Annotated in this window: 88 protein-coding genes, 1 pseudogene and 2 riboswitches (1 of these 91 running past the window's edge); of the genes and pseudogenes, 40 read left to right on the top strand and 49 right to left on the bottom strand. The window is 40.2% G+C overall.

What is annotated here, in order from left to right; genetic code table 11:
- From FCR06_RS20335 to FCR06_RS20325, 3 genes are all read right to left on the bottom strand, one after another.
- Positions 1–1,949 carry the 5' portion of a phosphoketolase gene (locus FCR06_RS20335; RefSeq protein ID WP_138502929.1) on the bottom strand. It extends 433 nt beyond the left edge of the window, so the window shows 1,949 of its 2,382 coding nt (coding positions 1–1,949); the start codon lies at positions 1,947–1,949; its stop codon lies beyond the left edge, outside the window.
- Between the two features lie 364 nt (positions 1,950–2,313).
- Complete coding sequence (rimM, locus tag FCR06_RS20330; protein ID WP_138502927.1) at positions 2,314–2,922, bottom strand: ribosome maturation factor RimM; 609 nt, start codon at positions 2,920–2,922, stop codon at positions 2,314–2,316.
- A gap of 47 nt (positions 2,923–2,969) precedes the next feature.
- Complete coding sequence (locus FCR06_RS20325; protein WP_138502925.1) at positions 2,970–4,253, bottom strand: valine--pyruvate transaminase; 1,284 nt, start codon at positions 4,251–4,253, stop codon at positions 2,970–2,972.
- 277 nt (positions 4,254–4,530) lie between these two features.
- On the opposite strand from FCR06_RS20325, the gene FCR06_RS20320 reads away from it, so the two are divergent.
- Positions 4,531–5,640 carry an S-(hydroxymethyl)glutathione dehydrogenase/class III alcohol dehydrogenase gene (locus tag FCR06_RS20320; RefSeq protein ID WP_138502923.1) on the top strand — a complete coding sequence of 370 codons (1,110 nt, stop codon included), beginning with the start codon at positions 4,531–4,533 and terminating at the stop codon, positions 5,638–5,640.
- A 548-nt stretch (positions 5,641–6,188) separates the two neighbouring features.
- Here the strand turns inward: FCR06_RS20320 and FCR06_RS20315 are convergent.
- On the bottom strand, positions 6,189–6,449 hold the full coding sequence (locus FCR06_RS20315; RefSeq protein ID WP_138502921.1) for a hypothetical protein: 261 nt from the start codon (positions 6,447–6,449) through the stop codon (positions 6,189–6,191).
- Between the two features lie 171 nt (positions 6,450–6,620).
- On the opposite strand from FCR06_RS20315, the gene FCR06_RS20310 reads away from it, so the two are divergent.
- Complete coding sequence (locus FCR06_RS20310) at positions 6,621–10,313, top strand: HEAT repeat domain-containing protein (protein ID WP_138502919.1); 3,693 nt, start codon at positions 6,621–6,623, stop codon at positions 10,311–10,313.
- Positions 10,314–10,414: 101 nt separating this feature from the next.
- On the opposite strand, the gene FCR06_RS20305 is transcribed toward FCR06_RS20310, so the two are convergent.
- Positions 10,415–10,615, bottom strand: coding sequence for a hypothetical protein (locus tag FCR06_RS20305; RefSeq protein ID WP_138502917.1), 201 nt, complete (start codon positions 10,613–10,615; stop codon positions 10,415–10,417).
- 57 nt (positions 10,616–10,672) lie between these two features.
- Here FCR06_RS20305 and FCR06_RS20300 point away from each other — a divergent pair, with 57 nt between their 5' ends.
- Entirely contained in the window at positions 10,673–11,296 is a 624-nt protein-coding gene (locus tag FCR06_RS20300) for a transposase (protein WP_138502915.1), read from the top strand.
- 24 nt (positions 11,297–11,320) lie between these two features.
- Here the strand turns inward: FCR06_RS20300 and FCR06_RS20295 are convergent, their stop codons facing one another.
- On the bottom strand, positions 11,321–12,829 hold the full coding sequence (locus FCR06_RS20295) for a phenylacetate--CoA ligase family protein (RefSeq protein WP_138502913.1): 1,509 nt from the start codon (positions 12,827–12,829) through the stop codon (positions 11,321–11,323).
- A 369-nt stretch (positions 12,830–13,198) separates the two neighbouring features.
- Between FCR06_RS20295 and FCR06_RS20290 the strand changes: the two genes are divergently transcribed.
- Together FCR06_RS20290 and FCR06_RS20285 are read left to right on the top strand one after the other, a co-directional pair.
- Positions 13,199–14,899, top strand: coding sequence for a serine/threonine-protein kinase (locus FCR06_RS20290; RefSeq protein ID WP_138502911.1), 1,701 nt, complete (start codon positions 13,199–13,201; stop codon positions 14,897–14,899).
- Between the two features lie 47 nt (positions 14,900–14,946).
- Positions 14,947–17,094: a serine/threonine-protein kinase gene (locus FCR06_RS20285; RefSeq protein ID WP_138502909.1), complete on the top strand. Its 2,148-nt coding sequence runs from the start codon at positions 14,947–14,949 to the stop codon at positions 17,092–17,094.
- A 33-nt stretch (positions 17,095–17,127) separates the two neighbouring features.
- Here FCR06_RS20285 and FCR06_RS20280 read toward each other — a convergent pair whose 3' ends face one another.
- From FCR06_RS20280 to FCR06_RS20260, 5 genes are all read right to left on the bottom strand, one after another.
- The gene (locus tag FCR06_RS20280) at positions 17,128–18,087 is read right to left on the bottom strand and encodes an SGNH/GDSL hydrolase family protein (protein ID WP_138502907.1); all 960 of its coding nucleotides are present in this window, start codon (positions 18,085–18,087) and stop codon (positions 17,128–17,130) included.
- A 518-nt stretch (positions 18,088–18,605) separates the two neighbouring features.
- Positions 18,606–19,223: an NUDIX hydrolase gene (locus FCR06_RS20275; RefSeq protein WP_138502905.1), complete on the bottom strand. Its 618-nt coding sequence runs from the start codon at positions 19,221–19,223 to the stop codon at positions 18,606–18,608.
- A gap of 54 nt (positions 19,224–19,277) precedes the next feature.
- A complete protein-coding gene (locus tag FCR06_RS20270) occupies positions 19,278–19,862 on the bottom strand; it encodes a DUF4276 family protein (protein WP_138502903.1) in 585 nt (194 codons plus the stop codon).
- Positions 19,863–19,873: 11 nt separating this feature from the next.
- The gene (locus tag FCR06_RS20265) at positions 19,874–21,046 is read right to left on the bottom strand and encodes an AAA family ATPase (protein ID WP_138502901.1); all 1,173 of its coding nucleotides are present in this window, start codon (positions 21,044–21,046) and stop codon (positions 19,874–19,876) included.
- A gap of 270 nt (positions 21,047–21,316) precedes the next feature.
- Entirely contained in the window at positions 21,317–22,519 is a 1,203-nt protein-coding gene (locus tag FCR06_RS20260; protein ID WP_138502899.1) for a phosphoglycerate kinase, read from the bottom strand.
- Positions 22,520–22,608: 89 nt separating this feature from the next.
- On the opposite strand from FCR06_RS20260, the gene FCR06_RS20255 reads away from it, so the two are divergent.
- Both FCR06_RS20255 and FCR06_RS20250 read left to right on the top strand, forming a co-directional pair.
- On the top strand, positions 22,609–23,016 hold the full coding sequence (locus FCR06_RS20255) for a universal stress protein (RefSeq protein ID WP_138502897.1): 408 nt from the start codon (positions 22,609–22,611) through the stop codon (positions 23,014–23,016).
- 104 nt (positions 23,017–23,120) lie between these two features.
- The gene (locus FCR06_RS20250) at positions 23,121–23,366 is read left to right on the top strand and encodes an HNH endonuclease (protein ID WP_138502895.1); all 246 of its coding nucleotides are present in this window, start codon (positions 23,121–23,123) and stop codon (positions 23,364–23,366) included.
- A gap of 57 nt (positions 23,367–23,423) precedes the next feature.
- On the opposite strand, the gene FCR06_RS20245 is transcribed toward FCR06_RS20250, so the two are convergent.
- On the bottom strand, positions 23,424–26,120 hold the full coding sequence (locus FCR06_RS20245; RefSeq protein ID WP_138502893.1) for a DUF3536 domain-containing protein: 2,697 nt from the start codon (positions 26,118–26,120) through the stop codon (positions 23,424–23,426).
- A gap of 851 nt (positions 26,121–26,971) precedes the next feature.
- On the opposite strand from FCR06_RS20245, the gene cax reads away from it, so the two are divergent.
- From cax to FCR06_RS20235, 3 genes are all read left to right on the top strand, one after another.
- A complete protein-coding gene (cax, locus tag FCR06_RS20240) occupies positions 26,972–28,063 on the top strand; it encodes a calcium/proton exchanger (RefSeq protein WP_138502891.1) in 1,092 nt (363 codons plus the stop codon).
- On the top strand, positions 28,050–28,205 hold the full coding sequence (locus FCR06_RS32815; RefSeq protein ID WP_189523502.1) for a hypothetical protein: 156 nt from the start codon (positions 28,050–28,052) through the stop codon (positions 28,203–28,205). Before cax ends, FCR06_RS32815 begins: the two co-directional genes overlap by 14 nt.
- A gap of 107 nt (positions 28,206–28,312) precedes the next feature.
- The gene (locus FCR06_RS20235; protein WP_138502889.1) at positions 28,313–29,500 is read left to right on the top strand and encodes a LeuA family protein; all 1,188 of its coding nucleotides are present in this window, start codon (positions 28,313–28,315) and stop codon (positions 29,498–29,500) included.
- A 101-nt stretch (positions 29,501–29,601) separates the two neighbouring features.
- Here FCR06_RS20235 and FCR06_RS20230 read toward each other — a convergent pair whose 3' ends face one another.
- The 3 genes from FCR06_RS20230 to ruvC all read right to left on the bottom strand — a co-directional run bounded on the left by FCR06_RS20230 (position 29,602) and on the right by ruvC (position 37,379).
- A complete protein-coding gene (locus FCR06_RS20230; protein ID WP_138502887.1) occupies positions 29,602–32,451 on the bottom strand; it encodes an Eco57I restriction-modification methylase domain-containing protein in 2,850 nt (949 codons plus the stop codon).
- An 887-nt stretch (positions 32,452–33,338) separates the two neighbouring features.
- Complete coding sequence (locus FCR06_RS20225; RefSeq protein ID WP_138502885.1) at positions 33,339–36,767, bottom strand: helicase-related protein; 3,429 nt, start codon at positions 36,765–36,767, stop codon at positions 33,339–33,341.
- Positions 36,768–36,887: 120 nt separating this feature from the next.
- Entirely contained in the window at positions 36,888–37,379 is a 492-nt protein-coding gene (gene ruvC / locus FCR06_RS20220; RefSeq protein ID WP_138502884.1) for a crossover junction endodeoxyribonuclease RuvC, read from the bottom strand.
- A gap of 175 nt (positions 37,380–37,554) precedes the next feature.
- Between ruvC and FCR06_RS20215 the strand changes: the two genes are divergently transcribed.
- Positions 37,555–38,925: a uridine diphosphate-N-acetylglucosamine-binding protein YvcK gene (locus tag FCR06_RS20215; protein WP_138502882.1), complete on the top strand. Its 1,371-nt coding sequence runs from the start codon at positions 37,555–37,557 to the stop codon at positions 38,923–38,925.
- Between the two features lie 39 nt (positions 38,926–38,964).
- Positions 38,965–39,444 carry a tRNA (adenosine(37)-N6)-threonylcarbamoyltransferase complex ATPase subunit type 1 TsaE gene (gene tsaE / locus FCR06_RS20210; RefSeq protein WP_138502880.1) on the top strand — a complete coding sequence of 160 codons (480 nt, stop codon included), beginning with the start codon at positions 38,965–38,967 and terminating at the stop codon, positions 39,442–39,444.
- A gap of 906 nt (positions 39,445–40,350) precedes the next feature.
- Here tsaE and FCR06_RS20205 read toward each other — a convergent pair.
- Both FCR06_RS20205 and FCR06_RS20200 read right to left on the bottom strand, forming a co-directional pair.
- A complete protein-coding gene (locus FCR06_RS20205) occupies positions 40,351–41,529 on the bottom strand; it encodes a patatin-like phospholipase family protein (protein ID WP_138502878.1) in 1,179 nt (392 codons plus the stop codon).
- A gap of 371 nt (positions 41,530–41,900) precedes the next feature.
- Positions 41,901–43,220 carry a dihydroorotase gene (locus FCR06_RS20200; RefSeq protein WP_138502876.1) on the bottom strand — a complete coding sequence of 440 codons (1,320 nt, stop codon included), beginning with the start codon at positions 43,218–43,220 and terminating at the stop codon, positions 41,901–41,903.
- Between the two features lie 317 nt (positions 43,221–43,537).
- On the opposite strand from FCR06_RS20200, the gene lepB (FCR06_RS20195) reads away from it, so the two are divergent.
- From lepB (FCR06_RS20195) to FCR06_RS20160, 9 genes are all read left to right on the top strand, one after another.
- On the top strand, positions 43,538–44,188 hold the full coding sequence (gene lepB / locus FCR06_RS20195) for a signal peptidase I (RefSeq protein ID WP_138502874.1): 651 nt from the start codon (positions 43,538–43,540) through the stop codon (positions 44,186–44,188).
- Positions 44,189–44,276: 88 nt separating this feature from the next.
- Positions 44,277–44,882: a signal peptidase I gene (gene lepB / locus FCR06_RS20190; protein ID WP_138502872.1), complete on the top strand. Its 606-nt coding sequence runs from the start codon at positions 44,277–44,279 to the stop codon at positions 44,880–44,882.
- A gap of 617 nt (positions 44,883–45,499) precedes the next feature.
- A complete protein-coding gene (locus FCR06_RS20185) occupies positions 45,500–49,144 on the top strand; it encodes an ATP-binding protein (protein WP_138502870.1) in 3,645 nt (1,214 codons plus the stop codon).
- Positions 49,141–50,976, top strand: a complete 1,836-nt coding sequence (locus FCR06_RS20180; protein WP_138502868.1) for a GGDEF domain-containing response regulator — start codon at positions 49,141–49,143, stop codon at positions 50,974–50,976. Before FCR06_RS20185 ends, FCR06_RS20180 begins: the two co-directional genes overlap by 4 nt.
- A 226-nt stretch (positions 50,977–51,202) precedes the next feature.
- Positions 51,203–52,681: a response regulator gene (locus tag FCR06_RS20175; RefSeq protein ID WP_138502866.1), complete on the top strand. Its 1,479-nt coding sequence runs from the start codon at positions 51,203–51,205 to the stop codon at positions 52,679–52,681.
- Positions 52,682–52,735: 54 nt separating this feature from the next.
- The gene (locus FCR06_RS34320) at positions 52,736–52,870 is read left to right on the top strand and encodes a hypothetical protein (RefSeq protein ID WP_262984691.1); all 135 of its coding nucleotides are present in this window, start codon (positions 52,736–52,738) and stop codon (positions 52,868–52,870) included.
- Between the two features lie 540 nt (positions 52,871–53,410).
- Positions 53,411–54,559, top strand: coding sequence for a circadian clock protein LdpA (ldpA, locus tag FCR06_RS20170; protein ID WP_138502864.1), 1,149 nt, complete (start codon positions 53,411–53,413; stop codon positions 54,557–54,559).
- 94 nt (positions 54,560–54,653) lie between these two features.
- The gene (locus FCR06_RS20165; RefSeq protein ID WP_138502862.1) at positions 54,654–56,384 is read left to right on the top strand and encodes a R3H domain-containing nucleic acid-binding protein; all 1,731 of its coding nucleotides are present in this window, start codon (positions 54,654–54,656) and stop codon (positions 56,382–56,384) included.
- 54 nt (positions 56,385–56,438) lie between these two features.
- Positions 56,439–57,047 (top strand): hypothetical protein, encoded by a 609-nt coding sequence (locus FCR06_RS20160; RefSeq protein ID WP_138502860.1) that lies wholly within the window; start codon positions 56,439–56,441, stop codon positions 57,045–57,047.
- Between the two features lie 112 nt (positions 57,048–57,159).
- Here the strand turns inward: FCR06_RS20160 and FCR06_RS20155 are convergent, their stop codons facing one another.
- Positions 57,160–58,077: a DUF928 domain-containing protein gene (locus tag FCR06_RS20155; RefSeq protein WP_223280209.1), complete on the bottom strand. Its 918-nt coding sequence runs from the start codon at positions 58,075–58,077 to the stop codon at positions 57,160–57,162.
- Between the two features lie 439 nt (positions 58,078–58,516).
- Positions 58,517–58,900, bottom strand: coding sequence for a hypothetical protein (locus tag FCR06_RS20150; protein ID WP_138502858.1), 384 nt, complete (start codon positions 58,898–58,900; stop codon positions 58,517–58,519).
- 689 nt (positions 58,901–59,589) lie between these two features.
- Between FCR06_RS20150 and psb34 the strand changes: the two genes are divergently transcribed.
- The gene (psb34, locus tag FCR06_RS20145; RefSeq protein WP_138502856.1) at positions 59,590–59,760 is read left to right on the top strand and encodes a photosystem II assembly protein Psb34; all 171 of its coding nucleotides are present in this window, start codon (positions 59,590–59,592) and stop codon (positions 59,758–59,760) included.
- A 272-nt stretch (positions 59,761–60,032) separates the two neighbouring features.
- Complete coding sequence (locus tag FCR06_RS20140; protein ID WP_138502854.1) at positions 60,033–60,236, top strand: hypothetical protein; 204 nt, start codon at positions 60,033–60,035, stop codon at positions 60,234–60,236.
- A 189-nt stretch (positions 60,237–60,425) separates the two neighbouring features.
- Here the strand turns inward: FCR06_RS20140 and FCR06_RS20135 are convergent, their stop codons facing one another.
- The 7 genes from FCR06_RS20135 to FCR06_RS20105 all read right to left on the bottom strand — a co-directional run bounded on the left by FCR06_RS20135 (position 60,426) and on the right by FCR06_RS20105 (position 68,318).
- Complete coding sequence (locus FCR06_RS20135) at positions 60,426–61,526, bottom strand: ABC transporter ATP-binding protein (RefSeq protein WP_138502852.1); 1,101 nt, start codon at positions 61,524–61,526, stop codon at positions 60,426–60,428.
- Positions 61,527–61,701: 175 nt separating this feature from the next.
- Positions 61,702–62,583 (bottom strand): carbohydrate ABC transporter permease, encoded by an 882-nt coding sequence (locus FCR06_RS20130; RefSeq protein WP_138502850.1) that lies wholly within the window; start codon positions 62,581–62,583, stop codon positions 61,702–61,704.
- 3 nt (positions 62,584–62,586) lie between these two features.
- Positions 62,587–63,495 carry a carbohydrate ABC transporter permease gene (locus FCR06_RS20125; protein ID WP_138502848.1) on the bottom strand — a complete coding sequence of 303 codons (909 nt, stop codon included), beginning with the start codon at positions 63,493–63,495 and terminating at the stop codon, positions 62,587–62,589.
- A 49-nt stretch (positions 63,496–63,544) separates the two neighbouring features.
- Positions 63,545–64,858, bottom strand: a complete 1,314-nt coding sequence (locus tag FCR06_RS20120) for an ABC transporter substrate-binding protein (RefSeq protein ID WP_138502846.1) — start codon at positions 64,856–64,858, stop codon at positions 63,545–63,547.
- Positions 64,859–65,081: 223 nt separating this feature from the next.
- A complete protein-coding gene (locus tag FCR06_RS20115; protein ID WP_138502844.1) occupies positions 65,082–65,753 on the bottom strand; it encodes a glutathione S-transferase family protein in 672 nt (223 codons plus the stop codon).
- 139 nt (positions 65,754–65,892) lie between these two features.
- Entirely contained in the window at positions 65,893–67,020 is a 1,128-nt protein-coding gene (locus tag FCR06_RS20110) for an aryl-sulfate sulfotransferase (RefSeq protein ID WP_138502842.1), read from the bottom strand.
- A gap of 260 nt (positions 67,021–67,280) precedes the next feature.
- Entirely contained in the window at positions 67,281–68,318 is a 1,038-nt protein-coding gene (locus FCR06_RS20105) for an NADP(H)-dependent aldo-keto reductase (protein ID WP_138502840.1), read from the bottom strand.
- Between the two features lie 961 nt (positions 68,319–69,279).
- Here FCR06_RS20105 and FCR06_RS20100 point away from each other — a divergent pair.
- Positions 69,280–69,963 carry a peptidoglycan-binding domain-containing protein gene (locus FCR06_RS20100; protein WP_138502838.1) on the top strand — a complete coding sequence of 228 codons (684 nt, stop codon included), beginning with the start codon at positions 69,280–69,282 and terminating at the stop codon, positions 69,961–69,963.
- A gap of 262 nt (positions 69,964–70,225) precedes the next feature.
- Here FCR06_RS20100 and wecB read toward each other — a convergent pair whose 3' ends face one another.
- Together wecB and FCR06_RS20090 are read right to left on the bottom strand one after the other, a co-directional pair.
- Positions 70,226–71,338, bottom strand: a complete 1,113-nt coding sequence (gene wecB, locus FCR06_RS20095) for a non-hydrolyzing UDP-N-acetylglucosamine 2-epimerase (protein ID WP_138502836.1) — start codon at positions 71,336–71,338, stop codon at positions 70,226–70,228.
- Positions 71,339–71,580: 242 nt separating this feature from the next.
- Positions 71,581–71,955 (bottom strand): hypothetical protein, encoded by a 375-nt coding sequence (locus FCR06_RS20090; protein WP_138502834.1) that lies wholly within the window; start codon positions 71,953–71,955, stop codon positions 71,581–71,583.
- Positions 71,956–72,682: 727 nt separating this feature from the next.
- Here FCR06_RS20090 and FCR06_RS20085 point away from each other — a divergent pair.
- Positions 72,683–73,969 (top strand): type IV pilus twitching motility protein PilT, encoded by a 1,287-nt coding sequence (locus tag FCR06_RS20085; RefSeq protein WP_138502832.1) that lies wholly within the window; start codon positions 72,683–72,685, stop codon positions 73,967–73,969.
- Positions 73,970–74,177: 208 nt separating this feature from the next.
- The gene (locus FCR06_RS20080; protein WP_138502830.1) at positions 74,178–74,936 is read left to right on the top strand and encodes a circadian clock KaiB family protein; all 759 of its coding nucleotides are present in this window, start codon (positions 74,178–74,180) and stop codon (positions 74,934–74,936) included.
- Positions 74,937–75,124: 188 nt separating this feature from the next.
- Here FCR06_RS20080 and FCR06_RS20075 read toward each other — a convergent pair whose 3' ends face one another.
- A complete protein-coding gene (locus FCR06_RS20075; protein ID WP_138502828.1) occupies positions 75,125–75,994 on the bottom strand; it encodes a M23 family metallopeptidase in 870 nt (289 codons plus the stop codon).
- Between the two features lie 301 nt (positions 75,995–76,295).
- Between FCR06_RS20075 and FCR06_RS20070 the strand changes: the two genes are divergently transcribed.
- From FCR06_RS20070 to FCR06_RS20060, 3 genes are all read left to right on the top strand, one after another.
- Entirely contained in the window at positions 76,296–77,270 is a 975-nt protein-coding gene (locus FCR06_RS20070) for an FkbM family methyltransferase (RefSeq protein ID WP_138502826.1), read from the top strand.
- Between the two features lie 232 nt (positions 77,271–77,502).
- A complete protein-coding gene (locus FCR06_RS20065; protein WP_138502824.1) occupies positions 77,503–78,738 on the top strand; it encodes a glycosyltransferase family 4 protein in 1,236 nt (411 codons plus the stop codon).
- Between the two features lie 168 nt (positions 78,739–78,906).
- Positions 78,907–79,872, top strand: a complete 966-nt coding sequence (locus FCR06_RS20060) for a GDP-mannose 4,6-dehydratase (protein ID WP_138502822.1) — start codon at positions 78,907–78,909, stop codon at positions 79,870–79,872.
- A 184-nt stretch (positions 79,873–80,056) separates the two neighbouring features.
- Here FCR06_RS20060 and glgA read toward each other — a convergent pair whose 3' ends face one another.
- Together glgA and hemC are read right to left on the bottom strand one after the other, a co-directional pair.
- Complete coding sequence (gene glgA / locus FCR06_RS20055; RefSeq protein WP_138502820.1) at positions 80,057–81,505, bottom strand: glycogen synthase GlgA; 1,449 nt, start codon at positions 81,503–81,505, stop codon at positions 80,057–80,059.
- 123 nt (positions 81,506–81,628) lie between these two features.
- Positions 81,629–82,600, bottom strand: a complete 972-nt coding sequence (gene hemC / locus FCR06_RS20050) for a hydroxymethylbilane synthase (protein ID WP_138502818.1) — start codon at positions 82,598–82,600, stop codon at positions 81,629–81,631.
- 354 nt (positions 82,601–82,954) lie between these two features.
- On the opposite strand from hemC, the gene rnc reads away from it, so the two are divergent.
- The gene (rnc, locus tag FCR06_RS20045; RefSeq protein WP_138502816.1) at positions 82,955–83,638 is read left to right on the top strand and encodes a ribonuclease III; all 684 of its coding nucleotides are present in this window, start codon (positions 82,955–82,957) and stop codon (positions 83,636–83,638) included.
- 154 nt (positions 83,639–83,792) lie between these two features.
- On the opposite strand, the gene FCR06_RS20040 is transcribed toward rnc, so the two are convergent.
- The 3 genes from FCR06_RS20040 to FCR06_RS20030 form a co-directional block, all read right to left on the bottom strand.
- Entirely contained in the window at positions 83,793–86,474 is a 2,682-nt protein-coding gene (locus tag FCR06_RS20040) for a TonB-dependent siderophore receptor (RefSeq protein WP_138502814.1), read from the bottom strand.
- A 129-nt stretch (positions 86,475–86,603) separates the two neighbouring features.
- Positions 86,604–87,602, bottom strand: a complete 999-nt coding sequence (locus tag FCR06_RS20035) for a helix-turn-helix transcriptional regulator (protein WP_138502812.1) — start codon at positions 87,600–87,602, stop codon at positions 86,604–86,606.
- Positions 87,603–87,932: 330 nt separating this feature from the next.
- On the bottom strand, positions 87,933–89,123 hold the full coding sequence (locus tag FCR06_RS20030; RefSeq protein WP_138502810.1) for a sensor histidine kinase: 1,191 nt from the start codon (positions 89,121–89,123) through the stop codon (positions 87,933–87,935).
- Positions 89,124–89,586: 463 nt separating this feature from the next.
- Positions 89,587–89,799: riboswitch (cyclic di-AMP (ydaO/yuaA leader) on the top strand.
- A gap of 95 nt (positions 89,800–89,894) precedes the next feature.
- On the opposite strand from FCR06_RS20030, the gene ntrB reads away from it, so the two are divergent.
- From ntrB to FCR06_RS20010, 4 genes are all read left to right on the top strand, one after another.
- Entirely contained in the window at positions 89,895–90,749 is an 855-nt protein-coding gene (gene ntrB / locus FCR06_RS20025; RefSeq protein ID WP_189523501.1) for a nitrate ABC transporter permease, read from the top strand.
- 205 nt (positions 90,750–90,954) lie between these two features.
- Positions 90,955–92,397, top strand: a complete 1,443-nt coding sequence (locus FCR06_RS20020) for an ABC transporter substrate-binding protein (protein WP_138502808.1) — start codon at positions 90,955–90,957, stop codon at positions 92,395–92,397.
- Between the two features lie 47 nt (positions 92,398–92,444).
- Entirely contained in the window at positions 92,445–93,281 is an 837-nt protein-coding gene (locus FCR06_RS20015) for an ABC transporter ATP-binding protein (protein WP_138502950.1), read from the top strand.
- Positions 93,282–93,297: 16 nt separating this feature from the next.
- Positions 93,298–93,493, top strand: a riboswitch (cyclic di-AMP (ydaO/yuaA leader).
- Positions 93,494–93,698: 205 nt separating this feature from the next.
- A complete protein-coding gene (locus FCR06_RS20010) occupies positions 93,699–94,319 on the top strand; it encodes a universal stress protein (RefSeq protein ID WP_138502948.1) in 621 nt (206 codons plus the stop codon).
- Between the two features lie 200 nt (positions 94,320–94,519).
- Here the strand turns inward: FCR06_RS20010 and FCR06_RS20005 are convergent, their stop codons facing one another.
- A complete protein-coding gene (locus FCR06_RS20005; RefSeq protein ID WP_138502806.1) occupies positions 94,520–94,732 on the bottom strand; it encodes a chlorophyll a/b-binding protein in 213 nt (70 codons plus the stop codon).
- Positions 94,733–94,783: 51 nt separating this feature from the next.
- Complete coding sequence (locus FCR06_RS20000) at positions 94,784–94,996, bottom strand: chlorophyll a/b-binding protein (RefSeq protein WP_138502804.1); 213 nt, start codon at positions 94,994–94,996, stop codon at positions 94,784–94,786.
- 733 nt (positions 94,997–95,729) lie between these two features.
- Here FCR06_RS20000 and FCR06_RS19995 point away from each other — a divergent pair.
- A complete protein-coding gene (locus tag FCR06_RS19995; protein WP_138502802.1) occupies positions 95,730–98,825 on the top strand; it encodes an MFS transporter in 3,096 nt (1,031 codons plus the stop codon).
- 281 nt (positions 98,826–99,106) lie between these two features.
- A complete protein-coding gene (locus FCR06_RS19990) occupies positions 99,107–99,343 on the top strand; it encodes a hypothetical protein (RefSeq protein ID WP_138502800.1) in 237 nt (78 codons plus the stop codon).
- Positions 99,344–99,355: 12 nt separating this feature from the next.
- On the opposite strand, the gene FCR06_RS19985 is transcribed toward FCR06_RS19990, so the two are convergent.
- Both FCR06_RS19985 and FCR06_RS19980 read right to left on the bottom strand, forming a co-directional pair.
- On the bottom strand, positions 99,356–99,931 hold the full coding sequence (locus FCR06_RS19985; RefSeq protein ID WP_223280208.1) for a hypothetical protein: 576 nt from the start codon (positions 99,929–99,931) through the stop codon (positions 99,356–99,358).
- 341 nt (positions 99,932–100,272) lie between these two features.
- Complete coding sequence (locus FCR06_RS19980; protein ID WP_138502798.1) at positions 100,273–100,923, bottom strand: hypothetical protein; 651 nt, start codon at positions 100,921–100,923, stop codon at positions 100,273–100,275.
- 195 nt (positions 100,924–101,118) lie between these two features.
- On the opposite strand from FCR06_RS19980, the gene FCR06_RS19975 reads away from it, so the two are divergent.
- Positions 101,119–101,703 carry a hypothetical protein gene (locus tag FCR06_RS19975; RefSeq protein WP_138502796.1) on the top strand — a complete coding sequence of 195 codons (585 nt, stop codon included), beginning with the start codon at positions 101,119–101,121 and terminating at the stop codon, positions 101,701–101,703.
- A gap of 128 nt (positions 101,704–101,831) precedes the next feature.
- Here FCR06_RS19975 and FCR06_RS19970 read toward each other — a convergent pair whose 3' ends face one another.
- From FCR06_RS19970 to fusA, 6 genes are all read right to left on the bottom strand, one after another.
- Positions 101,832–102,773 (bottom strand): N-acetylmuramoyl-L-alanine amidase, encoded by a 942-nt coding sequence (locus tag FCR06_RS19970; RefSeq protein ID WP_138502794.1) that lies wholly within the window; start codon positions 102,771–102,773, stop codon positions 101,832–101,834.
- A gap of 81 nt (positions 102,774–102,854) precedes the next feature.
- Positions 102,855–103,070 (bottom strand): hypothetical protein, encoded by a 216-nt coding sequence (locus tag FCR06_RS32810; RefSeq protein ID WP_189523500.1) that lies wholly within the window; start codon positions 103,068–103,070, stop codon positions 102,855–102,857.
- A gap of 757 nt (positions 103,071–103,827) precedes the next feature.
- A complete protein-coding gene (locus tag FCR06_RS34315; RefSeq protein WP_262984690.1) occupies positions 103,828–103,953 on the bottom strand; it encodes a hypothetical protein in 126 nt (41 codons plus the stop codon).
- Positions 103,954–104,145: 192 nt separating this feature from the next.
- Positions 104,146–105,198 carry a hemerythrin domain-containing protein gene (locus tag FCR06_RS19965; protein WP_138502792.1) on the bottom strand — a complete coding sequence of 351 codons (1,053 nt, stop codon included), beginning with the start codon at positions 105,196–105,198 and terminating at the stop codon, positions 104,146–104,148.
- Positions 105,199–105,484: 286 nt separating this feature from the next.
- Positions 105,485–106,363, bottom strand: a complete 879-nt coding sequence (locus tag FCR06_RS19960; RefSeq protein ID WP_138502790.1) for a GNAT family N-acetyltransferase — start codon at positions 106,361–106,363, stop codon at positions 105,485–105,487.
- A gap of 72 nt (positions 106,364–106,435) precedes the next feature.
- Positions 106,436–108,439: an elongation factor G gene (gene fusA / locus FCR06_RS19955; protein ID WP_138502788.1), complete on the bottom strand. Its 2,004-nt coding sequence runs from the start codon at positions 108,437–108,439 to the stop codon at positions 106,436–106,438.
- 164 nt (positions 108,440–108,603) lie between these two features.
- On the opposite strand from fusA, the gene FCR06_RS19950 reads away from it, so the two are divergent.
- The 3 genes from FCR06_RS19950 (at position 108,604) to FCR06_RS19935 (ending at position 110,565) form a co-directional block, all read left to right on the top strand.
- Positions 108,604–108,834: a hypothetical protein gene (locus FCR06_RS19950; protein ID WP_223280207.1), complete on the top strand. Its 231-nt coding sequence runs from the start codon at positions 108,604–108,606 to the stop codon at positions 108,832–108,834.
- 379 nt (positions 108,835–109,213) lie between these two features.
- Positions 109,214–109,789 (top strand): TIGR02281 family clan AA aspartic protease, encoded by a 576-nt coding sequence (locus tag FCR06_RS19940; RefSeq protein WP_138502786.1) that lies wholly within the window; start codon positions 109,214–109,216, stop codon positions 109,787–109,789.
- Positions 109,790–110,106: 317 nt separating this feature from the next.
- Positions 110,107–110,565, top strand: coding sequence for a hypothetical protein (locus FCR06_RS19935; RefSeq protein ID WP_223280206.1), 459 nt, complete (start codon positions 110,107–110,109; stop codon positions 110,563–110,565).
- A gap of 96 nt (positions 110,566–110,661) precedes the next feature.
- On the opposite strand, the gene FCR06_RS19930 is transcribed toward FCR06_RS19935, so the two are convergent.
- The 5 genes and pseudogenes from FCR06_RS19930 to FCR06_RS19910 form a co-directional block, all read right to left on the bottom strand.
- The gene (locus FCR06_RS19930; protein ID WP_189523503.1) at positions 110,662–111,759 is read right to left on the bottom strand and encodes a Gfo/Idh/MocA family protein; all 1,098 of its coding nucleotides are present in this window, start codon (positions 111,757–111,759) and stop codon (positions 110,662–110,664) included.
- Positions 111,760–111,791: 32 nt separating this feature from the next.
- Positions 111,792–112,700, bottom strand: coding sequence for a beta-1,6-N-acetylglucosaminyltransferase (locus tag FCR06_RS19925; protein WP_138502782.1), 909 nt, complete (start codon positions 112,698–112,700; stop codon positions 111,792–111,794).
- Between the two features lie 389 nt (positions 112,701–113,089).
- Entirely contained in the window at positions 113,090–113,557 is a 468-nt protein-coding gene (locus tag FCR06_RS19920; protein WP_138502780.1) for a DUF4870 domain-containing protein, read from the bottom strand.
- A gap of 72 nt (positions 113,558–113,629) precedes the next feature.
- Positions 113,630–114,805: a DUF1822 family protein gene (locus FCR06_RS19915; RefSeq protein ID WP_138502778.1), complete on the bottom strand. Its 1,176-nt coding sequence runs from the start codon at positions 114,803–114,805 to the stop codon at positions 113,630–113,632.
- A gap of 281 nt (positions 114,806–115,086) precedes the next feature.
- Positions 115,087–115,343: pseudogene (locus FCR06_RS19910) on the bottom strand (IS701 family transposase); the annotation flags it as partial.

The raw sequence follows: 115,343 nt of genomic DNA, 5'->3' as shown, positions 1-115,343 counted from the left end.
AAGTGCTGGCGCAGAATGTCTACAGCTGCTAAGGTTTCTAAGGTAGGAATATCTCCAGCACAAGCCATTACTACATCTGGTTCCCCGCCTTGATCGTTGCTTGCCCATTCCCAAATACTGATGCCTTTGGTGCAGTGCTTGATAGCAGCATCCATGTTGAGGTATTGCAAGGCTGGTTGCTTTCCGGCAACGATGACGTTGACATAGTTGCGGCTTCTCAAGCAATGGTCAGTTACCGATAGCAGAGTATTGGCATCCGGAGGCAAATATACACGAACGATTTCTGCTTTCTTGTTAACCACATGGTCGATAAAACCGGGGTCTTGGTGGGAAAAGCCGTTGTGGTCTTGTCGCCAAACGTGAGAGGAAAGTAAGTAATTGAGGGAAGCAATTGGTCTACGCCAGGGAATGTGTCTGGTAGTTTTCAACCATTTGGCGTGTTGGTTGAACATGGAGTCAATGATGTGGATGAATGCCTCATAACAGGAGAAAAAGCCGTGGCGACCCGTGAGGAGGTAGCCTTCTAACCATCCTTGACAAGAAGTTTCGCTGAGGACTTCCATCACCCGACCGTCGGGGGAAAGATGGTCATCTTCAGGCAGTTTCTCGGCTACCCAAGTCCGGTCTGTGACTTCAAGCACAGCATCCAGACGATTGGATACCGTTTCGTCTGGGCCAAAGATGCGGAAATTGCTTTTTTCTTCGTTAAGTTGCATAATATCCCGCAGAAGTCTTCCAGCAACTTTGGTCGCTTCGGCGATCGCTTTACCTGGTTCGGGAACATCTACGGCATAGTCTCGAAAATCCGGCATTTTCAGATCGCACAATAACAGACCACCGTTGGCGTGGGGATTGTCACCCATGCGGCGATGTCCTTTGGGAGCTAGTTCTGCTAGTTCCTCAATCAGCTTACCATTGCTGTCGAAGAGTTCTTCTGGTTTATAACTCTTCATCCAATCTTCTAGGAGTTTAAGGTGTTCTGGCTGTTTGCTTATGTTGCCAAAGGGAACTTGATGCGATCGCCAATAACCTTCGGTTTTTTTGCCATCCACTTCCTTGGGTCCTGTCCAACCTTTGGGGGTTCGCATGATAATCATCGGCCACTGGGGGCGTTCAGTGAAACCATGTACGCGGGCTTCTCTTTGGATGCTTTGAATTTCGGCAATTACTGTATCTAGAGTCGTTGCCATTTGTTGATGGACATCTGCGGGATCGTCACCTTCAACAAAGTATGGTTTGTAGCCGTAGCCAACAAATAAACTCTCTAATTCTTCATGGCTAATCCGTGCTAGTAGTGTTGGATTGGCAATTTTATATCCATTTAGATGTAAAATTGGCAGTACCGCACCGTCACGCACGGGGTCAAGAAACTTGTTGGAGTGCCAGCTAGTCGCTAAAGCACCAGTTTCAGCTTCACCATCACCAACAACAGCAGCAACAATCAAGTCTGGATTATCAAAGGCAGCACCGTAAGCATGGACGAGGGCATAACCTAATTCTCCGCCTTCGTGGATGGAACCAGGAGTTTCCGGTGCAACGTGGCTGGGAATACCACCAGGGAAAGAAAATTGTTTGAAGAGTTTCTGCATTCCCTCAGCATCTTGGGAGATGTTGTGGTAGTACTTGGTGTAAGTGCCTTCCAGGTAGGTGTTGGCTACCAGTCCGGGACCTCCATGACCAGGCCCAGCAATGTAGATTGTGTTGAGGTCATATTTTTTGATCACTCGATTCAGATGAACATAAATGAAGTTCAGCCCTGGTGTTGTTCCCCAGTGACCCAAAAGCCTGGGTTTTACGTGTTCTATTTTTAACGGTTCTCTCAGTAGCGGATTGTCGAGGAGATATATTTGCCCAACGGAAAGATAATTAGCTGCACGCCAGTAGGCGTTAATCTTCCGTAATTCTTCATCTGTTAAAGGCTTTGTTTGTGGAGGCGTTGCTAATGTCATTTCGACACTCCATTACAAAAGGATTTTGACGGATTCATCAGTAAGTAATTTTACTTGTTTCCCAGATGATGGCCATCTAACCCATGATGAATTTTTCTAGCCTTTGTTGACCTAGTTGAAGAAGCTACAAGATCTCAAAAATCTGATGAGAGTTAAAACATCCTCTTAGTCAGAGCTTGGTTAGCGGATAAAACCCGCTAACTAAGCTCTCCCCACACCTTTTTTCGTTCACCTTGGTCTTTGCCACTCTGCGCGATCGCCTTTTTGTATGCCCAGTTGAGTAAATTCTTACATAGCAAGCTTTTTGCGCCTTTCTATCCGTCGAACTCACGTTAAGCTTTAGTGCCGTAGATTCAGGGATGACCTAATTATTAATTTCCAATAATCCAAGTGGCGGCGTAATTTCAATGCGACCAGATTGTAAGTCTACCACTGGGGCGATCGCTTCTACAAAAGGAATCAAAACAGTCTTTTGCTTTTTGTCGTTTGTTATTTGTCCTTTGTCATTTGTCATTTGTCCTTTGTCAGTAGTAAATGATTCATGTAACTTGACTTCTAACAAATCATTGCCGGCAGGGATGATATCTACTACCGTACCGACGAATTCGCCAGATACTTGCATAAAGACTTCCAAACCAATCAAATCGAGGACATGATATTCATTTTCGCCTAACTCAGGGCGATCGCTTGCTGGCACCATTAACTTACAACCGCGCAACTCCTCTGCCTGATTGCAATTTTCCACACCAGCTAGTCTGATGACATACAAGTTTTTGTTACTGATATAACGTCCTGCCAATAATTCTATCGGTTGCGGTTCTGTGTCACCAGGACGCAACAACCAACGTTTTCCCGGCACTTCAAATCGTTCGGGGAAATCGGAGTCAGGATAAACCCGTAATTCCCCAGACAATCCTTGAGGTGCAACAATCTTACCAATTTCTAACCAATCATCGGGTTTGTCATTAGTCATTAGTCATTAATCATTAGTTTTTCTCCCCTATCTCCCTATTTCCCCGCTCACACACTCACAGCCTCACGCTGATAAGCTTCCTCGGCTACTTTGGCCAAACGTTGCATACCAGTGGCAATTTCTTCATCACTGCCGGTGAGGCTGATACGGAAACATTGGTGCTTGTGCGCCCACTCTTCCTGTAAACCGGGGAAGAAGGTACTTCCAGGTACAATAATTACACCGACTTGCTTGAGTTGTTGGTAAAATTCCCAGTCAGAGATGGGTAAATCTTCTAACCACAACCAAGCAAAAATTGCTCCTTCACCGCGATGCAGAAACCAAGGTAAATTCTTGGGCATTGCTTGTTCTAAGCTAGTTTCTAAAACGGTAAATTTATTTTGGTAGAAGGGACGAATCACAGTTTGAGAAATTTCTACTAAAGCACCAGAATTGATTGCCAGAGCTGCGATCGCTTGACCATAACGTGAAGAATGCAGACTTGCGTTTGCCTGAAAACACTCTAGCACCTCAATCCATTTTTCATGCCCAACGGCAATACCAATTCTTTCTCCTGGTAATCCTGCTTTCGATAAACTCATGCAGTGGAGAATATTATCGCCAAACACTGGGGTCATTTCGGTAAAGTTCAATGACGGGAAGGGAGGCGCATAAGCCGAGTCAATTAGCATCGGCAGATTGTAAGGCGAGGCGAGGGCAGCAATCTTTTTCACCTCATCGTCACTGAGGACATTACCAGTGGGGTTACAGGGGCGGGAGAAGATGACACAACCTGTGTTTTCGCTAATCGACAGTTGGCTGAAGTCTGGGCGATATTTAAATCGGTGAGCAGCTGCATCAATATCGAGGGTAGGTTTGTAGGCGACTAAGGCTTTTGGCTCCAAGCAGATACCGCCGTAACCGGTGTAGTCAGGACTCAGAGGCAAAACGATTTGTTTTAACTGGCCGCTACTGGTGTAGCCGCCAAATACATTAGCAGCGTAGAAATAGAGCGTTTGACTGCCGGGGGTGATAAAAATATTGCGATCGCTCAATTTTAACCCGTAGCGTTTATTAAAGTCGTTGGCGATCGCTTCAATTAATGGTGCATAGCCTTGGCTTGACCCGTAGCGGCAAACTACCTCACCATATTCTGGACTAGCTAAAAGCTGTGCAGTGCAATCCCGCCACAACTGTTCTACCTCCGGTAAAATCAGCGGGTTACCAGCACTCAAATTAATAAACTGCTGCCCTGAACCGGCTCGTAATGTTTCGATAATATCCTTCATGATTGCTCTGACGCCAGTCAGGTTGGACATTTGAGCGCCAATTTGTGTTAGGGCAGGGTTCATAAGCTGTGACAAAATTTATTAATTGAGGGTGGACAAATTACTTGGGGTTTGCTGCTGACATCAAGTTTACATCGTTACCAAAATAACTGTTACCGCCTTTAACCAATCTAGCTAGAGAATGGTATTTTTACAAAGTTTGAAGAGAATTAGTGACTAGGAATTAGGCATTCGGTTAGGAAAACTCTTCCCCAGTCCCTAATCCCTAGTCCCCAGTCCTCAATCCTCGATATAAACTCAAATAATAAGTTGATTGATAAACTATACAGGAGGGCTGACGTTGCAAGTTAAAGCAGCAGTAGCTTACAGCGCAGGTAAGCCGTTGACTATTGAAACCGTTGAACTATCTGGGCCAAAACCTGGGGAAGTATTAGTCGAGATTAAAGCCACTGGCATTTGTCATACCGACGCCTATACCCTTTCTGGTGTTGACCCCGAAGGTTTGTTTCCGGCAATTTTGGGACATGAAGGTGCTGGTGTGGTAGTTGAGGTAGGCGCTGGTGTCACCAGTCTCAAACCAGGGGATCATGTGATTCCTTTATACACTCCCGAATGCCGTCAGTGCGAATACTGTTTAAGCTTCAAGACTAATCTTTGTCAAGCTATTCGCCAAACTCAAGCACGCGGTGTTATGCCTGATGGTACTAGTCGCTTTAGTATCAATGGGCAGATGATTCATCATTACATGGGTACATCTACTTTTGCTAATTATACGGTAGTGCCGGAAATTGCCTTAGCAAAAATCCGCGAAGACGCGCCGTTTGATAAGGTTTGTTACATTGGCTGTGGTGTGACTACTGGTATTGGTGCAGTCATTAATACAGCCAAGGTCGAACCTGGGGCAAATGTGGTGGTTTTCGGTTTGGGTGGTATTGGTTTAAATGTCATCCAAGGGGCGCGGATGGTGGGAGCAAATATGATTGTTGGGGTGGATATTAATTCCAGCAAACGCACTTTAGCAGAAAAGTTTGGCATGACGCACTTTGTTAATCCTCAAGAAGTAGAAAGTGATTTAGTCGCCTATTTGGTCGATTTAACAAAAGGCGGTGCTGATTACAGTTTTGAATGTATTGGTAATGTAAAAATAATGCGTCAAGCATTAGAATGCTGCCACAAAGGTTGGGGTGTCAGTGTAATTATTGGTGTTGCTGGTGCTGGAGAAGAAATTAGTACTCGTCCTTTTCAATTAGTAACAGGACGGGTTTGGAAAGGTACAGCATTCGGTGGTGCAAAAGGTCGTACAGATGTGCCAAAAATTGTTGATTGGTATATGGAAGGTAAGATAAATATTGATGATTTAATTACCCATGTGATGCCCGTTGAACAAATTAATGATGCTTTTGAATTGATGGACAAAGGTGAATCAATTCGGAGTGTGGTGACTTTTTAATTCGTAATTAAAAAGGGTTTGTATCTTGTGTTTGTGGAAGTAATTCTGTTTCAGATAGGGTTTAAAGTTCTATCTGAAACGTAATTATAGATTTTTAGCGGTCGCTTTTATCCGGGTGAGCCAACAGCAGATGATTTACTGGAATAATCGTAAAATCTCTGAGGTCTAACACTTAGTTTAATAAACAAGGGTGCGTTACTCTATTGATAATACACCAATTGCCACATTTTGCGACCTAATTAATATGGTTTTACAAACAGAATTAACAATAGAGACGCGATTTATCGCGGTCTCTACAAGGTGTTTCTGTCATCTATCATTTTTATCAAAAAATTTTATACAAATCGTATTGCATCCAATCGATAAACCCCATATTTATACCAAATAGACCATATTGTAGAGACGCGATTCATCGCGTCTTAAACCAAGGATGTATTGCAATCATTAATTGAATTGGTATTAGATTGTTTCACGCAATTGAACCGGATTTTTTATAACAACCAATATAGCCATAGCCCCTCTTTGCTTGCAGAGAGGGGGTTGTGATATTATCGATCCTCAGAACGGCGATGTGTGGGTAACAGGCTGTTTTTCTGTTTTTCTTGGAAACTGCTGGCTTGTTTCAGGACTGGAATACACTGGTTAATCATCCAGATTAAAACCTCGATTGGTGAGTCTCCTTGCTGAAGGCGGTTTTCGGCATTTACGCCAATTAATATTGTTTGCAGAATTAGTAAAAAAGCGTAGGCGTAGCCCGTCGTAGACATCGCTCTTTGACTTGCACTTTTACCAAGTTTTTTAGCTGACATCTAAATTCACCTCGTTTTTAGGTTTACAAGGTGAATTATTTTTTTGGGTATTTCCCCAGACACATCTCCCACGTAGCGTCTATAATGCTTGTATCATCAGGTTTTGCGGCTTGGGGAAGCTTGTTTGTTTGGGTAAATACAAATTATTTCAATTTTCTTTATATTTGACTGATGTCAAGAAATATTCGTGGAGATGAATCAGTTTTAGAGAATGTACTCAGTTTGGTAGAAGCATTGCTGCAACTGTCCCAAGAGCAAGACTGTGAGTCAAAACTTCCACTTTGCGTTGTCTGGAATGCTGATAAGCTGAGAATTACCGGATATAAAAGCCAACAAACAAGAGGAAACAGAAGCAAAACATCTGAAGTTGGTACAAAGAAGGAATATTTACTCCAACAGATTAAAAATGTTGGCAAAACTTTAAAACTTCCCCGGCAAAAAGCAGAATCTAACGTTTCTCAAAAAGAAAGAGAATTACAAGAGCTTCAAACTGCACTTGACTGGCTATGGAAGTTGGGAGTGCGAGAACCGGAAAAAGCTGCAAACAATCAAGGTTATTGGAAATTTACCCTGACGCTAAAACATCAGACAGCAACGATAAAAGATAATCTGGATGTGGTTAAGCAGAAGTGGAAGGAATACCATAAGACAAATTTAAAAGAAACATCCCAGGTACAAACAACAGATAATAGCTTTGACTGGCAAGAAATCTGTGGCGCTATGCTGGAAAAGCATAAGCGTCTCACCACAAATCAATTGCTGTTTGCTGATGAGGAGATGAAATTTGAGCTAGAGGAAATTCATGTCCCTTTAGCGTTGGTGGAGCGTAACAAACCGAACAAGTGCAGCGAGGATATTTCCGCAGAACAAGGTTCGCGACTTTACGAACCGAGTTATGAAGAGAAGCAGCGATTTGAACATCAGGCTTTTTTAGAGAAAGTTATCCGTGATGGTGTTGGTAAAACGCAAGGACACCGCATCGCTTTAATTGGGGAACCGGGTGCGGGAAAAACTACTCAGTTGCAAACCATAGCTTTTTGGATATTAGACAACAATCTGGGTTTACCAATTTGGATTTCTTTGGCAGACTTGCAAGGAAAGAGTGTAAAAGATTATCTCCTGAAAGATTGGCTGGAGGATGCTTTAAAATCGGTAGAAGATGTAAAAGAACAAGAGAAAAAGGCTTTCGCAGATTTATTCAAGAATAATTCTGTGTGGTTGTTGTTGGATGCAGCAGATGAAATGTCTTCACCCCAACCATTAACTGAGATTTCCCAGCAGTTGACGGGATGGGTGAAAAATGCGCGGGTTGTACTGACTTGTCGGGTGAATGTTTGGGAAGCAAACGCAGGCGCTTTAGCTGATTTTGAGACGTATCGGTTACTCAATTTTGAATATTCGCAACAAGTACAAGAATTTATTCGGCGTTGGTTTCACAACAAGGATGCAGACAAAGGGGAAAGATTATGGCAGGAATTAGATAAAGCTGAACGTCAGCGCATCCAAGATTTAGTGAAAAATCCTTTGCGGTTAGCGCTGTTGTGTAGCACTTGGCAAGGTTCCGATAAAGGTTTACCGGAAACGAAAGCCGGACTTTATCAGCAGTTTGTGGAAGAGTTTTATAAGTGGAAAGAAAACCGCTTCCCTACCACCGAACAGCAGCAAGAGGAATTAAACGCAGCGTTGGGACGTTTGGCAAAACGGGCAATTGAGCAAGAAACGTCACGGTTTCGGCTACGACATAAGTTTGTGCGTGAGGTATTAGGCGATCCAAAACAGCAAAATTCTTTATTTTGGTTAGCGTTAAAGTTGGGATGGCTAAATGAAGTTGGACTGGCTGCAGAGTCAGCAACGAAAGAAAAAGTTTACGCTTTTTACCATCCTACATTTGAGGAATATTTTGCAGCGTTGGCGATTGATGATTGGCACGAGTTTCTAAATCATGTTCCCGACAACCCCGCGCTAGGTGTTTATCGCATTTTTGCCCCGCAGTGGAAAGAGGTGATTTTGCTGTGGTTGGGACGTGAGGATGTGGAGAGGGAGAAGAAGGAAGAGTTTATTCTGGCGTTGGTGGAATTTGATGATGGGTGCGGAGAATACAGAGCTATTGATAGAGTCACAAAGGGATTTTACGAGTTTCGTGCTTATTTTCTTGCTGCTGCGGCAGTTGATGAGTGGAAAAATTCTGTCAACGCAGATGCTATTGTGGCGGAAATCGTTAAATGGGGCTTTGGGGAGTTTAAGGTTGAACAAAACAAGTGGGTAAAATTTATTACACCAATAGTAAAAGGAGTAGAAACAGCACTGTTTGAGACAAATCGGATAAAAGCGATCGCTGCTTTGGTGGAGTTAATCGGCAATCCACAACTGGATGATGATATCCGAAGGGAAGCGGTAGAAAGCTTAGAGAAAGTTGGCTCTGGCAACCAAAAAGCGATCGCTGCTTTGGTGGAGTTAATCGGCAAACCACATCTGCATGATGATACCCTCGGTCGAGCAGCATACAGCTTAGAGAAAATTGATCCTGGCAACCAAAAAGCGATTGATGCTTTTGTGGAGTTTATCAGCGAACCACGCCCACCTACTCACACCATCAGCCTAGTGGTAGAAAGCTTAGGTGAAATTGGCTTTGGCAACCAAAAAGTGATTGATGCTTTAGTAGAGTTAATCGGCCAACTACAACTAGATGATTATGCCATCAGGCAAGCGGGAGAAAGCTTAGAGAAAGTTGGCTTTGGCAACCAAAAAGCGATTGATGCTTTGGTGAAGTTAATCTACAAACCAGAACTGGATGATGATATCCTCAGCCTAGCGGCAGAAAGCTTAGAGAAAATTGACCCTGGCAATCAAAAAGCGATTAATGCTTTGGTGAAGTTAATTGGTAAACCACAACTGGATGATGATATCCTCAGACTAACGGCAGAAAGCTTAGGGAAAATTGGCTCCGGCAACCAAAAAGTGATTGATGCTTTGGTGGAGTTAATCGGCAAACCACAACTGGATGATGATACCTTCAGGCGAGCGGCAGAAAGCTTAGGGAAAATTGACCCTGGCAATCAAAAAGTGATTGATGCTTTGATGGAGTTAATCGGCAAACCACAACTGGATGATTATACCTTCAGGCGAGCGGCAGAAAGCTTAGAGAAAATTGACCCTGGCAACCAAAAAGCGATTGATGTCTTGGTGGAGTTAATCGGTAAACCACAACTGGATGATGATACCCGAAGGCGAGCGGCAGAAAGCTTAGGGGAAATTGACCCTGGCAACCAAAAAGCGATTGATGCTTTGGTGGAGTTAATCGGTGAACCACAACTGGATGATGATACCCGAAGGCGAGCGGCAGAAAGCTTAGGGAAAATTGACTCTGGCAACCAAAAAGCGATTGATGCTTTGGTGGAGTTAATCGGCAATCCACAACTGAATGATAGAACCCGAAGGCAAGTGGCAGAAAGCTTAGAGAAAATTGACCCTGGCAACCAAAAAGTGATTGATGCTTTGGTGGAGTTAATCGGCAAACTACAACTGTATGATCATGCTCAAATACAAGCGTTATTTAGCTTAAGACAAATTGGCTCTGGCAATTCAAAGGCAATTGATGCTTTGATGGAGTTAATCGGCAAACCACAACTGGATGATTTTACCCTCAGGGAAGCGGTATCTAGCTTAGGGAAAATTATGTTAGAGGAACAGATGCCGAGTATTGTCACCGTGTTGAAGGATTATTTATCACCTGAAACTTACAAAAACGACTTTCAGCTATTTGATAATTCCTACCAAGTTATCTGGAAATGCGCCCAAAGTATGCCCTACCCCACTTTTTATCAAGCTTGGTATCAACAAGAGAAAGTGAAAAATGGAGAGTAGGAAAGAAAAATACTTCCTCCAGCCAAAACATAAGCGAAATGTGGAAGTAGCAATCCCTTGTAAAGACGCGATTCATCGCATCTCGTAAGCGTCTTGTAAATCTATAGCGTCCGATATTTCCGCAATCCAGGGAATGCGTAGGCGTAGCCCGTCGCAGACATCGCCCCTAATAAAACAGATATTGCAAACAGGATAGCAATGCGATCATTTTTGCGATCGCCCCTTGTAGAGACGCGATTCATCGCGTCTTTCTTTCCCGCATTTACATAGCGCGAATAATTCCGAATTTTTTGGGATGGCAATTACATCAATGCAAAGCAATAATTGCATAAATTTTGATATCAATCAAAGATGTAATTATGAATGATTACGCTCCTCAACCAAAAAACACCAAACCCAAATACAAAGGTAAATATCGAATTGACTCAACCCGTTTGCCAGCATGGAGTTATGCCAGTAATGCTGGATATTTCGTTACTATTTGCACCGATGGTAAAAAATGTTTTTTTGGTGAGGTTGTGGATGGTAAAATGCAGCGATCGCCAATTGGAGAAATTGCTCATAAATTGTGGTATGAGATTCCTAATCATTTTTCCAATTGCCAGATAGATTCTTTTTGCGTCATGCCTAATCATATTCATGGGATTTTGGTTATTAATCAAATACGAGAAGACACGAATCAAATACAGGAAGAAGACGCGATGAATCGCGTCTCTACAAGGGGGGATGGTCAACGGGGTGGGGTTACTGGGTTATTTAATCCGATGTTGTCTAAAAATTCCCTTTCTAAAATTATTAGGTGGTATAAAGGACGATGTACATTTGAAATTAATCAAATATATGAAGATTTTAGATGGCAAGAAAGGTTCCATGACAATATAATTCGTAATGAATTCGCCGTCGATAAAATTAGACAATATATTATCAATAATCCAATCAATTGGGAACGCGATCGTGAACAACCACCCCATTCCCCCTTGTAGAAACGCGATTCATCGCCTCTTATACTATTTACGCGTATAACGATGTTTCACCCCAACCGGGAAATATTCAGCATCGCCCATTGGCGCTAATGCAACCTGTGGTGTTTGATATTCTAGGGGAACATAATTAGCAAACTCGCTATTTAAGCGTAGCAGTTGTGCAAGAATCGAAGATGCGATCGCTTCTCTTTGAGCTTCACTACCTTCTACTCCCGGTGCTAATTCCACAACTACAGATAAAAATCGGTTTTTGTCTGCATCTTCCTTCACTTGCAACACAAATTTACCTGTCACCCATTCTTGAATCACTGGTTGTTCTAAGCCCACCGTCACATTTTCTGGATAGATATTTGCGCCAAAGTAAGAAACTGTAAAGTTAGAACGACCAAAAACATAAACAAAAGGTAATGAGTGAATACCTCTGGCTGAATTCTGATTCTGTAACTCTGCAACAGCGTCGAATCCCCATTTTGCTAGAAATTCCAGCATGGCATCATAACTAATTATGCCGCCAGTGTCCAAGATGTCATAACGCACTAAGGGAATACCGTTATCTCCAGAAAATAGCAATGCCCCATCTTGAACTTCAAAAAAGCGATTGCAAGGATCGTACTGTACTAACGTCGGTAAACGCGATTCACCAAATAAAGCTCTAGCTGCATCGGGATTTTCTGCTAAAAAACGCCGAATGCAAATACTTAACGGTGTTTCATTGCCCAAAACTCCCGCATCCGCAGTCCCGTAAAGTGATGCAAAATCATAGCAGGGATTTTCTGAACCAACTCGTTTACCAACCAAACTCCGCCATTCTTCGCTGAATACTTCTCCCGCCATCACAAATTTAATCTGATATTGCTGCCACTCGACACCGCGAGCAATTCCAGTATCAATGACATCTTTCAAAAATGGCGGATATCCCAAAAGTACCACTTGCTCGAAAGCAGAACCTAATTCTTGCACAACTCGCAATATTTCTTCTTTATTGTTACCGGGAGTAATTACAGTCAGGGGATAACCTTTACTAGCAAGATAGCGACAGCAATTAGTGGTGAACATTCCACCTACCCAAGTCCCTAAAGTGAAACAAATCACGGCTAGAGTATGTCTGGTATCTGCATAAAAACTATCGTGAAAAATTTGTTCAAAACGTGTGGCGATTTGCAGTTCATCAGTAAAAAAACGCGGCCAAAATGTCGGTTTCCCACTGGAACCAGAGGAAGCGGCTATCATATCGCAACCTTGGAGTTGTCCGTCACGGCACAAGTCAGCTAAAGGATAACGCAGTATATAATTTTCTTTGGCGATCGCTGGCAGTTTTTGAAACTCCTCCAAGGTTTGAATACTTGCAGGATTAATTTCTCTTGCTACTAAAAAAGCCTTGTAGGCGGGTACATTAGCCGCTACATCGTGAAATAAACTCAAAGCTACTGAAGTTTGAGTGTTGAGATGTCGTTGCAGTTGCGTTTCTAGGGGAGTAGAAAGAAAATCTTCAAATGCTTTAATTGCTCGCTGGCTTTGTGATTTGCAGTTCATGATGCTTGTTGTTTATCTTGAAGTATCAACACCGTTACTTGCTGCAAGTATTTATTTTATCCTTTATCTAATACCAGCAAAATCCCAGTTATTTTTAGTAAAACGTATTTAAGAGATATTTAAGAGATTTTCAACTCAAAAATATCTAACTATTTCTTACAGAGAAAGTGTGTCCTATATAAGAACTAATTTGATACACAAACTTAGCTAGAGAATGTTAGTGTATAAATATACAAAAGTATTGCTCTTTATTTAATTAACACTTCTGAGGATAGGAACATCCTACCCCTAACGTTTGGTAAGATATCCGAAAACAAAGGTACGCCCGTTGTAGTCACTCAATAAAAGCTGAATTTATTCTTGGGCATCATGCAGGTCTATTGTAGTAAACAACACACAAATGATAATGGTAACCGCTTTTGTACCCATTGCGGCGAACCATTAGCTCTTGGTGTGGGGCAGGTGATTGATAATCGCTATCAAATTATACGTCAACTAGGCCAAGGCGGCTTTGGACGCACTTATTTGGCGAAGGATAAAAATAAATCCGATCAAACCTGTGTACTGAAGGAATTTGCACCCCAAGTACAAGAAAAACAAGATTTACAAAAAGCTAAAGAGTTATTTGAGCGAGAAGCCAATGTCCTTAAAAAACTCCAGCATTCTCAAATTCCACGTTTTCACACCTCGTTACAAGTGAAAATAGGTACTAAAGATTTTTTCTTTTTAGTCCAAGATTATATAGATGGTGAGAATTTTGACCAATTATTAGAACAGCGTCGCACTCAAGGAAAGTCCTTTAGCGAAGAGGAAGTAATTACCCTACTGCAACAGATTTTACCCGTGCTATCCTACATTCACTCACAGGATGTAGTTCACCGCGATATCTCTCCCGATAATTTGATTTTGCGGCGTTCTGATAATTTACCAATACTGATTGATTTTGGTGGCGTCAAACAATTGCCAGCTTCTCAAGGTTTTTGGCGGACTCAGTTGGTTGGGAATAACACTTTGTTGGGTAAAAAAGGTTATGCTCCAGAGGAACAATTACGGCAAGGCAAAGCTTTTTTTAATAGCGATTTATACTCTTTGGCGGTAACTGCATTAGTATTATTGACGGCACAGGAACCGCAAAAATTATACGATAGCTATCAAGGAATTTGGTACTGGGGCAAGCAAATCCAAGTCAGTCCCCGACTGGAGTCGGTGTTAAAAAAGATGCTGGCTTATAAACCGAGCGATCGCTATCAACGAGCCCAGCAAATTCTCAAAGATTTACCATCGCCAAATGCAACTCAACCTTCGCCTAATTATGTTACTACCAAGATTAAGACGATGGTAGTTGCTCCTGGAAGACAACGCGCCACTGCTATTGTGAGTAGATTCCACAACAGAACCCAAGCAATTGTTAAATCAGCATCTTTCCCCGTTTGGATTCGCCCTTTTGTGATGAGTTTGGGTGGCACAGCTTTAATTGTTTTAACTGGTGCAGGTGCTTGGGCGGTGGTAAATGCAGTGATTAAGAGTGTAACTTCGATTACTATCCCATCAATTTCATTACCGCAAATTCCTCAGTTTCCAAATCCCAGTGGTAAACCAGGCAGCGACAAAAGAAAAAATAGCAACCTCCAGAAAATTATCAGTCGTCGTCAAGAGCTAGAAATTACTGAAGGATTTTTTATTCGCACAGTAGATGATTTATTTTATACAAAAAAACCAGAATTAAAAGGCCGTAGCCTGACATCTAAACCTGAAGACGCTGGTTTACGAGATGAATGGTCTGGTATCGCTGACGATCTATTAGATAAATTAGAACAGGCTAACCTGAGTACAGCAACTCGTCGGAAATTAGGAAACTATAGTCAAAAAGATTACGATACATGGAGACGACAAGCGCGATCAGGGCAGTTTGGGAACTATACAATCGATCAATTGACTAAAGACACAAATGAAAAGTTTGATCGCTTGTTCCCTGGTCAGCAGCGTGGGAAACTCAATCAACAAACTTTCGGTCAAATTTGGTATGCGATCGCAGCCGACCAAATTAGTAAAGTACAATCTAGCAAGTAACGGACTGGGGACACGGGGAATGACGAATGACAAATCACAAATGACAAATGACAAAATTATATTGTTCTAAGGGACATGAAAATTCCCCCGATAGTCGCTTTTGTCTCCAGTGTGGTGAAAAATTGGATACACCCATGAGTAATGGTATACAAGCAGGATTAACTTTAGGCGGTCGCTATGTGATTGTGCGTCAACTCGGTCAAGGTGGCTTTGGACGTACTTATTTAGCTGAAGATGTTAACCGTTTCCGCGAACTTTGTGTTTTAAAGGAATTTTCTCCCCAAGTTCAAACCGCTTACGTTGTCGAAAAAGCTGAAGAACTTTTTGAGAGAGAAGCGAGTGTTCTTTATAAACTACAACATCCCCAAATTCCTCGCTTCCGCGAACTACTTCGCACTAATTTACAGGGTAGAGAATATCTGTTTTTAGTGCAAGATTATGTAGAAGGGGAAACTTACAGCTCTTTGTTAAATGCCAGGACAAGGCAAGGTTTGCGCTTTACAGAAGCCGAAGTGCGCCAATTATTGCAGCAAATTTTGCCAGTGTTGGAGTATATCCACTCATTAGGCGTGATTCATCGAGATATTTCTCCAGATAATTTAATACTTCGTACCGTTGACCAATTACCAGTATTAATCGATTTTGGCGGTGTCAAACAAGTAGTAGCAACTGTAGCTTCCCAATATTATCAACCCGGTGTAGTCCCATCTTCCCCATCACCAACCCTGTTAGGTAAAATAGGATTTGCTCCGCCAGAACAAATGCAAACCGGGCTGGTATCTCCTCACAGCGACTTGTATGCTTTGGCAGTAACAATGTTGGTTTTACTGACAGGCAAGCTCCCCCAAGAATTAATTGATACTTATAATTTAACTTGGCAGTGGCGACGAGAAGTCAGCCTTAGTCCCCTTTTGGGACAAGTATTAGATAAAATGCTATCTGCCAGACCAGGCGATCGCTATCAATCAGCCCGTCAAGTCCTCGAAGTCCTCAACCCTCCCCCAGCCAGCTTCCCGCCCACACAATATCCCACCCCACCACAACCTACATCCGCCACTGTTGCCGTTTCTCCCCCTCCTCCCCCATCTCCCTCATATCCCTCATATTCCTCATCTTCTCAGTCCACAAGCTGGTGGACACCAACAAAAACCTTCGTTGCAGTACTGGTAGCAGTTGGTACAACTGGATTAATTTTTTGGGGAGTAAATAGCACCCGCCATTCAGGAGAAGTTCAACCGACTCCCACAGCCAGCCCAATCCCAACCAGCGACCAGCCAACCGACCCCTTAGCGCAATACTCACCAGCCGAACGCCAGCGCAAACAAAAATTAATTGATCGCCGTCAACAGTTGGGTATTGATGAGAAGTTTTACGTTAACTTAGTGAATCAAGTTTTTTGGGACACAAATCCCAGTTTACGAGGACGGACTCTCAGCAACGGTTCCGAAGACGATAGTTTGCGGGCACAATGGGATCAAACAGCTTCAGAATTGCTGGAAAAACTAGCACTACTGAGTTCAAACTCCCGCAGACAACTGGGAAGTTATACAACTGCTGAACGCGATCGCTGGAAAGTGGAAGTCAACCGCATCAACGTTGGCAGCCGTTCTTTGTATGATTTGGGAGATGCAGCCTTTTTTAGTGTATTCCCTGAGCAGCGCAGTAAAAATTTTACTGACCAGCCCATTGGACAAGTTTGGTACGGATTTGTGAGTGATAAACTCAGTGCTATCCTTGCTGGTAGTGCTTTCCAAAAACTTATCTTTGATGCAGGTGCGCTTGGTAAAACAGTCAGCGGTACTCTTCAACCTGGTGGTGGTAAAGTATTCATTGCTGAACTTGCCAAAGAGCAATCTCTAGACTTGAAGCTAGAAGCAAATTCCCAAGTCTTGTTATCAGTCTATTCACCCTCAGGCAAAATAAAATTTTTAGAAGATTCTACCAAGCGTAGTTTGTTAGCTAAATTATCAGAAAATGGTTTTTACGAGTTTGTTGTGGTTTCCACTGCAACGAAACCAGTCGATTATGAACTCAATATCATAGCAGAAACTCCTACCCCACCCCCAACTCCGACACCAACGCCCACGGAAACACCTACGCCTACGCCAACTTCCACACCAACTCCCATACCAACTCCTACAGAAACCTCCACACCCCAACCTACACCGACGCCTAGTGTTGAGGTGACACCTTAAAGTAATTAAGGGACTGACTAATAAAACATAGTTCTATTTTTTAGATATTTCTAATTTATTAAAAGAGTTGGAGAGAGGCTGAGCTTTTAACACTGAAGCTGCATAGTCGGCTATGACTTTATGACCAGCAGTTGTAGGATGAATACTGTCCCAGAAGAAGAAATTATTTTGGTTAGTCTTACACTCCAATGATGGATTAGAAGGAGGTAAGGTTATTAAAACTGAGTTACCTAAGCAAGAGTCAGTCGCATTTGTGAAACCATATTGTCTAGAATTGGCTAAAATATCTTGAAATAAAGAATTAACATCTAAAAAAATAATATTTATATTTAATTGTTGCCTTAGCGAGTTAAGTCTTCTAATTAACTCGACATTATATTCATTTACAGAATCGTTGAGTTGTTTGGAGATTGGACTATTTCTTGTACCTGGTAGGTTGCCCAAATTGAATAAATTAGCTACCAAAATATTTTTAGCTCCAACAGCCGCAAGAGTACGTATTCCTATTAATATGTTTGTAACTGATTGACTAGGATTGATAGCATGTTCCAAGTCAAAAAAATCATTAGCACCGCCCCACACAATATAAAGCGCATTTGGATTAACTGACTTATTTACTGTTGTAAATTTATTAATCTGAGACAAAACTCCTGTTAAATATAAACCAGGTATAGGAGGTATATTAACGTTATATAACCCAGACTTAGCACCACCAACAGCAAAATTAGTTCTGGGAGACGGGTTTAAGCCGATATCTTGTGCGAGATATTCTACCCAAACTGACCCATTAGAAAAGCGTCCATCTTTGTAGGGATGGGGAGGAATACCTATAACCAATTCATCTTTTGTAATTTTGTAAAAATTACCATCGTCAGAAAAACTGTCACCAAACACATAAATCTGCTCAAAATCAGCAGCATTTGCCTTCAATGTAAACATAAATGAAAACAATGAAACCAGAGAAATTGCCGCAGTCAAAATTGTCTTTTGCATAATATCTATTGTTTCAAAACTTTCACGTATTGACTTATGTACTCAAAGAACTTCTTCTTTTTTAATATCACTTCAAAAGTTTTAAATCAATAAAAATGCAACACAATAAGAGCTAGTTTACAAAGTAAAGCAAAAACTGAAATAGACTTATTTGAGCAGTTATTATAAACTACATTATAAATTAGTGTTTGATGAACCAAGGTGATAAATTGTTGAATATCAGTGTACTTCAGTTACTTACAGCAGTTTTCTCCTGCATAAAGTACAAAGCTAGGAGTTTTGAGGCAGGAGGCAGGAAGTAGAAACTATTTTTGTCTAATTTTAATTCTTGATTTCGTACCTCATTTACTTGCAAACTGCTGTGTAAAATGCTAACAAGATTTATTATAAGTTGAGGTTATAAAGTAAAATAAGAGAGCATTTCACAATTCGGATGCTCCCGTAAAAAAGGTTAATCTGGGAATAATTTTTAGCCATCAAAGTGGTCACAATTAACTAGTTGCAGTGAAGGCTACTTCCTAATCAAAATCTGTGGGTAAATCTGGTTGGCGATAATGTTGAAAAAGTCGGGTGATTTGTGCTGGCATTACGCGTCCAATAGAAAGTTCTGGTAACGCATCCTCAGCAAAAAAATCTACTGCTTCAGTTTCAATACTTGATGATGGAGAACCACCAATAAGCTCGCAGCGAAAAAATAACTTATAGATATAAAACGGAAAGGGTGGATGTCCCTGTTTGTTTCTGTCATAAACTGCTAATAATTTAGTAGCGCGTGCTTGATATCCAGATTCTTCATATACTTCTTTGACGATTACTTCACTGGGAGACTCCCCAATATCAGCCCATCCACCAGGTAAAGTCCAAAAACCATCGGATCTTTCTTTAACTAACAAAATAGTATTGTCACGAAAAATTGCTGCTCGGACATCAACTTTGGGAGTTGCATATCCTACTTCACGGTTAAATAAATCAAGTATATAGCTGTGTTCGACGTTTGAATAAGTCGCCATCATTTCTGTGGCGATCGCTCGTAATTGTTTATAGCGTTCGATATCATAAACATTTTCAGAATAAGTGAGACCATTTTGGGCGATCACTTGTAACTTTTGCGCCCATTCCAGCCATTTAGTTTCCACAGTTTTTTCCAAGTTTATCTAAGTTAGTGCAAGCAAGTACCTGATTGATAAATTTTATTTGACGATGCTTCTTAGCCCATCTCTAAAAATCTGAAAACTTCTAGAGAGGTTGTTTTCTACATCCATATGGGGAGAAACTTTCTCAGCAAAGTTGATTTTTTGTAAGCCTGTTTCATAGCCATATTTTTTTAGGATCTTATCTAGTTGCTCCCATGTACCACCTTTGATAGTATCTGGATTCCGAAATTTGGCTTGCTGCGACAAAGAAACAGGAATCTTTTCATATTCAGCTCTAATTGCTGTCACATCACCTATAAACCATGACTCCAGTTCTTCTACAGCAATTCTATGGAGAACAATATTTCCTTTGTGTTTAGTCACAACACTGCTAGCATCACAAAGTTTCCTCTTTAATTCTTGGCAATCACATCTATCTTCATCTACTAGAATCACGATTCGCCAGTCATCGGGCACAAAGTTAGCATAAGATTTCATCCGCTCTGGCAGTCTTTTTAAAAGTCTATCTTTATTTTGAAAGTTATGAATTTTCAGTGTGTGAGTCTCACCTATAATTTTAGGAACAATAAAATTTAAAGCAACTTCAGTTGAAGGTTCTTCTACTAAAAACTCTATATGCATAATTGCTACTACTAGTAAGGTAATCCTCTAAGATATCCTTCAGACCAGAGATCACCTAAGCCTGCTTGGGATTCTATAAAATATCTAGCATCATGGATTTGGTCAGCCCTTGTAACAGTTGCATAACCCTTCTCATCACGTTGGAAAATCCAGAGTTGTCTAGCATCTTTTATTGTATTAACAAAAAATGGTGAGTGGGTAGAAACAAATACTTGTGCGCGTTGCGAATAAGCCTGGGCTTCCTCACTTAAAGAATCAAGCAGTCGATGGTGCAGTCCGTTCTCTGGTTCTTCAATACAAAGTAATTGAGGAGGATTGGGGTCATTTAATAATATCAAATATGCTAGTAATTTTAGTGTTCCATCTGAGGAAAATCTTGCTAAAAATGGTTTACTAAAAGGTGCATCTTTAAATAAAAGAGCTAGCCTGCCATCAATTGTTGGCTCCGATTCCACTTTTTCTAACTGGGGAACACGGCTAACCAATAACTTCAAAATTTTGGATAAAGTTTCTTGATGTTCATCAGCAAGGTATTGAACTACATTGGCAATATTGTCTCCTTCACGAGAAAGATGTTCCATTGCACCAGCAGTCGCTAGCTGACGGGCTTGATCTGGTATAAAATAAGAGAGAAACCATTCCTCAATAAAACGGCGCAAACTAGCAATGCGTGGGTTATCTGATAATTGACCTATAGTTTTAATAGCCAGGGAACTKGGGTCATCCATTTGATAGTGAATTCTTTTGTCATTAATTTCAGGATTTTCACCACTAATTACTTCACCTCCACCATTTTCAAACTTAAGAAAATCAAATGGTTTTCCACGAGAACCGCGCTTCCATTTTAGAGTTTCTCTTGAAACAATTGGTGCTCCATTTTGTAAAGCAATAGCAACTGTATAGGTGATTTTAGGAGATTCATTATCTTCACGATACTTAATTACAATTTCAATTTCTTGACCTTGACAATCGCGGGAGATGACTTCTTGAAATCTTCCTCGCTTTTCTAAAGCTTTGCGAACATTTGTAGTAAGGCAATCTGAAAGAAAACCTATCACATCAAAAAAAGTAGTCTTGCCACTACCATTAGGTCCAAGAAAAACGGAAAAAGGCTTGATATCTTTTAGGGTAATATTTTGCATAACCCTATAGTTTTTAACTGAAATTTCTTCAATTCTTGCCATTACATAATCACTTTCATAACTTTGGCAATGTAGTTAACAAAGATGTTCAGGACTTACCCACTGACTACGATTTTACGTCATTACGAGTAAAGCGAAGTAATCGCCAAAAACTCTGGGATTGCTTCCCTACACTACGTTCCGGTCGCAATGACAAAATAGTGGTTGCGTAAGTCCTAATGTTAACAAAAGTAGTAAGGGCACGACATATCGTACCCTTACTAAGGATGTTATCAATTAGCCGATGTTGATAGTAGCTTTAGAGCTAATTTCTTACGCATCATCTAAAGCTGTAATTCCAGGCAATTCCTTGCCTTCGAGTAACTCCAAGCTAGCGCCACCGCCGGTGGAGATGTGGCTCATTTGATCGGCTAAACCGACCTTTTCCACAGCCGCCACCGAGTCGCCGCCGCCGATAATGGTAGTTGTGCCAGCTTTGCCGATGTCAGCCAGAGTGCGAGCGATCGCTTCTGTACCTACCGCAAACTTATCAAACTCAAACACACCCATCGGCCCGTTCCAAATTACCGTTTTGGTATCTTTAAGGGCTTCTTGGAAAACTTTTACTGAGTCTGGACCAATATCCAAACCCATACCATCATCAGGAATATTCTCAATGCTGACAGTTGTCGCATTCGCATCGGCAGCAAATTTATCTGCCGATACGATATCTGTAGGTAACAGGAAGGTAACACCACGTTCCTTGGCCTTAGCTTCCAAAGACTTCGCCAATTCTAGCTTGTCTTCTTCTACCAACGACTTACCAACATTCAAACCACGGGCTTTGTAGAAGGTAAAAATCATCCCACCGCCAACGATCAGCTTGTCGCACTTCTCCAGTAGCGTTTCAATCACGCCTATTTTACTGGAAACCTTGGAACCACCGATAATTGCTGCTAAAGGACGCTGGGGATTTTCAATGGCGTTTTGGAGATATTCCAATTCCTTCTCAACCAAATATCCAGCCACAGAAGGACTCAGGAATTTAGTCACACCTTCAGTAGAAGCATGGGCGCGGTGTGCAGTACCAAAAGCATCATTTACATAAAAATCAGCATTGGCTGCCAATTTTTGGGCAAATTCTGGGTCGTTTTTCTCTTCTTCTTTGTAGAAGCGAACATTTTCCAGTAGCAGCACTTGTCCATTTTCCAGCGCCGCCACCTTGGCTGCAACTTCTTCTCCAATGGAGTCATCAGTCTTGATAACTTCTTGCCCCAATAACTCAGACAGACGCTTAGCTACAGGTGTCAGGCGTAATTTCTCATCTACACCCTTGGGACGCCCAAAATGGCTCACGAGAATCACCTTAGCTCCCTTCTGCGTCAAATCTTGGATAGTTGGCAGAGCGGCGCGAATGCGAGTATCATCTGTGATCTTGCCTGCATCGTCCACAGGCACGTTAAAATCAACCCGCACCAAAGCCCGTTTTCCAGATATATCACCCGCAGATAAACTTGCTAAACTTTTTTTGGACACAGCAAACTCTCCTGATTGCCTTTTTGTTATTGTTTTGAAAGTAGAACCATCCAGATTTTACCGGAGTCAGGGGTGTCCAGGTGATAGAGATGTTTAAAACAGTACTATTTCCAATCGATCAAAGCCGGGAAACCCGGGAAGCTGCTGAGGTAGTTACCAATATCGTCCAAAAGTATGGCAGTCGCTTGGTGCTGCTGTCTGTGGTAGAAGAACCACCCGCAGACGCACCTAGTGAAGATCCAATGGTGTCACCAGAGGTAGTTGCCAAACTGCTCCAAAATGCTCAATCTTTATTTTCCAGCCAAGGAATTCAATCCGAAGTTCTGGAAAAGCAAGGCAAACCAGCTTTTACCATCTGCGATGTCGCTGATGAAATCGGGGCAGATTTAATTATCATGGGCTGTCGGGGGCTAGGCTTGACTGAAGAGGGAGCGACTGATAGTGTTACCACTCGCGTGGTTAATCTTTCCCCTTGCCCAGTGTTGATTGTGCCTTAGCAGTACTGAGTGATGAGAAATTTTAGGCGGTGTGTCATTAGATTGAAACACCGCCTAAAATTGTTTCGACAATTCTTGTTTATTTAGCAGTTACTTAAATAATCATGAATAAAACTCCCCGCATCTCTATTCCACCGGAAGTAAAGAAATATGTCTGGCAACGTGACAAATATCAATGCCAAAGCTGCGGTAAAACTACACTAGAAACTAAGCTCACCATTGACCATATCATTCCCCTCGCCTGTGGAGGTCAAAACGATATCAGCAATCTACAAACTCTTTGCTTGATTTGCAATCAGCAGAAAACTGACAGCATTGATCCCCGCTTTAGACGCTATTTTGATTTATAGTGATTTTCATGTGGATGTAATACTTTTATGGGGCACACAGGTGTGTGCCCCTAAAAGCTATAGGAACTGATTTGAAATCATACTGACATCTACAGCTAACTTTTTGCCCAATTTGAGCAACTGACGGCAGCGATGAATATCTTCTTCATTATTAAGAGTGGTGATGCACAAAGGTATTATCTGATTGTGCAGACAGCTGTAATATAATTCCTGGGATCGATGTAGAGAAATATTAATATCTAATTGATCCCCGATATCAATCAATCGCTCCAACTGTTGGATATCTGCATCAAAACTACCATTGGCATCGTGCAACAATTGCCAAAGCGATCGCACAATTAACTGTTCTAATATTTGCTTGCCGTCGGGAATATTTAGCCGACAACGCAGATGTTTTGCTTCTGTGGCGATCGCTTCCAATTCTACTATGTGATTCCAACGCATTTGGGGATCGGCGATATCTTGCTCAAGCGATCGCAATCTCATCAGACAGCGATGCCCTAAAGCTATGTCTGCCGCTACCTGCAATTCTTGCGGGACTGGTATTTCATCGCGATGAAACGCCATCAACACCCCATAGTTATCGCGGTATACTTGGGTATAAAGTTGTCCTACAGGTGTCAGTGTTTGCTGACTCAACAGCCGCATAATTCGGTGGCGTTCTTCAGCAAAGAGATTTTCCAAGCTGAAAGTATCTTCGCCAAATAACTGCGTCATAGCCAAGATAGTATGAGCTGCACTCGCTTGTTGCAGTCCCCTAAACAGCTTTTCTTTTAATTGGCTGTAGTCACGTCGCCCTGTAAATTGTTGAATGCAGCAGTGGAAATCCCAACCTCCTAAATGCAGAACAGCAAATACCAAATGCTCACTTTCCCAAGTAATCTCTGATACTAGCTTTAAATTTCCTACAGCCAGAGTTAGCGATCCCATGCGTTGGAGTTGGTAATCTAGCTCATTGGCAGTGTAGCAATAAACCCGCTTTGTATGAGTCCCCACTGCCGAGTGCTTAGTACCCAGTGTCGATCCCTGATTCGTAAACAAAGAAGTAATTGCGTAATGGGCTGCAACTTGTTTAAAACCAAGTTGGGCAGTGAGTACTAGTTGCCGATAAATATCCCCACCATGCTTGAACTGTTCGACATTACTGGGGGCTAAACCAAGACGTTTAAGGAAGCCTTTTTCCAACTGTACTCCAGCCACTTCCCCCGCCAATTCCAAAGCACGGGCGGCGTAGCGAAGAATCTGCGTCCCCTCTGGACGGGAAATTTCTTCAAAAAACCAGCCACAACTAGTGAACATCAACAAAGCATGACGTTGCATTTCCAACAAGCGCAGGGCGTCAACTTGTTCAGCGGCTGTTAGTTTGTGGGTTTGATGGCGACAGAGGAAACGGTTGACGTTGGCAGAAGAGCGATCGCGCATCACCTGAATATATTCATCGCGTGCTTGCCAGGGATCGCGAAATAACAGTCTGCCATATTCTTCGTACACCTCAATTAGCTGATCCCGCAGCCAATTGAGAGCATCGCGCAACGGACGACGCCATTTCTGATGCCAAGCACTACCTTCTCCACCACAACCACAGTTATCCTGCCATCTGTCTACACCGTGAGCGCAACTCCAAGCTGTGATTGGCTTCAATTCCACTTCCCAAGTAGGAGAATTTAAGCTCAGATAGTGAGCGAAGTTCGTCACCGTCCAACCCTGTTGGGGAAATTCTGTTGTGAAGGCGTAAGCTAAAGTTTTTTCAGTTCCTTTCTTGTGATGTCCAAAGGTTTCCCCATCTGTAGCCACAGAAATCAACTGTGCTGGACGATGATCCCCACGCACAGCTGAACCGATACGTCCAGTAAAGTAACTGGAATTATAAACGACATCACTAAAACCCATGTCTCGTGATATCGGGCCATCGTAGAAGAAAATATCAATATAGGGTAATTCTTCCCGAGTCACATCGTTGGGGCGATCGGGGATCGTACTTAAAGATAAAGATGAAGTCTCCAGTGTGGGCTTTAAATAACAACGATAGGGACGAGTGGGATCGATCTGACCACCACCAACTTCGTACCATTCAGGACTGGGATGATCTTTAGTAGGCAAGGGACGACAACGCTGTGCCTGAGACGGTGCAAGGATAACGAAGCGAATACCTTCAGCAACTAGAGCTTCTAGGGTGGGGTAGTCCACACCTGTTTCTGCTAGCCACATACCTTCGGGATCGTGTCCAAATCGAGAGCGAAAGTCTTCTTTACCCCAGCGAATTTGGGTATATTTGTCGCGTTCATTCGCTAGCGGCATGATGATGTGATTGTATACTTGCGCGATCGCATTCCCATGACCGTGCAAACGCTGCCTACTCTTGACATCCGCCTCCAAAATCCGCTGATAAACCTCCAAATCGTAGCGTTCTAGCCACGACATCAGCGTTGGGCCGATATTAAAACTAAAATACTCATAATTGTTGACGATCCCCATCACTTCGCCTTGGTCATTTAAGACTCTGGCAAAAGCATTTGGGCGATAGCATTCCCAATGAATCCGCTCATTCCAGTCATGGAAAGGTGCAGCGCTCGGTTGGCGTTCAATCGCGTCCAGATAAGGATTTTCCCTMGGTGGCTGGTAAAAATGACCATGCACCGTCACATAAACACCATTAGCTGTTCTCAGGGGATCGACAGAGTAAGTGTTGTGGGAATCTGAATGTAATGTTGACGTTGAGCCAGAGCTAGCTGGCATTTGGGCAGCAGAAGTCATGTATATTTATCCAAAAAAAAACTTGTAGTTGCACCAATAAATGGTGTGCATAAACCTTTCTACAATGGTTTGAACACAAAATCCGGTATAAAGAACAACTATGAAATACAACCAAATTTTTCAGAAAGCGATTTTAGTATAGTGGGAAATCTGCGTTATCGCACAGCCCTTTCCCTGAAGGCTTCAAGTAATTAGCCATTTTACGACGCCTCAGTTATGGGTTTTCTCTTTGGCAGCGCCAATCAAAAACTTAATTGTCTTTTAATATATTAAACCCGATTTTTGGTGTAATATTTTGAATCAATTTCATACTTTTGCAACAAAAGATTACGAAAACTCCTTAAATTGTAATCTTCTTTTACAAAGATAGCAGTGAATTGGGTATTGGGGAAGGTGGAGCCCCCTCTGGCGATAAGGGGTAATGGAGACTGGGGACTCAGAAAGAAGAATTTATGACTAATGACGAATAACCAATGACTAATGACCAATGACCAATAAAGTTCTGTAAAATTTCTGAATTGGTCTACAGACTCTTGAGAGTATCCTATGGGAGTTATCACTACTGAGTGATGAGTAAGTAACAGCAAAGAAAATAAGTAGCTAGGCATGAATTAAGTTAAAGTTCGTAGTTGGCGCTTTAGTCTAACTACAAGCTATGAAGTATCTTCAATTAGTTATGCTCATTTACTTAAGACCATTCGTTTACTCCTCATTCTTGTGTCTTGATTCAAAACTCAGGACTCAGAATTGGGGACGGGGGACTAGTATTGTTACTCAGCACGGGCTAAACGCCCCATTACTGCTAACAAGACTCAGCACTCAGATAGGATACCGTCAACTCAAGGTGACAAATGTCAGTTAAAAACATTTTTCTTTTCGTTTTATTACTGTTTATCCCAGTTTCCTTAGCAGCGCACTTTCTGGAGTGGGGAGAATTGCTAGTTTTTCTTACGGCTGGATTAGCGATTTTGCCTTTAGCAGCTTGGATGGGAACAGCCACAGAAGAAATTGCTGTTGTGGTTGGGCCGACATTGGGGGGGTTGTTAAACGCCACCTTTGGCAATGCTACAGAACTGATTATCGCTATAGTAGCGCTGAAAGCTGGGTTAATAGATGTAGTCAAAGCCAGTATCACAGGGTCGATTATTAGCAACTTACTGCTGGTGATGGGTTTTTCGATGCTTTTGGGAGGGCTGCGCTACAAAGAACAAACATTTCAGCCAATTGTAGCGCGGGTGAATGCTGCTTCGATGAATTTGGCTGTGATTGCGATTTTGTTACCCACAGCCATGAACTACACTGCTACAGGAGTTAACCAACAAACGCTGCAATATCTTTCTATTGCTGTTGCAGTAGTGTTAATTCTGGTTTATGCCTTAACGCTGCTATTTTCCATGAAAACTCACTCTTATTTATATGATGTGGGTGTGGCAGAAGCAGAAGAAGAGGTAATGTCTGATGGCAAACCCAATATTGTGTTGTGGGTTGGTGTGCTGCTAGTATGTACCTTGTTAGTGGCAATTGAATCAGAATTGCTGGTAGATTCTCTGGAGGTGGCTACATCCCAGCTTGGTTTAACAGCACTATTTACTGGGGTAATCCTAGTTCCGATTGTAGGTAACGCCGCTGAACACGCCACAGCAGTCACCGTAGCGATGAAAGATAAAATGGATCTTTCCCTTTCTGTAGCTGTGGGATCGAGTATGCAGATTGCCTTGTTTGTCGCCCCTGTGTTGGTGATAGCAGGATGGGTGTTTGGTCAGCCGATGAATTTGGATTTCAGACCTTTTGAATTAGTGGCTGTGGTTGTGTCTGTATTAATTGCTAATACCATTAGTTCCGATGGTAGGTCTAATTGGTTAGAAGGCACTTTATTATTAGCTGCTTATACAGTGTTGGGATTTGCCTTCTACTTCCATCCAGTTATCGATGGTATGGGATAGCGAACTAAAAGCGATCGCCTCAAGTTTAACCAAAAGCGATGCCGATAGATTATGGGTAATTAGACAACTAATTACCTATTTCCATAGATATAAAATAATTACTAAAAATTCTCCTCTCAAGTTTTTTGAAAAAATTGTATAGTTGATGACATTTTTTAGATTAAATTCATGCACTGGGGGATTCAAAGCTTAGTATAATCAACCACAGAGAAAATTTCGTGAAAATCTGTTCCTAAATTTATAGAAGAGATGATTCAAATTCTGGATTCTACTTTGAGAGAAGGAGAACAAACTCCAGGAGTTTATTTTGCTCCGGAAATCAAGTTAGCGATCGCTCAGTTTTTAGATTGTATAGGAATTGATATTATTGAAGCTGGTAATCCCGCAGTAGATAGGGAAATTGCCAAAGCGATCGCTCATATTGCTAAAGCTGGTTTGAAAGCTAAAATAGGCGCTCATTCGCTTTGTCGAAAAGATGATGTGAAAAAAGCGCTAGAGTGTGGTGTCAATTTTTTAGGTATCTTTTTTAGCGTTTCCGAGAACCGATTGCAGCAAGACTATGATATTGGTCTAGAAAAAGCGATAGAAAAAATTGTTGAAGTTATAACTTATGCTAGAGAGCAGCAAGAAAACTTATTAATTCGATATACTCCAGAAGATACAGTGCGATCGCCAATCGAAAATGTGATTGCAGCGGCGATCGCGGCAGTGAAAGCAGGAGCGAATATAATTAGCATAGCTGATACAACTGGATACACAACACCATTTGTTCAAAATCGTAGCATTGCTTACTATGTCAAAACCCTCAAAGAAGAACTTGCAAAACAGCAATTATATCCACAAATAGAAATTCATTGTCACAACGACCGAGGTTTAGCCTTAGCAAATGCTCTAGATGCTTACAACGCTGGAGCAGATATTATTGATGTCAGTGTTATGGGATTAGGGGAACGCTCTGGCATTGTTGACTTAGCAGAATTACTGATAAATTTAATAGATATAGTTGAAGAAAAATCAGCTTGGAATTTGAGCCAATTAAAAGAATTATATGATTTTGTCAGCGAGCATTCCCACATATCTATTTCACCTCATCATCCCTTACTCGGAAAAAATGCCTTTACCCACTATGCAGGTGTTCATGTGAATGCTGTCGCCAAAGATGAAAGACTTTATCAAAGTTTAAATCCCGAACTTTTGGGAATCAAAAGTAGTTTAGCATTGGGAATGCAATCAGGATATATCGCTGTAAAACTTGCTCTCAAACAGATTGGGAGAGAAGAACTGATTGAAAACCAAGACTTAGTAATGAATATTTTTCAAGAAATTAAAGAAATTGCTAAAAGAGGAACTCCAATTGATATCGAGCAAGAATTGCCAACAATTGTAGAGCATTGCATTGTTAACCAGAGAGTTACTAGTGAGATTTGTTCGGTTTAAGTTGAAACTTATCCCTTACCAATATAATATTACCTATCTATTCTCTTACTCTAAATTCTCTATGCTTCTACAGTTCGTTTGATAATTCWCCAATTGTGTTATCAATGACCTCTAAAGCTGCGGTAAGCTTCTAACGCTGCATCTTTAACAGTTGTATTCACTAGAGGAAATGTAGTCAGAATATAAGTAAATTCTTCTTCAGTTAAGTCATAAAGGTGGGCTATCATTCCGTCAAGTTCTGCGCGTAAATTCGCGCGTTCTGTTTCATTAGTAACACCTTGTTGGTAAGAAACTAGACCAACTTCTTGAGCGAGTTCGTCAAATTTTGGTGTCGTGCAGATAAGTTTGGCAGCGCGTTGTACAATGTCGTTGAAGTAGCGATCGTCTTTTGTTAAACGTGGGACGGGTAGCTGGTAGACATAAAAGAAATTGACATTGGCGGTTACTCTTAAGCGCAACAAATAATCTAAAGTAAAGCTATTCCAGACWCCACACAGATAAAGCATCGTATTCGCAGGTATTAAGAGATTATCTTGATTATCAAATACATGAATGGATTGAAAGTTTTCTGCGTGAAAATTTGGGGGTATAATCGTTGCAATCATAGTTCTGATATCTGTATTTCTAGCAATTTTTCGACATCCCAGACGATAGTACTGATAATCTAATTTTCTACCTATATCCTTCTGTCTACCCAATACAGATGCTCTTGCCTCCTTTTCAATCACCCAGTATCTAGGTGTTTCAAGTTGATGTTCAAACTGATGAATCATCTTTCCTTCATAAAGTGGCATCATTCCTATTTTAAATTTTTTATAAAATAGATGACTATCATTAGTCATGTGAAACTCACTCTGTAGGCTGATATTCCAATATTCATTTAGCTTTTCACCTAAAAGTGGAAACTTAGATACTTTTTCTGCTATTAACAAATCATACTTATTTGTAAATTCAACTATTCCCAAACTTTCTGGTGAAAGTTGACGTATCATATCTATGCTAATTTGCAAACTTTCTTTACTAGGAAACCTTTGAAGTTCCTGCACATTTAGACGCATAAAAGCAGATGGAAATTCTCTTGTTGAACTACCTTTTGCAAAAGTAAGAACAACAAACTTAAAACGGCTATCAACCTCTTCAAAAATTGTTTTGCGGTTTTCAAAACAGAAAAGTCCAGTAACTTTAGTTTGATTAAACAACATCTCTCGTAGTTGCTTAGTTCCCAAGTCTGTGTATATTCCGCTAGGAATTACAATTCCGCATTCACCGCCTGAACGCAGAAGATTAAAACATTGTTCTGTAAACAACTTATAAAGATTAATATCCGTACCTGCTTTCTTACCATTCACAATAGAAATCTGATTTTTATACTGTTCAGATGAACGATAATAAGCGCTGACATAAGGATATTGACTTTGATACTCTAACCAAGCACCAGCAATTATAGAATTTTGTAATAGTTTATTCTGCTCTTTTTCAAAAGCCTTGATATCCATCTTGTTCTTCGTTACCAGTTCATTATGCTGTGAGAAGAACTCTTTAGCTTGTGGCTTAAATATTTTCCACGGGGGATTAGTAATAATTGCATCAAAACCACCGCGTTCTAAAACCTTATCAAAATGATAACCCCAGTGAAACGGCTTCAAGGCTGCAATATCATTAACCTTTAACACGCGTTTTTTAGATTTACCAGTTAACTGAACTTCCTCATATTTAATACCCAAACGCGTGCTAAACTCATCCAGCAACAAAAGATTTAACTTATCTTGTGATTTTCTGTTAAGTTCCTCAATGTGAGTTCGTAACATCTGCAACCGAGATTTTTGACAACTTCCCTGGACTTCGCCAGTAAATTTTTCCTCACCAGGAATAAAAGCGTGTTTTTTATAAAGTTCAACAGACTTATTCTTTTCTGCCAAAATTTTCTTGTAATTATCTGCGGCTAGTGACTGAAGTAAATTTCCTTGTAGTGAATTTCCCACTGCATCAAACGCTGTTTCATCTACCCGAATCAATCCAATTAGCGAATTCCCCGCCATAATATTAAAATCAATATTAGGCAATGGTTCTAACTCTTTAACATCATGAACCGAAGAAACTAACGCTAAGAAAAGACGCAATTTAGCAATTTCGGTTGCTTCCTCCATGATGTCTACACCATAAAGGTTGTCTGTAACAATACGCTTTTTGATAAAATAAGGTAGTGATGGATGGGACTTTTCTATATCTTCAAGCTTCTTTTTCAAAGCCCCATCATCCATCAATTTAATTGTGCCAATCACCGCACTGTAAACTTGAATTAGCGTCTTCAGCGCCGCCACAAGAAAATAAACAAACATTAAGCGATTGAGAATTACCGAAGTGTACCAACGTCTATCTGTTTCATTATCAATTCCTTTAACAAACTGCAAAAACTTTTTGTGCTGCTCTTGAAATTCCTTGTAAAATTTCTTTGTTACTGGCTCAACATCGAAACCGCGTTGTAATTTATAAGCAATTTCTATAACAGTTGGTTCACGATGTTCTAATTCAGTAATATCAATAACTAAAGAACCAAGCTTACTTAAAAATAAGTCTCCTGGTTGACCCTTCACATATAAATGGTCGCGAACGTAACTTTTACTTCCTTCTCTCTTTACCCAATACCAAAGACTACGTGTGCGTGCTTTATCAATAAAAATTAGTAAATTTTCGGCTATCAGTTCAGTAATTTCTTTGTGAATAGCAACTCGAATCTTAGCTTCTGGAATTTTTCCATCTGCTGCGGTGATTTCAAAAATTGCGACCCCTGAAAGTTCAGCAATACTCTTATATTGATATGTTTTGTTCTCAATCTTTAAGGTAACAGCTTTTTGCCTTGAAGGTTGAGACCAACCTAATTCTTCTATAAATAAATCGCTGAATTGAAAGTTATCAAGTAAATTGCGTGTTCGTTTAAAATTAAGTGACATAATTTATCATGCTTGAATAATAAAAAAAGCATGGTAAATTTGCCACTCAGACTATAAATCTGTGGTTTAATAAATTAAGTTCACGCTGGCTAAATTCAAAAAATACTCTTGATTAGAGTTAAATTTTTAACCATGCTTTTTAAACTTTATAATTCCTTATTCTCACTGACGCTTGAGGAATTCCACTTCATTTATCAAAGTAAGATTTTTCATATTAAGTATATTTGCTGATTACTTTATCAAAATAGCTAATTAGCTTATCAAAATGCCTAATTGCTTTCACAAAATACTTAAATGCTTTCATAAAATGGCGTTTGACTTACTCAAAATGCCATTTGACTTACTCATTTTAGTGTTTTCCGCAAGTAAAATTAGCTTTTACTTTCTCAAACCCCAGTTTGCTTTCTCATTTTGGTGTTTTCCGCAAGTAAAACTAGCTATTACTTTCTCAAACCCCAGTTTACTTTCTCATTTTAGTGTTTTCCGCAAGCGAAACTAGCTTTTACTTTCTCAAACCCCAGTTTGCTTTCTGATTTTGGTGTAATATGACTTAAAATAAAGTAGTTCTTACTGGCAAAAAGAGAGTTATAGCCTAGTTAATTTTTATGCAGATAGTTTGGTTTGATTACGCCGACTTACTTATCTCAACTCTTAACCACCCAAATATATCTGCTGGCGTAATTTGCCAATCTGCTAATATATTAAGAACAGGTAATTTAGGGATTTCCACAGAATAAATTATCCCTCTTGTGGGGTGAGCATCTTGCCCGCCCTGAATATAGGACGGGTGAGGACACCCATCCCACAAGAAAATTTAGGATATTTTTTTATTTGTCAGTCCCTTATCATTGCCAAAGAAAGATTAGATGATAATGCAACCATAATAATTACTCTTGAAATAATCCCAAAGAACAAACAATCAAAGGTTCTCTTTTTTCTAATTCTTCCGTTACAATACACAACCGATCATCCATTCTTAACGCCACCACTAATTCAGCTAGCTGTTGATTATTAATCCCGCTTCTCAGTTGGCGATTAAGACTATCAATAGCTGATTGTCGCAGAGGATAACGATAAATTTCATCAATTGCTTTCAAAAGTTCTTCGCTCACAAATAACGTTCCCTTCATTTCTTGAATATAACTTTTAAGTCGTTCATAGGTGCGAAATCTTGCTCCTGATGGTCGCCCTAATTGACCTCCGGCATTTTTTTCCTCTTCAGCAATCAATTGTGCGCCCTTTTTCACTAACTCGTGATGTTGTTCGTCTCTAGGTATTGCAGGGGTAGATTCTTCACAAGCAGCGAACCGAAGAATTGCTAATTGTGATTGAGTAACACTGTTTCCATTACGGTCAACATAAATTAAAGAATCGTTTCCTTCAGTGGTTTTCATATAAAGCAGTACTCCTTCAGGTTGTACAGGTTGAGGAGTATGGGCGCGGGTAGAGTAAATTACATTTTGCATTTCTTCAATGGTCTTTTTTAAGCCAGGATTTTCATCAGTAGCTTTTTTCCAAATTTGAAATGCTTCGGAAGTCAAGTCAACTTCCGTATCTTCTTCGCCGTCTAAAATTCCTGATTTTTCATTGTACAAGTCGAGAATTACCCGTGTATCGTCGTCTTCAAAAAAAGCTTCATCAGTTCCCACAACTTCAGCATTTTCTTGTAGTCGTTTGCGGAGTCGTCCCCGCAAATTAATAATGCGTTCTACTCCCTCAACTGGTAAAAAAGAATAACAGAGAATTGTGTCAGCATTTTGTCCAATGCGGTCTACCCGACCTGCACGTTGAATTAAGCGAATAATCGCCCAAGGTAAATCCCAATTGACAATAATCGCACAGTCTTGGAGATTATGACCTTCACTTAAAACATCGGTAGCAATGAGAATCCGCAACTCATTTGATGATGAAATGCTTTCTCTTTTTTTATTACTCACAGGACTAAATCTGCCTGTGATTATTGTAGGGTCTTTAGACTGACCAGTTACCCCTGCCAGATTAGTAATTTGATTTGATTGCAAATTATCAACAAGGTAACGAACTGTATCTGCAAATTGTGTGAAAATTAGTACTTTCTCTTGAGGATGAATTTTTGTGAGTAGTTCAATTAAAACAGCAAACTTCTCATCTTTTTGGGCATTCCACTCGCCACATTGTTCCAGCAAATTCATTAGTGCTTTAGCATCCTCTAACAAATCTCGTTTCAGTTTTTTAATATCAAAAAGTGTAGAGCGCAACCATTTAAATCGTTTTTGATATCGGGTTATATATTCTTGATAAATTGACTCAGCCCTTTGACGAAAGATTTTTTCTATTTTTGATACTTTCTCTTCTTTGTCAGAAAAATTAATTACTTCTTCCCCGCTTTCCACTTGCAGTGAAAAAGTGGAATCATCTTCTTCTGTTTCTGGATCGAACAAAGCCGCTGTCACGGAATCTGCATCTTCATCATTATTATTTGTATTTAATAACTCTGCGTCTTGAGTACCAATAGGAATATCAAGCCCCTGTTCTAAAGCATATAAATAAATGAAATTTCGGAGAATGTGGCGTTCAATTGATTGAATAAAAGCAATTCCACTACTTTCTAAGCGTTTAAATAAATTAGTACGAGAAAATCCCATTAACCTCCTACCTCCACGAAACAAGCTATTAATCAAGCGTTGTTCGCTGTCTGTAGGAGGTTGTTTTTGTTTACTGATAACGTAATTTCCAAGCCCATAACGTGGCAAATTCAATTGATTAATTACTTCTACTACCGACTCAGAGTAAAGACGAGAATAAAAATTAGTATTAGAACCTTCGAGAGTAAACTTGAGAGTACGAGGGATGCGGTGTGGAAAATAAGAATGTCTCCCATCAGAAAATTCTAAATATTTACGCCCTGTTTCGTCTGTGTAGGCATAATTATCTTTGATAAACGATCGCGTTCGCCGCACCATGTAACGTTTCATTAATTCTCGCCAGTCATCAGGGTGTTCGCTTTTCTCAAAAGCAGCTAAAGAACGCACAGGACATTGATGTTTTCTAATAAACTCTAGTTCTCCTACAGAACTACCACCAAGTTGATTGATTAAAGCTTCTGGTCTTAACCCTAAATCTTGGTCTTCTGGTACAAATAAACGCAATTGTGCCGAAAGGTCAAGATAAGTTTTATTGTAAGGAGTAGCAGATAATAAGATACATTTACTTTCGTTAGCAGTAATATATTCTATAATTGTTCGATAACGTTTACCTTCGCGGTTACGTAAATTGTGGCTTTCATCAATCAGCACAACTCGGTAACGGCGGAGTTTTGGTAATTTATTTTGTACTTGACTAATTGGCATAACTTCGGCAAGTAGCCGATAATTATTTACATACTCTTGCCACATTAATACTAAGTTTTTTGGGCAAATAATCAGTGTTTCTAAAAAACAATCTTCTTGTAATATCTTGGCAAGGGCAGTTCCAACTAAAGTTTTGCCCAAACCAACTACATCCCCCACTAACACACCACCACGTTGAGTTACATGACGTGCTGCTAACTGCACAGCCGCTTTTTGGAAATCAAACAAATTATTAAATTCGCGGGGGATGCGAAATTCAGAAATTCCCGCGATCGCTTCATGAGATAAGTGATAAGCTATCTTTAAATAAATGTGGTAAGGTGGGGTTAATTCTACCCTCGCCCAACTGCGATCGATAATTTCTGCCAGTTCTTGGGAAATATCTACACAACCGTAATCTAGCCAGCGATCGCTAAACCATTTTTGCAGCTTATTGCAAGCATCACAATCTAAAACATCAACATTCAATTCCCCTTGTTTCGCTAATCCTGGAAGAGTCAAATTACTACTACCTAAAAATCCCACTATTGGAGTATTTGGATCGTGACGATGCACAAGATATAACTTGGCATGGAGGGGATGGCGTAAAAACAATTTAATAATAAGTTTCTGAGTTTTTAGCTGATGACTTAACTGCCGCAAGCCTGCTTCATCTTGATTAGTCGGCGCACCAATGACTAACTGCTGGCGAAATTCAAATGCTATGCGTTTTTTCAAGCGTACAATCGCACTATTATCAATCCGCCCATCAGCACTACCAAGGGTAAATGCCGCATGAACTTCATCACTCGGCAAACTTTGCATCCCAATCAGCAAACGACAACAAGCCTTTTCACCACCAACATAATGTTCAATCAAATCATCAATTCTTCGCCAACCCCTGAGGTTAAAGTAGCCAACACAAAAATCTGCCCGATAAGAAACTTTGAGAGTTTCTCGCAAAATCGGTAGTAGTTGCAAATCTATATTGTCAAAGATACGAGGCATTACTCAAAACTCTTAAAAATAGAGCATTTATAAAGATTTCGTACCTATGTTATACGGCTAAAAAATTTTTCTAGCTAGATAAGCGATGCTTAGCAACTCAGATATACAGCAGTTTGGCAATTAAATCTGATAAGACGCCGTCAAAGCTACCGCCAAAGCATCCGCAGCATCATCCGGCTTGGGAATCTCATCTAAATCCAACTCCCGCGCTACCGCTTCTTGCACCTCAGACTTATCGGCATTGCCATATCCTGTTAAAGCTTGTTTAATTTGAGCAGGAGTAAATTCTACATAAGGAAGCCGACGTTGCCCCAATACTAACATGACTACGCCCCGGGCCTGTGCAACCAGGATAGTACTTGACATACGATAGAAGAATAGTTTCTCGATCGCCACTAAATCTGGTTGAAACTCCTCCATCACGGTGTGTAAATCATCAAATAAGATGGATAAGCGTTGTCCCATTTCTACATCTGCTGAGGTTTTTATGACCCCAAAATCCAGCATATTTACTGTAGTTTGTGGCATTTTGTGAGGAATTTGTGTGCAAGTAATTGCCCCAAATCCTAAAATTGCCAGTCCTGGATCTAATCCTAAAATTCGTTTTTCCATTAAATTCACTCTTACCAAGCCAAGATATTGTTTAACTGGGAATACTGGCAATCTTGACGACTTGCTTTTAGTCTACTGAAATTAAAAAATATAATAGTTTCACTTGTGGTATTTGAAGCCAACTGGTGTAGATTTTCTGTTAATTATTAGTTTGTAGCACTGCTGTGAATCAGGTATGTCAATTGGTTTTCTCAGACAAGCCCTCAACGCCCTGCGAAAGCAGTCGCCTTCTCGTACTTCCTATCGGGTTAACCAGTGGTTTAAATGGTTATCCCCTGGACTATCGATTAAACGTTGGTTTTTAATCAGTATTGGAGGTGGACTGCTAGCAATTTTGGGGTTAGCGATTTGGATTAAGCTGACCCCAATTTTTTGGATGTTCGAGTTGGTTAGGGGTTTTTTGGGAGTAATCACCGATATCTTACCCAACTATATCAGCGGCCCTTTGGTGCTGCTTGGCGGCTTTTTGTTGCTGCTTTGGGGACAAACTCGCACTGTCGGCTCAATTACTAAGGTACTAAGAGCAGAAGGCGGAGAGGAACTCATTGATGTTTTGCTGGCGCATCGTCGATTGTACCGAGGGCCAAAAATAGTAGTAATTGGTGGTGGTACGGGTCTTTCTACGTTGTTGAGGGGATTAAAAACTTACAGCGCTAATATTACTGCCATCGTCACTGTAGCTGATGATGGTGGATCTTCTGGGCGATTGCGCCAAGAATTTGGTGTGCTACCACCAGGAGATATTCGCAATTGTTTAGCAGCCCTAGCAGATGAAGAAAAGTTATTAACAGAATTATTTCAATATCGCTTTCGTGCGGGAGATGGGTTGACGGGTCATAGTTTTGGCAATTTGTTTTTAACAGCGATGAGTGATATTACTGGAGATTTGGAACGCGCAGTTGCGGCCAGTTCCAAAGTCCTAGCTGTGCGGGGACAAGTACTACCAGCAACTCTGAGTGATGTTCGCCTTTGGGCAGAATTAGCCGATGGCCGCCGCATTGAAGGAGAGTCTAATATTCCCAAAGCTGGGGGACAAATTGTCAAAATTGGCTGTATTCCAGCTAATCCCCCAGCTATACCAGCAGTTATTAAGGCACTTAAAGAAGCAGATTACATTATTATTGGCCCAGGTAGCCTTTATACTAGCCTGATTCCCAATTTATTAGTACCAGAAATTGCCGATGCGATCGCCAAAGCAGATGTTCCCCGTATCTATATCTGCAATATAATGACTCAACCAGGCGAAACTGAAGGATATACTGTTGCCAACCACATCCAAGCAATTGATGCTGCTTGTGGAGATAGACGACTATTTGATGCTGTCCTAGTGCAGAAAAAATCCCCCTCCGAGCAATCACTCATCCGCTATGCCCAACAAAATTCCCATCCCGTTTTCCTTGATAGAGAAGCCGTAATTCAGTTGGGACGGCGAATTGTTCCTGCTAATGTTTTATATGAAGATGAAACCGGCATTATCCGTCATAATCCGCAGAAATTAGCGCGAGTGTTAGTGCGCTGGTACGGTAGAGCTAATCATGGAAGATAGTCAAGTCACTTGTGAATAACCAATGTCCCATGACCAATTATGAAAATTTTTCTTCCAGATACAGAGGCTACGCTAAGTCTAGGTATTAGTCTTGGTGAATCGCTAAACCCTGGCAGTGTAATTTTATTAGAAGGTGATTTAGGAGCTGGCAAAACTACCCTAGTTCAAGGTATTGGCAAGGGTTTGGAAATTACCGAACCGATTGTCAGTCCTACTTTCACCTTGATTAATGAGTACACCGAAGGACGCTTCCCCCTTTACCACTTAGATTTATATCGCCTAGAACCGCAAGAAGTTCCAAGCCTGAATTTAGAAAGTTACTGGGAAGGTGTTGAGGTTACACCAGGAATTGTGGCCATTGAATGGGCAGAACGAATGCCCTACAAGCCAGATAGCTATCTGAGCATAAGTTTGACACATGGACACCAAGGCGACCGCCAAGCCGAAATCATCCCATTCAATTGGGCAATTGACAAAATTATTCCTGCCATCTACAGCAGAATCCATAGAGAAATTTGAGCGTCCAAAGCAGGTGATCAAAACTTTTCTCTAGGACATTATGCAAATAAAGAGTCAGAATTCAGAATTCAGTATGAATAGGAGTTCTACACTCATCCTATCTACCGCTACCACGCTCACCACTGTAAATCATTAACATTGTTATCTCAACCAAAAATAAACAAGAGAATTGTTCAAAAGCAGATATACAGTTCAGTTAAGGTTAAATTGCAATACGCTTTGGTTAACTTTTTTAATCCGAATAGTATTGAACCTACAGTGATTTTTACCTGAACTGTATAAATGAATTCAGAATTAATATTTACTAGCTTTATTCCTAGAAAATCAGTTAAAAACCTAATTGTCACGGGTTATGACTCAAGCAAATGGAAACTGTTGTTGGGTTAAATGCGAGGTTTTACAGAACTTAGTCAGCTTGGTTTACCCGAAAGTTCTCTACTGTCATTTTGAGAACTTATCTAAATTATTTAGTAGCTAAAGCTAGTACAGAAAAGTTAAACAACAATCAAGTTTTGTGTAAGTTGTTTAACTTGTTCTGATACTTATTATTCCCAAGTTCAGTTCACAATCTATACATAAACTTAAACTAGTTTAGATTTTTTTAATTATTTTTAATTAACAATCAGTTCTAATATTTACATCTGTAAATAACGCTATGTTCAAAAATAAATAAGTAAGAGTAATCGTATTTTTACGCTATTTTGTGTATAAATACGATAAGTTTGAAAATAATTTACTTGACATTAACATGCTTACGTGGATGCACTAGTACAGCGGAGTGGAAATAAACCAACCATTTTAAATGTCTGAAACCCTTGCCAACAGCTAATTACAAATTACGTTAGCGAAGCGTTAGCGAGGAACGAGCGTCGGAACGAGCGTCATTACGAATTACGAATTACGGTACTAGTTATCTCTAATGAAAGAAGCGATCACCTTTTTCACTTGCGGTCCATTTCCATCTCTCGTATAGTAACTACAACCTTGCTCGATGAAAGCAGAGGTAGTATCTATTAACTGCTCAATAATTTCTTTACGAGCATTATCTATTTCTTCATTGATATTTTCATGGGTAAACTGATTTTTTCGTTCCTCTCGTCGTAATAAAATCCGACTATCTTTATAAGTCTCATTTGGCTTAGCTTGAAATCTCTCATTTAAATCAAATTGAAGACGCAAGTAACGTTTAGAATTATATCCACCCATAATTTGACGGCAAATTGTACTACCAATCTCAGATGTAGGCTCCATAAAAATATCAGTCAGATGTTCTGCCCAATCTAACCCTCTCCATTTTTTTACTTGTTCATATTGATATGGTTCACCAGTTTGACCTGTACCAATAGAAAGCATGGAGATATCTTCTAGCCGCAAATTATCAAGTTTATATTGTTGCTTAATTGTTTGAGAAACTGAATCAGATTGACTTACTCTCAAAACTAGACTCAGTGCTGCTAGAGATGGATTATTGGCACCAACTCCCCCATCAATATGTGGAAATACCCAATCTCCAAATTTCTCTTTATCAAAAGATTCTAATTTATAGGGTGGAAAGAAAGTAGGAGCCGAGGCAGAAGCGGTGCATATCTCCCATAAATAACAGTCATCATACCATCTATCTCCCAGGTCGGGATGACAATTTGTAAAAAAGGTTGTATTGCGATAAAGTGTATCGTAAGCAAGAATCAAAATAATCGGGTTTTGAATATCTTTAATTTTTTTACTTTTATATACATTTTGGAGGACATTGATTATGCCATCATGAGAATATTTAGATGAAGAAAATACATCAAAAATAGGTTTGATAATTGATGGCAAGTTTTTATAACGGTCTTTTCTATTCTGGGGGAATATATCTTTACCTCTCTCTCGATAAAGTTTAATTAATTCATAACTATCTTTGCCCACAGCAATACCTGCCGTTAATATTGAACCAGTAGAAGTGCCTGCAATCATATCAAAGTATTCGTGTAAAAACTCTGCTTTACCTTGAGTTCTAATTTCTTGTTCCACTTGTTGAAGTATCCGTGCTGCAATAACTCCACGAATCCCACCACCATCTAAACTGAGAATTTTGAAGGACATAGCTAATAATTCTCCTTGATTTTCTAGTTCTTAATTCGTAATTAAACCAGTTTGAGAACTCAGAATTAGTCAAAGCCAAAAGAGTAAAGCAACAGATATTTACCCTTAGCCGCTTCAGTTTATCTGGTGTTACGACTTTACTTTTTCTGACTGCTCTAACCAGTCAACCGAGCAAACAAGGTCTAGTTGTATACCAAGGGGTGAATAGACAAACCATTCAAAATTGAAAAAGCTTACTTAATAAACTTTTTTAATTTTGAATTATGTACAGGAGTACTAACCTTGGTTCCGGTAAATAAAAATCCTGCCGATCAAAGTATGACTTTGATGTATAATTAGTTATGTATTACGTAAGCTTAAATAAATATTTGCTACAAAAAAGTTAAAGCTTGACCCCGCACTTGGGTATTTACCTGCCCTTTGTCATAAACAATCTCACCACCGACAATAGTGGTTACAGCCCAGCCAGTAAGGTTCCAGCCTTCAAAAGGACTCCAACGGCACTTAGTTAACAGTTCCTCGCGCCGGACTGGACGGTATGTGTTTAAGTCTACAAGTACTAAATCAGCATCGTAACCAGGAGCGATCGCTCCCTTATTAGGAATACCATAAGCCACAGCTACAGCTTTGGACATCCAATTCACAACTTGGGCAATAGTACATTTTCCCTGCATGGCCGCAGTTAACATCAAAGCTAGGGAAGTTTCTACCCCAGGCATTCCTGATGGAGTATTGGGATATTCTTGTGCTTTTTCCTCTAAGGTGTGCGGCGCATGGTCTGTGGCAATAAAATCAATTACACCATCGCGCAAAGCTTGCCAGAGGACTTCGTTATCGTGGGGCGATCGCAAAGGCGGATTCATCTGTGCTAAAGTGCCAATCTGTTCGTAAGCGCTAGCGTTCAATAACAAATGCTGTGGCGTTACCTCTGCCGTTACCCAACTCGGTTTATCCTGACGCAGCAACTCTGCTTCTTCAGCTGTTGACAGATGCAAAATATGTAGACGACGTTGATATTTTTGAGAAAGTTTTAATGCTAGTTGAGTTGCCAACAAAGCTGCTTGATTATCTTGAATTTGGGAATGAATGGCTACATCGTGAATATTGGCAAACTCTTGGCGTCGTTGGTTGATTCTAGCTTGGTCTTCAGCATGAACAGCAATCAAGCGGGAGCCTTTAGCAAATATACTCTCCAGTGCTGTTTCCCCGTCAACCAGCAATTGACCATGCATCGACCCCATAAAAATTTTAATGCCTGGTGTTGGCTCAGCTAGAAGTAAATCTGGTAGATTATCTGCTGTTGCCCCAATAAAAAAGCCATAATTAACCAAGCACTTGTTGGAGGCACGTTCTAATTTGTCGTCTAAAGGTTGCTGTGTTGTTGTTAGGGGGCGGGTATTAGGCATTTCCAAAAAAGAAGTGACTCCTCCTTTGGCACAGGCACAACTGGCAGTAAACAAATCTTCTTTGTGTTCTAGTCCAGGTTCGCGGAAATGCACCTGCGGATCGATAACTCCTGGCAACAAAGTTAACCCTTGTGCGTCAATTTGTCTGGCTACTACCGTTTGGGAGATTTCTGGCGCAACTTCGACTATTTGGCGATCGCGCGTTAATACATCCCCAATCATCAGTTCACCATTGGGTAGGATAATACGAGCTTGGCGAATCAGTAAAATTTGTGGAGATGACATGGGGCTTAGCAATTCCAATTTACAATTTAAAGTCAGCAAATGTAATCTTGGCAAGGATTATGGCTACTTGGGGAATGTTTTTTTCACTAAGAGCAGTTTATATATTACAGACAACTATGCTTTTAGGTTAAACTTAGTCGCGTTCTGAGTGAGGAATTTTTGCGGAGCCTTAAAAAAAAGTTTATTTTTAATTTATGAAGAACCTTGTGAAAATCCCAATGTAACTAAGAAATTAAAATAAGTTTTCCGTTAAGATTAACAGGTAAAATCTCCCTAGTCTAGTTAGTTACCTACCTCTCTCTTATTTAAGTAATTTCATGCATAATCAAGTGTCTGATAATAACTCTAGTCAACAACCCGATAATTCCTGGATCGCAGAGCTAGKTAGAACAATTGTTTTGAGCATTGTTTTAGCTCTGGGAATTCGTACCTTTGTTGCTGAAGCACGCTGGATTCCTTCTGGATCGATGGAACCAACTCTGCATGGTACACCAAATCAGTGGGAGGCAGACAAAATCATCGTCGATAAGTTGAAGTATAAATTTTCAAATCCCCAGCGGGGAGATATTGTAGTATTTTCACCTACTCAAGAGCTACAAAAAGAACAATATCAGGATGCTTTCATTAAACGTGTAATCGGCTTACCTGGAGAAAAAGTACAACTCAAGGATGGCAAGGTCTATATCAATAACAAACCCCTGCCAGAACAAAATTATCTTAGCTCAGGGCAAACTACAGTTATTGATGTTTGTAAAGATGCTCCGCAACCGCGCTTTTTGGCAAAACCTCAAACTATACCAGCGGACTCATATTTAGTATTAGGTGATAATCGTAACAGTAGCTACGATAGCCGCTGTTGGGGTGTCGTCCCCCGCCAAAATATTATTGGTCGTGCTGTATTTCGCTTCTGGCCTCTCAATCACATCGGAGGAATTGATAAAACACCACTTTATACACAAACTCCCTAAACACGTCATTGGTCATTGCTCGTTGGTCATTAGTGATCGATCTAAATAAATGATAAAGGACAACTGACAAACAAAAACAGAAAGTGGTATGCCCAGTATCAAGCGTAAGATGATTGTAGAGGGTAGTGTAATACTAGTCTTGCTGACGTTTGCTGTGTATATCCTGATTTTTACTGAAAGACGCTGGATTCCTTCTGGTGCTATGGAACCGACTCTGCATGGTACGCCAAACCAGTGGGAGGCAGATAAAATTATTATTGATAAGTTGAAGTATAAATTTTCTCAACCACAACGGGGAGATATTGTGGTTTTTTCGCCTACAGAAGAGTTGCAAAAAGAACAATACCAGGATGCTTTTATTAAACGTGTAATCGGCTTACCTGGAGAAAAAGTACAACTCAAAGATGGCAAAGTTTATATCGACAACAAACCTCTCTCGGAAGAAAATTACCTTAGCTTTCCCCAGAGTACATTGATTGATGTTTGCTTATCAGGGTCGCAACCACCTTTTTTGGTAAAACCTCAAACTGTACCAGCAGACTCATATTTGGTACTAGGTGATAATCGTAACAATAGCTACGATAGTCGCTGTTGGGGTGTTGTCCCTCGCCAGAATATTAGCGGTTGTGCTGTATTTCGCTTCTGGCCTCTTAACCACATCGGGGGAATTGATAAATCACCACTCTATCCATAAAAAATCAAAAAAGAATTGGTTCTTTAGTAGCGATGAGGCTGAACTTTTAATTAAGCATTAGGACTTGGCTTTAAAATGAAGGCTAGAAGGCTAAATTTGCTCGCCAAGCATCAAATGCTCAGAATAATGGCTGTTTTTATTGCCCTGCAAGAGTCTCAAGCAGTTTTACAAGATATTTCTATATAAAAATTAATATTTCATAAAAATATCAAATACATAGTAAATTTTTTTCATATTTACTATGTATTTTTATGAAATATTAAAAATTATTTTTGCACAAACCTAAAGGTTTTAATAGGTGCTAATGGCAACCTGAATTTTAGAATGGCATACTGTAGCTGTTCCACTAAACTTATGTAGAGCTGAGAAAATCTGCTGAGATATTACTGGATAAAACAGAGCAAATTAAGGTGTAATCATCAACTCTGAAAATTTAGATATTGGAGGAACTCAGCCAGTCAAAAAAGTATATAAATTTAAGATTAGTATTTTTTTATACTATACTAAATAAAATATGTTGTGGGTCAAAAGATGGCACGCCGTAGTTATCCTGAAATTGGATGTAGCTAATGTGGCGAAAACACCCCTGGTAAACTCTAGGGAAGAATCAAAAAACAATGTTATCCAAACTTCAGCCTGTCAAATCTGTCAATAGCTTAGTTGGCAAAGTATACGCCAAGATGCCCCTAAGGTATATTCTGATTGTGCCCTTTATATTGCAAATTTGTGGGGCAGTAGGACTTGTGGGTTATCTTTCCTATGAAAACGGGCAAAAAGCGGTAAAAGAGCTTGCTGCTCAATTACAAAATGAAATTTGCGATCGCATTGAACAGCATCTCGACCGCTATTTAACAACTCCGAAGCAAATCAATCAAATTAATTTAGATGCAATTGAGCTAAATTTGCTCACACTTTCTAACTTTCAAATTGCCGGAAATTACTTTTGGAAACAGATGCAGGTTTTCAATATTGACTACAATAACTTTGCTAATTCTAAAGGTGAATTTATCGGTGTTGAACGTTTAAATAATGGCAAGCTCTTAATTAATGAAGTTACCAAAAAGCATGGTACAGGCAAACTTTATGTTTACACTACAGATAATAAAGGAAATCGCCATCATTTGCAGTCAGTAAAAAATTATGATCCTCGCCAAGAAGCATGGTACACAGATGCAGTTAAGGTAGGTAAACCAGTTTGGAGTCAAATTTATCAATGGGAAGATAAACCAGAAATTTTATCCATATCTTCCAGCTATCCTGTTTACGATAAAAATCACAGACTGGTTGGGGTGATTGGCGTTGATTTGATATTGTCACAAATCGGCAATTTTTTATCTAAATTAAAAAACGGACATTCGGGTGAAACATTTATCTTAGAGCGTTCTGGATTAATAGTGGCTTCTTCGAGTGAGTCACCATATAGTATCATTAATGGTCAACCGAAACGCGTTTCGGGATTAAATAGTCAAGATTCCTTAATTAGACTTACAACACAATATTTAATCAAACACTTTGGTAGTCTTGGGTTTATTAGAGGAAAAAAACAGCTAAATTTTACAGTCGATGGAATAGATTATTTTGTGCAGGTAAAAAATTGGCAGGACAACTTGGGCTTGGATTGGCTAATTGTAGTAGTAATCCCTCAAGGCGAATTTATGGAGCAAATTAACATCAATACCCATACCACCATTATTCTGTGCATAATTGCTTTTTTAGTAGCTACAGAAATTGGAATTTTAACTGCTCGGTGGGTAATTAAGCCAATTTTGGAATTAAACACATCAGCCAAGAAAATTGCTGAAGGTGAATGGGAGCAGACACCAGAAATTAATCGCTCTGATGAACTAGGGGAACTAGCCAAGTCATTTGAAACTATGGCCAAGCAACTCAAAGCATCTTTTAATGTCCTAGAAGCAAAGAATGCCGAGATGCAAGTTTTAAATCAGGCACTATCTGAAAGTCAAAGTCGGCTGACTCAATTTTTAGAAGCCATGCCAGTAGGTGTATTTATTATAGATGCTCAAGGTAACCCTTATTATACAAATGAAATTGGCCAGGAAATTCTTGGTCAAGGGACAATAGCAGAAGTTACCCCAGAACAATTGTCACAAGTATATCAAGCTTATATTGGCGGTACAAATCAACTTTATCCTAGCGATCGCTTGCCAATTTTAAGAGCATTGCAAGGAGAAAAGCTCAGAATTGATGACATGGAAATTCGCCGTTGTGACAAGATTATTCCTATTGAAGTTTTGGGAAAGCCAATTTATGATGAATCGGGGAATTTGGCTTTTGCGATCGCCACATTCTTTGAGATCGGCCAACGCAAACAAGCAGAAAAGTTATTAGCAGAATACAACTTAATCTTAGAGGCTCAAGTCAAAAAACGAACTGACGAATTTCAGCAAGTTATTGAACAATTGCAAATTACCCAAGAAGAATTGATTGAATCTCAAAAAATCGCCGCCCAGGAAAAACAAGCAGCCGTTCGCGAAGCAGCACGAAGCGCCGCCGCCAACCTTGCCAAAAGTGAATTCCTCGCTAACATGAGCCACGAACTGCGTACCCCACTCAACGCCATTCTCGGTTTTACACAAGTCATGAGCCGAGATTATTCATTATCTAACGAACATCAGGAAAACTTGGCGATTATTAATCGTGCTGGCGAACATTTACTGAATTTAATTAATGACATTCTAGAAATGTCCAAAATTGAAGCTGGTAGAATCAAATTAAACCTGAGCAGCTTTGACTTAATTCATCTGCTGAAGAACTTAGAAGAAATGTTGCACCTACGTGCTGCATTAAAAAACTTAGAATTAGTATTTGAATATCCGCCAGACCTTCCTCAATACGTAGAAACAGACGAAAATAAACTGTTTCAAGTCTTGCTCAACCTCTTAGGAAATGCCATCAAATTTACTGACATTGGCAGGGTAACGCTGCGGGTGAGACTGGGGATTGGGGAACTTGGGACCCCCACGGAGTGGGCATTAGGGGCATGGGAACTGGGGACGCAGGGATATTCTGACACAGAGAATTCTTTCACCGCGTCTTTTTCATCTACCCAATTCCCATTACCCCTTATCCCCAGAGGCAGCCCTGAGTTCCCCAATCCCCAATCCCTTATCTTTGAGGTACAAGACACTGGTTGTGGTATTACTCCACAAGAAATTGATTCGCTATTTGAGGCTTTTGAACAAACCGAAATCGGCAGAAAATCTCAACAAGGCACAGGACTAGGCTTGACCATTAGCCGCAAATACGTGCAACTGATGGGGGGAAATATTACTGTCAGCAGTACTCCTGGTATAGGTAGTACATTTACTTTTAATGTTCAAATTGCTCTGGCTTGTCCTAGAGTAATGCCGGTAAACCAAAATAAATACCAAAGTCTTGCTTTAACTGCTACTGAAAAAGCATACCGCATTTTAGTGGTTGACGACTCCAAAGAAAGCCGTCTGTTGTTAGTAAAAATTCTTACATCTATGGGTTTTGAAGTCAGGGAAGCTACAGATGGTATGCAAGCAATTGCCAGTTGGCAATCTTGGCAACCAGATTTGATTTTTATGGATATGCGAATGCCAATTATGAACGGCTACGAAGCCACAAAAATCATTAAATCTCAAGAATTGGGGTATGGAGAATGGGCTATGAAGCATGGAAAAGAACCTTTGTCAAGCCAGTCGAGTTCGCACAGTGCAACACTAGTTACTAGTCACTTGAGTGGCAGTCAGTCCTTTGCAACGGCGAATCCCTCTTTTTGCGATCCAAAGTTCTTAACAACCTTAGCTCCACGTTGCGACTTCCCGAGAAAAACTGAAGGCTGCTCTGATAAACGTACCATTATTATTGCTCTGACTGCTAGCGCCTTTGAGGAAGAACGCCAGAGAACTTTATCCATTGGGTGTGATGATTTTATTCGCAAGCCATTCACCCAGGAAGTATTATTAGAAAAACTGAGCGAACATTTGGGCCTAAAGTATACCAGGCAAATACAAACCACAAACACAGCAGTTGTCGATCAATCTACACAAATGTTTAGCAGTGTTGCTGAACTCCTGAGCCATTTGTCGCAGATGTCGCCTGATTGGCTCGAACAAATACACTATGCCGCAGCCAGCTGTAGTGATGACCTGATTTTTCAGTTACTCAAGCAAATTCCATTAGATAAGAGTCAAGTTTTCCAAGTTTTCAGGGATTTAGCAAATAACTATCAGTTTGAGAAAATCATGGAATTGACTAGAACAAACATAGAATGAATTACGAGCATTTAGACCCTTATAAAAAAGATATTTTGATTGTTGACGATATGGCAGATAACCTGCGGGTTTTATCTTCGATATTGACAAAGGAAGGGTACAACGTTCGTAAAGCCTTGAACTGGCAAATGGCATTGACAGCAACTCAAACAGTATTACCCGATCTAATTTTGCTCGATATTATGATGCCAGAAGTAGATGGCTATGAAATTTGTCAAACCTTTAAAGCTTGGGAGCTAACAGCCGATATTCCAGTAATTTTTATTAGCGCATTGGATGATGTTTTTGACAAAGTGAAAGCTTTTAAGGTAGGTGGTGTAGACTACATTACTAAACCTTTTGAATTTCAAGAAGTTTTAGTGCGCGTGCAAAATCAACTGGCTTTAAGAGCGGCGCGCTTAGAAATATTGAAACTAAATATTGAACTTGAGCATCGGGTGAAACAACGGACTTGGGAACTAGAAAATGCTCTGCAAAAACTCCATGAAGAAATCATTTACCGCCAAAAATTACAAAGTCAAATCCTAGATATAGCGTTGCACGATTCGCTAACTGGTTTACCAAACAGAGTTTTATTTATCAGGCAACTCAAAAATGCTCTAAACCGTGCTAAAGAAGAATCGAATTATCAGTTTGCTGTGCTTTTTTTAGACTGCGATCGCTTCAAAGTGATCAATGATTCTCTTGGCCATTTGGTAGGAGATGAATTGCTGATTGCCATTGCCTGCCGCCTACAAACATGCCTAATACCTATTGATACCTTAGCACGATTAGGTGGCGACGAATTTGGCATTCTTCTGGAAAATCTGACAGATATCAACATTGCAATTCAAGTTGCTGAACGCATTCTGCAACAGCTATCACTTGCTTTTAAACTGTCAAGATATGAAGTGTTTATGAATGCCAGTATTGGTATTAGTTGGGGTAACAAAGATTATGATCGCCCAGAGTATTTGCTGCGGGATGCTGATACGGCAATGTATCGAGCCAAGGCTCAAGGAAGAGCAAAATATCATGTTTTTGATCCAGCAATGCATCAGGAAGCTATTCACCTTTTAGAGCTAGAAAATGATTTACGAAGAGCCGTGGAAAGGCAAGAATTTCTCGTTTACTATCAGCCAATTATTAGCCTAACCACAGGAAGAATTTCTGGATTTGAAGCCTTAGTGCGCTGGCAGCATCCAATTCGCGGTTTGGTTTCTCCTATAGAATTTATTCCTGTAGCAGAAGAAACAGGTTTAATTAGTGCGATTAATACTTGGGTATTACAGTCGGCTTGCCATCAACTAAGCCTGTGGCAACATCATCGAATAACACCAAAATCCTTAACTATTAGTGTAAATTTGAGTGCAAGATTATTTTCACAGCCAAATTTGGTAGATCAAATTGACCGAATAATTTCTGAAAATCAAATAAATCCAGAATATTTACAACTAGAAATTACAGAAAGTGTAATTATGGAAAATACTAATGCAATCAAAATAATACTTGAACAACTAAAACAGCGAAAAATAAAATTGATTATGGATGATTTTGGTACAGGATATTCCTCTTTAAGTTATCTGCATAGTTTTCCTTTAAATGCACTGAAAATTGACAAATCATTTGTTAAACGTATGCAGGAAAATGAAGAAAATATGGGGTTAGTTCCAGCAATGATTGGGATTGCTAACTCAATGGGAATGAGTGCAATTGCTGAAGGTGTTGAAACACAAGAACAGTTAGCAAAATTGAGAAATTTAAACTGTGATTTTGCTCAAGGATACCTGTTCTCTAAACCCATAGAAGAACAATTGGTTCTGAAGTTACTTGAGGCAGCACCTCAGTGGTAGCCATCAAATAACACCTAAAAAAACTTGATTTGTGACGACCAGTAAGCTCGTCTTGGTGTGCTATCTACTATACTGCTGTGATCGAGCTTTTAACTTTGCAAAGCTCTTAACTGAACTAATAGCTTTGATTGTCTGTAAAACTCTCCGAGCAATGTGGAAGTTAAACTATAAAAATAACTTTTTTGGCAAAATTGAGCCAAATTTTACGGGTGATTTCAAATTTATAATGCATTTCAATCAAACTGACCATTATAAAAGAAATATTTTGGTGGTAGATGATACCCCAGATAATCTGCGGCTTTTGTCGGCAATGTTGACTGCACAAGGTTTTGAAGTTCGCAAAGCCTTAAATGGCAAAATGGCACTGACTGCATGTCAAATGGTTTTGCCAGATGTGATTTTACTTGATATTAATATGCCTGGTATGGACGGCTATCAAGTTTGTCAACAACTCAAAGCTGACAATAAAACTTGCGAAATTCCAGTAATTTTTATTAGCGCCCTTGATGATGTTGTAGATAAAGCAAAAGCTTTTGATGTTGGTGGCGTAGATTATATTGCCAAACCTTTTCATGGAGCAGAGGTTGTATTGCGAATTGAAAATCAGATTAATTTACGTTTGCTACAAGTTAAACTGCAAGAAAAAAACTTTTTGCTTCAAGAGGCTCTTGACAACTTAAGAACTGCCCAAGTTCAGCAAATTCAAAATGAAAAAATGGTAGCCTTAGGGCAGTTAGTCGCTGGAATTGCTCATGAAATAAATAATCCGATCAGTTTTATTTATGGAAATCTTCAATATGCTGGTCAATACGTACAAGACCTAGTAGATATTATTCAGGTTTATCAACAAGAATATCCTAAACCGACGCTAAAAGTTCAGCAAATAGCTCAAGATATAGACCTGAATTTTGTAATTAATGATTTGCAAAAGCTGATAGGCGCGATGAATAGAGGTTCTAATCGTATTCGGGAAATAGTACTAGCATTACAAAACTTCTCTCGACACGATGAATCCCAGATGAAGCGAGTAAACATCCATGAAGGCATTGAAAATACTTTAGTGATGTTACAGCATCGACTCAAGGAAACAGCAGACCGTCCCGCAATTGTTGTAGTTAAAGATTATGGCAACTTACCTCCAGTCAACTGTTATGCAAGCGAACTAAATCAAGTATTTATACATCTATTGAATAATGCTATTGATGCTTTAGAAAAGGGAGTGGGAAAGTCTGAAACGCCTCTGGGGATAAGAGGTAATAGGGAATTAGAGGATGAGGAATTAGGTAGGGGGAAAAAAAGCACAAAAGAGGAATTTTCTTCTGTGCTAAGAACTCCCAGCCCAATGCCGCATGACGCCAATTCGCACCAGTCACCAGATCCGCCGATGCGACTGGCTCCCCCATGCTCCATGCCCAATGCCCTACTACCCACTCCCCAAATTCGGATTTATACAAAAATCACAAACTCTCATACGGTCAAAATAGCGATCGCCGATAATGGTCTTGGTATAGAAGAATCATTGCGAGCGCGTTTATTTGACCCATTTTTTACTACAAAACCTGTAGGCAAAGGTAGTGGATTAGGATTGTCTATTAGCTATCAAATTATTGTGCAAAAACACCGAGGAGAGATTACCTGCACTTCATCTGCTGGACAAGGAGCAGAATTTGCGATTGAAATTCCTATAGAAGAATTTGAGCCTTAATTGAAGAATCCACAATTCAGGTGAAATCGTCCACCAGTGTCTTTTCCATAAGGGATGATTGATAATGAGTTCAACTTAATTAAAGGTAAAATCTCATCACCAGCAAAACCAAGTGTAGACGCGAACGCGAGTGCGTGTCGTACAGAAGCGGCTTACCGTACCCCTACTCTTAATCAAGGCTGGGCGTAGCGTCTCGTTGGCGCAGCCCAAGGTAGAGAACACAAGGATAGTGAAGTAATCGCAAAGATTCTATCTTACGTTTTTCAATGTTGACCTACTTAATATTCTCTTACCTATTTAGTCAATACAATTACTTAATTTTTCTACTATAAATTTGCTTCCATAGCTCAGTAATAAATTCCAGCGCGTTTAAATCTGAAAGTCCTTAATCCAACAAAATCACATCCAGAATTTTCCCTTGGCAGGCTTGCAGCGTTCCTCCCCAGACTCAAAGGCAGCAAATCTCATAGGTGTACTGACTGCTCCACCAAGCGTCGATATAAAGCTCTATCTTCGGCAGAGTCTTCCACAAAGAATACGGTTGTGGAATGAAATATAGGGAGTGGGGAGCAGGAGGAGAATAATTCTTAACCAAAGACGCTTTACCTTTGGCTTTACTCCTAACTCAACACTCAACACTCAATACTCTTAATGCCCTGAATCAGGAAATCCAGACTTTTTATTGATTACACACTACTATTTTTAGTCGCATAAACGCATAATAGAAATGTGACTGATCTGTTCCCCCCTTTAGAATCTCTCAAACAAGGTCGCTGGTTCAAGCTCATTTGCGGAGCCAGTTTCCAGCATCTGCCGGCAGTCAGAAATTTAACGTTAGCCTACACTTTGGCGGGCGCTGACTGCATAGATGTCGCAGCTGACCCAGCGGTGATTGCAGCAGTGCAAGCAGCGCTACAAGTAGCCAAGGAATTGGCTAKGGATGCCCAAGAGCGTGGCTTTGGCTACAAAGGCAACTCACCCTTTTTAATGGTCAGCCTCAATGATGGAGAAGACCCCCATTTTCGGAAAGCAGAATTTAATTCTACTCAGTGCCCTACAGACTGCCCTAGACCCTGTCAAAGGATTTGTCCAACACAAGCAATCGTGTTTGATAGTATAAAAGAAAACTTTTCAGGAGTAATATCCCAAAAATGCTATGGCTGCGGTCGTTGTATACCAGTTTGTCCATATGATATAATTTATACAAGTTCGTATATTTCAACGCCTGGAGCGATCGCGCAATTGGTAATGTCAACGGAAGTAGATGCCGTAGAAATCCATACAAAAGTTGGGCGGTTGGCAGAATTTGAGCGATTGTGGCAAGTAATTTCACCGTGGGTCAATCGACTAAAGGTAGTAGCCATCAGTTGTCCCAATGACGAGGGAATAACTGACTACCTCAAAGCGCTATGTGACCTGATTACCCCACTCAAGAGTGCTTTAATTTGGCAAACCGACGGTCGTCCCATGAGCGGAGATATTGGCGATGGTACTACTTTAGCCGCAGTCAAATTAGGCCAAAAAGTTTTGGCAGCGAAGTTACCAGGATATGTGCAGTTAGCAGGCGGCACTAACAGCTACACTGTTCCCAAGTTAAAGGCAATGGGACTCCTCCAAGGATGGGGAGATGAGGAGATAAGGAGATGTGGAGATAATGCTACCCCATCACCTCGCCATCTCACCACCCCATCGCATATCGCCGGGGTTGCCTACGGTAGCTACGCTCGTGTACTGCTGTCATCGATTCTTGAACAATTAGAGAATAAGGAGGTAAGTAACACCAATATTAAAGCCACAGTTGATTTAGAAGAAGATGAAATATTACTTTGGCAAGCTGTAGAGCTAGCCCATTCTCTCGTTTCCCAGATCAAGTCATAGCAGGAGTATTAACCCTCATTCTGGACAATTATTTACTAAGGCAACTCCTGCACGCAAATGTCCTCACTATCTCTCAAAACGTCACATAGAAAGCATGACGATTACAGACGATCTCCAAAAGTTATTAGACATTTTGCCCCAAGACCTGCGACAAGTACTAGAGAGCCATCCCAAACGAGATAGTTTAGTTGAAGTGGTCTTGGATTTGGGTCGCCGCCCAGAGGCTCGCTTTCCTAATCAAGCGGAGTATCTAAGCGAAATACCCGTTACTCAAGAACAGATAGATGATTGTATTCAACGAGTTGGAACCTTTGGCGGAGATAATCGGGCAGGAATTGAGCAAACTTTACATCGGATCAGTGCCATCCGCAACCGCACTGGCAAGATTATTGGCTTGACGTGTCGCGTCGGTCGGGCGGTGTTTGGAACCATCGGTATGATCCGCGATTTGGTAGAAACTGGTAAATCGATTCTCATGCTGGGGCGTCCAGGTGTGGGCAAAACTACTGCCTTACGGGAAATTGCCCGTGTTTTGGCGGATGACCTGCTCAAACGAGTCGTGATTATTGACACATCCAATGAAATCGCTGGGGATGGTGATGTTGCTCATCCCGCCATTGGTCGAGCTCGGCGGATGCAAGTGGCTCATCCAAATCAACAACATCAAGTGATGATTGAAGCAGTGGAAAACCATATGCCAGAAGTTATCGTCATTGATGAAATTGGCACGGAACTCGAAGCTTTAGCAGCTCGTACCATTGCTGAACGGGGTGTACAGTTGGTAGGTACTGCCCACGGTAATCAGATTGAAAACTTGATTAAAAACCCCACCCTGGCTGATTTAATTGGGGGTATCCAAGCTGTGACTCTGGGAGACGACGAAGCTAGACGCCGAGGTTCTCAAAAGACTGTTTTAGAACGCAAAGCTCCTCCGACCTTCGAGATTGCTGCGGAAATGCTAGAACGGCAGCGCTGGGTAATACACGAAAGCGTTGCTGACACAGTAGATAATCTGTTGCGCGGTCGTCAACCTAGCCCACAAACGAGAACCGTTGATGACCAAGGCAAAGTTGCCATTACACGGCAGTTAGCTGTGGTTAACGGTCGCGGTGGACACCAGGCGACAGGGGAGGAATCTTTCTCTTCAGGGCGACAGTCTGCTGGCTGGCGTTCCTCTGGACAAATGGTAGCACTGCCGCCGTTGCCTGTGGAACGGGCATCTGGGCGCAGTGAGTTTGACCGCTTGCTCGATGAATCCTTCAATTATTCTGAGAGCGTTGATTTGGATGGTATTAAACAGGCAGGGCCAAATGGTGAAGATTTGCCACTGCACGTTTACCCCTATGGTGTTAGCCGCCACCAACTCGAACAGGTAATCAGCGTACTAACTTTACCCGTGGTATTGACAAAAGATATAGATAGTGCAGACGCTATTTTAGCACTGCGATCGCATGTCAAAAATCACGCCAAATTACGCCAAATAGCCAAAGCCCGTCATGTGCCCATCCACATGATTAAGTCCAGCACCATTCCCCAAATTACCCGTGGCTTGAGGCGGTTGCTGAACATGGATGACCCGGACATGGCCGACGATCGAGAACTACAACTGTTTTTGCACAGCGGTAGCGATGACGAAATGGACGCCTTGGAAGAAGCTAGACTTGCTGTAGAGCAAATTGTAATTCCCAAAGGACAGCCAGTAGAGTTATTGCCCCRTTCTCCGCAAGTCCGCAAAATGCAGCATGAGTTGGTAGAACACTATCGACTCAAGTCCCACAGCTTTGGCGAAGAACCAAATCGCCGACTCAGGATTTATCCAGCGTAACTTTACCCTAAACCCCTCTCCAAACTGAGAGGGGATTTTAATGGGAGACAGTTGATGTCTTATAGAGAGTTTTCTCTAAGAAAAGTAAAACAAGACTTTAACCTTACCCTTGTGGAAGGCGGACAATTTTTGCCGCCTATAGAACCAATTTTACCTAGTCCTCTGTTGGCTGAATTTTTAGGAGAAAGTATTCAGTTAGCAATTGCAATGGGTTCTGAAAAAGCTAGAGCGGAATTGATTATTAGCCCAATTTTGTTTGAAGTCCGAAAAATTCTCAACAGACAAATCAGCTTTTTTTCGGGAGAAGAGTTTAGCGTTGAACCAGAAATTGGACTTGCAGGATTTTGCGACTTTCTAATTAGTCTTTCGCCAGAGCAGTTATTTATTGAAGCCCCAGCAGTGGTGATTGTAGAAGCTAAAAAGGAAAATCTTAAAGGTGGTTTGGGGCGGTGTATTGCAGAAATGATAGTTGCTCAAAGGTTTAATAGCAAAAACGAAAAAACTATTGCTACCATTTTCGGTAGTGTTAGCAGTGGTAATCTGTGGACATTCCTTAAGTTGGAAGACAACACTGTAACTATTGATTTAACCGAATATTTAATTCCCCCAGTGGAGCAAATATTAGGTATTTTAGTGTGGATGATTAAGTCACAATCAATTTAAGCTTGGGTTTGGCTTGTTCTTCATGTACGATAGCTTATGAGTTTATTAATGTAATTTTGAAGCAAAAAAACCGGCTTTGATATCAAAACCGGGTTTTTAAATAATTGTTAATTTAGTTCTGGGCAGTACAACAGGGCAATAGAGGCTTGTTTATAACTTCTTTAATGTCTACAGAATTTAATAAATCTTCCCAATATTTCTGCACTTCAGGATCGTTAGGACGTTGGCGGCGTAAATTAGCTAAAGTTCTCAGAGCGTCTTCCCAAAATCCAGCTGTGGCATACAAAACTGCACGATCCAAATCTGTGTTTGGTTGTTTGAGTTCAAGGGATAGATTTTCGTCCTGCGATCGCACTATTGTACCTTCTATATATGAGTTTTTATCTGGGTTGCCAACATCGCAAATCATTGAAAAAGTCCAACTATATTTTTTACCGATTTGTAGAGGTGACTTAGAGGCAGGTACAGTTACATTAACAATGCCATTCTGTGCAATCTGTTTAAAAGTTCCCTTGTATAAGGGGTCACTGCTATCATCATCCTGCAAAACAAATTCTAATGCTTCTACTTTTGTAGAAGTTTGAGGAATGTAGAAATAGAATGTAGGATGTTCTGCCGTGGTTTGTTGAGCTTCCTTATTTGTTGGTATTAGAGGAATCAAAGATTCTCCAGTTTTAAAGCAACCTCCCCGTGTTCCTGCTGACCTGACTCTACCAGGTATACCAGGAACGAAAGCAATACGATTTCTACCACGTTGAATGTAACTCGTAACATTTCTAATTGCAGTAGTAGCATATTTATCTCCAGGACGTAAGCGCTCTGCTTGCTGAAAATATCCTAAAGCTTTTCGATAATTTCTTCGTTTGGTTTCAGTATAACCAAGCACCATATTTTGAGTATAAGCAGATTTAGCTTGTGCCATTTGGTAAACTGACTCTGTTGCTAATACTTGAGTCATGCCCAGAGGTGCAGAGGGCAGAAATGCTAAAGCAGCAAGCAGATAACTTGCCCAAAATTTATGTTTCATCATGTCTATATTTACTTGTAGTATGTACTTGTGGTTTATATAATACAATAACGTAAAGGTGACACTGACAAGGCTTTATGTGTGCTACTTTGTGGTCAGGCTGAAGTAGCTTTGTGAATGAATTTTAGATTTGAGATTGAAAATTTTAACACTATTGCTATAAGAGCAACATTCATGCATTGAATCAAGGGCGATCGCTCTATTATCAAAAAACCTAGTTGTCATAACTGGGCTTTGGATGGGGTTATATTTCTTAAAAGCTATTTATAGAAGTATTTATCTAATAACAACTACAACGCCTATATTGCGATTCCAGATTTTGAGCGATCGCCCTCATACAATTCTTAGAGAATAAGTAGAGCGATCGCATAAAGCACAGACCACAGTAGGCAATGCCCAGTAGCATCGCACCATACCACTGGATATTTTGATTTACGTCATCCTACTTTTGCGGTTGATTTGCGGGAAGTTGACAAGCCTTTTTTTGAAACTGATACTCAATTCCCAACCCTCTTAGGTAGAAGCTCACAGGGTTGCAACCTGATAGCAGGGCAGCAAAGATAGGAGCGATCGCTACAAGGGCAAGGAACAAGTAAGCATACTTCCCAGGAGGCAAGTTTCTCTTGGGAGGTAGGGGCGAGTTTTTCTTTTTAACGGACATGACTTTATGATTAGAGTGAGTTAAATTTTCGGCCTGGAGAAACTCCGGGCTTTTTTCTGCAAATAAAGACTGCAAAAGCAAAAGCCCCAGACATAGACAGCCTGGGGCATCCACATTGAATGCGGTTTTATTGCTATTGCTCACACACTTGGCAGAACGTTGCACTTTATTTAACCTCCTTAGGTTTACTCTAGGAGGCTGCCTTGAAGAGAGCGTTTGCAACAATTCCGGTAGCTAAAAGCTTATTTTTATGCTGCTTTATTTGACCGGGTATTCGTGCATACAACTCAAATCACAGATTGCAGTAGCAATTCGTGATAAGCTCTGGACATCTGTAAAAATACAGTTATCCTGCGCTTCTTCAAGGTTAGCCCTGAAGTTAGGTTGAATGAACGAACACCTAGCAGCTTACGCGGCTCCTTTCCCTTTTTCCGTCCCCATTAATACACCATTAGAGTACCTTTTGAAAACATCACAATGCTGCGGGCGTTCGGAACGAATCCAATGGACGGGGGAAAGTAACCAACAACAAGATTAGCAAATTTTCAACGTTTGAAGCAATTGGCACGAGTAAACTTTTCTGCAATCTCTTGCACTTCGGGATTTTCTAATACCTGGCACTGGTTCCAAGGGAGGCTCAATTGCCTAGGTGATGAATTCTTTTTATTCGCTGGCTTGTATTTTACATTAGTTCTCTTGTAAAAGTTAGCACGAGAGCAATTGCTTACCTCATGCGTTTTTGATAAGCAACTTTTATTAACTCTATTAGCCTTTCTGTATCAATTTATGTTGACCCAGTGTAACAATTACATTATATTAGTTTACATAAATTAATAAATAAGCAATAAAAAACCATGTACAACACTGTTAATAAAAACCGCATTCTCAACAATTACCGAAATGAACCCCAAGTGTACTGTGCTGAGTACCCTGCAACTTGGGAACAACCTAACTACCTGATACAAGGTGCAATTGCAACTATGTTAGTTACCGCTCTAGTTTTGGCTAGTTTTGCGGTTAGTTAAGATTTTTCGACAACGGTAACGGTATCTCCCATTGACATTTAGGCTTTTCCCCCTCACCTCGGTATTTAATGCCGAGGTTTTTGTTGTAGAGTGCGAGGCGTAGCCCACCGCAGACATAACTCTTATTACAAGGAGAGGGAGGAAAGCGATCGCCTTTATTGAAAATTTAAGGTTTATACTCCCCATTAATTTTGATTTGACCCACAATGTTTGTTGCAATTTAGATAGGCGACAGTTTAACAAATTAAATTTGGCAACACTCTACAATACCGATGTATCCCGATGCATTATTAATGCGTTCCTCTGCAATGCCGATGCATCCCGATGCATTATTAATGCGTTCCTCTGCAATGCTAATGCATCCCCATGCATTGTTAATGCGTGCCTCTGCAATGCCAATGCATCTCCATGCATTGTTAATGTGTGCCTCTGCAATGCCAATACATCCCCTTGGATTAACAAACGCTACACTTTGATGCAAAACTGTACTAAGTACACTGCATCGTAAATAGAGCAACTATTTAAAATCTTTAAAAAGGCTATTTCATAATACTTTTGACTTTTGAGAGCCAGTTGCTACCCTCCAACAAGCAGCCTCTAATCGGGGAACTCGCCTATAGCGTTATCTCCCCAATGCACTTACTCGTTTTGACTTCACAGCGGTACTAGCTCTTTACACCTAACTTTTGCCTCCTAACAAGAGCATGACCAGATTGAACATCAAACCAATGAATATCCTCAGGAGGCAAAGCTAGTGTAATATCCTCCCTGCTCCAATTTTGGTCTGTTGGCAACAAAGCGCGTACTGTAATTGGTTCGGTTTGTGAACCCTCAACTTTGACACTGACCAAATATTGCATACCCAAGTTTTCCACTAAATACACTCGTCCTCGGATAGTCTGGGTATCACCTGGTTGAGCAATGCGGACATCTTCTGGGCGGATTCCCAGGACAATCTGGGGTGGTACAGTTGGTATATCTGGGAGAAGCACTTGGAAGTTACCCAGGATGGCGTATCGTCCTTTACAAGGTAGAGTTAGCAAATTCATTTGCGGACTACCAACAAATCCAGCCACAAATAGATTCGCTGGATGATTGTAGATTAGTTCGGGCGAGTCAAGTTGCTGGACATAGCCATCGTTGAGTAAAGCTACTTTCGTGGAGAGTGTCATCGCTTCTGTTTGGTCGTGGGTGACATAAACCACTGGGACTTTTTGATTTGCAAAAATTTGCTTGAGGTCAGCTCTAACTCGTTCGCGCAGCAGTGCATCTAAGTTACTTAACGGTTCGTCCAGTAGGTACACATTGGCATTACGCACTAAAGCACGACCGACTGCAACCCGCTGCCGTTGACCTCCAGACATCTGACCGGGTTTACGGTTCATTAACTCTTCTAATCCTAAAACTTTTGCCACTTCTGCCACTCGCTGTTTAATTTCTGCTGATGGTGTTTTTTTCAGCTTCAGTCCAGAAGCGAGATTTTCGTACACTGTCATGTGGGGGTAGAGTGCGTAGCTTTGAAATACCATCGCGATGTTGCGATCGGCTGGTCGCTTATAGGTAACATCTACGTCTCCGATTACAATCTGACCGCGAGTAGGTTCTTCTAAACCTGCAATCATGCGTAGGACGGTAGATTTGCCACAGCCAGAAGGGCCAAGTAAAGTCAAAAACTCATCATTATCTACAGTTAAGCTAATGTCTTTGACAGGGATAACTTTAGAAGTATAAGTTTTATTCAAGTTTTTGAGTTCAAGTTTAGCCATTTTTCTAAATTGTCAGTGGTCAGTTGTTAGTTGTCATTTGTCACTTGTCAGGAGGCAGGAGGCAGGGGGCAGGGGGCAGGAGGCAGAAGAAATTATTATTTCTTGTCTCCCTTATTCTTCCTTGTCTTCCTTGTCCCCTTGTCTCCTTATCTCCCCTGCCCCCTACCCCTCTGCCTCATCCTTTAACAGCACCAGCAGTAAGACCTTGGACAATCCGGCGCTGGAAAAACAAAACAAGTAAAACTAGGGGTAACGTTCCCAAAACGGTAGCAGCAGCGATCGCACCATAGGGAATTTCAAATACTGTTGCCCCGCCCAATTGAGCAGCAGCAACAGGAATCGTCTTCAACTCTTCACGCGTCATAAATGTCAGAGCGAAGATAAACTCGTTCCAGGCAAAAATAAAGGTGAGAATTCCAGTAGTCACTAAAGCCGGAAGGGTCATTGGCAGCACGATTTGCCACAAAAGTTGAAAAGTGTTGTAGCCATCGACCCTAGCAGAATCTTCTAAGTCTTTGGGCAATTGTTGAAAAAAGCTTTTGAGTACCAGAATTGTCAGCGGTAAATTGATGGCAGTGTAAGGTATAATCAATGACAAATAGTTGTTGCCCAATCTCAACGCTTGGATAATTTCTAGCAACCCTAAAAACAACAGAATTCCTGGAAATAAGGTGACGATTAAAATACTAGCGAGAATAACTCGTTCGCCCCAAGGTCGTAACCGTGCTAGAGCATAGGCAGCCGGCGCTCCCACTGCTAAAGCTAAAGCTGTAGAAGTAATCGACACAAAGGCGCTGTTGAAGATGTAGTGCCAAAATGGACGACGGGTGAATAATTCAATGTAGTGACTAAAAGTAAATCGCTTGGGGAAATAAACAGTAGGGACGGCGGCAATATCCTCATTCACTTTAAAGGAAGTTAGTAATTGCCATAGAACTGGCGCTAGACTGAATAGTACCACTAATACAATTGCGATTAGTAGCAAGATTTTTTTCAGAGATAACCAATTCCCTGTTCGTCCTGGAGTCCTTGAAACTGTTTGTGGAATTACACTCATCGGTTAAATGGCTCCTGTTCTAGCACGGTATTTATTGAGCAAGAAACTAGCGATCGCCACCGCAGCAATCAAGATCAGAAATGTCACTACTACTAGGGCTGCTCCATAACCAAAATCTAAATAACGCATCACTGTGGAATAGATGTACAGCGACACCACTTCAGTAGCACCTCCAGGGCCACCCCCGGTCATCACAGCAATTAAGTCGAAAATTCCGAAAGCTTGAGCAAATCGAAATAGGACTGCAATCAAGATTTGTGGCAGCAGTAGTGGTAGGGTAATCTTACGAAAGCTTTGCCAAGCATTTGCTCCATCGACAGAGTAGGCTTCATAGAGATCTGCTGATATTGACTGCAAGCCAGCCAACAACAGAATACTAATAAAGGGTGTAGTTTTCCATACATCAGCAAAAATCGCTGCCAGCATTGCCAGAGTTGGATCTCCTAACCAGTTAATTCCAATTTTAATCAGCCCCAACCGCCGAAGAATGTCGTTTACAACTCCAAATTGGTCGTTAAAAATCCAACTCCATGCCAGACCAATCAAAGCGGTAGGCAAAGCCCAAGGTAGAATAGCAGTCGTTCGCACTATGCCCCGTCCAAAAAACGCCTGATTGAGAACTAGGGCAATTCCCAATCCCAGCAGTAGTTCTAAGAGTACGGATGCTGTTGTGAACACAGTCGTCGCCCATAAACTCTGCCAGAAACGACCATCCCCCGCCATCCGCAGATAATTGTCTAAACCAGAGAATACGGGTTGTAACTCTGTTCCCAAATTCTTAGTAAATACACTTAACCAGAATGCTCGCAAAATCGGATAGCCGAATACAAATAATAGCAGCAGCAATGCTGGTGCTAGTAACAGCCAAGCCGTCTGTTGTTCCCTACCTCGGAGTGTATGCAGGTCGATCATAGTAGTTAGGGATTGGAGATTGAGGAAAGGACGAAGTATCAAAAAGGTTTTATCTTTTTCTTCCAGCTTCTAGCAGTCGCCGCGTTTCATTCGCAGCAGCTTTCATTGCTTGTTCTGGATTCATCCGATTGGATAGTGCGGCGCTGAGATAACGCTGCAAAATATCGGACGTTTGGGCATATTGGGCGATCGGCGAACGTAAAACTGCATTGTCCACGACCTGTAGTAACTGCGGATAGTGGGAATATTTGGCAACAATTTCTGGATTTGTAAACAAATCCCGGCGACTTGGTACATAGCCTGCACTCAAAATGAATCGCTGCTGTGCCTTTTCACTAGTAAAATATTGAATTGCTTTCCAAGCTTCTTGGGAATGTTTAGAAGATTTAGCAATCCCTATACCCCAGCCTCCCAGACAAGCTGCTCCAGTCTTACCAGGAGCATGAACCATCGGTTTGATTGCAATTTTGCCTTGGATTGGCGAATCTTTTGCTTGAGCTAAAGGCCATGCATAAGGCCAGCTACGTAAAAACGCTACTTGACCACTTTGAAACAAGCGTCGAGTATCTTCCTCCTGATAAGTTGTAACTCCAGGAGGAGATACACCTTGGCTGATAGTACTACGTAAAAACTCAATGGCTCGTAATGTTTCTGGACGATCCAGCCCAACTTCGAGTGTGTCGGGATTAACCCAGAAGCCACCGAAACCATTAAGGACTTCCACAAACATCGCCACAAGTCCTTCATACTGGCGTCCCTGCCAAACATAGCCCCAATTTACCTTGTTTTTCTTCTGCAAGGTTTGAGAAATTTGCATCAAATCCTCAAAGGTTTCTGGTGGTTGCAATCCTGCTTCCTTTAATAAATCTTCCCGGTAGTAGAGCATTCCCACATCAGAACGCATTGGAATCCGGTACAACTTGCCTTGGTAACGTCCCCCTTCTACATCCTTGGGTGAAAATGCTGCCAACTCCTCTTTGGAAATGCGATCATCTAAGGGAAGCAACCATTTAGCAGCAGCAAATTTGGATGTCCAAATGACATCCATATTTACTAAATCATAAGGAGATTCACCTAAAATAAAAGATGAGGTATACAGGTCTTCGAGCAAATTTGTCGCATTTGGCCCTTCAACCAAGTTAATGCGAATACCTGGGTTCTCAGCTTCAAAGTCTTTAATCAAACCCTGCTTCCAAGGTTCGGCATCAGGGGCAGTAATCAGCATATTTAGGGTAACTGGTTGCTGCGAAAGTGCTACCCTAAACAAAATGATACTTAATAGAATTGTCAGAAAAATCCCTAGATGAAAAAATTTTTTTTGTATAATTTTTTGCAGGTTTTTTATTGACTTTTGGTATAACATTGCCAATGCAGCGATCGCTAGTAGTAATAATTAATTAGAAAATAACAGCATAATACCTTAGGAAGGATTATTTTTTATTAATTCCACTAGCTAAAATATTTTCTGAGTTTTTGACCGTATTTTCGAGTTTTTTGTCACAAATCCCAGCTAAATCATTTATAAAAAGAGAAATCCCCGACTTCTTAAAGAAATCGGGGATCTCAAAACTGCGAAACTTTATTGGTTAAACACTAACAGGAGTAGGCGCAGCAAATCTAGCATATCGCTGGATGTAAAATTCTTTAGAGTTAGCGATCGCCTTTACAGAATCACGTTCCTTCAGGGCGTGCTTCCATTGTCTCAGACGAGTGAATTCTGTGGGTATGCCAAAGCCACGATACTCTTTGAGTGCAGCCCAGCGTTCAAACCAGGGGAAATAGGTAAAATCAACCAAACTGATGGATTCACCAAACCAGTAAGGGCCTTCTCCAGATAGCTTTCTTAAACCTTCGTTTTCAATAAATTCCAAGTGTTTGTATAGTTCCTGCTTAGCTTGTTCTTGTTTTTGAACATCTGAACTTCGTAGAAGGTCAGAAAAAGCAGAAACAAACCTGGTATTAGCAAAATCGATCCAGATGCGAGCCTGTGCCCTAGCGATCGGATCACTGGGTAACAAAGGTGGATTAGGAAATACCTCATCTAGATACTCATTAATGATTGCTGACTCCCAAACTCGCTCATTATTATGAGTAATTGCTGGGACTTTACCGTAAGGGGAAACCTTCCTAAAGCCCTCCGGTGGATTCTGCAAATCAATCTCATTCAAATCGAAGTCAATGCCTTTCTCTTGAAGTACCAAGCGGGTACGGTGAGCATAAGGACAAACAACTGCACTGTATAGTTTGATTTCAGCCATTTTAAGTTCCTTTGAAAATTAGGACTTATTGAGCAATTGAGAATTGAACTTTAATTCAACATCCCAAATCTAAAAAGAGGACTGGGGAAGAGGTTTCCTAATCCAATACCTAGTACCCAATCACTAGTCCCCAGTACCCTCAAAGCCAGGGTATCTCTTCCGGTGCATAACGGAAGGCGCGGAAAACTGTATTTTGTTCGCCACGAGTCACTGGCGATTTCTCACCTGGAATATTCCGAGATCCAAAGTGGGGGTTGATGTATTCCCAAACAATTTCTCCGGTAATTGTCACCTCAAATATGCGACCGTAAGCACCTTCTGTAATTAAGGTATTGCCATTTGCTAAACGTTGTGCGCCTGATATGTAGGAACTAAAGAAATTTTGGGGTGGACTATCGGTGTATTCCCAAACTATCTCTTTTGTTTGACGGTTTACCTCAATCACACGGGAGAAATTCAGGGCGATATGACGGCGATGTGCGCCATTGTCAAAAATCAGGATATTACCATTAGCTAATTCGTTAGGGAAATGTTGCTGTGCTAGTACCTGATCGCCCAGCGTCCAGATGATTTCTCCGGTATGGCGATCGATAATCACTACTGTAGATATATTACGAAAGCTGACAATAATATTCCCATCAGCGAGTTCACCTACAGTGTTTCCATGAGTCCATTCGTGTCGATGATCCTGAGGAGTAATCGTAAATATATCTGGATCGAGATGTTCCCACGCGTGCCAAGTCCAAACAATTTCACCTGCTGGGGTCACTTCATAAAGTACATCAGCGTAGATATCACCATTCGCTTCTGTACCCGCTACACCACCTTGAATCCGGGGAACCAAAGACTGAGGTATTTTTTCAATCGCTAGTAAAATTGTGTTGCCATTGGCTAGTCTGCGTCCATCGTGATGATGATCTGGATGCTTATATTCCCAGATAATATTTCCTTTGGGATCTGCTTCTAAAACAACGCCACTTTTGAATGCAGCCCATAAGGCAAAACGTAGTGGTTCTTCTGGTGGAGTTTTACCGTTATAAAAAAGGTTGCCATTAGGTAAGAGATAACCATATAACCCTGGTGGATATGGCAGATTCCACTGGTGTACTACTTCTCCTTCCAGATTCAACAGGTAAACTTCACCTTGACCTGTTAGGGGCGTAAAAAGTGTATATCCTTTGAAAACTTTTTCGGGATTATAAGCCTTTAAACCAGTACCCCGACGACGAATAGTATTCTGGTCAACCAATGTTGCTGTAAAAGCCATATTCTACCTAGTAAATATCTGATTTTTTATCAATCAAGCTATTTTTATAGAGTGAGCATTGACCAAACAGGAATTGGGAGTGTGGGAAAGGTTGTTGCTTTTTTATAAGAGACTTCCAGAAAATAAATTATCCTATTTCACAGATCAAAACGACTTTCTCTCCCTTGCTCCCTGCCCCCCTGCCCTCAAAGCAATGGAATATTTTTTAATTGGAAGTCCTTAATCTCCCTACACTCCCTCATCTTTCCATCTCCCCACTCTTACGGTGCTGGGTTTGGAAACTGAACGTGAACTTTATCTAACTCTTCTAAAATGTCTTTGTTGAGAACTACATTCACGCTTTCCAAATTTTCTTTGAGTTGTTCGAGTGTTGTAGCACCAATAATTGTGCTAGCCACAAACCAACGACTCCGCACAAAAGCCAAAGCCAGATGTGCTGGACTAAGCTGATAGTGCTTGGCAATTTCTACATAAGCTTTAACTGCTTCGTTTACTTTTGGTTTACGATACCGCTGACCAAAGTTTTCAAACAAAGTCACTCTTGTTTTCTCTGGGTTACTATTTAAATATTTGCCACTTAAAAAGCCAAACCCCAAAGGACTATAAGCTAGTAACCCGATTTCTTCGTAATAAACTGCTTCTGCTAAGGCTCCATCAAATACTCGATTGATTAAGTTGTAAGCATTTTGAATCGAAACAACTTTGGGCAGTCCTAACTGTTTAGCAATGTTACTAAACTGGGTAACTCCCCAAGGAGTTTCATTACTTAAACCGATATAGCGAATTTTGCCTGCTTTAATAACATCAGCAAAAACTGCTAACTGTTCAGCTATAGGAACTGTTTCTTCTAATTGATTCGGCTGAAAAACTGTTTGTCCAAACCTTGGTACGTTGCGGTCTGGCCAGTGAATTTGGTACAAATCTATATAGTCTGTTTGTAATCTTTTGAGGCTATCGTCTATGGCTTGTTTGATATTATCACGGTCAATTGCTTTGGCTCCATCACGTACCCATTTAAAGCCTCTACCAGGCCCCGCGATTTTAGTAGCAATAATAAGTTTATCTCTTTGTTGATGCTTTAACCATTCCCCAATATAAGTTTCAGTTAATCCATAAGTTTCGGCACTTGGGGGTACTGGATACATTTCAGCGGCATCAATAAAATTGACTCCTTGACTGATAGCATAATCTAGCTGCTGGTGGGCTTCTTTGATGGTATTTTGCTGTCCATAGGTCATAGTGCCCAGACAAATTTCAGAAACTTTTAAGTTACTAGTCCCAAGTTGGTTTTGCTTCATATTTCTCTGTAATTATTCAGTTGATTCAAAGGGGAATTTTTGCTTTTTTATCAAATAATTCTATTAAACCGAATTAGCTAATAAAATAGTGACATTACCGCTAAATTATTATTTATCAGAGGATAAATTAATAGTTCAATTATCTTTTAGACAGTTTTTAATTCATAGATAAACTAGAGAAATAAGCTAATTTAAATTAACAAAAATTATCAAATAATAGTACAAAATACTTATTTTTATGAAATTTTTGTATAATGGGCTTTTTTAACCTCATCTTATACTACGATAATTTTACTGACTTACCGTAGTATAACAGAAAGTTTTAAGATTGTTTTAAAATTAAGTCTTAATAATTGTTCATATAAGGTATGCTGTTTTGAGCCTTGCACATTTCTATTTCTGCAACTAAGTAAATGCTCGCTATTACTGTATTTATAGCCAACTTTAATGTATGCAATACAGAGCATAGGGATCCACAGATGTGCATTTATCTGAAACAGAGGTAGAAAAGATGAAGAGTAGAGGGCAAATTATATACATCTGCCAGAGACACAAGAGCTTGTATACAACAATTTGTAGCAATAAAAAATACTCAATATTTGTTATACTTACATAACCAGGAAATTTTTAGTGTGATCGCTGCTAACAAAGTTTATATTTATAAGTAGAGTAATAGATTTAAATAAATTAACTAGTGTGGTTACTAGTTTAGCTGAGTCCAAAGAAAGCTTTTAACTAAATAAATTTAATTTATAGTGAGAAGGCGATCGCCTAGCAACATTTAATTAGCGCGTTGGTAGCTTTTTCTGGTAGAATTCTTCGACTAACTTTATTTTTATTAATTTTGCCACAAGTAAAAACGTTTTTCAGATAAATGATATAAAATATACTAAGAGTAAATACAGAGAAAAGCCGATTAACTACTCTGTCAATACTCATTTTTTATATAGAGGGGCGTATTATGGAATATCTTGCTTATTCCCACATGTTTATTGCTCAAGAAGAGGCATCTACAAATACAGAATATAATTTTTCTAAATCAAAGTTAAATTGGCAAAAATCTTTTAAATTTTCTTCCATAATTATTACTAATAAACTAACATCTACCAATAGTAAAGATAATCAACTCAAATTTAAATCAAATTGGAAAAAACTTCTCAAATCTTCTGCTTGGTTAGCTTTAGCTAGTATTGGTGTCTTACTTATTGCTGTCAGCCAAATTGAAATTAGTTCCGCAGCATATGTAAGAACCAACGGCAGTTGTCTACGTATTCGTACAGGCCCAAGCATTAACTATTCGTATGTAGATTGTATAAGAAATGGGACGCCACTTCCAGCCATTGAAAGCTATGAAAATGGTTTTGCTAGGCTTGCTACAGGTAGATATGTTTTTGCCCGATGGGTTGGCGATCAAGTTAACAGTCCTACTACGAGTAGACCTGGTGGGGTTGGTGGTTCATTCATTTTGACTCCCGGTTCTAGAGGTCAGCTTGTCAGAGACGTTCAAACAGCTTTAGGTAGTCTGAGAGTTGATGGAATTTATGGCCCAGACACTGTTCGTCAAGTACGAAACTTTCAAGCAAGCAAAGGTTTACTTGTAGATGGTATCGTCGGCCCAGAAACTAGAGGAGCTCTTGGTATTTAATAATGGTTGGAGAGTGATGAGGACACACAGATGGGAAAAGATTTAATCATAAATGGGTAATGGGTAATGGGGAAGAAAAACACAACTGTTCATCTTTTCCCAATTACTAATTACCAATTACCAAAAAGACCAACCATATTGTAAGTAATTAGCCGAACTTGATATGAGAGTTTTTCAGTATGTTAGGGTGTTAAAGAATGCACCCTAAGAAATAGAAATTTGAGATTTTGTTTAATTTAGATTCCTAAATCGATGTTGGTAATTAAAGACCCAAGTAATTTTTGACAATCTGCAAAATGCGCTCTGCTGCGTGACCATCTCCAAAAGGATTAATTGCATTAGCCATTGCTTCATAAGCGGTTTGGTTGCTGAGTAACTCACTAGCAGTTGCAAAAATATTTTTACTCTCAGTTCCTACAAGTTTGGCTGTACCTGCTGTTACAGCCTCCGGTCTTTCTGTGGTGTCTCTCAAAACTAGTACTGGTTTTCCCAAACTGGGGGCTTCTTCCTGCAATCCACCAGAGTCAGTTAGCAAAAGATGCGATCGCTTAATTGCTCCCACCAATTCTCCATAATCTAGAGGCTCTGTTAAGAAAATTCTCTGATGATTTCCTAAAAGTTGTTGTAATGGTACTCGCACAGTTGGATTGCGGTGCAATGGTAACAGCAAAGCTGTATCTGGAAACTTGTCTAAGATTTGTAAAAACCCAGCAGCGATCGCTTGCAGTGGTTCTCCCCAATTCTCCCGACGATGTACTGTTGCTAACAAAACGCGATATGAATCCCAATTCAAACCTGGTACATTGCAGCTAACTTGGGTTGCAGCAACATTCAATAATGCATCAATTACCGTGTTACCAGTCAAGTGAATTTCACCCAAGACACCAGAACGCTGCAAATTTTCTACAGCCCAAGGAGTTGGTGCAAAGTGTAACTGAGTAATTTGAGAAATCAACCGCCGATTAGCTTCTTCTGGGTAAGGATTGAATATATCATCAGTTCTTAACCCTGCTTCTACGTGACCAACAGGAATTTTTTGATAAAAAGCTGCTAATGCTGCTGCAAAAGCTGTGGTAGTATCTCCCTGCACCACAACTAAATCTGGCTTTTTTTGCTGGAATAATGCTGCTAACCCTTGTAAACTACGACAGGTAATATCATTTAAAGATTGCTGAGCCTGCATAATTTCTAAGTCATAATCTGCCTTGATATTAAACAGTTGCATGACTTGCTCAACCATTTCCCGATGCTGCCCAGTTAAAATTACTTGCGACTCAAAATCTGAACACTTTTGGAAAACTTGAATCACTGGAGCTAGTTTAATTGCTTCCGGACGAGTACCCAAAATAATGCAAACCCGCTTTTGATTAGTCATTTGTTGGTTGTAATTTATCAAAAGCTATGGTCAACGCTCTAGGCTTAATAGTCAATAGTTAACTATGAATCATCACACAAATCACAAATTATTAAACGATGAATTATACAAAACATCAAAAAAACTAGCTGAACCGAGCAAATGCAATAATTAGACTTTTATCTTAGTGAAAATTATATAAAACATGAAAAAACCCGGCTGAACCGGGCAGATGCACTGTTTGTCGAATTAAATTGTAATGACTAGATTTTAATCTCACAAGTTAAAGGGCAAGAAGCGTAAACAGTAGTCTGCATTTGGTCTGACTCTCCATGCAGCCAGCTTAACCATTTGACTTCGTTAGGATGAACTCCTTTAACAGTAAGCACACCCGCAGCAAATACAACTGCCATGACATTGAACATGACTAAAGCACCTGCTACCAGCAAAACAGCACTAACTGGCATTACAGATTGCAAAATCACTGACAACAGACATCCGACCGTAGCCATCAGAACAACTAGTGGAAAACCGACAACCAGCAAGCATACTGCCAATGTGAAAGTCCATATTAAAAAGCTTTTAATCATCATCAAGGAGTAGGTCTTTCCTAGATTAGAGCTCCGAGCCGAAACCATGACTTTTCCTCCCAAAAATACACAGCAAGTTTTAATTCCCAGTTTTTTCCCGCTTTTCGCGAGTAAACTGAATCATTTAGTGAAATTCAGTATATAAAACCTAATCAGGAAAATGAGCATTTTTTTACTAAAGTTTACAGTTAATTTTTTGTAATTATGAATGTAAAGTCAAGTTGCTTTGTATTCAAAAAGCTTCCTTTCTGCATCTGTCTTCAGGCACATAAGCTAAAAGAGATATACTTTAAAGCTTGATCCCCGTATATCATTCCGATTTGAATTAACATTTCTTATAACAATTAGTACTTATTCTCATAATTCAGAGATTCGCTAAATTCATCAACCATTCATATTTATGTTGTTAATTGCTAGCAATTAGACTCGATAGTTGCGATAAATTTCTCATCTAATAGAGTTAAATATTTATTTTATGTATAAAAGTATTAATAAATACTTTATTATAAAGGATATTTACTGAGGCTATTTTATATATTGTATATGTTAAACCAGGTTATACAAGCTAAGTAGTTTTTATAAAACTTCTGATTTTTTAAAAAGTAGCAAAAAAAGATACATATAGGGGTCGAGCAAATAGATTGACGTGGTTCTAAAGTTTCAATCGCCTTGCATTACTGCTAGGGCTTGCATGGTAGCGTCTTTCAGAACTCTTTTTAGAAATTGACTTGACTTGTTGCTAATTTAATTTTTTAACTACGGAATGTGAAGATATATGACAGAATCCCACTCTCCATTAAATATTAATTCTGCCGCTGGACGTAACCTGCCACCAATGCCGCCACCACCACCTCCAACATTGAGTACACAGCGTCAGATGACACAAACATTGGATATGTCGAGTGCCAACTCTCCTATTGTTAACTCTGCGCCTGTTGCAGCTCATCGTCCGGGTACACCACCGCCAATACCTAGTTCAGCTCGCTCTAAAAATAGCACTCCCGGACTAACTTTAGCGCAGATTATCAGGGAAGCTTACGACCAAGGATATTCTGATATTCATTTGGGTGTAGGTGAAGTACCCCGTTTCCGCAACCGAGGAGAAATTCAACCAACGGATTATCCAGAAACCGATAAAGAAGCTCTGATGAGTTGGTTGGAGGAGGTGATGACTAAGGCAGAAATTCAGCGCTTTGAAGAACACTTAGAATTTGACGGAGCAACTCAATACGAGTTTGCTCGTGTGCGGATTAACGTCTTTGGCTCCCTAAAAGGACCTGCAATGGTGTTGCGGTTGATTCCATTGAAAATCTTAACTATGGAACAGTTGAGATTACCGCCAGTTTTTCGGGATATTTGTCATCACCATAAAGGATTAATTTTAGTGACTGGGCCAACTGGTTCTGGTAAGTCCACAACAATGGCGGCGATGATTGACTACATCAATAAAGAGATGGCAAAGCATATCATCACTATCGAAGATCCGATAGAATTTGTCCATCAAAGCCGTAAGTCCTTGGTCAAACAGCGGGAAGTGGGAATGCACACTCGGAAATTTGACAACGCTTTGAAAGCAGCTTTGCGGGAAGACCCAGACTTGATTCTAGTGGGAGAAATGCGGGATAAAGAAACAGTCAACACTGCTCTAAAAGCCGCTCAGACTGGTCACTTGGTGATGGGAACGTTGCACACCAATAGTGCTGTCAAAACCATTGAGCGGATACTCAACCTCTACTCTGGTGAAGAACAGGATGCTATGCGTGTGGCAATTTCTGAGTCTTTAGTGGCAGTGATTGCTCAAGGTTTGTGCCGCACAACTGACGGAAAGCGGGCTGCTTTCCACGATGTCCTGATTAACACTGAGGCAATCAAAGAATGGATCAAAGACGGTAAGTATGATGAAATTACCGAACTGATGAAACAAGCTAGCTTTGACGGCATGATCACGATGAATCAATCGTTGCTGAATCTCTATCAAGATGGTCGCATTACTGAGGAAACTGCTTTAGAAATGTCACCAACTCCTAACGAAATGGCACAATTTCTCCGAGGTCGAGTTTAATATTGGGGACTGGGGAATAAGAAGATGAGAGAGTGTGGGAGGTGTGGGAGGTGTGAGGGAAAGATTTCTTCCCCATCCTCCCCATCTTCCCACACTCCTTGTTTGCTCCATGCTCATATATCTTTGTCTTCCTGGTTGTGGTTATAGCTAAGGTAAAAGGTAAAAGAAAGAATTTTTACTTTTTAGTTCCTTAGCTTCTGTGAATAACTTGACGACAAACAAACTACCCACACCCCAGTTGTTTAAAGGCATTGCACTATTTACACCTGGAGGAGATTTAATTTACTGCATCGACCCTAGCAAGCAAGGTCGATGGCATTTGCATTTGTGTTCTGCTTTGCAGGAAATTCTAGATTTAACAGAACCACCGCACTTTTTAGTGCCTTGCTATACTGCGACTATTGACCACTGGTTAGATCCGCGCACTCAACAAGTGCGGACTTTTGCTGAGGCTTATCCAGCTGTAATTAGATATCAAGCTTTGCTGAATGCGATTTTTGGTACAGAGGAATTGGTATGGCAACCAGCTCCTTGGCAAGAAGGGTTGTGCGATCGCATGGTGTTAACAACTTATTATTCCTCATTCCCACAACTTTGGGAAGATCACGATTTAATTGTACGTTTAGACCTTTCTGAACCTGTACCAAAATACCAGCAACCAGTAATTGCACAAAAAGGGCAATTAACAACACAAGGCTATGTCCTCCGCTTGTTTGTTGCAGGACATAGCGCAACTACCGAACGTATCCTTGAGAATCTACACGAATTGTTAGAGCGATCGCTCGGACAACCTTATACTTTGAAGGTAATTGATGTTTTAACTCATCCAGAACAAGCAGAAATTAATCAGGTTTCTGCTACTCCTACCCTTGTGAAGGTTTGGCCTCACCCAATTCGGCGAATTGTTGGAGAGTTCGATCGTGTTGAAAAAATTTTACAGATGTTAGCTATTAAGGAAAATTTTTAAGCTTTATTAATAATGTTTATTTTCCAGATGGAAGTGGATAGGCTGATATTGCAATTCACCAAAATCTTTATTAGGGATTTAAACGAGTTAGTAATACTTAACTTACTCAAAGTTAATACTTTTAGGAGTTATAGGTAAAAACTAAACTTTTGCAATCAGGTTGTAATTGATAACTTATAATTTTCAATTTAAAAACTTTCAGAACGAATCTGACTGCCATTTTGCCATACTTCTACTCTTTCAGGAGTGATTAAATACAAAAAACTACCATTATCTGCTTGATATCTCCCTTTGCCAAGATTCAAAGCTGGTATTTTTATCGGCTGGCTTTGGTCTTGCTTGAGCTGACTAATATAAAATAACTGACCATTTTCTTTACAGACTTTGATACGAATTTTTGCAGTCTCACGTTTAAGGATCGTAACTCCATTGCATTCACTATTAGTATTTAAAGATGCAATACGTATTGCAATTGGCTTTGCTAGTGAGGATGTCGAAACCGGACGGTTAGAGTTACCAAGTTGCTGTTTAGAAGTAGAGGTAAAATTTGCAGTCGAGGATGCCAATAGACGAAGGGGATCGGCTGCTATTCGCCCATCTGGATGAATTTCAAAGTGAAGATGAGGTGCTGTACTATTACCCGTAGATCCCATCTCGGCAATAATTTCACCTTGAATGACCTGTTGACCTTTGCTCACCAATAAACGGCGATTGTGACCATAAACACTGATGCTGCCATCAGGATGCTTAATGGTTATGGCATTGCCTAATCCCCAATTATCCCAACCTGCTTTGATAACTGTACCAGATGCAGCAGCAACGATAGGAGTTCCAGATGCTCCAGCGATATCAATTCCTTCGTGTTGATATTTACGAAAGCCTTGAGAAATAAAGCCTTTAGTCGGCCAAATGAAGTTAGAAGCAAAGGTGAAATTTTGCTGAGTTGGAGAATTGCCCACTAATTGTGTTAGAGCAGATGTAGTTGTACTTAATACGGCAGTTAAAGATATTAACCCAATTAACCCATAATTCCGGTATCGATAATTATTTTTTTTCATAAGTTACGCTTAATATGAATAAAAATCTCATTGTTTTATCACAGTGTCCAAGTTTAAACAAAACGTTTAACAATATTGAGTATTTAGTATTTCAATAAACATATTTTCTACTTATTTATCCAATTTTATGATGATTAAGTGTCTGGCAAATAGGGCATTGAGTATTGCAAGAGAGATTTTTCTTTGTTGTTGTAAATGTAACTCATCTAGTCTTTTAAATTTTCATGTTGCATATAAGTTGAAGCTTCCAAGCGAAATCTGTATACTAACTAGCTAACTATCATAACAAAGAGATAAAAATATGGGTATTTCTAGCCTTATATATAAAAATTGTCTTCGTTCCTCTGGGCTTTCTTATTATTTTTGGTTATTGCTCAGGGAAATAATAATTAAGCTTTTTCACGATCCAGCGTGTGTGCTAACAATACATGGTAGGTCTCTCCATGTGCCTCTATCACATGCATTACCAATATATCTCAAAGAATATCAATTTTACGATCGCCTACCTGCAAGAATTAGTAATTATATACATGATAAATATGGGTATTTAAAGTGTATTGATGTTGGCGCGAATATTGGTGACTCTATAGCTGCCTTCTATAATGATATTTACACTGAAGATAGTTTCTTAGCGATCGAACCTAATCCCAACTTTAAAAAATATCTACTTTCTAACTGGCAACAGATTAAGAACGTGAAAATCTTAAGCTTTATTTGTTCTTATAAAAGCAGTATCAGAGCGTATACAGTAATCGAAAAAAATGGTACAGCTTCAGTTATTAATACTGAAGGTTCTATTAAGATGGAAACAAGGTCTTTAGATGATATAGTAACAGACAATTCTGAATTTAAATATTTTAATATTCTCAAAATTGATACTGACGGTCATGATTTTGAGGTAATTTCTGGAGGAAAGGAGGCTATTAAAGATAATTTTCCTACTATTTTATTTGAATGTGATGCATTTTCAAATCAAAATTATGTAGAAAATTGTTTAGAGACATTCAACTTTTTTGAAAAAATTGGATACAACTATTTTTTAGTTTATGATAATTTTGGATATTTGATGGGAAAATATCCATTAAGTGACCTACGTAGCTTTCAAAATTTATTATTTTATCAATTAACAAGCAAATTTTATTATTTTGACATTCTTTTAATGAAAGATGAAGATATTAAACAGTTTTTTGAATTAGAAGTTGCTTACTTTATAGATAAAATTCCTAATAATACATTACAGCACACAGTTTTTAAAGCTGCTGGTGCTGAATTTTGAATTAAAAGCTATTTATTATTGCAAAACTAATTCCCTGTTTTGGTTTAATAAAGTTAGGATTTGTTTGGGAAGTAAACGAAGAATTACTTTACCTATTGCTATATTCAAAACAAATTTATTAATAATATTTGGAGTTCACTCTATACTATACCTGAAAATTCAAAAAAATATAACTTACTTAAGTATCTTGAAACCTCAATTATCAACAATTATATTTTTCTGGATAAATTAAATGAAAATAGGTTATTTTTTAGCTGATTTAAGTTTAGAGAATGGTGGTGTTGCTCCATATTCTTGGCGAATACTAGAAATTTTATTAAGCGAAAGTAAATCCCAAAAAATTGAAATTTTAGTTTTATGTTCTGCTGAATTAGAGAAACAATGTCTGAATTTAATTACTAAATATCAAGCTAAAGCTAAACCATATATAATTCCACTAAAATTTCATTTTTTGGATACATTAGTTAGTCGATATACTAACCTTTTATCTCAAATATTACTTATATTTAATCTTCCTACTCAAGTAGTTAAATATTTTAATCCCTCTTTTATTTGGTTTGCATCCCTAGATATTGACTTACTTCATGTACCTTACCAGATTTCACCATCCTATGATTTACGATATCCATTAGTCATAACTATGCATGATGTTCAAGAACTACACTATCCGGAATTTTTTACTCCTCAAGAACGAATTTGGAGAGCAGAGCATTATTGGAAATCATTAGAAATATCCAGTAAAGTTGTTGTTTCATTTAATCATGTGAAAGAAGATTTGATTAAATATTTTCGATTAGATAAGAATAAAGTTCACGTTTCACCGTTACCTTATCAGAAGATGTATTTGCAGCCACCTACATCGGAAGAACAATTTACTTATGAAACTAAATATAGTAATTTAGATATTTTTTTGCTTTATCCTGCCCAAACTTGGCAGCATAAAAATCATTTATCTTTAATCAAAGCAGTGGAATATATTAAAGATAAGTTTGGTATAGTCATACATATTGTATGTACTGGAAAGAAAAATTCAAGTTTTTTTCCTGTAATAGAAGAATATTTAAAAACATCTGGAGTTGCCGAGCAAATCCATTTTTTGGATATTGTGCCTGAAACTGAACTATATTGGCTATATAAAAACTGCTCGCTAGTTGTGATTCCATCATTATATGAAGCAGGATGCCTTCCACTTCTAGAGGCTATGTCTTTGGAAGTTCCAGTTATATGTTCTTCTGTAACTTCTCTTCCAGAAACTATTGGAGATTTACGTTTTACTTTCGAGCCATTTAATATTAATCAAATGGCAAACTTAATTTTACAGATGATAGAGAACTTAGATTTCCGCATGGATAACATAGTAAATAGTAAAAATCAAATTCAAAAACTTCACCAAATTGATTCTGCTGGTGAGTTAATTAAAGTTTATCAGGAGGTTTTATCTACTAATAGCAGAATTCAGAAGTCTTGAAGAAGAATGCACAAGTAAAATAGGGTTTCTACCTGGCTTTGAAGTGAAACTTGTGTACTTCACGTTTGTTGAAATCTGCTGTAATTTCTACCTAAATCTTCAGACTATCTACAGGTTATTTCGCTATTGGCTCTTTAATCAAAGGTTAAATATGAGTTAAAACCCCTTATGAAAAAAGCTCTGATTACTGGCTTAACCGGACAAGACGGCTCTTATCTTGCTGAATTTCTTTTATCACAAGGCTATCAAGTATATGGTTTAGTCCGCCGTTCTAGCACAAGCAACCTAGAACGTATTACTCATTTTTCAGACAACATTCAAATTGTATCCGGCGACCTTCTTGACCAATCATCCCTGATGGATGTAATGAATGAGTGCCAACCCGATGAAGTTTATAACTTAGCTTCCCAAAGTTACGTTCCGATTTCTTGGACACAACCAACCCTGACAGCTGAGTACACAGCTGTTGGTGTCTCGCGCCTTTTAGAATCCATTCGTCGCTGTAAACCGAATGCTAGATTCTACCAAGCTTCTAGTAGTGAAGTCTTTGGTCAACCCGACGAGTCACCCCAAACTGAACGGACTGCCTTCCGTCCTCGTAACCCTTACGGTGTTGCCAAAGCTTACGCTCATTGGATGACTGTCAATTATCGCCAAAAGTACAACCTCTATGCTTGCTGTGGTATTACTTACACTCACGAATCCCCTCGACGTGGTACGGAATTTGTATTTCGCAAAGTTACACAAGCAGCAGCCCAAATTAAACTCGGTTTAGTAAACACACTGAAATTAGGTAATCTAGAGGCTCGTCGTGACTGGTGCTATGCCAAGGATGTTGTTTACGCTATGTGGTTGATGTTACAGCAAGAGCAGTCAGACGATTACATTATTGCCAGCGGAGAAACTCACTCTGTTAGAGAACTTGTTGAGTATGCGTTTAATTGCGTTGGATTAAATTGGCAAAATTATGTTTTTGTCGATCCTGCTTTTTATCGACCTGATGAACCCATACAATTGATTGGTTGCATTGATAAAATTAAAACTCAGATAACTTGGCAACCTCAATACTCCTTTAAACAATTAATCGAGTTAATGGTTGATTATGAGTTGAAAAAATTGACTAATAATTATTAATTTATAATTCCTATTCTCTGTAAGTAAATTGACAAGAAACTTGCCCTTGAAAGTTATTCCCGATTTCCCACTCCCTACTCGCTATTTTCAAAGCGGCCTAATCGAATAAACTCGTGATTAGTATTTTCAGACATCAAGCTAATCTGAAGAATGCCATCACGAGTCACAAAAAGTAGTTACTTACTTAGGGGGTTGAGGAATTGCTAGTGGCTACTGCCTCGTTTAAGACTAACTCTGGTTGTGGTGTCTCCTCTTCCTCTGGCAAGCCGTAAATTGACCTGTATAATTTCACGTATTGCTTAGCAGATTGATACCAACTAAAGTCTTGACTCATACCCCGTTTTTGTAGTTCTTGCCATTGGGGTTTGAAACGGAAGCCTTCCCAGGCCCGAATCATACAGGTGAAAAGGTCTAGCGGTTCGTAGCGGTCAAAGCAGTAACCGGTGCCTGCTGCATTTTCAGGGTCGTGATGTGATACAGTGTCAACTAATCCACCTGTGCGGCGGACAATGGGAACGGAACCATAACGCAAAGCCATCATTTGGCTGATACCGCAAGGTTCAAAACGGCTAGGCATTAAGAAGGCATCGGTGCCTGCATAGATGCGACGGGACAAGGCATCATTATAGAGTAAATAAGTTGCCATGCGTCCGGGAAAACGTGATGCTAATTGCCACATCTGAGTTTCATAGTAGCGATCGCCTGTTCCTAACAGTATAAACTGTGCATCTGTGTAAGAAAGAAAGCGATCAAGAATTTGCAATATTAAATCAATGCCTTTTTGTTCTACTAATCGTGTAACAATCCCAATTAAAAAAGCTTTAGAGTTTACTTCTAATCCAACTTCTTCTTGCAAAGCAATTTTATCAGCCTTTCGTTTATCTAGAGTATCAGCAGTAAATGTTTGGGCAATGTATTTGTCATTTTCTGGATTATAAACTTCAACATCAATCCCATTGATAATCCCAGATAATTTACCGCTAATAAAAGACAACAAACCTTCTAATGTTTCACCATAAGTAGGTGTCTTAATTTGCTCAGCATAAGTGGGCGAAACTGTATTTACCTTATTGGCAAATTGCACCGCTGCTGCCATTGTATTGTGTCCTTGCATATACCAAGGACACCAAGTAATTTTTTCTAAATACCAACGCCACGGTCCTTGATAAGCTAAGTTATGAATAGTAAAGACAGTGGTGATATCAGGATCTTGGTGCATCCACACAGGAATCATTCCCGTATGCCAATCGTGGCAGTGCATAATATCTGGCTTCCAATAATTCCAGGCAAACTCTGCTGCACCATTGGCAAACAAGGTGAACCGCCAGTCTTCATCTTCTCCTGAGTAAATGCGGCGGGGCATGAAGGCAGGATGTCCAAATAAGTATAAGGGAACATCAGTACCAGGCAAAACGGCTTCGTAGACTGCAAAGTGCTGGAACATGGCATCTCCCCACCAAATAGGTTCTTGGGGAATCTCCATTTTGTCTGGCAAGAAGCCGTAGTAAGGCATAAATATCCGCACATCATGCCCCATTGCTCTCAAGAATTTGGGCAATGCGCCAACAACGTCGCCCATTCCGCCTACTTTCGCAATCGGTGCTGCCTCTGCTGCAACAAATAGTATCCGCATGGTAAATTTTGTTTCCCCGGTTGTGGCTATACAGTTATGAGTTATCAGTTCTCAGTTCTTGGCTCTGGCTACTGATTACTGCTCACTGATTACTTATCTAATCACATCCGCTTATGCAATTGCTCAGGAACCCCGCCCAATCACCGTAAAAATTTCTGCTAAAATTTCTTGCGCTCCTTTTTCCCGCAACAGATGTGCTAGTTGCGTGCCTAATGCTTCGGCATTGTTGGCTTCTCCAACGACAGTATCTTTTACCAGCTTTTGACCATCTACACTGGCAACTATACCTGTTAGAGTCAATTGCTCGCTAGAGATTTCTGTATTTACACCAATAGGTACTTGACAGCCGCCCTCTAAATCACGCAAAAAAGCTCGTTCGGCCAAACAGCGATCGCGTGTTTGGGGATGTTCGATCGCTTTGAGTAGCGATATTAATTCGCTATCATCTGCACGGCATTCTATCCCCAATGCGCCTTGTCCAACGGCGTGGAGAGAGATTTCTGCAGGTAGGATTTGATGAATGCGATCGCTCATTTCCAATCGCTCTAACCCAGCTGCTGCTAAAATCAAGGCGTCATATTCACCTGCATCAAGTTTTGCCAAGCGTGTAATCAAGTTTCCTCGGACATCTTTAAAACTAAAGTGGGGGAATCGATGGCGTAACTGTGCTAACCGCCGCAGAGAAGATGTGCCGATGACTGCACCTTCTGGTAAAGTCTCGATTTGTTTATCTTTGTGCTTTTCATGCACTACTAATGCATCGGCTGGGTTTTCCCGTTCGGTAATTGCTGCCAGTGTTAACCCTTCTGGTAACTGAGTCGGCAAATCCTTGAGGGAATGAACTGCAAAGTCAATCTCCCTGTTGAGCATTCCTAACTCTAGTTCTTTAGTAAAAAGTCCTTTATCGCCAATCTTGGCTAATGCTACATCCAAGATTTTGTCGCCTTGGGTAGACATGGTGTGAACTTCAAAAGTGATATCAGGAAAGCTTTTCTTAAGTTGCTCTTGTACCCAGTAGGTTTGAACTAGAGCAAGTTGGCTTTTGCGTGAACCGATACGAATCGTGCGTGGGGGACTAGAAACAACTGGAGTCATAAAACAATATATCAAACCAGGGGATAATTTCACTCTCATCTAGACTACCGTAGTCAGTGACTCGTACTAATTTTGGATTTTAGATTTGGCTATTTGGATTACAATTCTTTACTTTGTAAACTACCCTAAGTTGGGCTGAGGTGATATTAGCAGCTAAAGTGTAGTAAATATTACATATAATTTTGCTAATGAGATTGGGCGATCGCTATAGTAGAGAGACACACTAACCTATGTGCGATCGTAGAAAGTTACAGCTTTCGGATTTATTACCAAAAGTTGGGGAGCGAGCATATTAAGTAGGGTTATATCAAGTGATCGCTTTTATGAATATTTATAAATGACCATAATGTAAAAATGCACAAACTTCTAATATTCCATAATGAAAAACTTTTACGCCGTGCGCTGACTCACCGTTCTTATGTTCATGAAAACCCAGGGGAAGGCGAACATAACGAACGCCTAGAATTTCTTGGCGATGCTTTGCTGAATTTTTTAAGTGGTGAATATCTCTATCGCCGTCATCCAGAAAAGGGAGAAGATGAATTAACGCGGCGGCGTTCTGCATTGGTAGATGAAAAACAACTGGCAAAGTTTGCTATTGAGGTAAATTTAGACTTGAGAATGCGGTTAGGAAGAGGCGCAATTCTAGACGGAGGTTACCAAAATCCTAATTTACTTAGCAGCACATTTGAAGCTGTTCTTGGTGCGTATTATCTAGATAATAATTCAGATATAGAAGCAGTTCGTGGAATTATAGAACCACTGTTTGATTCTGTACCGGAACAAATTGTTGTTTCTCGCTCTAATGTAGACTCAAAAAATCGCTTTCAAGAATGGGTGCAACGCAATGTTACCCAAACTCCTCCTAAATATTTCACACTCCAAACAGGTGGTTTGTCTCATGCACCAGAGTTCGTAGCCAAAGTGCTTGTAGGTGAAAAAATTTACGGCGAAGGTAAGGGACGTAATAAAAAAGATGCTGAGAAAGCTGCTGCTGAAGATGCGTTAATTAAATTGAAAGAACAAGGGTTAGTGTAGAGATGATTTGTCAGAATTCAGAACTCACAAGATAAAAAAATACAAATATTTCTTGGTTGGCTTGAGCAACTGAAGTTTAGACTAAACTAAACTCCAGTCACTCAGGTAGCTAATTGGTGTTTCTTCCCTTTGCACGGGTTAGGCTAGGGAGATGTCAAAACTCAAATGAAATCGTCCCTTGCACCGTCAACGGGTCACCATAAAAAACTCGATACCTATTGAAAGAAGTTTCAAAGTAATCGACATCAAATAGATTCCGAAAATTAAGGGCAGCGCGAAACCTGTTGCGCTTGTAAAAAATTGCCGCATCCGTCCGCAGATAGCTGGGTAGTTGAAAAGTATTCAATGTATCCCCTTGTCGTTCTCCGACAAAGAATAATCCCACGCCAGCCCCGAACCCTTGCAAACTACCCCGTTGAAATTCATAGCTTGTCCACAGGTTAAAGGTATTTTCAGGAACAGCACGAAAACGAAGACCCACAGGAAGCGTGTTGTCCTCAGTGACTTTTGCATCGGTGTAGGCATAGCCAGTAATAATGTTCCATCCTGGCAGAATTTCGCCTTGAAAGGTGAGTTCAATACCTCGGCTTTTCTGTTCACCTGTTTGGATAGAAAAGCCAGGATTGTCTGGATCGTCTGTTAAAACATTGGAACGAGTCAGATCATAAAGAGCAAGCGTCGCCGCTAGTCGGCTATTCAAGTCTGCCTTGACTCCAACTTCATATTGGGTACCGCGTTCCGGTTGAAAAGCATCGCCACGAAAGCCAATGCCAAGCGTTGGGGTAAAAGAGCGACTGTAGCTGGCATAGAGTGAGATGGGCTGAATCGGCTGATAGACAATGCCCACACGAGGGCTAAAGGCATTGCCAGACTGCTTGGTTTCTGTATCCGCGAGCCGATCCTCTTCCGTTTGTCGAAACAGATCGAAGCGTCCGCCCAGCAGCAGTTTCAAATTTTCAGCCAGGGTGATCTGGTCTTGTATATAAATACCCAGTGCGTCTGTTTTGTCAACAATATCATATTCGAAAGTCACATCACCAAGCGGCTGACCATAGATAGGATTGAATAAATCAATAGGAGATGCTTCGCGATTAAATCCAATAAAGGGGAATTCCTGTCTAGTGAAATTAATGCCTGTGATCAATTGATGACGAATGCGACCCGTAGAAAACTGACCCACAACATAGGTGTCAGAGTTAAAAGATCTACTCTTACCACTCCTAGCCCCACCTCCAAATTCTCGGCTCAGAGTTCGATTATCGCTAGCTAAGGCAGTGCCGTACGTAAATCTCCTGGGTGCTTGAATTTGTAGGAATCGAAAGGCATTTCGGATCTGCCAATTGTCGCTAAACCGATGTTCAAGATCATAGCCGACTCGTGTCGTATACAAACTTTCTGTGTCATCTGGCTCACCCACATAGCGGTTACGGGGTATTTTTCCATTGGGATTTGGCAACACAGTTCCTATCGCTGGGAGACCATAGGATTGGTCAGAAGATTGGGGTTTAGCAAGATATTCAAAGGCTAGAGTTAGTTTGGTACGATCGCTAATCTGCCAACTAAGAGTGGGTGCCACAAAATATTGTTGTCCCTCGAAGAAATCAAAGAAACTTTCTGTTGTTTGAGCTGCCAGGTTGAGTCGGTACAGTACGGTTTTGCTGATATTGAGCGGTCCCGAAAGGTCAATTGCACCGCGATAAAAGTTAAAACTACCTGCTGACGCTTCCACCGCGTAGTAGGGTTGACTCAAGGGCTGCTTGGTGACATAGTTCACCGATCCTCCTGGCGCAGCTTGACCATAGAGAACAGAGGCAGGTCCCTTAAGCACTTCAATCCGTTCGATCCCTGCTGCATCAAAGCCAAGTACCCCCCCCGAACTTTCGCTCAACCCATTCCTCAAAACATTGTCGCCAGAATTAAAACCTCGGAGGAGAACAGATGACTCGAACAGTGATCTGCCAGTATTTGCAAATCCTGCACCCGTTACATTTCTGAGGGCTTCAACCACGTTATTGACGTTTTGATCTCGTAGCACCTGCTGAGGTATCACCTGAATCGATTGGGGAATATCGCGTAGGGGTGTGTCGGTTCGTGTGCCCACACTAGCAACTGGTACACGATATCCATCTTGCTCACCCGTCACGACTAATTCAATCGGCTCATCTGCTTGTGCCGATGGTGTTTGACTCGCTGGCTGCTGTTGTTGGGGCTGCTGTGGTGGAGAAGTCGCAATTGCAGCAGAAGTTATACCAAAAACTAGACCTGCATTATCATCAAATAACTCAACTTTTGGTAAAGCCTTTTCACCCACAACTGTGACTCGCACAGTATTTGCATCTATATTTATAACTGTTATTTCTGTAATTCCCGCAAGTGGCTTATCTGAACGAAATGTAAAAGCATCCCCATTAGGTAAGCGCAATTGTCCACCAGATACATCTGCAATAAAATTGCTGCCAGCACTGCGATTTGTCACTTGCAATTGAGTCCCAAGCGGGGTTTCTAAAATTACCTCCACACCTTGGGAAGTGGAATTAGCTTTCACCCCTGTAATTGGTACAACATCCCTCTGTTTCTCCTCTGGTGAAGCTGCGACATAAGGAGGGTTAGTCAGCGTGGGCGACTGCACCAATAAATATTCTGCGCTGGTGAGAGGGATTTTTAACTCGCTCAGTTGTCGGATTTTTCGATGACCACTACCCTGCTTCAAAACAGAAGCTTGTTGAGTATTATTCTCAATTTTAACCTGTGCTGCAACTCTTTGAGTTAATAGAGTAGTGATCGTCCCTACCAAAGTTAATGCGAGCAAATAGATATTCAACTGCCAACTTTTCATTCCACTCCCCACACAATTTTAATTAAAAAATTTATTGCAGATATTTATTAATTGCAATGAAGCTTAGTGTAGAGTGGCACTTGCAGTCGTGTCTATTGCAAAACTGCAATTAGAAATCGTAAAACTGCATTAGACTGCGAAAATATTCTTTTTCCCAGACAAACATTCACTAGGTGTAATCCCAAATTTTCTTTTGAAAACAGCAGCAAAGCTTGCTGGCTGGGAATAACCAATCAAATTGGCAACTTCAGCAATACTCAGCTGACCAGAGCGTAAAAGTTGCTCTGCTTGTTTCATCCGTAGCTGTGTGAGATAACCAAACACTGTTGTACCAAATAGTTCTCGAAACCCATAATGCAAAGTGCGCTCGCTCACCCCTACGAGTCGCGCTAATTCTAATATCGATGGCGGGTTTTCCAAACGAGAGAGCAAAATTTCCCTAGCGTGATAAATGCAAGCGATCGTTGTATTCTTTAATCGTGGCGATGGTTGCACTTGAGCTTGTTCAGCTATAAAGGGGTCAAGTTGCAACGCCACGAACTCTAGCACCTTACCCTGTAAATACAGACGCTTCGTCATCCCGTGGTAGGGACAGTCAAAGATTTGCTGTGCCACTGTCTGGATTGCTGTTGTGGTTTTTGGGTAGACCAATGTCTGCCACTCGTTAGCTTTTGCCAAAAAACGTAGTTGTGGTGGAATTTCTCCGTCTCCTGTTGAGAAAAAGGTTGCCAACAACTCAGGAGGCATACACAAGCCAATACCTACTTGTGGTGATTGCGAATCCAAACAAATCATCTTTCGTTGAATGCCGCCACCTGAAATGAGTGTGTATCCTTCTCCTAATTGCCCACCATTTTCCTGTCTAATTATTCCTGAAAGAAGAACCGCAAATTGCAAAGGGTGAACCGATTCATTATCGGTTTTAGTCAGTATGTCATCGTAGTATTCGTGGTTCCCAATTCCCAGCCACACTTGGGGATACACTTCAATATCTTGCACATATCCTTTGCCCAGTTGTTGAGGTACTTGACAATAGAATTCAAATGGTTCTGATGGATTTTGCAGGCTATTTTGTCTAGCTTGTGCCCAAAGGTCTGTTTCCTGTTCCGCCGTTAGGGTAATGGTCATAGTTGATGACTGGTAGATAAGTTGTTACGCATTTATAACCGTAGTCAGATAAGTTATGAAATATAGTAAACATGAATGATAGGAATAGTAATAGTTCTACCTCCTGTCTGCTGCCTTGTCTTCGATACGCTACGCGAACTGCCTCCTGCCTTCTTCTATAACTTGTAGATTTACCCGATGACTAATGACTCTGGGTTTTGCTGGATGTTCATTTCAGCTTCTGCCCATAGTTCCTGGCTCTCTTTCTCCGTCAGGGTAATGGTCATGATGATTAATAAGAAAAATTATCAACAATTGCAAACGCAAACGACTAATGACAAATGACATTTCTCACATTTTCACTTCTAATGGCAAAACTACAGTGAAAGTGGAACCAACTCCCACTTCAGAAACTAAGTTAATTTCACCTTGCAGTAGTTTCACCAAGCGCGAAACTATTGCTAATCCTAATCCCGTACTATTAGGAAGGTAAGGACGATCGCTAGCACTAACACGAAAATAAGGTTCAAATACCTTGGCTTGATTTTCTAGTGCAATACCAACTCCAGTATCAGAAACTGCGATCGCCCATCTTTGTTTCTCCAATACTTGACACATTACAATAATAGTTCCCGACTCTGTATAGCGAATCGCATTACTAATAAGATTTGTGACAATCTGTTGCAATTGAAAAGAATCTGTAAACAATTCTTCAGGAGCGTGTTGGTAATCTACTAGAAGTTGTAAATTTTTCTCAATAGCTAAAGGTTCCAACATTTGACAGACATTATTAATTAGTTCAGACACATTAGTAGGTGCTAGTTGGAGTTTTATCTGTCCTGCGTCATACCGCGAAAGTTCCAATACATCATTGATTAACTGAAGTAATTGTCTACCATTTCGTAGCACCCGCTCAATATGTTCTAAATTGGTATAGTTGTCTTTTATCCGGGACTTTTTCCGTTGTTGGCGTAAAAATAAATCCGAGTAACCAATAATTGAAGTTAACGGATGTTTTAATTCGTGGGCTAGTTGGGAAATATACTCTTGATTGGTACTAATTAAGCGCGTGAGTTCGTGATTGTGCAGCGTTAATGACATCTGTAACTGCCTCAATTCTCGCAAGCGTTCTTGAACATAACTTTTGAAACACCGAGCGCTCGCTTCATCTACAATAGCGTCAATCAAACGCATAGAACGAATTATCTCTGACGGTGTTACTTTTAGTAAATCTCGCTGAATAGTGTCAAATATTACTGTTCTTAAAAGATGATATTCTCTAGCAATTTCTGTTGGTTCAAAACCTTGTTCGGCTCGAATTGTTCCATGCTCAAAACTGGCAATAACTACCGACTGAATATCATTATCTTCAGATTTTGAAAGCACAGTTACCATTGCTTTCAAAACATTAGGAATATGATTTTTAATTGCTATATAGGATAAATCATCAGCACTTTTAATCTGCTGATCTTTACGAACTGCTGTCACCCATTTATCTAGGATGATATCAGTTTTTTCAGCCAGGAATTGACTAAAATCCATTATCTTAAATTCAGCTACCAGACAGATGAGTAAATTTCTATATGCAATTAGTTTAGCGAGTGGAGCCAGTAACTACCACAATTTTTTATAAGATTAACCTACCAAAAGTAATAAATTTTATCTATTGTGGTGTTGGCGTAGCCAGCCGTAGGTATTGCTCGATTCACTCCCCGTATATAAAAATTTTAAAGTATAATATATGTTATCTTCATAAAGATTATCTAGCAAAAAACAATCTTGATGCTTGACTCAACTATTTTTGTTTCCTTGAGTGTGCAATGAGTTTACTCATCAAATAACTAGATTGACAAAACATATCAAATTTATTAATTACGCAAAAACCATGTAAATTGCTGAGAGAAAAGTATGAAAAAATACTAATTCTAAAATAGATGACTTTTACAGAGCATCAATGTTATAGTCTTTATATCGAACTTATATTGTGCGTAATTTCGTATTTATTAGAGTAAGTCAGCTTAATCCAGCGCATTAAAGTGCATAAAGCTGGAGCGGAGGAACCAAATTGTGGGGCGTATCTTGGAGAAAGTTAGCAGTTAAGAGTGATGAGTTAAATAAAGTTTATTAACTCCTGACTGATAACTCAGAACATTCTTCAGAAGGGCATCTCTCAGCCCTAGCCCGTCAGCTAACTTCGTAGGCATTGAGAGGAGACTGAAGAGACGGTATTTTTTAACGTTCCGATCTCATCAGTGTCCAAGGCTGGTACTGCTCGGTTTTTTGTACCTGCACTTAAATCTGTTGAGGTCGTGAATGATTTTTCAACTAAATATAGCAGCGATCGCGGCGATCGCTGGACAAGCTGCTTGGAAAAAAGCAAAACCTGTCATCTCTAAAGATGTTTTCTTTTTACCTGTATTGGGTTTTTTAGGAATAATTTTGCTGTGGTGGATTGTTGCACTTGCCAACCACGAATTAATGCCCACCCCACCAGAAGCACTATCAGCTAATCTAGACTACATCTTAAATCCCTTCTATGAGCGAGGCCCCGGCAACTTAGGAATTGGTTGGTTATTAATAGCAAGTCTGCGAAGAGTAATACTCGGCTTTTTGCTTGGTGCAGTAGTAGCCATACCTCTAGGGTTTCTCATTGGTATGTCCAGACAGGCAATGCTAGCGCTTAATCCGATCATTCAAATTTTTAAACCTGTATCTCCTCTAGCTTGGTTGCCCATTGCCCTAGCTATTTTCAATTTAGCCGACCCTTCAGCTATTTTTGTTATCTTTATTACTTCCTTATGGCCGACAATTATTAATACCGCCTTAGGAGTTTCTAGCGTTCCCAAAGATTATTTGAATGTGGCACAAGTGTTAGAAATGCCACGTTGGCGGCAGATTATAAAAATAATTTGGCCTGCAAGTTTACCCTATATTTTTACAGGTTTGCGAATTAGTTTAGGCATCGCTTGGCTAGTAATTGTTGCCGTAGAAATGCTCACAGGCGGTATTGGCATCGGCTTTTTCGTCTGGGATGAATGGAGTCGCTTAAACCTTAGTTCAGTCTTCCTAGCCGTATTTGTAATTGGCTTAACCGGATTAATTCTTGATTACGCCCTCGGCAAAATCCAAGAATTAGTAACTCGTCGCCCCACAAATCTAGCTAATTAAAATTCTCTTCAAAATACCAAAACTCTGATTTAGTCTGCGCCTTTCTGCCCTCGTGTGTAAGCAATTAATCATCAAATTTTAGCTTTAAAATTTGGAACTTTGGATTGAATAATTCAAAAATGATTGAAAAAAACATTCATCCATGAAGTCAATCTAAAATCTCAAATCCCAAATCCCAAATTTAGCCATCAATAGAACCACAAAAATGGGCGATTGTAACTATACCCGACGAAACTTTATTAAAGGAATAGGGGCAACCACAGCCGGAATAGCTTTATCCTCCTGTGCAATTTCAGGAGATAGATCCGCCAAAGGACTAACACAAGAAGCCTTAGCTGTGCAACCAGTAGTTAAATCCAGCGATTTAGAAAAACCCAATCTTACCGTTGGATACGTTCCTGTAAATGATTGTGCACCATTTGCGATCGCCTGGAAAAAAGGCTTCTTCCGCAAATATGGTTTGAACGTCACCCTCAACCGGGAAGCCAGTTGGGCTACCTCCCGTGACGGCGTAATTTTTGGTCGCTTGGATGCTTCACCTGTAGTATCCGGCGCTGTTACCAACGCCAGAATTGGTGCCGAAGGCGCACGCCACGCCCCCTTGTGTGCAGCCATGACCATTCACCGTCACGGTAACGCCATGACTATGAACAAAGCCATGTGGGATTCTGGGCTGCGTCCGTGGTACGAGTACCAAGAAAAATATGGCGATGGTGCATTAGAAGCCTTTGGCAAAGATTTTCGAGGCTACTTCGACCGACAGCCACCAGAAGGCAAAGTTTGGGCAGTGGTGCTGAGTTCCGCCATTTACGAATACTTTGTCCGTTACCTATCTGCCGCTGCTGGCGTCGATCCGCTCAATGAGTTTCGCATCATCATCGTTCCGCCGCCCCAGATGGTGACAAACGTGCGAATTGGCGCTATGCAAGCTTACATGGTTGCAGAACCTTGGAACACAAGAGCAATTACAGGTAACGAAAACATCGGCTTTACCTTCGCCCAAGGCAAAGAAGTTTGGCTGGGACACCCAGACCGACTTTTGGGAGTAATGGAATCTTTCATCGAGAAATATCCTAAAACTTATCGTTCCCTCGTCAAAGCAATGATTGAAGCTTGCCAATATTGCAGTAAAGCCCAAAATCGCCAAGAAGTTGCTGAACTGCTGACAGACCGTTCATTTACAGGTGCAAAACCCAAAAACAAAGATGCCCCAATTGCGAAATTTACCAGTCCGGGCATTCTCGGTAACTATAACTATGGTGGGTTTGATGGCAAAGACCGCACCATTCAAGCTGCTGACACCACAATTTTCTTTGATATTCCAGACAACCTTCCCAAACAACCAGGAGAACACTCGACATTTTTATGGAGATCTAGAAGTCTTTGGTTGATGACTCAAGCAGCACGGTGGGGACAAATTAAAGCATTTCCTAAAGATGCCAACAAACTAGCCGAAAAAGGTTGGAGAACGGATTTATATCGAGAGATAGCAAATGAAATGGGCATTAAATGTCCTAAGGATGATTACAAAGTAGAACCACCAGAAGTATTTATAGATAAGAAAGGCTTTGATCCCAGCGATCCAGTGGGCTATCTGAATAGTTTTGCTATTAGGGCTAATGCTCCCACTCGTTTTTTCATGTCTTAAATACCTTCAAATATTGACTGACTGAATTATTGCCGGAGCATTTGATGATGGAATATACCTCATTACCTATTGATACTCAAAACGAAGTTATGCCCCGTTCTGGATTTTTAGAAGTTGAAAATTTAGTCAAGTATTATCCGACACCTGATAAAGATAATTTTGTGGTGTTAGATAAAGTTAATCTGACGATTGGTGAAGATGAATATATTTCTATAATTGGTCACTCTGGTTGTGGAAAATCAACCCTTTTGAAGATTATCGCTGGTTTAGAAAAAGCAACTTCTGGCTCAGTACGCTTAGATGGAAAAGAAATTCGCAAGCCTGGAGCAGAGCGGATGATGGTGTTTCAAAATTATGCATTGTTACCTTGGTTAACAGTGCGAGAAAATATCCGTTTAGCTGTGGATGAAGTGTTAAAAAATGCTAATCGTTCTGAAAAAATTAGCATTGTAAATCAACACTTGTCAATGGTAAACTTAACGGCGGCGGCTGATAAGTATCCTGATGAACTTTCTGGAGGTATGAAACAACGGGTAGGTATTGCTAGAGCATTAGCAATTCGTCCTAAAATGTTACTTATGGATGAACCTTTTGGAGCGTTAGATGCCCTCACTCGTGGAAAATTGCAGCGGCAAGTATTAGATATTTGGGAAAATCATCGCCAAGCAGTGATGATGGTTACCCACGATGTAGACGAAGCAATTTATATGTCTGATCGCATCGTATTAATGACCAACAGCCCTGCTGCTACTATCGGCGAGATTTTAGAAGTTCCTTTTGAGCATCCACGCGATCGCGCCGCCATGCGAAACTCAAAAGAATATTTTGAACTCCGCAATCACGCCTTGAATTTTCTCGATCAATATTTTACGCAACACGAGTAAACTAGATTATGATTTTTTTAGTGGGTAGCCTAATTCAAATTTATGAAAGCTGGATTTGAAGCGGAGGAACCATCTTGTGGGGCTAATCTCATAGAAAGCAAAGAGTTAATAATTATTAACATTAACTCAGCACTCAGTACTCAGTACTTTGAAGAGAGAGACACCTTCCAGTCTTAGCCCGTCAGCTAACTCCGTAGGCAATGGAAGGAACCCCCAAAACTTTGGCTGTAATACAGTTGTTATTGGGGTTTCCTCTACTGATTTTAAATTTTAGTCATTAGTTCTTTAGTCATTAGTCCTTGGTGATTTGCAAAGGACAAAGGACAAAGGACAAATGACAAGATTCCAAATTAGTCGCCCTGCTTCTCATTACTAATTCATTTCATTTGGAGAAGTAAAGCTGTGAAAATTAAGCCAATGTTAGCACGTCTGCAAAGTGCCGTAGGTCGAGATGATTTAATTGAACAAATGGTATTACTACCAGAACCTAAAAAACTGTTTTCTAAAGAATCTCCAGCAACAAATTCAGTTAACTTAATTGTTGCCTATGATGCTTCTCCTAACAGTCATACAGCATTGGACGTTGCCTTTTGGATTGCCCATCAAACGCGTTTAGCCACGAATACAGAAGTTACAGTTCAAGCTGTTTATGTATTAGAAGACAATCAAAGTAGCCACTATCCAAACATCTTGAATTTTCCTATACAACAGCCTTCATTAGAATGTCAGATTAGTGAAATATCAAAATCTGCCACACTCGTATTAACTCAACCCAAATTGCAGACAGCTATCACTCCCTTGCAAGAAGCAGATAGAATTCTTTGGCAAGCACGAAGTCTGGCGGAAGAATGGCAAGGTTCGTTTAAATCTCATTTGCGGTTTGGTTGCATTTCCACAGAACTTAAAAAAGTTGTGGAAATAGAAGCTGCCGACATACTATTTGTTGGTTGTAATTCTGTCAATCATCCCATAATTGAGGCACTAGGTTCTGATTTTCCTTGCCCCGTTTTGGGTATTCCTAGCTGTATTGATGAATAACCGCTGTTGAGAATTTAAATAATTTTTATCATTTTGTTGTCATAGACAAGTCACCTACACTTAGGTGGCTTTTTTCGCCACTATCCAATCATATAGATTTCTGGAGTTAGGGTGTAGAAAATTGGCAAGCTATCCTCAGCTTAATCACCAGAAAAATCCCCGACTTCTTTCACAAGTCAGGGATCTAAGTTTTCCAAAAGCTAATATCTGATGATGTGCAATACGTCACGCAGGAAGCTATAACCGATTAAATCCCAAAGTAAATAGAAAACAAAGCCAATCATCGCCAAGCGACCGTTCCAAATTTCCACTTGGGGAGTCCAGCCAAACAAAAAAGCATTGCGGTCTACGCCGTTATATTCTGGTGCAACGGCTGGTAAATCTGTAGATGGACGAGTTTCTCTAGTTGCCATTTTTTCCGCCAAAATTTTGCAAAATTTAGTAATTTTTTAGGCGTTTAAGCTTTAGTAGCTAATTAGCCGCAGTAGGTCACGTAGAACGCTATAACCTGCTAAATCCCAAAGTAAATAAGCAACAAAACCAATCATTGCAAAACGACCATTCCAAATTTCCGCTTGGGGAGTCCAGCCAAAGAGAAATTCATTGCGATCGCGGTTGTTGTAAGCTTTAGCAACAGGTGGTAAATCAGTAGATGAACGATTTTCCCGAGTTTCCATTCTTTTTCCTCTCAAATTCAACTGATTTTTAAGTTTTTAGATCCGCCCAAGTTGGATATTCTTTAGTGATTGGGCATTGGGAATTGGATATTAGCTTAATACAACTGACAAAGCAAAAAGGACAACAAACAAGCATTTTTTGTCCTTGATAACTCATTTGTTAACTTTAATGTAGCTATTTGTAATTAAGTTGCTTTCTGTCTGTAGACACAAACTCCAAGCACTTCTTGTGGGCGATAATTAGAAATATATTTTTTAGACAAATCAACCTTGGGGTGGTGATAGAAATAAATACTTCAATAACTTCGTTGCATTTGTCAGAAAACTGTAGCAATCGTATTTGAGTTGTAAATAAATATCAGTGTTGACTGTTGACTGTTGGCTGTTGACTATCAACTATTCACAGCATCAATATTTCGCTTTTTTATTGAAGACAACTATATAATTCCATCAAAATAATTGCGATAATGGCAACCCAAATTTGCCAAAATAATCATCTATATCTTAATAGCAACTACCAAGGTAATTAAAATTTCTACCAAGAGATAATAAAATTTATATCTTTCGCTGGATATACTTTTCAATCTTTGGAGAGATGCTTGAACCACCTAAATTCCATGATTCTGATCTAAAGAGTTAGGTATTGTTATAGTACAGTAGATAATTACTAAGAGTTACTTGTCAGGAAATTCTTAATCCGCCCAAAATTAAAACACTAAGACAAGGAAATACAATGTTTCAAAGTACGGAAATCATGCTGGGACTGTATAAGCCATTTTTGCGCGTGGCACAGGTTCCAGTAGATGCCTTAGCGATCGCGTCTTCCGGACCGCGCTTTTTTGTGGCTTTAATCTCTGGTGTGATTTTAGCCTTTGCTTTTCAATTAGTTCTAACTAATCTCTCAGTTGCAGCCGGTATTTCCTACCTCGGGCGTGCATCCGACTCAGATTCAAGTGGTGATGAAGTTGGAAGTTTGGGCGGCACTATTCGCAAAGTTGGCACAGCAGTAGGGATTTGGACGTTAGTTACTGTAACCATAGCCCTCTTAATTGCTTGTTTCCTGGCAGTGAAATTAAGCCTGTTGTTTTCAGATCCAGGAAAAGGGGCAATTCTTGGTTTAGTGATTTGGGCTGCATACTTTTCACTGCTATTTTGGGTCAGTTCCACCACTGTGGGTTCCTTGATTGGCTCGGTCGTAAATACGGCAACTTCTGGGTTCCAAGCGATTATGGGGACAGCTACCGCCGCACTGGGGGCAAAAGCTATTAATAACCAAGTTGTAGCGACCGCTGAAGCTGCCGCTGCTGCTGTACGTCGAGAACTAGGAAGCGGCATTGACCCAGTAAGTATCCGAGAAAACATTGAAGATTACTTAGAAAAGCTGCGTCCCCCAGAACTCGATTTATCGAAGATTCGTGGTGATTTTGAAAATTTACTCAACGATCCGCAAGTAAAAGCGATCGCCGCTAGTTCGGATTTGGGCAATATTGATCGCCAAAAGTTTATTGAGTTAGTCAGCAGTCGTACCGACCTTTCTAAAAAAGATGTTAGCCGCATCGCTGATACTTTATATAAAGTATGGCAACAGGTAGTAAGTAAACAAGTACCCAGTCAAGACAGTTTGGGTGAATTAATCCAATATCTCAAATCACTCCCACCCGGACAAACCAAGACGGATGAACTCAATGCTAAGCTGGATCGGTTAGTCACAGAAATGCGTAGTGACAAGCAATCTCAGCAAAAAGCCGCATCTGGGCCAATTCCAAATACACTGCAACAAGGACTCTCTGCTTTAACAGCCATAGTGTTGGGAAGGACTGATTTATCTGATTTTGATGTAGAGAAAATCTTGGGTAGCCTGACTACTGCTAAAGACAAGGTTACCGAACAAGCAGATAAGCTAGGTTTGCCCACACCATCCCAACCCTACAGTCCAATTCGGGCTGATGTGGAAAACTACTTGTTCAATACTTATGCTTGGCAACTGAGTCCAGAAAGAATTGCTCAGGAATTTCGCGATGTCATTTACGATCCAGCAGCCGATTCTGGAACAATCCGCAGGGAACTAGAGCGACTATCCCGCAACGATTTCATCAAAATTTTGCAACAGCGGGGACTACTTACCCAAACTCAAATTCACCGCATTGCAGACCGACTAGAAACTGTGCGCCAAGAAGTGCTAGTTACAGTCACAGCCGAACAAGAAAGAGAAATCGTCCAAGATTTGCAACGCCGACTTCATAGTTATTTGCTGGTTACTCCGAAAGCAGAATTGTCAGCCGAAGGCATTGAGCGGGATTTCAAATCACTGTTGCAAGATCCAGAGGCAGATTACGAAACCCTGTCACGACGACTGGCTCATATTCAACGCGAGCAAATGCGGGAGATATTGCTCGAACGTAGTGACATACAGTTATATGAAGTAGACAGCATTCTCGAAGACTTAGAAAGACAACGCGATCGCGCTTTAATTGAATCCAAAGGTCTGGCAGAACAAGCACAATATCAAGCAGAAACCCTGTGGTTGAATGTTGAATCATATCTGCGTAACACTGGCAAATCAGAATTGAATCCTGATGCCATCCGCGCCGATCTCAAAAAGTTATTAGACGATCCCGAAGCTGGAATTGCTGCGATTGGGGCGCGATTGTCTCGCTTTGACCGCGATACTCTGGTACAGTTGTTGAGTCAGCGAGAAGATTTAACTGAAGATCAAGTTAATCAAACTATCAATGCTGTTGAAGAATCGTGGCATAGTATCCGCCATGCACCCCAAGCCTTAGCAACCAAAGCTAAAGAGCAATACGACTCGGTGACCACCACCATCGCCGATTACCTCCGGAATACTGGTAAACAAGAGTTAAATCCAGAAGGTATTCAACGCGATTTGAATAGATTGTTTGAAAATCCCCAAGATGGAGCCATAGCGCTACGCGATCGCTTATCTCGGGTAGACCGAGATACACTGGTGAAATTGCTCAGTCAACGTCAAGACTTGAGCGAGCAACAAGTCAATGAAGTTATTGATTCTGTACAAAACTCGATTCGCAGCATTGTACGTGCGCCTCGTCGTTTAGCTACCAGAACACAGCAAAGAGTGGAAACATTCAAAGCTTATCTGGAAGATTATCTGCGGCAAACTGGGAAAGAAGAACTCAACCCAGAAGGTATCAAACGCGACTTACAACTACTGTTACACGATCCGCGAGTGGGGGTAGAAAGTTTTAGCGATCGCCTCGGCCAGTTTGACCGTTCTACGATCATCGCCCTGCTAAAAATTCGCGAAGACATGAGCGATGAAGAAGCAGCGCAGATTGCCGATAACATTGTCTCGGTTAGAGATCAATTTGTAGAACAAGTGCGGAGCATCCAACGAGGCATTCAAGATGCAATTGACGGGGTTTTTGGCCGCATCCGTAATTATCTTAACTCCTTGGATCGCCCAGAACTCAATTATGATAGTATCAAGCGCGATGTCCGCACCTTTTTTGAAGATCCCCAATCCGGGTTTGATGCTTTGCGCGATCGCCTGTCTTCTTTTGACCGTGATACACTAGTGGCAATTATGAGTTCTCGTGAAGACATTTCCGAGGAGGATGCCAACCGGATCGTCGATCAAATTGAACGGGCACGCAACACAGTATTACAACGTGCAGAACGCCTACAGCAAGAAGCCCAACGCCGCCTCGAAGAAGTGAAACATCAAGCACAGCGACAAGCAGAAGAAACCCGCAAAGCCGCAGCTACAGCAGCTTGGTGGATATTTGCCACAGCAGTAGTCTCCGGCGTTTTCTCAGCAGTGGGAGGAGCGATCGCTGTATCTCGCTAGTAAGTTTACAAGTTGTCTCCGCTAAATTTTGAGCCTCCCGATTAGGGAGGTTTTTTTATATTTGGTAATTGGGGAAGAGGTAATAGGTAATTGCCAAGAGGTGAACAGTTATGTTTTTCTTCCCCATTCCCCATTACCAACTTTCACGGATATCATAAGTATTCAATCGGACACGATATGATATAGTCCAAAACTGTTATAAAATACAAAAAATGTATATCATCATACAATAAATTAGAAATAAGTGTTATAGGCTTGTAAAGCCCTTTACTTTTATACTTTTGGCGAAACTTCACCGCCAAAGAAGCACCAGAGCGAAGGAAATTACCTGCGATCAAGTGCGATTGAAACTTATCAAACGCAAATCTTGTCAAGTTGAACAAATTCCTGTGAGCAACACAGGTTGCTTCCTACGCCCTGGTTATTTAGTTATTTTGATTATTTTATCGGTCAACTCGATTGTGCATAAACGCTGCATCAGGTTGTCGTCAGACATTACTCAGTTCACTAGTGCATAGTTGCATTAGCTGTTAGCGGCGATGTAGTAGCCAATACCATCCAGAACCTTCACCAAGCCAAGAGTCATCAAAGTCAGTAGGATTATTGTTCGAGTAGGGATGATAAACGGGGACATCAGAAAAATCTGAGTCGTCTTGAACGTGAACCTTGAGATTGCGACAACTTCCTTGTACTTCAATAGTCACAGTGTAATTGTGATCGCCAACAGTAGGTTGCAGAAGTCGCTCTCTAATAATCTGCCGCTTTCTATTTACTTGGTGTCTATCGGTGGAAAGACAACGCACTTTTACCAAAGAGTTTTCATTAGGATTATCTAAGAGATAGGGAATAATTTGAGAATTATCAAATGCGGGAGAAGCATTCGCGGGTGGTATAGTTTGTGCAATTGCTAAAGATGGTATGGACAAAAACACAGTTGTAGTCAGAGCAATAATTCTCTTTGTTCTACCAATTTGATAAATAGTTGCAACAGATCTATCACCAAAAAGCTTATTCACCAACTCTTCCACAATCCAAAATCTAAGTTGCGCTGTCAGCGTACCAAAGGTGCAACCCCAAATCCAAAATCCTATTAGCCTGCTTTTCATCGTTTCTCCTAAGGCTAAATTCAGTAATTGTCCGCTGTTCTTTTTACAGCAGTTTTTATGTTTTTAGACCACATTCTTGATTCCTCTTTGCGCCTCTGTGACTGTGCGTGAGAGAAATAAAGATGTGGTAGATTTACCCAAAAACAGCTGTAAATTACAAATGACAACGGACAACGAATAACCTTTATAAGTAAATATGGAATTTACAGCAAATTTCAAATTGGTGAAGTAGACATAACTCTCCAAGTTAGGTATAAAGCCTGTTTTACTTCTAAGGCCTTAGCGCAGTATGTTTGGCTTTGCTTCTCAATTTCTGAGTTCTGCTGTAAATCTCTAACAGCTTATTTATCTTCTAGTAATTGATTGACTTGTTGTCCCCGACGACCAGTTTTGATTTCATAACGACGGGTGAGGTTATCTTCATAGTTCATATCTCTAGCAGCAGCAGAGTTAACAAAAGCATCGCAATTCCTGCCTTGAACAACAGTTGAGGAACTACTGATATTTTCCTCTGTACGGTTACTGCTTTGATCGCGAGCATCACTGTTATTTTTCGTACCTTGGGTAGCACCATTACCGCTGACACCAATACCTAAAAAGCTAAAACCACCACCACCGCCGTCATTATGGCTGCTAGAAGAACTCGAACGAGTGCTAGTAGAGTTTGCCAAGGCGAGTTTAGTAGAACTGCTGCGAGTGTTGTTACCTAAGCCAACATCACTGCATAAAGCGCGGGGGTCTTTCGCTAAAGTTCTCGGATCGACCCAAGATTGATGGTCGCCTAATCCTTGAATTTCAGTACTACCAACTGCATTGCTGGGTGAACCAGGAGTGTTAGGGGTTACATTTCCTACAGTGGCTCCGGGAGTAACAGTAACAGGTTTGAAAATACTAGTAGGCTTGATATCAAAAGGGCCGGCAAAAGCTGGTAGCGTACTGGTTATAAGTGCGGTAGCTGTTAACAAAGAACTAGTGAAGTGGCGGAATTTCATGGTCATGTTCCTATTAGTGTGTTGACGTCTATCTTGGGTTTCAAACCCTTCACTTACCTAATAGGTTGACCTTTAGTTGTTTATGCACCCTAAGGCTAAATTTTTTAACTGCTGCTAGTACTCACCAAGATTAATGTTACTTTTCCCCTAGAATTGGGATTAATAGGGTGATAATTTTCTTATTTTCCTAAAACTATGCAGTATCCTCTGGAACTCACCTTTAAACTCTGGGCATTCGCACCACAAATGTCTATTGTTGATGCTCAAGGGAATTTGGCTTTTTATGTCAAACAGAAACTCTTCAAGCTCAAGGAAGCAATTACAATCTTTGCTGATGCTGAGCAAACTCGTCCTATATACTACATCAAAGCAGATCGCATTATTGACTTCTCGGCACGCTATGACTTCACTGATAGCAACGGTACTTACATCGGTTCAGTAAAACGACGCGGATTAAAATCTCTTTGGCGTGCGCGTTATGACATTTTTGATGGCGACACGACTACTTTGAACATCCAAGAGAAAAATCCGTGGGTGAAAATTGCTGATGCCCTATTCGCAGAAATCCCAGTTGTGGGTATGTTCACTGGTTATGTTTTTAATCCTGTCTACTTGGTCAGCCGAGCTGATGGCACGATTGTGATGCGTTTGGAGAAAATCCCCACTTTCCTCTCCAGAAAATTTATTATCAAAGCTGTAGATCAACTCGGCGATCGCCAAGAGCAGCAAATTTTGTTAAGTTTGATGATGATGTTACTGCTAGAACGAAACCGTGGCTAATCCGACCAAAAGCTGAAGTATGAAGTAAAAACTACAAAACATTAAGTCTTATTTGTTTTTTATTTTGATTGATAGTTTTGTGTCTGCTGCCTTCATCCTTCATGCTTTACACTTCTAATAGCTTTAGTCTAACCAATTAACTTCTGCCAGGTAGTAGGCCCGACAATCCCATCGGCTTGCAAACCATTTTGCTTTTGAAAGTTTTTCATTGCAGCCTCGCTTTGCGGGCCGTAAACACCATCAACTTCCACACCCAGACGGTATTGCAAGTATCTAATAACTTCACCTCCAGCATGGTTTAGTCGGATAATTCGTTTTGCCAAAATTACATTTATAGAATTCCATGTAGTTGGGCCGGCAATTCCAGTCGCCTGCACCCCGACAATAGTCTGAAATTTTTCTATGGCAGATTTAGTGTTAGACCCGTTTATACCATCTTCCACTAACGTCTTACCATCTTTATCAGTTATTTTAAGTCGATTTAAGGTTTGTTGTAGTCTCTTAATAGTGGTATCTACATTCTCCTCTTCGTCTGGTACCGGGTTAACTGGACCGCTTGGCACTTTACCTGTTAAGCCTTTGACGATCGCATTTGCCATTGCTTCGGCATTAAAAAGATTCATATCTTTTGCTGAATCGACAAAGCAACATTCTACAAGAATCGCCGGCATATCTGTATTCTTCAGGACAAACAAGTGCGAACCACTCTTAACACCACGATTAAAAAATCCCAACTTGACGATTTCATCTAATACAGGTTTAGCAATTTTTCTTCCTGTATCGCTAGTTGCAAATACTTCTGTGCCATTAGCTTGCCCGTTAAAAGAATTAAAATGAATCGAGACATAAATATCTACGTTACTGTTATTAGCGGTAGCACATCTTTTTGAAAGTGATTCACGTACTGTACTAGCACTATTTGGTTTACATACTACGACTTCATGCCCTAAAGCTCTTAACTTCGGTATTACTCTATTACCGACATCTAAAGTTAAATTATCCTCAACTTTGATTCCTCTGGCTCCTGTGTCTGGTGGACAATTGTGTCCGCTATCAATTCCAAATTTCATGATTCGATCCTCAACTTACTTGTTTTTACACTAGTTCAAAACTTTTAAACTTAGAGAAATAAAATTTTATATATAACTTTTTTAAATACTTTTTGCCAATGATTGGATTATTTGAACCTTTAGCACATTGGCAGAAAAATAAATTTTTTTATCAACCATAACCACAGATTCTTTGTAGTAAACTCCGCTGATTCCCAGAATCACTGTTACAAAAAAAGCACAAATAACATAACTTATCCAAATCCAGAATAATCCAGTGATTCTTGCAATCAAATTAGATGCAGCAATTACCCCCATTAATTAAATAATAACGCTTGGTAAAAGTAGAAAGCCATGACAAATGTACCTAGTACCGCAAGGCGTAATGCATAATGCGTAATGACGCTTGTTCCGACGCTCCTCCGTCGCTATCGCTACCGCTTCGCTAACGTAATTCGTAATTATAGCCGTAGTCACACCCTTTAGGACATATGACAAGCATGAATGCTAGGAATAGTAATAGTTCTGCTTCCTGCCTTGTCTTAGACAGGATAGGCGAACTGCCTCCTGCTATAGCTGTTGGCAAGGGTTTCAGACATTTAAAATGGTTGGTTTATTTCCGCTGTGCTGTACTAGTTCGATGCCCCAATCAAAAGCATCAACTAATGAAGATGGCGGCTAAGAAAATCGTCAATATTTTACAGACTCCACTTTTGCCTTCCTGTTGACCCTGAGTAGCTTAACACATAAATATTTTACAGGATAAAATAATACGTAATTAAATTTATACGTTTGCGTTCATTCTAGACTACTGAAAATACCAGACGCTACGCGAAAGTCTAAGTTTTGAATGGTACTTTGGCAAAAATTCAGTCTCATAACCTTTGACTGATATTAAAAACGCCTACTTTAGTTTAGGGAGTTAGGGACTGACAAATAAAAAATATCCCATCCCTGCGGGACGCTACGCGAACGCTTTTAGGGCAGGGGGCAGGGAGTTTTTAGCAGCGGAGAGAGAAAGTCGTTTTGATGGGCGTGAAATTGGATAATTTATTTGTTGGAAGTCCCTTAGTTATCACTTTTTGGCGATCGCGTCTACTAATGCTTTAAACAGCTGATTAGCCATCTTGGATATTAACTTACCACAAAATATAGGAATTAAAATCAGACATAAACAGTTTCTACCTTCTGCTTCCTGCAAGAACTGCCTCCTACCTCAAAATCGATAACTTTGTACTTCATGCAAAATAAAACTGCTGTATTATTAGCTTGGAAATTCAGAATCAATAAAAACTCCCAACATTATTAGTTAGGAGTTCCTCTGTTTCACTAGCAATTTAGCATGACAACTGGGTGAGATTAATTAGGCTAGATTTTAGATTTTTTCTGTTAACTAAATCTTAGATTCGCTAACAATGCCTAATTTTTGTTGAATTCTGGTCTTAGCAGCTTTGAATTCACTAGCTAGTTGCTCACTTTGTTGAGTACTCAAGTTGTTGCGAATTGCAGTAAACATTGTACTTTCTTCTTGACGAATATGGTCGCCAACAATGTCCATTAGCTGTTTGATTTTTTGTTTAAATTCAGGAGCAGAAGGGCTAACAGATTTAATTTCGTCTAAGCGCCGCTTCATGTCAGCTTGTTCGTCATACAGTTCTTGAGTATTGTCTTGACCGTAGAAAGAACGTACTCTTGGGTAGACAACTTCCTCTTCGGCTTCGGCGTGAGCAGTCAGATCCTTGTAAATTTGACCGAAGTATTCTTGAATCTTTTGCGGATCGTTGCTTTGTAATAGTTCGGTAAACAAAGTATTTACCTTGTTATGATCTAAGCGGATGACATCTTGGATATTCAGATCCTTTTTGTCACTGGATTGGGTGACAGCACTACCCACTACGCCAGTTACCGCAGCCACAGCATCTTGAACCCGCGCCCAAATTCCTTGATCTGCATCTTGTCCAGTTAGTTCGCGGACACCCAGAATTTCTAGAATACCTTTGAGTTGCTCTTGGTGAGCGCGGTTTTCAAAGTTAATTGTATTCAAAGGTGCGATCGCCACCATTACGTCAGCACCAACTTTTTGAGCTGCTTTATGAACTATTAATCCACTCATTACTAGTTGATGTTTGAGTAATTCATGCTGAGACACTTTTTCATATAAGCTTAGCTCAGAACTTTTAAACAATTCTTTTGCTTTTTCAATGAATTCTGTGACAACTTTTTTGGGTTCAGCTTGAATCCCATATTGAGTAATTACAGTTTCCAAAACGCCAAGATTTTTTTCATCATCTTTGATTAAATTGCGAATGCGATCGGCAATTTCGGTATCAAGTCCTTCTCTCAATAGTACTTGCTCGTTTTCAATAACTAATTCTTGCAGTGCTTTGATGCTTGCTAATTTCACAGCAATAGTATTGCGCTTTGTATCATCTAAAGTAGCTACCATTGGTAGTTCTCCTCTCTCGAGTGTTCGGATCTATTACTAATCTCACGTTGACATATAGGAAAAGGAGATTTCCTCTTTCTTTTGAGCGATCGCTTTCACAACTATGGGTAGAAAAACATTAATTTTATTGTTGCCAAATACAGAGATGAATTAAAGCGATCGCTTTGATTTTTAACTGCAATCAAGGCAATTTAATTATTAGATTCAAATTAAAAAGATTACCTATTTTAGAACGAGCAAACTATATCTGAAGAATGATTTCAGTACTTCCAATGCCCCAGGCGTATCATCCCTGACTATCTTCAAACAACACCAATCCATACCTCTCGCCAGTAGGCACAAAACCAATTCCTTGATAAACTGCTTGTGCTGCCTGATTGTCATCATTTGTAAACAGGATAGCGCGTTTTACTCCATGCGATCGCGCTTCTAACAACGAACCTGCTACAACACTTTTGGCGTAGCCTTTACCCCGCAACGCTGGTGGTGTCCACACTCCACCAATTTGCACAATATCAGGTAAGGTGGCATTGAAGGCAGAGTAGGAAACTGGAGTATTTTCTGCTACTAACACCCAATGCATAGCTGTAGCTTGACGTGCTTCTAATACCTGACGGCAAGCTGGTCGTAAATTCAGAGTTTCTGTTTGTCCTAAAGCTTCAATATTATAAGCAGCACACCATTCAATCAATAATTCCAACTCTTGTGCATGTGGTAAACGACACTGCACTTCTTTTGCTGCTAAGGCTGGAGGTATTTGCAAGTCTGACAGCGTTAGAGAAAATAATATCTCAGACTCATCAAGCTGAGTTGGTCGCTTGCTAAGCCCTAGTAGTAGAATGCTTTTTGTCGYTTCAACTTGTGCTRCTGGGCCGCTAATTCCWGCAATGGCGCGTCCAGATTGAGTKACTGTTGCTTCCACCACCTCTGCTAAATRTATAGGGGCTTGGACTATTACCATCCCATTCCAAAAGTGGGCTGCAACTGCCACGATAGTTTGATTTATGTAGGCAGCTATATAAGTTCCTTGAAATCTTGCACCTTGGTCAACCAGTCCCGCAGCTCGCCAATTAGAGCGCAAAAACATCGAAGTATCAGCGTGTTGCGAAAGGAAAGCCTCTAGTAGTGGCTCGTCTCCAGGTTGTAGAGTTTTCAAGGTAGGCACAAAAAAATCCTCATTGTAATTAAACTCCAGCTTGTGTTGTTGATTCGGTAAGCTGGAGTGATTAATCTAGGTTCAGGACTGTCGATAGCAGGCAAATTCCATTGAAAATGTAGCCATGCCAGAAGTCAGAGATCGCAAGTCTGTAGAATATCCAAACATTCGTGCTAGCGGTACTTCTGCCCGAATCACTGAATATCCTTGCATTGTCTCGGAACCCAACAGCAAACCTCGACGGGATGAAAGGTCACCCTGAACTCTTCCCATGAACTCGTTTGGTGTTTCTACTTCTACAAGCATAATCGGTTCGAGGATGTAAGGTTTGGCTTTGGCGATCGCACTTGAGAGTGCTTGATACGAAGCCGACCGAAACGCCAATTCTGAAGAATCAATTGGGTGATAAGAACCCCCTTCTAGAACGACTTTCACCCCAGTCACCGGATAACCTTCGAGCTTTCCTGATTCCATCGCTTCCCGAAAACCTTTTTCACATGCAGGGATGTACTCTTTGGGAATCGCACCCCCAACTACCCGATTCTCAAAAACAAATGGCCGATCTGTCGGTTCAATCCATCCAGTAACATGAGCATACTGACCAGGGCCACCCGATTGTTTTTTAAGTCGGTAGTCAAAGCTAGCTTTTTGGGCAATGGTTTCCCGGTACGCCACGGCAGGAGTACCAACGTCAACCTCGGCATTGTATTCCCGTTGAATCCGCTCTAAGTAAATTTTCAAGTGGAGTTCACCCATGCCAGAAATCAAAGTTGCTCCTGATTCCGAGTCAATGCTTACTCTAAAGGTGGGATCTTCCCGTTGAAAGCGGTTGAGTGCTTTGGAAAGGCGATCGCTATCTTCCTGTTTTTTGGCCGTAATTGCCAGCGTAATCACTGGTTCCGGCACATACATCTTTTCCAGAGAAACTAGTGTTTCTCCAGTGCATAATGTATCACCAGAGGCACAATCTACACCCAATAAGGCAACAATATCTCCGGCGACTGCAACTTTCACCTCTTGACGCTTGTTGGCGTGCATTCTCAGCAAACGACCGATTTGTACTCGTTGTCCTGTACGGGAGTTGTAAACGGTATCACCCAGCTTTAATGTCCCAGAGTAAATACGGCTATAAGTCAACTGTCCAAAGGACTCAACGGTGAGTTTAAAAGCCAAAGCTACCAAGGAAGCATCGGGATTAGGGTAGACACTTATCGATTCTACTGTTTTGACTACTTCTCTATCCATCGGAGATGGTAAATAAAGAGCGATCGCATCTAATAGATTTTGCACTCCTTTGTTTTTGAATGCCGAACCCAACAGTACGGGTGTCAGTTCCAGACTCAAAACTGCTTGGCGGATAGTTTGCCAAATCAGTTCTTGAGGAATCTCTTTACCTGACAACAACATTTCGGTCATCGGTTCACTAAACAGCGACAAAGTATCTAGCAACTTCTCCCGCGCCTGTTGTGTTTCTTGCACAAGAACGTCGGGAATTGGCTGTTTGACCCAATTTTCTCCGTTTTCACCTTCAAAGTAGTGAGCGGTCATTTCCACTAGGTCAATCACACCTTGGAATTGGTCTTCACTGCCGATAGGATATTGCAGTAATATCGCGTTTAATTGCAAGCGATCGCGCATTGCCTGTACTACACGAAATGGATTTGCACCCATCCGATCCATCTTGTTGATGAATGCCAAACGCGGCACGCGGTAGCGTTTCATCTGCCGATCCACTGTGATGGACTGGGATTGCACACCTGCCACAGCACACAGCACCATTACTGCCCCATCCAGTACCCGCAGGGCACGCTCTACTTCAATAGTGAAATCTACATGTCCTGGTGTATCAATTAAATTAATTTGTGTATCATCCCACTGACAGGTTGTTGCAGCCGAGGTAATGGTAATACCATGTAGCTTTTCCTCCGGCATATAGTCCATTGTTGCACCCTTGCCGCCTCCCTTCACCTCCTCAATAGCATGGATTCTGCCTGTGTAGAAGAGAATTCGCTCTGATAGCGTAGTTTTACCAGAGTCAATGTGGGCAGAAATACCAATATTGCGGATGCGTTCTCGGGGAATCATAAAATTTCCTTTTGTTCAAGCGACAAACTGTCACCACTAAAGCAGTGATATATTTTGTATTATAACTGTAGTATAAGAAGAAAAAGACTGATATACAGAAATAACCGTTGATGTTTGCCCTAGCTGAAGTTTAAAATAGGTGTTCAAGCGGAGGAAATAAAAGCTTGAAACTGATGTTGGTAGCTCCCAACTCTCTTTTGTGTGCAGCCTTTCAAGAGAATTTTAATTATTTACCCAATGTAGAAATAGTAAATAACTACTTCGAGTGGTTACCAGATTTTGATTGTTTGGTCAGCCCTGCTAACTCTTTTGGAATGATGGATGGTGGTATAGATGCTGCTATTATTCGTTTCTTCGGTCGTTCGTTCGTTGAGCAGCAGCTATTTGCGCTGTAGTTGCTGTGCATACTGTTAGTGAAAATATCATTTTAGAACAGAAGGATATTGCTGTTAAAAATGCGATCGCTACTGCTGTACGCGTAGCAGTAACCTTTTAATCAGCTAATTAACAAGGGAGTGGGAAAAATAAATTTTCATTGGTCTCTACTCCTTGCCTACACGAATAAGTTTAAAAATCTAAGCTAATTACTATATTTACTTGAGAAATCAACTCTCAGTAGTTTTATCATGTCTTTACCTAATCTTTAATTCTTTATTCAGTAATTTTAGCTAATATAATTAAATCTACCAAACTCAAAGCTAAAAATTAATTTTTAGAAATAAAATTAAAGTTTGAGATATTTAAAAATATCGAAAAATGGAGAATTAAAATAATATGAATAATGTTTGGAGGGATGGGATTAAAACCATTAATTTAAATGGATTTGCACTCATGCCGACACTGGTATTTTTAGTATTATTTAATCAAGCATCAATTGGAGATCCAGGGGGATGTTTTATGGTAACCTCTTCCGGTGAAACCATTCGATTGGCAAGGCTTTGTGGTGATACAACCGCCGCACCTTCAAACGCACCTCCAGACGAGAGAGTTTTTCGGGTTCCCATCAAACGCCGCTTTGGTGGAACTCCGATAATTGATGTTACTTTCAATGACAAAAAAACCTTTGAAATGATTGTAGATACAGGTGCTAGTGCTACTGTGATTACTCGAAATATGGCTAGTAGCCTGCGACTTGAAACTACAGGTATGATACAAGCTCAAGTTGCTGATGGAAGTGAAGTCCAATTTTCAACCAGTAAGGTAAAATCTATTACAGTAGGTGGAGTCATAGCGCATAATCTTCAAGTAGCGATCGCTCCCCAAGCTGACATCGGGCTACTAGGTCACGATTTTTTTGGTAACTACGATCTCAAGATTTTAGAGAAAGAAGTGGAATTTTCTCACCGCTAATAAACAAAATTAAACATATTCAATTCTGCATTTTGACTTGTTTCTCAATCTGTGTTTGATTATTGTTTAGTATAAAATTATTCAAACTTAAGTCAAGCAAGTAATTTGTCGTATCTTTACGTAAATAATTATTATTCTACGATTTTATACATCGAACTTAACCAATTCTTAGCCTTTGTTGACACTGGATGTGTCATTGTAAAGAATAAATGAAGGGTAATTTATAGTCAAATGGCGTAAATTGCCATAAAAGTCCTGTCAAATAGTTAAGTTACGAATGTAACTTTGTTTCAAACTCATTAATTACTTTTTCAGACATGCGAACCAAAAACTTAGTTTCATCGTTAACACTAGGTATGGTATTAACAGCGATACCAACTTATGCTTTAGCAGCACAAACACCTGACTTGTATCAACTGCAAGGGCAAAATGTGAACGTGACTTATTCAACAACAAGTTTTGATGGCAAACCTCGCTTAAGGTATCAAGACCAGCAACGGACATTGGATTTTGTGGGAGATCAAATCCGTAGTCAGGAAGTAGAAATTGGTACCTTGGTGACAGTGACTCTTTATAAAACAAGAAATAATGGGTATGTCACATTCAGCTTACTATTACCTCCTGTGAATCTTGGACAAAGTAACGAGTCGAAAATCGTGACCAAAGGTATTACAACCGTCAGCGACTCTCCTAAGATTTATGAATCTAAACAAGGCCAGACAAAGTTTTACACAATAATTCCTTTATCTGGTACAGCTCAATTTGTCTTCTTTTAAGTATCTGAAAACAGAGAGATAAGGAAGATAATTTTTAGCTAAGTGAATTTTAAATTCCAGAAAAAACCTCAAATCCCAAATCGAATCACTCCTTTATTAACTTTGAAGATAAGCTTCTAAGCTGGGTACATTCACCCAGCTATTTATTTCATGGGATTTGTGGGATAAATCCATCAATAGCTGAGAATAAACTCCTTCTCGCAGGGATGGTACTGTTTGCTGTTTTTGGTCGATTCCTTGTACCCATTGGTCGATGACACGAATAAATGCAGAAATTCGCCCATCGGTGTAATTTTTGGGAAAAATTAATCGATTTGGTATTTCTATTTCTGTGAGAGGTTTACCTGGCTGGGAACCCCAAACACGAAAGCCGTGTATATAATCTTTTTGATTTTCACTACCTACAATTAATGTACCGCGATCGCCATATACTTCTATCCAATGGGTTCTTGGTGCATGAACTACTGCGCTAATTGTAAGTTGACAAGGTGTACCGTCTGCTAATTCCAGCGTTAATATACAGTTGTCATCTGTATTTACTGGCTTGGATTCTTTATTTGTCGGGTCAATTCTTGTCGGAATTGCAGTACTTAAATGTGCGTTTAATTTACGGACTGGGCCGAATAACCAGTGAATATAATCGAAGGCGTGGGAACCCAAAGACCCCAATGCACCGCCTCCTTTTTCTTTGTCAGAATACCAATTCCAAGGACGGGAAGCATCAGCACGAGAAGAACCTAACCAATCAATTCTAATTAGACGCAATTCACCCACATAACCTGCTGACAAAAGTTCAGCAAATAATTGCCATCCTGGTACAAAGCGAAACTCAAAATCTACAGCAGCAATGACGTTTTTTTCTTTAGCTAATTGATAAAGTTTTTTAGCTTCATCTGCATTTAAAGTTATAGGTTTTTCTATTAGTAAATGTTTGCCTGCTTCCAGGACTGTTTTTGCCATTTCATAGTGCAAAAACGGCGGCGTTGAGATGCTGACTGCTTGCACTTCTGGTAATGTCACAATATCTGCAAGTGTGTCGCACGCTTGGGGAATATTATGGGATTGTGCTATGGCTTTGGCTTTATTGATATCTCGGTGATAAACAGCAACTACTTCAGTGCGAGGATGTGCTTGGAATCCGGGAATGTGGACTTTTTGACCAAATCCAGTACCAGCGATCGCAACCCCAATCATATCATCCTGTACTTGCATACTTCTACAAATTACTATTTATTTAATAATATCATTTCATCTATCATATTTAATATATCCGAGTCTTTATTTTGATCAAACTTCCTAGCGAATAATTTTTCTGATTCACTGATTTTTTCAAAATCATTTTTATCTAAAACTTTTGGATGATAGGCTTCAACTTCATCACCCCAATCTATATATCTCATGTTATCGTTAACTACTTTATCTTTAAAAGGTGAATTTAAAATAACTATTTGGTAAAATAGCTCATCTGCTAGTGAAGTGTAATTAAAGCGATTTACAAATTTTGGGTTTTGTTTGACAAAATCATTTATATACTTTACACATTCTCCGGTTAAACACCAAAATGCAGACCCTCCATAAAAAGTAAAGCCTTCAGGAAGTTTGCGTTTCGGTAAAATCAAAATTAATAATGAATATAACAAAGAGCTAATGGGAGATTTAAATTCACGTTCTTCTGGAATACAAAAATACTCATCTTTCCAACGAATGTGCCAATATTCTATTCTTCTAAAGCCACCTTTTTTCCATTTACTGTAAGGTAGTGGAAAATATTCTATAAACTCTTTTCCTTTATTTTCTTGGAGAAACTTACATATTTCACTAGTAGATTTTATTAAATAATCTTGCCCAGATAAGTGAATCACATAATCAAAGTAAGTTCCTGTTTCTACTATTGATTTTATTCCTTCAAGACTAGCTCTAACAGCATTAAAACTTCCCCATTCTGAATTGTATCTTTTGACAAAAAATACATTTGCAAACTTATTAAATTTAGAATATATTTGAGAGTATATTTGACTATCTGTTTTTTTATCTATATGTATAAAAAATGAAACATAATCTGTGTTTAACTTATAAATAAGACGAGCTAATTGTTCGGGAGAATTATGTGCCAAAATTATGTATGCTATTTTCATAAAAATTATCTTAGTGTATAACCAAATTGGTTTCTTTCCTTATCTTTATTCTATAGCATTTAATTTAAGCTTCATTACAAAACATGAAAACCTCAAAAAATAACCAAATACAGCAGAAGTCACAAGTCAAGCAGGCTTTATGCTTGGTTTTGAGACTTGGGATAATATGTACTTCACTTTCTCTCAAATCTGCTGTATTCTCATTATGCGAGACTTGTTAAGAGCAAAATCTGAGTGCATTTTCCAGCGAAAAGTTTAATGTCTAAGGTTTTAGGATATTTTTTACATCAAACTTAGTCATATTATATTTTCTCTAAAGTGAACAATAGAGATATAAATGTTTAATCTTTTTTGAAAATTTTAGCTGTTCAACAACAGAGAATTATTTATTATCGTAAAACTCTAATTGTCAATGGATAACGATAATGTTCACCATTGTAGGCTTTAATAGCAGCAAAACTCACTACAAATGATTGTAGTAATAGCATTAATAAAATTAAGTACATAATTAAAATTAATAAACTATCTAATGTTATTTCTACTTGATTAACTTTACTATTAGTACTCACTGCCAGACTCAAGCTGGTTAACACAAAAAACAAAGAGATGACTATGAAAATCAAGGTATAAAACGTTAATGAGATTTGAAAATTTAAAGATTCTTTACCTTGTAAATCAATCCAAGGATATTTTACTTTTTGGAATCGCCAAATTAGCAGTGGGGCTAACAGATTCAGAGGCAAATATAAAGGTATGCCAAGAAATACCAAAAACAACACTAATATCCATGCCAATAAAGCTGAGATATGGCATAACATCGCCCATATACGCATTTGTTGTTTAGGTTTTTCTCTCATGGCTTTTTATGTTTAAGTGGATTTACCGGATAATTCTCCACTTTACTACCAATAAAATAACCAAACAATAGCTTAAAATCTGAGTATTTCTCGGTCATAGTTTTCGGGAAGAGGTTCTATTTCCCAGACTATGCCTTCTGTTGGTTCCAAGGCAACCTCTACATAAAGTTGTTCTACAGCGGTTATGGCAATATCTTCGTTGTTGGGGAATGGCTGTAAATCTTCAGTCAGGAGTCGGAGTTTAAAACCCCCAGGAATGACTCCACCCACACTGAAGTTACGTAACTCAAAGCGCCAAATAGTTGCCTCTGGTTCGTCTTGCGGTGTAATCAGCAGTTCGTAGATTTGACCTGCGACCACCAACTGACGAGATATAATCGTCTGCGGTGGCCTTTGTTTAACACCCCGCGCCCCAGCTTCACTCACTTGTAAATCAAAGCTTCCCCAACCAACAGCTTCGCCAACTTGGGAAATACCACTTTGCAACCATTGAATAACTGACCACTGTTCTGATAGTCCCAAGCGGCGTTGATATAAGCTTTTGCGCCAACCTGCGTGTGCAATTAGTCCCGCCCATAGTTGAAAAGGAATAGCGAGTCTGGGTGTAAGTATTTCCGGATTTCCCAGACGGGCAATTAGGTTTTGTGCTTGTGGTTGTGCTAAAGTGCTTATCTCTTCAATAGCGTTACGTGTTGGTTCTTCTAGGCAAAGTTGCCGCGCCACAGCTAAAATGCTGATGTCATTGATAATATTATCAGCATCAAGAGAATAAGTGCGATCGCCTGCATCATAACTCCCCCTAGCTTTGAGCTGTGCATGGGTGCAGTAACCCCAAATTCTCACATAGCTTTCATCTGATTCTACCTGCACGGCTAAATAATAGTCACCTACCCAACCAGGAATATCGACCCATTCTTGCGGTACTCGCAATTCACTTAAATCTATTGTTTCACTCGGAACCAGAATAAATCGAGTTCCGTCTAGCGTAATTGCCGTTCCATTTACTAGTTCCCAAAAACTGGATAAGACGGTGGTAGTTGGCCAGACCTTTGCTTGCGGTGTGAAATCCTCTTGTAACCACTGCAAGACAGCACCCAGGCAAAGTTCATTAATATAACCTTGATAACCAGAAGTCGGGTTAGAAAAAGATTGACTGTGAACATCCGCCTGATTTTGGGTAGCGATGGGAATTTTTAAAATCAGGTTTGTTGGATTAGCAAAAGTAAATACGGTGGTCTCAATAGTCATGGTGGTTACTCCGGGAATGGGGATTGGGGGCTGGGGATTAGCGATTAAGGACTGGGGAAGAGTTTTGAAATTCCAATGTCCAATAACCAATATTTAGTCGTGTCAAGATGAATCTGAATGAGACTGTAATTTTTATTCATTACCAGAACTCCACACTTGAACCTCAGAACTCGACACTTCAACTTCGGAATTCGACACTTGAGCCTCAGAAATCAGAACTTCGAGTTCTAAAGGACTGATCCCTCTTTTGTTACTTTAGGTAAAGAAAAATAGAGAGAAGATTAACTAGCAATAGAGAAAGGAATGGGAAAAGCTCGAAAACCATTCATCAATTCAATTAACTTAAGGAAACAGCGTCTCATCCCATGAATGTTGAATACATCTAACCAAGGTAACAGCAAATGGTAGAAGATATAAGGCTGAACAATTAGTCTCAAGTTATTCAGTGAACTTTTCCATGTCATGCCCGTTTCCCACTCCCGATGTTGGCTAAATTCAGTAGTTGATGCATTGATGGATGAAGAGGAATCAGGGCTAG

Source organism: Nostoc sp. PA-18-2419, from assembly GCF_005869855.1.
In the GTDB taxonomy this organism is placed as follows: domain Bacteria; phylum Cyanobacteriota; class Cyanobacteriia; order Cyanobacteriales; family Nostocaceae; genus Nostoc.
Note: the sequence above shows the minus strand (reverse complement) of the source record. Positions and strands in the feature narration are given on the sequence as shown.

Excerpts from the sequence above, each read along its gene's own strand:
- rimM (WP_138502927.1), bottom strand. The coding sequence starts at position 2,922 with ATGACTAATGACAAACCCGATGATTGGTTAGAAATTGGTAAGATTGTT.
- FCR06_RS20325 (WP_138502925.1), bottom strand. The coding sequence starts at position 4,253 with ATGAACCCTGCCCTAACACAAATTGGCGCTCAAATGTCCAACCTGACT.
- FCR06_RS20315 (WP_138502921.1), bottom strand. The coding sequence starts at position 6,449 with ATGTCAGCTAAAAAACTTGGTAAAAGTGCAAGTCAAAGAGCGATGTCT.
- FCR06_RS20310 (WP_138502919.1), top strand. The coding sequence starts at position 6,621 with ATGTCAAGAAATATTCGTGGAGATGAATCAGTTTTAGAGAATGTACTC.
- FCR06_RS20300 (WP_138502915.1), top strand. The coding sequence starts at position 10,673 with ATGAATGATTACGCTCCTCAACCAAAAAACACCAAACCCAAATACAAA.
- FCR06_RS20295 (WP_138502913.1), bottom strand. The coding sequence starts at position 12,829 with ATGAACTGCAAATCACAAAGCCAGCGAGCAATTAAAGCATTTGAAGAT.
- FCR06_RS20290 (WP_138502911.1), top strand. The coding sequence starts at position 13,199 with ATGCAGGTCTATTGTAGTAAACAACACACAAATGATAATGGTAACCGC.
- FCR06_RS20285 (WP_138502909.1), top strand. The coding sequence starts at position 14,947 with ATGACAAAATTATATTGTTCTAAGGGACATGAAAATTCCCCCGATAGT.
- FCR06_RS20280 (WP_138502907.1), bottom strand. The coding sequence starts at position 18,087 with ATGCAAAAGACAATTTTGACTGCGGCAATTTCTCTGGTTTCATTGTTT.
- FCR06_RS20270 (WP_138502903.1), bottom strand. The coding sequence starts at position 19,862 with ATGCATATAGAGTTTTTAGTAGAAGAACCTTCAACTGAAGTTGCTTTA.
- FCR06_RS20255 (WP_138502897.1), top strand. The coding sequence starts at position 22,609 with ATGTTTAAAACAGTACTATTTCCAATCGATCAAAGCCGGGAAACCCGG.
- FCR06_RS20250 (WP_138502895.1), top strand. The coding sequence starts at position 23,121 with ATGAATAAAACTCCCCGCATCTCTATTCCACCGGAAGTAAAGAAATAT.
- cax (WP_138502891.1), top strand. The coding sequence starts at position 26,972 with ATGTCAGTTAAAAACATTTTTCTTTTCGTTTTATTACTGTTTATCCCA.
- FCR06_RS32815 (WP_189523502.1), top strand. The coding sequence starts at position 28,050 with ATGGTATGGGATAGCGAACTAAAAGCGATCGCCTCAAGTTTAACCAAA.
- FCR06_RS20235 (WP_138502889.1), top strand. The coding sequence starts at position 28,313 with ATGATTCAAATTCTGGATTCTACTTTGAGAGAAGGAGAACAAACTCCA.
- FCR06_RS20225 (WP_138502885.1), bottom strand. The coding sequence starts at position 36,767 with ATGCCTCGTATCTTTGACAATATAGATTTGCAACTACTACCGATTTTG.
- ruvC (WP_138502884.1), bottom strand. The coding sequence starts at position 37,379 with ATGGAAAAACGAATTTTAGGATTAGATCCAGGACTGGCAATTTTAGGA.
- FCR06_RS20215 (WP_138502882.1), top strand. The coding sequence starts at position 37,555 with ATGTCAATTGGTTTTCTCAGACAAGCCCTCAACGCCCTGCGAAAGCAG.
- tsaE (WP_138502880.1), top strand. The coding sequence starts at position 38,965 with ATGAAAATTTTTCTTCCAGATACAGAGGCTACGCTAAGTCTAGGTATT.
- FCR06_RS20205 (WP_138502878.1), bottom strand. The coding sequence starts at position 41,529 with ATGTCCTTCAAAATTCTCAGTTTAGATGGTGGTGGGATTCGTGGAGTT.
- FCR06_RS20200 (WP_138502876.1), bottom strand. The coding sequence starts at position 43,220 with ATGTCATCTCCACAAATTTTACTGATTCGCCAAGCTCGTATTATCCTA.
- lepB (WP_138502872.1), top strand. The coding sequence starts at position 44,277 with ATGCCCAGTATCAAGCGTAAGATGATTGTAGAGGGTAGTGTAATACTA.
- FCR06_RS20185 (WP_138502870.1), top strand. The coding sequence starts at position 45,500 with ATGTTATCCAAACTTCAGCCTGTCAAATCTGTCAATAGCTTAGTTGGC.
- FCR06_RS20180 (WP_138502868.1), top strand. The coding sequence starts at position 49,141 with ATGAATTACGAGCATTTAGACCCTTATAAAAAAGATATTTTGATTGTT.
- FCR06_RS20175 (WP_138502866.1), top strand. The coding sequence starts at position 51,203 with ATGCATTTCAATCAAACTGACCATTATAAAAGAAATATTTTGGTGGTA.
- FCR06_RS34320 (WP_262984691.1), top strand. The coding sequence starts at position 52,736 with ATGATTGATAATGAGTTCAACTTAATTAAAGGTAAAATCTCATCACCA.
- FCR06_RS20160 (WP_138502860.1), top strand. The coding sequence starts at position 56,439 with ATGTCTTATAGAGAGTTTTCTCTAAGAAAAGTAAAACAAGACTTTAAC.
- FCR06_RS20155 (WP_223280209.1), bottom strand. The coding sequence starts at position 58,077 with ATGATGAAACATAAATTTTGGGCAAGTTATCTGCTTGCTGCTTTAGCA.
- psb34 (WP_138502856.1), top strand. The coding sequence starts at position 59,590 with ATGTACAACACTGTTAATAAAAACCGCATTCTCAACAATTACCGAAAT.
- FCR06_RS20140 (WP_138502854.1), top strand. The coding sequence starts at position 60,033 with ATGTATCCCGATGCATTATTAATGCGTTCCTCTGCAATGCCGATGCAT.
- FCR06_RS20135 (WP_138502852.1), bottom strand. The coding sequence starts at position 61,526 with ATGGCTAAACTTGAACTCAAAAACTTGAATAAAACTTATACTTCTAAA.
- FCR06_RS20130 (WP_138502850.1), bottom strand. The coding sequence starts at position 62,583 with ATGAGTGTAATTCCACAAACAGTTTCAAGGACTCCAGGACGAACAGGG.
- FCR06_RS20125 (WP_138502848.1), bottom strand. The coding sequence starts at position 63,495 with ATGATCGACCTGCATACACTCCGAGGTAGGGAACAACAGACGGCTTGG.
- FCR06_RS20120 (WP_138502846.1), bottom strand. The coding sequence starts at position 64,858 with ATGTTATACCAAAAGTCAATAAAAAACCTGCAAAAAATTATACAAAAA.
- FCR06_RS20115 (WP_138502844.1), bottom strand. The coding sequence starts at position 65,753 with ATGGCTGAAATCAAACTATACAGTGCAGTTGTTTGTCCTTATGCTCAC.
- FCR06_RS20110 (WP_138502842.1), bottom strand. The coding sequence starts at position 67,020 with ATGGCTTTTACAGCAACATTGGTTGACCAGAATACTATTCGTCGTCGG.
- FCR06_RS20105 (WP_138502840.1), bottom strand. The coding sequence starts at position 68,318 with ATGAAGCAAAACCAACTTGGGACTAGTAACTTAAAAGTTTCTGAAATT.
- FCR06_RS20100 (WP_138502838.1), top strand. The coding sequence starts at position 69,280 with ATGGAATATCTTGCTTATTCCCACATGTTTATTGCTCAAGAAGAGGCA.
- wecB (WP_138502836.1), bottom strand. The coding sequence starts at position 71,338 with ATGACTAATCAAAAGCGGGTTTGCATTATTTTGGGTACTCGTCCGGAA.
- FCR06_RS20090 (WP_138502834.1), bottom strand. The coding sequence starts at position 71,955 with ATGGTTTCGGCTCGGAGCTCTAATCTAGGAAAGACCTACTCCTTGATG.
- FCR06_RS20085 (WP_138502832.1), top strand. The coding sequence starts at position 72,683 with ATGACAGAATCCCACTCTCCATTAAATATTAATTCTGCCGCTGGACGT.
- FCR06_RS20075 (WP_138502828.1), bottom strand. The coding sequence starts at position 75,994 with ATGAAAAAAAATAATTATCGATACCGGAATTATGGGTTAATTGGGTTA.
- FCR06_RS20070 (WP_138502826.1), top strand. The coding sequence starts at position 76,296 with ATGGGTATTTCTAGCCTTATATATAAAAATTGTCTTCGTTCCTCTGGG.
- FCR06_RS20065 (WP_138502824.1), top strand. The coding sequence starts at position 77,503 with ATGAAAATAGGTTATTTTTTAGCTGATTTAAGTTTAGAGAATGGTGGT.
- FCR06_RS20060 (WP_138502822.1), top strand. The coding sequence starts at position 78,907 with ATGAAAAAAGCTCTGATTACTGGCTTAACCGGACAAGACGGCTCTTAT.
- glgA (WP_138502820.1), bottom strand. The coding sequence starts at position 81,505 with ATGCGGATACTATTTGTTGCAGCAGAGGCAGCACCGATTGCGAAAGTA.
- hemC (WP_138502818.1), bottom strand. The coding sequence starts at position 82,600 with ATGACTCCAGTTGTTTCTAGTCCCCCACGCACGATTCGTATCGGTTCA.
- rnc (WP_138502816.1), top strand. The coding sequence starts at position 82,955 with ATGCACAAACTTCTAATATTCCATAATGAAAAACTTTTACGCCGTGCG.
- FCR06_RS20040 (WP_138502814.1), bottom strand. The coding sequence starts at position 86,474 with ATGAAAAGTTGGCAGTTGAATATCTATTTGCTCGCATTAACTTTGGTA.
- FCR06_RS20035 (WP_138502812.1), bottom strand. The coding sequence starts at position 87,602 with ATGACCATTACCCTAACGGCGGAACAGGAAACAGACCTTTGGGCACAA.
- FCR06_RS20030 (WP_138502810.1), bottom strand. The coding sequence starts at position 89,123 with ATGGATTTTAGTCAATTCCTGGCTGAAAAAACTGATATCATCCTAGAT.
- ntrB (WP_189523501.1), top strand. The coding sequence starts at position 89,895 with ATGATTTTTCAACTAAATATAGCAGCGATCGCGGCGATCGCTGGACAA.
- FCR06_RS20020 (WP_138502808.1), top strand. The coding sequence starts at position 90,955 with ATGGGCGATTGTAACTATACCCGACGAAACTTTATTAAAGGAATAGGG.
- FCR06_RS20015 (WP_138502950.1), top strand. The coding sequence starts at position 92,445 with ATGGAATATACCTCATTACCTATTGATACTCAAAACGAAGTTATGCCC.
- FCR06_RS20010 (WP_138502948.1), top strand. The coding sequence starts at position 93,699 with ATGTTAGCACGTCTGCAAAGTGCCGTAGGTCGAGATGATTTAATTGAA.
- FCR06_RS20005 (WP_138502806.1), bottom strand. The coding sequence starts at position 94,732 with ATGGCAACTAGAGAAACTCGTCCATCTACAGATTTACCAGCCGTTGCA.
- FCR06_RS20000 (WP_138502804.1), bottom strand. The coding sequence starts at position 94,996 with ATGGAAACTCGGGAAAATCGTTCATCTACTGATTTACCACCTGTTGCT.
- FCR06_RS19995 (WP_138502802.1), top strand. The coding sequence starts at position 95,730 with ATGTTTCAAAGTACGGAAATCATGCTGGGACTGTATAAGCCATTTTTG.
- FCR06_RS19985 (WP_223280208.1), bottom strand. The coding sequence starts at position 99,931 with ATGAAAAGCAGGCTAATAGGATTTTGGATTTGGGGTTGCACCTTTGGT.
- FCR06_RS19980 (WP_138502798.1), bottom strand. The coding sequence starts at position 100,923 with ATGAAATTCCGCCACTTCACTAGTTCTTTGTTAACAGCTACCGCACTT.
- FCR06_RS19975 (WP_138502796.1), top strand. The coding sequence starts at position 101,119 with ATGCAGTATCCTCTGGAACTCACCTTTAAACTCTGGGCATTCGCACCA.
- FCR06_RS19970 (WP_138502794.1), bottom strand. The coding sequence starts at position 102,773 with ATGAAATTTGGAATTGATAGCGGACACAATTGTCCACCAGACACAGGA.
- FCR06_RS32810 (WP_189523500.1), bottom strand. The coding sequence starts at position 103,070 with ATGGGGGTAATTGCTGCATCTAATTTGATTGCAAGAATCACTGGATTA.
- FCR06_RS19965 (WP_138502792.1), bottom strand. The coding sequence starts at position 105,198 with ATGGTAGCTACTTTAGATGATACAAAGCGCAATACTATTGCTGTGAAA.
- fusA (WP_138502788.1), bottom strand. The coding sequence starts at position 108,439 with ATGATTCCCCGAGAACGCATCCGCAATATTGGTATTTCTGCCCACATT.
- FCR06_RS19940 (WP_138502786.1), top strand. The coding sequence starts at position 109,214 with ATGAATAATGTTTGGAGGGATGGGATTAAAACCATTAATTTAAATGGA.
- FCR06_RS19935 (WP_223280206.1), top strand. The coding sequence starts at position 110,107 with ATGCGAACCAAAAACTTAGTTTCATCGTTAACACTAGGTATGGTATTA.
- FCR06_RS19930 (WP_189523503.1), bottom strand. The coding sequence starts at position 111,759 with ATGATTGGGGTTGCGATCGCTGGTACTGGATTTGGTCAAAAAGTCCAC.
- FCR06_RS19925 (WP_138502782.1), bottom strand. The coding sequence starts at position 112,700 with ATGAAAATAGCATACATAATTTTGGCACATAATTCTCCCGAACAATTA.
- FCR06_RS19920 (WP_138502780.1), bottom strand. The coding sequence starts at position 113,557 with ATGAGAGAAAAACCTAAACAACAAATGCGTATATGGGCGATGTTATGC.
- FCR06_RS19915 (WP_138502778.1), bottom strand. The coding sequence starts at position 114,805 with ATGACTATTGAGACCACCGTATTTACTTTTGCTAATCCAACAAACCTG.